Source organism: Emticicia fluvialis (genome assembly GCF_024793945.1).
Classification (GTDB): domain Bacteria; phylum Bacteroidota; class Bacteroidia; order Cytophagales; family Spirosomataceae; genus Emticicia; species Emticicia fluvialis.
The window spans coordinates 255657-370999 of record NZ_JANUSD010000003.1 but is presented as its reverse complement, the minus strand read 5'-3'; the positions used below and the strand labels follow the sequence as shown (position 1 = coordinate 370999).

At 41.3% G+C, this 115343-nt stretch carries 93 protein-coding genes and 1 pseudogene (2 of these 94 cut by a window edge); 40 read left to right on the top strand and 54 right to left on the bottom strand.

Features of this window, described 5'->3' with window-relative positions:
• The 3 genes in view from NZ848_RS05405 to NZ848_RS05395 are tightly spaced (at most 49 nt apart) and all read right to left on the bottom strand, a layout consistent with a single transcriptional unit that may run on beyond the window.
• Positions 1–1317, bottom strand: partial view of a tetratricopeptide repeat protein gene (locus NZ848_RS05405; RefSeq protein WP_259014662.1) — the 5' portion only. Its footprint begins 426 nt before the window's first position; 1317 of the gene's 1743 nt are visible here — the first part of the coding sequence; it begins with the start codon at positions 1315–1317; its stop codon lies beyond the left edge, outside the window.
• A 49-nt stretch (positions 1318–1366) separates the two neighbouring features.
• Positions 1367–2815 (bottom strand): RagB/SusD family nutrient uptake outer membrane protein, encoded by a 1449-nt coding sequence (locus tag NZ848_RS05400; RefSeq protein ID WP_259014661.1) that lies wholly within the window; start codon positions 2813–2815, stop codon positions 1367–1369.
• A 49-nt stretch (positions 2816–2864) separates the two neighbouring features.
• A complete protein-coding gene (locus NZ848_RS05395; protein WP_259014660.1) occupies positions 2865–6041 on the bottom strand; it encodes a SusC/RagA family TonB-linked outer membrane protein in 3177 nt (1058 codons plus the stop codon).
• Between the two features lie 1350 nt (positions 6042–7391).
• On the opposite strand from NZ848_RS05395, the gene NZ848_RS05390 reads away from it, so the two are divergent.
• The 9 genes from NZ848_RS05390 (at position 7392) to soxC (ending at position 21443) form a co-directional block, all read left to right on the top strand.
• Entirely contained in the window at positions 7392–8465 is a 1074-nt protein-coding gene (locus tag NZ848_RS05390; RefSeq protein WP_259014659.1) for a tetratricopeptide repeat protein, read from the top strand.
• A gap of 753 nt (positions 8466–9218) precedes the next feature.
• Positions 9219–9671 carry a DinB family protein gene (locus NZ848_RS05385; RefSeq protein ID WP_253526293.1) on the top strand — a complete coding sequence of 151 codons (453 nt, stop codon included), beginning with the start codon at positions 9219–9221 and terminating at the stop codon, positions 9669–9671.
• Between the two features lie 401 nt (positions 9672–10072).
• The gene (locus NZ848_RS05380) at positions 10073–11428 is read left to right on the top strand and encodes a hypothetical protein (protein WP_259014658.1); all 1356 of its coding nucleotides are present in this window, start codon (positions 10073–10075) and stop codon (positions 11426–11428) included.
• Between the two features lie 586 nt (positions 11429–12014).
• Positions 12015–15056 (top strand): SusC/RagA family TonB-linked outer membrane protein, encoded by a 3042-nt coding sequence (locus NZ848_RS05375; RefSeq protein ID WP_259014657.1) that lies wholly within the window; start codon positions 12015–12017, stop codon positions 15054–15056.
• Between the two features lie 25 nt (positions 15057–15081).
• The gene (locus NZ848_RS05370; RefSeq protein ID WP_259014656.1) at positions 15082–16419 is read left to right on the top strand and encodes a RagB/SusD family nutrient uptake outer membrane protein; all 1338 of its coding nucleotides are present in this window, start codon (positions 15082–15084) and stop codon (positions 16417–16419) included.
• Between the two features lie 90 nt (positions 16420–16509).
• Entirely contained in the window at positions 16510–17853 is a 1344-nt protein-coding gene (locus NZ848_RS05365; protein ID WP_259014655.1) for a DoxX family protein, read from the top strand.
• Between the two features lie 27 nt (positions 17854–17880).
• Positions 17881–19530, top strand: a complete 1650-nt coding sequence (locus NZ848_RS05360; RefSeq protein ID WP_259014654.1) for a hypothetical protein — start codon at positions 17881–17883, stop codon at positions 19528–19530.
• Between the two features lie 72 nt (positions 19531–19602).
• Positions 19603–20196: a c-type cytochrome gene (locus tag NZ848_RS05355; RefSeq protein ID WP_390890861.1), complete on the top strand. Its 594-nt coding sequence runs from the start codon at positions 19603–19605 to the stop codon at positions 20194–20196.
• A 2-nt stretch (positions 20197–20198) separates the two neighbouring features.
• Positions 20199–21443, top strand: coding sequence for a sulfite dehydrogenase (gene soxC, locus NZ848_RS05350; protein WP_390890860.1), 1245 nt, complete (start codon positions 20199–20201; stop codon positions 21441–21443).
• A gap of 251 nt (positions 21444–21694) precedes the next feature.
• Here soxC and NZ848_RS05345 read toward each other — a convergent pair whose 3' ends face one another.
• The 20 genes from NZ848_RS05345 to NZ848_RS05250 all read right to left on the bottom strand — a co-directional run bounded on the left by NZ848_RS05345 (position 21695) and on the right by NZ848_RS05250 (position 45331).
• Complete coding sequence (locus NZ848_RS05345) at positions 21695–22738, bottom strand: serine hydrolase domain-containing protein (RefSeq protein WP_259014652.1); 1044 nt, start codon at positions 22736–22738, stop codon at positions 21695–21697.
• A gap of 678 nt (positions 22739–23416) precedes the next feature.
• The gene (locus NZ848_RS05340; RefSeq protein ID WP_253526255.1) at positions 23417–24199 is read right to left on the bottom strand and encodes a TerC family protein; all 783 of its coding nucleotides are present in this window, start codon (positions 24197–24199) and stop codon (positions 23417–23419) included.
• 301 nt (positions 24200–24500) lie between these two features.
• Positions 24501–26012: a helix-hairpin-helix domain-containing protein gene (locus NZ848_RS05335; RefSeq protein WP_259014651.1), complete on the bottom strand. Its 1512-nt coding sequence runs from the start codon at positions 26010–26012 to the stop codon at positions 24501–24503.
• 9 nt (positions 26013–26021) lie between these two features.
• Positions 26022–27431, bottom strand: coding sequence for a PP2C family serine/threonine-protein phosphatase (locus NZ848_RS05330; protein WP_253526237.1), 1410 nt, complete (start codon positions 27429–27431; stop codon positions 26022–26024).
• 12 nt (positions 27432–27443) lie between these two features.
• Positions 27444–28496 (bottom strand): TerY-C metal binding domain-containing protein, encoded by a 1053-nt coding sequence (locus NZ848_RS05325; RefSeq protein ID WP_253526235.1) that lies wholly within the window; start codon positions 28494–28496, stop codon positions 27444–27446.
• A 324-nt stretch (positions 28497–28820) separates the two neighbouring features.
• Complete coding sequence (locus NZ848_RS05320; protein WP_253526233.1) at positions 28821–29456, bottom strand: vWA domain-containing protein; 636 nt, start codon at positions 29454–29456, stop codon at positions 28821–28823.
• Positions 29457–29582: 126 nt separating this feature from the next.
• Entirely contained in the window at positions 29583–30221 is a 639-nt protein-coding gene (locus NZ848_RS05315; RefSeq protein WP_253526228.1) for a vWA domain-containing protein, read from the bottom strand.
• Between the two features lie 514 nt (positions 30222–30735).
• The gene (locus tag NZ848_RS05310; protein WP_253526227.1) at positions 30736–31401 is read right to left on the bottom strand and encodes a TerD family protein; all 666 of its coding nucleotides are present in this window, start codon (positions 31399–31401) and stop codon (positions 30736–30738) included.
• Between the two features lie 7 nt (positions 31402–31408).
• Entirely contained in the window at positions 31409–31960 is a 552-nt protein-coding gene (locus tag NZ848_RS05305; RefSeq protein WP_253526219.1) for a TerD family protein, read from the bottom strand.
• Positions 31950–32792, bottom strand: coding sequence for a phosphoribosyltransferase family protein (locus NZ848_RS05300; protein ID WP_259014650.1), 843 nt, complete (start codon positions 32790–32792; stop codon positions 31950–31952). Before NZ848_RS05300 ends, NZ848_RS05305 begins: the two co-directional genes overlap by 11 nt.
• Positions 32793–33494: an HAD family hydrolase gene (locus NZ848_RS05295; RefSeq protein WP_253526215.1), complete on the bottom strand. Its 702-nt coding sequence runs from the start codon at positions 33492–33494 to the stop codon at positions 32793–32795.
• Between the two features lie 1686 nt (positions 33495–35180).
• Positions 35181–35825, bottom strand: a complete 645-nt coding sequence (locus NZ848_RS05290) for a TerD family protein (RefSeq protein ID WP_253526213.1) — start codon at positions 35823–35825, stop codon at positions 35181–35183.
• Positions 35826–35862: 37 nt separating this feature from the next.
• The gene (locus NZ848_RS05285; RefSeq protein WP_259014649.1) at positions 35863–36132 is read right to left on the bottom strand and encodes a hypothetical protein; all 270 of its coding nucleotides are present in this window, start codon (positions 36130–36132) and stop codon (positions 35863–35865) included.
• Between the two features lie 21 nt (positions 36133–36153).
• On the bottom strand, positions 36154–36729 hold the full coding sequence (locus NZ848_RS05280) for a TerD family protein (protein WP_253526194.1): 576 nt from the start codon (positions 36727–36729) through the stop codon (positions 36154–36156).
• A 546-nt stretch (positions 36730–37275) separates the two neighbouring features.
• Complete coding sequence (locus NZ848_RS05275) at positions 37276–37446, bottom strand: hypothetical protein (protein ID WP_259014648.1); 171 nt, start codon at positions 37444–37446, stop codon at positions 37276–37278.
• A 347-nt stretch (positions 37447–37793) separates the two neighbouring features.
• The gene (locus NZ848_RS05270; RefSeq protein ID WP_259014647.1) at positions 37794–38549 is read right to left on the bottom strand and encodes a LytR/AlgR family response regulator transcription factor; all 756 of its coding nucleotides are present in this window, start codon (positions 38547–38549) and stop codon (positions 37794–37796) included.
• Positions 38546–39661 carry a sensor histidine kinase gene (locus NZ848_RS05265; protein ID WP_259014646.1) on the bottom strand — a complete coding sequence of 372 codons (1116 nt, stop codon included), beginning with the start codon at positions 39659–39661 and terminating at the stop codon, positions 38546–38548. The genes NZ848_RS05270 and NZ848_RS05265 overlap by 4 nt, the downstream gene beginning before the upstream one ends.
• Positions 39662–41059: an efflux transporter outer membrane subunit gene (locus NZ848_RS05260; RefSeq protein WP_259014645.1), complete on the bottom strand. Its 1398-nt coding sequence runs from the start codon at positions 41057–41059 to the stop codon at positions 39662–39664.
• Between the two features lies 1 nt (position 41060).
• Positions 41061–44192, bottom strand: a complete 3132-nt coding sequence (locus NZ848_RS05255) for an efflux RND transporter permease subunit (protein WP_259014644.1) — start codon at positions 44190–44192, stop codon at positions 41061–41063.
• Between the two features lie 11 nt (positions 44193–44203).
• A complete protein-coding gene (locus NZ848_RS05250; RefSeq protein WP_259014643.1) occupies positions 44204–45331 on the bottom strand; it encodes an efflux RND transporter periplasmic adaptor subunit in 1128 nt (375 codons plus the stop codon).
• Between the two features lie 464 nt (positions 45332–45795).
• On the opposite strand from NZ848_RS05250, the gene NZ848_RS05245 reads away from it, so the two are divergent.
• The 14 genes from NZ848_RS05245 to NZ848_RS05180 all read left to right on the top strand — a co-directional run bounded on the left by NZ848_RS05245 (position 45796) and on the right by NZ848_RS05180 (position 54837).
• Entirely contained in the window at positions 45796–47307 is a 1512-nt protein-coding gene (locus tag NZ848_RS05245; protein WP_259014642.1) for an acyl-CoA dehydrogenase family protein, read from the top strand.
• Between the two features lie 69 nt (positions 47308–47376).
• The gene (locus NZ848_RS05240; protein WP_253526166.1) at positions 47377–48474 is read left to right on the top strand and encodes a calcium:proton antiporter; all 1098 of its coding nucleotides are present in this window, start codon (positions 47377–47379) and stop codon (positions 48472–48474) included.
• Between the two features lie 502 nt (positions 48475–48976).
• Entirely contained in the window at positions 48977–49393 is a 417-nt protein-coding gene (locus NZ848_RS05235; RefSeq protein ID WP_253526159.1) for a response regulator, read from the top strand.
• Between the two features lie 30 nt (positions 49394–49423).
• Positions 49424–49984, top strand: coding sequence for a DUF1003 domain-containing protein (locus NZ848_RS05230; RefSeq protein WP_253526150.1), 561 nt, complete (start codon positions 49424–49426; stop codon positions 49982–49984).
• A gap of 261 nt (positions 49985–50245) precedes the next feature.
• A complete protein-coding gene (locus NZ848_RS05225; RefSeq protein ID WP_259014641.1) occupies positions 50246–50587 on the top strand; it encodes a cupin domain-containing protein in 342 nt (113 codons plus the stop codon).
• On the top strand, positions 50577–50831 hold the full coding sequence (locus NZ848_RS05220) for a hypothetical protein (RefSeq protein WP_253526146.1): 255 nt from the start codon (positions 50577–50579) through the stop codon (positions 50829–50831). The genes NZ848_RS05225 and NZ848_RS05220 overlap by 11 nt, the downstream gene beginning before the upstream one ends.
• 384 nt (positions 50832–51215) lie before the next feature.
• Entirely contained in the window at positions 51216–51776 is a 561-nt protein-coding gene (locus NZ848_RS05215) for a helix-turn-helix domain-containing protein (protein ID WP_253526137.1), read from the top strand.
• Between the two features lie 142 nt (positions 51777–51918).
• Positions 51919–52116 carry a hypothetical protein gene (locus NZ848_RS05210; RefSeq protein WP_253526135.1) on the top strand — a complete coding sequence of 66 codons (198 nt, stop codon included), beginning with the start codon at positions 51919–51921 and terminating at the stop codon, positions 52114–52116.
• A 79-nt stretch (positions 52117–52195) separates the two neighbouring features.
• Entirely contained in the window at positions 52196–52348 is a 153-nt protein-coding gene (locus NZ848_RS05205) for a hypothetical protein (RefSeq protein WP_253526127.1), read from the top strand.
• 470 nt (positions 52349–52818) lie between these two features.
• The gene (locus NZ848_RS05200) at positions 52819–53256 is read left to right on the top strand and encodes a hypothetical protein (RefSeq protein ID WP_253526125.1); all 438 of its coding nucleotides are present in this window, start codon (positions 52819–52821) and stop codon (positions 53254–53256) included.
• 117 nt (positions 53257–53373) lie between these two features.
• Entirely contained in the window at positions 53374–53661 is a 288-nt protein-coding gene (locus tag NZ848_RS05195) for a YtxH domain-containing protein (protein ID WP_259014640.1), read from the top strand.
• Positions 53662–53684: 23 nt separating this feature from the next.
• Positions 53685–54125: a hypothetical protein gene (locus NZ848_RS05190; protein ID WP_259014639.1), complete on the top strand. Its 441-nt coding sequence runs from the start codon at positions 53685–53687 to the stop codon at positions 54123–54125.
• 71 nt (positions 54126–54196) lie between these two features.
• Entirely contained in the window at positions 54197–54532 is a 336-nt protein-coding gene (locus NZ848_RS05185) for a porin family protein (protein WP_259014638.1), read from the top strand.
• Positions 54529–54837 (top strand): hypothetical protein, encoded by a 309-nt coding sequence (locus NZ848_RS05180; RefSeq protein WP_259014637.1) that lies wholly within the window; start codon positions 54529–54531, stop codon positions 54835–54837. The genes NZ848_RS05185 and NZ848_RS05180 overlap by 4 nt, the downstream gene beginning before the upstream one ends.
• Positions 54838–55374: 537 nt before the next feature.
• Here NZ848_RS05180 and NZ848_RS05175 read toward each other — a convergent pair.
• Positions 55375–56007 carry an NAD(P)H-dependent oxidoreductase gene (locus tag NZ848_RS05175; protein WP_253526108.1) on the bottom strand — a complete coding sequence of 211 codons (633 nt, stop codon included), beginning with the start codon at positions 56005–56007 and terminating at the stop codon, positions 55375–55377.
• Positions 56008–56107: 100 nt separating this feature from the next.
• On the opposite strand from NZ848_RS05175, the gene NZ848_RS05170 reads away from it, so the two are divergent.
• A complete protein-coding gene (locus tag NZ848_RS05170) occupies positions 56108–56458 on the top strand; it encodes a winged helix-turn-helix transcriptional regulator (protein WP_253526099.1) in 351 nt (116 codons plus the stop codon).
• Between the two features lie 100 nt (positions 56459–56558).
• Here NZ848_RS05170 and NZ848_RS05165 read toward each other — a convergent pair whose 3' ends face one another.
• The 9 genes from NZ848_RS05165 to NZ848_RS05125 all read right to left on the bottom strand — a co-directional run bounded on the left by NZ848_RS05165 (position 56559) and on the right by NZ848_RS05125 (position 62613).
• Positions 56559–57269, bottom strand: coding sequence for an NRDE family protein (locus NZ848_RS05165; RefSeq protein WP_259014636.1), 711 nt, complete (start codon positions 57267–57269; stop codon positions 56559–56561).
• A gap of 73 nt (positions 57270–57342) precedes the next feature.
• Entirely contained in the window at positions 57343–57855 is a 513-nt protein-coding gene (locus NZ848_RS05160; protein WP_259014635.1) for a DinB family protein, read from the bottom strand.
• A 209-nt stretch (positions 57856–58064) separates the two neighbouring features.
• On the bottom strand, positions 58065–58733 hold the full coding sequence (locus NZ848_RS05155; protein WP_253526093.1) for a Crp/Fnr family transcriptional regulator: 669 nt from the start codon (positions 58731–58733) through the stop codon (positions 58065–58067).
• A gap of 47 nt (positions 58734–58780) precedes the next feature.
• The gene (locus NZ848_RS05150) at positions 58781–59797 is read right to left on the bottom strand and encodes a hypothetical protein (protein WP_259014634.1); all 1017 of its coding nucleotides are present in this window, start codon (positions 59795–59797) and stop codon (positions 58781–58783) included.
• Positions 59798–59813: 16 nt separating this feature from the next.
• Positions 59814–60221, bottom strand: a complete 408-nt coding sequence (locus NZ848_RS05145; protein ID WP_259014633.1) for a DoxX family protein — start codon at positions 60219–60221, stop codon at positions 59814–59816.
• A 17-nt stretch (positions 60222–60238) separates the two neighbouring features.
• Positions 60239–60700 (bottom strand): YHS domain-containing (seleno)protein, encoded by a 462-nt coding sequence (locus NZ848_RS05140; RefSeq protein ID WP_259014632.1) that lies wholly within the window; start codon positions 60698–60700, stop codon positions 60239–60241.
• 18 nt (positions 60701–60718) lie between these two features.
• A complete protein-coding gene (locus tag NZ848_RS05135; RefSeq protein WP_253526083.1) occupies positions 60719–61171 on the bottom strand; it encodes a YHS domain-containing (seleno)protein in 453 nt (150 codons plus the stop codon).
• Positions 61172–61237: 66 nt separating this feature from the next.
• Complete coding sequence (locus NZ848_RS05130; protein ID WP_259014631.1) at positions 61238–61858, bottom strand: LysE family transporter; 621 nt, start codon at positions 61856–61858, stop codon at positions 61238–61240.
• Positions 61859–61995: 137 nt separating this feature from the next.
• Positions 61996–62613, bottom strand: coding sequence for a MarR family winged helix-turn-helix transcriptional regulator (locus tag NZ848_RS05125; protein ID WP_259014630.1), 618 nt, complete (start codon positions 62611–62613; stop codon positions 61996–61998).
• Positions 62614–62740: 127 nt separating this feature from the next.
• On the opposite strand from NZ848_RS05125, the gene NZ848_RS05120 reads away from it, so the two are divergent.
• Positions 62741–65182: a TonB-dependent receptor gene (locus NZ848_RS05120; protein WP_259014629.1), complete on the top strand. Its 2442-nt coding sequence runs from the start codon at positions 62741–62743 to the stop codon at positions 65180–65182.
• 837 nt (positions 65183–66019) lie between these two features.
• Positions 66020–66544, top strand: coding sequence for an O-acetyl-ADP-ribose deacetylase (locus NZ848_RS05115; RefSeq protein ID WP_253526052.1), 525 nt, complete (start codon positions 66020–66022; stop codon positions 66542–66544).
• Positions 66545–67025: 481 nt separating this feature from the next.
• On the opposite strand, the gene NZ848_RS05110 is transcribed toward NZ848_RS05115, so the two are convergent.
• The 8 genes and pseudogenes from NZ848_RS05110 to NZ848_RS05080 all read right to left on the bottom strand — a co-directional run bounded on the left by NZ848_RS05110 (position 67026) and on the right by NZ848_RS05080 (position 77060).
• Positions 67026–67277 carry a DUF7683 domain-containing protein gene (locus NZ848_RS05110; protein WP_259014627.1) on the bottom strand — a complete coding sequence of 84 codons (252 nt, stop codon included), beginning with the start codon at positions 67275–67277 and terminating at the stop codon, positions 67026–67028.
• 6 nt (positions 67278–67283) lie between these two features.
• Entirely contained in the window at positions 67284–67562 is a 279-nt protein-coding gene (locus NZ848_RS21555; protein ID WP_390890862.1) for a colicin E3/pyocin S6 family cytotoxin, read from the bottom strand.
• Positions 67552–68103 (bottom strand): annotated as a pseudogene (locus tag NZ848_RS05105) (RHS repeat-associated core domain-containing protein); the annotation flags it as partial. The gene NZ848_RS21555 and the pseudogene NZ848_RS05105, both read right to left, overlap by 11 nt.
• Positions 68104–68259: 156 nt before the next feature.
• Positions 68260–68535 carry a hypothetical protein gene (locus tag NZ848_RS05100; RefSeq protein ID WP_259014626.1) on the bottom strand — a complete coding sequence of 92 codons (276 nt, stop codon included), beginning with the start codon at positions 68533–68535 and terminating at the stop codon, positions 68260–68262.
• 71 nt (positions 68536–68606) lie between these two features.
• Positions 68607–69356, bottom strand: coding sequence for an RHS repeat domain-containing protein (locus NZ848_RS05095; protein WP_259014625.1), 750 nt, complete (start codon positions 69354–69356; stop codon positions 68607–68609).
• Positions 69357–69599: 243 nt separating this feature from the next.
• Positions 69600–69932 (bottom strand): DUF1493 family protein, encoded by a 333-nt coding sequence (locus NZ848_RS05090; RefSeq protein WP_259014624.1) that lies wholly within the window; start codon positions 69930–69932, stop codon positions 69600–69602.
• Position 69933: 1 nt separating this feature from the next.
• The gene (locus tag NZ848_RS05085; RefSeq protein WP_259014623.1) at positions 69934–73341 is read right to left on the bottom strand and encodes a DUF6443 domain-containing protein; all 3408 of its coding nucleotides are present in this window, start codon (positions 73339–73341) and stop codon (positions 69934–69936) included.
• A gap of 14 nt (positions 73342–73355) precedes the next feature.
• The gene (locus tag NZ848_RS05080; RefSeq protein ID WP_259014622.1) at positions 73356–77060 is read right to left on the bottom strand and encodes a hypothetical protein; all 3705 of its coding nucleotides are present in this window, start codon (positions 77058–77060) and stop codon (positions 73356–73358) included.
• A 677-nt stretch (positions 77061–77737) separates the two neighbouring features.
• Here NZ848_RS05080 and NZ848_RS05075 point away from each other — a divergent pair.
• From NZ848_RS05075 to NZ848_RS05060, 4 genes are read left to right on the top strand one after another with little or no spacing between them, the layout of a single operon-like run.
• A complete protein-coding gene (locus NZ848_RS05075; protein WP_259014621.1) occupies positions 77738–80242 on the top strand; it encodes a TonB-dependent receptor in 2505 nt (834 codons plus the stop codon).
• Positions 80243–80297: 55 nt separating this feature from the next.
• Positions 80298–81746, top strand: a complete 1449-nt coding sequence (locus NZ848_RS05070) for an ABC transporter permease (protein WP_259014620.1) — start codon at positions 80298–80300, stop codon at positions 81744–81746.
• 1 nt (position 81747) lies between these two features.
• Positions 81748–83112: a DUF3526 domain-containing protein gene (locus NZ848_RS05065; RefSeq protein ID WP_259014619.1), complete on the top strand. Its 1365-nt coding sequence runs from the start codon at positions 81748–81750 to the stop codon at positions 83110–83112.
• 12 nt (positions 83113–83124) lie between these two features.
• The gene (locus NZ848_RS05060; RefSeq protein ID WP_253525853.1) at positions 83125–83820 is read left to right on the top strand and encodes an ABC transporter ATP-binding protein; all 696 of its coding nucleotides are present in this window, start codon (positions 83125–83127) and stop codon (positions 83818–83820) included.
• An 84-nt stretch (positions 83821–83904) separates the two neighbouring features.
• Here the strand turns inward: NZ848_RS05060 and NZ848_RS05055 are convergent, their stop codons facing one another.
• The 5 genes from NZ848_RS05055 to NZ848_RS05030 all read right to left on the bottom strand — a co-directional run bounded on the left by NZ848_RS05055 (position 83905) and on the right by NZ848_RS05030 (position 89234).
• Positions 83905–84687 carry a polysaccharide deacetylase family protein gene (locus NZ848_RS05055; RefSeq protein WP_259014618.1) on the bottom strand — a complete coding sequence of 261 codons (783 nt, stop codon included), beginning with the start codon at positions 84685–84687 and terminating at the stop codon, positions 83905–83907.
• Entirely contained in the window at positions 84687–85469 is a 783-nt protein-coding gene (locus tag NZ848_RS05050) for a glycosyltransferase family 2 protein (RefSeq protein WP_259014617.1), read from the bottom strand. Before NZ848_RS05050 ends, NZ848_RS05055 begins: the two co-directional genes overlap by 1 nt.
• A 638-nt stretch (positions 85470–86107) precedes the next feature.
• Positions 86108–86674, bottom strand: coding sequence for a dihydrofolate reductase family protein (locus tag NZ848_RS05045; protein ID WP_259014616.1), 567 nt, complete (start codon positions 86672–86674; stop codon positions 86108–86110).
• Positions 86675–86834: 160 nt separating this feature from the next.
• Positions 86835–87800 (bottom strand): SRPBCC domain-containing protein, encoded by a 966-nt coding sequence (locus NZ848_RS21495; RefSeq protein ID WP_309600820.1) that lies wholly within the window; start codon positions 87798–87800, stop codon positions 86835–86837.
• Positions 87801–88121: 321 nt separating this feature from the next.
• Positions 88122–89234 carry a glycosyltransferase gene (locus NZ848_RS05030; protein ID WP_259014615.1) on the bottom strand — a complete coding sequence of 371 codons (1113 nt, stop codon included), beginning with the start codon at positions 89232–89234 and terminating at the stop codon, positions 88122–88124.
• Positions 89235–89496: 262 nt separating this feature from the next.
• On the opposite strand from NZ848_RS05030, the gene NZ848_RS05025 reads away from it, so the two are divergent.
• Together NZ848_RS05025 and NZ848_RS05020 are read left to right on the top strand one after the other, a co-directional pair.
• Entirely contained in the window at positions 89497–90588 is a 1092-nt protein-coding gene (locus NZ848_RS05025; RefSeq protein WP_259014614.1) for a GNAT family N-acetyltransferase, read from the top strand.
• A gap of 187 nt (positions 90589–90775) precedes the next feature.
• Positions 90776–93346 carry a phosphocholine-specific phospholipase C gene (locus NZ848_RS05020; protein ID WP_259014613.1) on the top strand — a complete coding sequence of 857 codons (2571 nt, stop codon included), beginning with the start codon at positions 90776–90778 and terminating at the stop codon, positions 93344–93346.
• A gap of 271 nt (positions 93347–93617) precedes the next feature.
• Here the strand turns inward: NZ848_RS05020 and NZ848_RS05015 are convergent, their stop codons facing one another.
• Positions 93618–94652 (bottom strand): virulence RhuM family protein, encoded by a 1035-nt coding sequence (locus tag NZ848_RS05015; protein WP_259014612.1) that lies wholly within the window; start codon positions 94650–94652, stop codon positions 93618–93620.
• Between the two features lie 211 nt (positions 94653–94863).
• Here NZ848_RS05015 and NZ848_RS05010 point away from each other — a divergent pair, with 211 nt between their 5' ends.
• From NZ848_RS05010 to NZ848_RS05000, 3 genes are all read left to right on the top strand, one after another.
• On the top strand, positions 94864–97044 hold the full coding sequence (locus NZ848_RS05010; RefSeq protein ID WP_259014611.1) for a penicillin acylase family protein: 2181 nt from the start codon (positions 94864–94866) through the stop codon (positions 97042–97044).
• 123 nt (positions 97045–97167) lie between these two features.
• Entirely contained in the window at positions 97168–98106 is a 939-nt protein-coding gene (locus NZ848_RS05005; protein ID WP_259014610.1) for an alkaline phosphatase family protein, read from the top strand.
• A 73-nt stretch (positions 98107–98179) separates the two neighbouring features.
• Positions 98180–98452, top strand: coding sequence for a hypothetical protein (locus NZ848_RS05000; RefSeq protein WP_101726334.1), 273 nt, complete (start codon positions 98180–98182; stop codon positions 98450–98452).
• Positions 98453–98538: 86 nt separating this feature from the next.
• Here the strand turns inward: NZ848_RS05000 and NZ848_RS04995 are convergent, their stop codons facing one another.
• The gene (locus NZ848_RS04995; protein ID WP_259014609.1) at positions 98539–101433 is read right to left on the bottom strand and encodes a PAS domain-containing sensor histidine kinase; all 2895 of its coding nucleotides are present in this window, start codon (positions 101431–101433) and stop codon (positions 98539–98541) included.
• 9 nt (positions 101434–101442) lie between these two features.
• Positions 101443–101823: a response regulator gene (locus NZ848_RS04990; protein WP_253525759.1), complete on the bottom strand. Its 381-nt coding sequence runs from the start codon at positions 101821–101823 to the stop codon at positions 101443–101445.
• A gap of 246 nt (positions 101824–102069) precedes the next feature.
• Here NZ848_RS04990 and NZ848_RS04985 point away from each other — a divergent pair, with 246 nt between their 5' ends.
• The 3 genes from NZ848_RS04985 (at position 102070) to NZ848_RS04975 (ending at position 106051) form a co-directional block, all read left to right on the top strand.
• Complete coding sequence (locus NZ848_RS04985; RefSeq protein ID WP_253525756.1) at positions 102070–102342, top strand: hypothetical protein; 273 nt, start codon at positions 102070–102072, stop codon at positions 102340–102342.
• 386 nt (positions 102343–102728) lie between these two features.
• Positions 102729–105173 carry a beta-propeller fold lactonase family protein gene (locus NZ848_RS04980; protein WP_259014608.1) on the top strand — a complete coding sequence of 815 codons (2445 nt, stop codon included), beginning with the start codon at positions 102729–102731 and terminating at the stop codon, positions 105171–105173.
• Between the two features lie 575 nt (positions 105174–105748).
• Positions 105749–106051: a putative quinol monooxygenase gene (locus NZ848_RS04975; RefSeq protein ID WP_259014607.1), complete on the top strand. Its 303-nt coding sequence runs from the start codon at positions 105749–105751 to the stop codon at positions 106049–106051.
• Between the two features lie 67 nt (positions 106052–106118).
• On the opposite strand, the gene NZ848_RS04970 is transcribed toward NZ848_RS04975, so the two are convergent.
• A complete protein-coding gene (locus NZ848_RS04970; protein ID WP_259014606.1) occupies positions 106119–108518 on the bottom strand; it encodes a PAS domain-containing sensor histidine kinase in 2400 nt (799 codons plus the stop codon).
• Positions 108519–108600: 82 nt separating this feature from the next.
• Complete coding sequence (locus NZ848_RS04965) at positions 108601–108726, bottom strand: hypothetical protein (protein WP_259014605.1); 126 nt, start codon at positions 108724–108726, stop codon at positions 108601–108603.
• Between the two features lie 444 nt (positions 108727–109170).
• Here NZ848_RS04965 and NZ848_RS04960 point away from each other — a divergent pair, with 444 nt between their 5' ends.
• Both NZ848_RS04960 and NZ848_RS04955 read left to right on the top strand, forming a co-directional pair.
• On the top strand, positions 109171–109773 hold the full coding sequence (locus NZ848_RS04960; protein WP_259014604.1) for a hypothetical protein: 603 nt from the start codon (positions 109171–109173) through the stop codon (positions 109771–109773).
• Between the two features lie 78 nt (positions 109774–109851).
• A complete protein-coding gene (locus tag NZ848_RS04955) occupies positions 109852–110631 on the top strand; it encodes a 3-keto-disaccharide hydrolase (RefSeq protein ID WP_259014603.1) in 780 nt (259 codons plus the stop codon).
• 59 nt (positions 110632–110690) lie between these two features.
• On the opposite strand, the gene NZ848_RS04950 is transcribed toward NZ848_RS04955, so the two are convergent.
• The 3 genes in view from NZ848_RS04950 to NZ848_RS04940 are tightly spaced (at most 25 nt apart) and all read right to left on the bottom strand, a layout consistent with a single transcriptional unit that may run on beyond the window.
• Positions 110691–113063 carry a GH92 family glycosyl hydrolase gene (locus tag NZ848_RS04950; RefSeq protein ID WP_259014602.1) on the bottom strand — a complete coding sequence of 791 codons (2373 nt, stop codon included), beginning with the start codon at positions 113061–113063 and terminating at the stop codon, positions 110691–110693.
• A gap of 25 nt (positions 113064–113088) precedes the next feature.
• Complete coding sequence (locus NZ848_RS04945; protein ID WP_259014601.1) at positions 113089–114627, bottom strand: sulfatase family protein; 1539 nt, start codon at positions 114625–114627, stop codon at positions 113089–113091.
• A protein-coding gene (locus NZ848_RS04940) for an alpha-L-rhamnosidase-related protein (protein ID WP_259014600.1) crosses the window boundary here: on the bottom strand, positions 114627–115343 show its end. Its footprint extends 1551 nt past the window's final position; 717 of the gene's 2268 nt are visible here — the last part of the coding sequence; its start codon lies off the right edge, out of view; the stop codon is at positions 114627–114629. The genes NZ848_RS04945 and NZ848_RS04940 overlap by 1 nt, the downstream gene beginning before the upstream one ends.

Below are 115343 nucleotides of genomic sequence, written 5' to 3'. Positions count from 1 at the left end.
GTGAGCATCTAATGCTTCTGAATGCTGGCTGGCAAGAGCAATGTTGTTTGCTTTTATGGCAGCCATTCCGGAGGCAAAATGGAAAAGCGCGTTTTTGTAAGCAATGGCTTTATTGGTAAATAGACTATCTTTGTCTAGTCTAATGGCCGCCAATTTATCCGCCGCTCTTTGATAGAAACCAAAGCATAGTTCCATCTTGGCAGGCGCAATCACCCCCTGATAGAAAAATCTGCCTTCAAATTTTCTTTTTCGCTCCTTCGTGGCAGGCATATTTTTCAGCTTTTCAGCATAGTATAGCGCAGTGTTATACCTACCGTCTTCGGCGCAGTTAGAAAGCAGATAGTTAATGTTATGTATGTAATTCCAGGCATCAACCTCTGGTATTTTCTGATCTTTCATATAGGCCGAATCTACTTTTACAGCCGCAATAAAAGATTCATAGGCTTTCTGATACTGGCCTGCTTTGTAATACACGTGTCCTGGCATGTGCACCATGTGTCCTGAATTAGGCGCAAGTCTTGATAGCGTTTCAGCACTTTGAAAGGCGTCTTCCGGACAGCAATTTTCTTTCAGATGAATCCAGTAATGATGGGCTGCGGCATTGTCAGGTTGATTCCGCAGAATATCTTTCAGCAAATACTCTGAATAAAGCTGTCCTTCGCGAGGATTCAGCTTTGTGTCATAACCAGCCATTTTACTAAGAGCCAGAAATAATTGCGCATCCACATCTTCAGGATATTTGTGAATAATCAATTCTAACTTAGATTGATACGCAGCTTTACCACCTGTTTTCTCATCATCTCTTAGTATAATGGCTTCAGCGTACAGTTTTTCTCTGTCACTCGCTTTCTCCTTTAATTGTTTGATTTTAGCTAATGCCAGTTTCTGGTCGGGTTTAAACTCATCTCCTTCTATCGCACCAATGGCACTATACAAACCATAATAAGGCATGATAGCTAAGGAATCGTGCTTAATAGCTTCCTTAAAAGCCCGATAGGCCTCAAAGTCCCAGAAGCAGTGAAGTAATGCTATGCCCTGATTAAAATACTGCTGGGTCTTAGCCGATTTAGTACTGATTTTAAAATTTACCTCTCCAATACCCTTAAAGAGTACTGGAGGAGGTAAATTAGGTACATAGACGGTTTCTTTACGGTATCCTAAAATATGCTCCAGATGACTATGGTTGTCATGGGTTACGCCTCCGTCATGTGCTTCAGCCTGGCTGCTTGTGTGGTTCTCATGCTGGTTTTCACCTACACGGACCCGCTGGGCATATATTCCGATTGGAATCAATAGAAAGAAAAGAAAACGTAACATAGCTCTTTTAGTTTTTGAGTAAATAAGGTTCAACAAGAGTAAAAGAGGCTTATTGAAGCAATAGCCTGTTTGTTACTATTTCTACATTGGGCAGTGGGAATATGTAATTATCCTGCGACGGTTTCACCTCGGGGGCTGTCAGAGAACTGCTTGACTTGGCAGGAAGCGGCAGCAGATTCCTAAGCAAATCGTTCGACCGGAAGCCTTCACCCAGTAGCTCAATTCTGCGCTCGGTAAGAATGGTATTTACCAATGCCGGCGCTGTTGATATGGCCGAGGTCGGGAACTCATAAGTAGCATCAGAACGATTACGAACAGCCTTTAACAGTTCTGTTGCTTTCTTCAGGTCTCCGGTTTGTGCTGCAGCTTCGGCATAGTTCAGTAATACCTCTGAGTACCTGATAACCGGCATGTAGTCCAGAAAAGGAGACGGTTTATTATATTTGGTCAGAAACTGCACGCCTGATGCCGTACGGGCAAATGTCCTTCTCAAATCGGTAGATTTCCATTCTTTATCACCCCATATACCCGTTGGGTTAAGGTTATATTCTGCGTTAGCATTAAATACATACGGGAACGACGGCTGACCTGTAACGTTATCCAGTTCGGTCATCGGAATAGAAAGGATAGACTCTGTACTGGTATAATTGGTAGTGAAAATCTCAACAATGTTTTGCAACTTATGCACCACACCAGATGAGGCAGTAAACGGTGCAGCGGTTGAAACAATCTTCTTCGCTTCTTCAATTACCTTCTCATAATTACTGCTGTTTAGATACACGCGCGTTTTTAACGCTATGGCCGTGTTGCGGTGGGCGCGGGTGGTATTCAGCAAGGCTGTTGCGTAGGTGAGGGGCAAATCTGCTTCAGCTTCATTGAGGTCCTTGATAATCTGTGCATATACTTCTGCTACTGAGCTACGCTTTAAGTCATTATTCGCAGTTGATTTTTCAGCATTCAGGCGCAGAGGTAATCCTGGCGAAGCGCCCTTGTTTTCATTATAGGGGCGGGCATACAGAGTTACCAAAGCATAATAGCTCAAAGCTCTTAGGAACTTAGCCTCTGCTGTATACTGTTTATTGAGGGTTTCGCTAACTACCTTCGGATTATCCTTCAAGCCCTGAATCAGAATATTGGCATTATTAATGGTTCTGTAGCCTGCTTCCCAAAAACCGGCCACAAAGTTTGAACCCGAATTTAAGGTCTGGCTCCAGGCTTCAAATGCCGTAAAAGTATTACTGGTTCTGTTGATGAACTCCTCTCCGCGAGCCTCAGTATAGATGTAATAGTTGCCTCCATAAAAGTTAGATGATTTGGCAGCTTTGTAAATACCATTCACAAGGCCCAGAATACGGTCGGGGGTATCGAATGCGTTTACGCCGCTAATGGCTGTAATGGGTGCCGGATTAAGTTCTTTCTCCTGGTCGCAGCCTGAGAGTATAAAAAGTGAACCTGCCAGCAGGCCTGCTAATGATATATTTCTGGATATAAGTTTCATTGTTCTTACGATTTTAATTGTATATATGCTCTGACTATGGTTCAACAGGTCAGAAACTTACATTGATACCAAATGTGAAAGTGCGCGCCTGCCCAACCGAGTTTTTCTCTACACCCGGCGTTGTATTGGAATTACCATTGACAGAAGACTCAGGGTCTGTACCCGAATATTTGGTAATTAGAAATAGGTTAGCTCCCTGAACGTACACGCGCACTGCCGACAAGCTGATTGAAGACAAAGCCTGCGAATTAGGTAGGCGATAGCCCAGAGAAGCATTTTGCAGGCGTATAAAGTCTGCTTTCTCGGCATTGGCAGAAACAGGGAACGAAGAACCGCTTGAGGTCTGGTCGTTATAAACCAATCTGGGTATATCAGTAATATCGCCCGGTTTTTGCCAGCGGTTCAGTATCTCGGTTGAATTGTTATATGCTCTCTGGTCTAGCAAAGTAGCACGGGTACCGTTCATGATATAATTACCGCCTGAATACGAGAGATTAATACCCAGGTCGAAGTTTTTATATTTGAAATTATTAGCCAACCCTCCGTAAAAGGTAGGCAAGGCATTGCCTATCAGGTAATAATCGGCACCGGTAATGGCAGGCGCTTTTGTGCCGTCAAGGTAAGTCCATTGGCTTTGGCCCGGTAACACTACCTGACTGAACTGTACTTGTTCTCCCTTGGCATTGATAAAAATGCGCTGCCCGTTAGCCGGATTCACACCTGCAGTTCTGGCACCGTACAAGCTACCTACCGAATGCCCTACACGTGTAATGTTGGTGGTTTCATAGGCTACGTGTGTAGTACCTATTATATCGGTATTGCCGTCAGCCAGCGCTGTAACTCTGTTTTTAAGCGTAGTAATATTGAATGAGGCATTCCACGAAAAATCTCCCTTGCGCAAAATGCTGGCATTAATGCCTAACTCAAGACCCCGGTTATACATAGAGCCCACATTGCCTAGAATGGCATTGCCAGGAATCCCCTTTGATACGGCCTGCGGCGCGCTTAATATCAAACCATCAACATCGTTGTTAAAATAAGTTGCCTCCAGTTGTATGCGGTCGTTCAGAAAACCCAGCTCTGCACCTATGTTGGTTTGCTTGCTGGTTTCCCACCCTAAGTTTGAGTTTCCAGCCTGTGCAATAGCCCAGGTAGCCGCATTGCCGTACAATGAACCGCTGTATAGTTCAAGAGAACTGTATTCGTTGCTTAAATTGCCGTTCCCGACTCTGCCCCAGCTGGCTCTCAGTTTCACACTGTTAAGTACTCTTGCCAGAGAAGAGTTTTTGTAAAATTCTTCGTCAGAAAGCTGCCAGCCACCAGATACACCACCAAAGTTGCCCCATTTACGGCCGGTACCCAGCGCAGAGTTACCGTCGCGGCGGAAGTTGAAAGTAACAAAGTATTTTTTACTGAAGTCGTAGTTCAGGCGGGCAAAGGAAGAAAGAAATACACGTTGGCCGATTTCGTTGTTGGAAGCGGCAATTGCGCCCCAGTTACCCTGATAATTCTCGAAGAAAGGGTCAGAAGTCTGCGTTCTTGAAGCACCCCATGAAGACACATCAAATTTCTGGATGTCGTAGCCTATCAAGGCAGCTACGCTGTTTTTTGCCCCAATAGAAAAGTTATAACCTAAGGTGTTTGTCCAGTTCCAGTTGTCTCTCAGACCTGAGGTATTCGTAGCATTCCCTCTGCTAGAAAACCCATTTCCCTGAATCGCGCTGTCGAAACTCACCGTTTCTGTTTTAAGCCGGTCTACCGCATAGGTAGTCGTAAACTTCAGGTTTTTAATGATTTCGGCATCAAGCGTAAAGTTGGCAATCACCCGGTCGTTGGCAGAGGTATACCTGTTTTCGTTAAGCAAGGCCACCGGGTTACCCCAGTTACTGATAAACTTATTGTTGCCCACGCCAATGGTATTTGGGCTTGCCGGGTTTACATTGTAGCTTCCGTCGGCATTAAACGGCCCTACATTGGGTGGAAGAGCAATGGCTAAACGTGCTACCCCAACCAGAAAGAAATTGGAATTAGGCAATGAACCGGCATAAGGTGATTCATTAAAGCTGGTGTTATAAGACAAGCCGCCTTTGAACTTCAACCATGAGGTAAGCTCCTGGTCGATATTGAAACGAACCGCCTTTCTGTTGAATTCATTGCCTACCAGAAAACCATTCTGTTTGGTAAAGTTTGCTGAAAAGTAATAGTTTGTTGATGCAGTGCCACCCGACACGCTTAAATTATGACTTTGTGAAACCCCCTGGCGGTAGATGTAATCGTACCAACGGGTATCTACTGGTTTGTTGCTGGCATCGGTATTAGGAAAAAACAGGGCAGATGCCACGTTGTCGTTATTGGCATTGCCACCTAGTACTTTAGCATTTAAAACTGCCTCATTTTTAATGGTTATAAACTGTTCTGCATTTAAAAGCTCGTGCAAACGGGTAACATTAGATACCCCTGCCCATGCTTCGTAGGTGATACGCGGTTTGCCGGTTTTACCCCTCTTGGTAGTAACCAGGATGACACCTCCGGCTGCACGTGAGCCATAGATTGCGGTTGAGGCAGCATCTTTCAGTACGTCTATCGATTCAATATCAGCCGGGTTGATGTCTCCCAAAGGGTTATTGGGTACGGCTGTGCTGGTAGATATATTACCGGTGTTGATAGGTATACCATCTACCACCACTAAAGGATACGAACTTAAAGAGATGGAATTAACCCCACGTATACGGATAACCGGCGGGTTGTTTAACACACCATTGGGCTGTGCTATGTTTACCCCGGCGGCACGGCCAGACAGCGCCTGGTCAAAACTCTGAATAGGTTGTTCTTTTACCACGTCTCCGCTAACCCTTGCTGCCGAACCTGTAAATTCTGCTTTGGTTTGGGTGCCATAGCCAACTACCCTTACTTCGCTGAGTAATTTTGCTTCTGATACCAAATCAACAGAAATTGAGGCGCTATTGCCCACCACTTTTTCAATGGTAGAATAGCCTATAAAGGAGAAGACCAGTGTGCTGCTTTCTGCAGCCTGAATCTTATAGCTACCTGTTAAATCAGTAACGACACCGGTGTTGGTGCCTTTTACTGTTACCGAAACACCCGGCAGCGCATCGCCGTTGTCTTTGTCCTTTACTGTGCCGGTTATAGTTTTTGACTGCGCAAAAACATGAGCAGATAAATGAACTAAAATCAATAAAGTAAATGTAAACCTGTTAAATTTCATGATGTGCTGTTTGATTAATTGACCGAAAATTCTGAGATATAATGGTAAATGATGTAGTTGGTAGCGTTCAGCTATCTGGAAAATGCTTCTTAACAATGGCAGTTCTGGGTCGGCATTGAATTATTTCAGCATTGCATTAGTCTTTTCAATTGTATATTAAAGAAGAGACTAAAATCCTGACGCGACACTTTCTTGCTATAGCACTACCCATTATATTTTATCACCTTTCAGGTAAGTAAATAAAGACGTTGAAAAGGGCTTTAGCCTTGCTCTTTGAATATAGTTAATGACATTCTGAGCGAAGATTAAAGCGTTTATTCCTGAAAAAAATCGGGTAATAAACGTATTGAGCCTACTTGATAAAATCGGGCTGTAGAAATGTACTTTTACATTCTTTTTCATTTACTTTGTAATGGTTAAATAAAAAAATAAGGTACCTGAAGGTTATTTTAACCTTCTGAATCATTCGCAATGAGCCTTTTTTTTGACCTACCACTCTTGTTCCAGCAGGAGTGGTATTTTTTAATTCATATATGCTTCTTTGGGTTTAAATTAATTAATGTTTCAAGGGTTGTCAGCAGTAGGTAGATAGGGAGAAAGTATCAGTAAAATAATACTCTACTAAATCTATCGACAAAATAAATTAATAGTTTCTTAGCCTGCAAGATAATTTTAAACTAAATGCGTGTATCTTATTAAAGTACAATTTATAATTTAATTAATGATGCGTAATGCGGTGTTTTAACGTTTTCTAAGGTTAGTGAATCGATATTACGCTGATTTATGCCGGCAATAGCTTATAGGTACACCTCAATTTAATACAATAATCTATTTAGTATATAATATAAGTAGGATAATAAAAATATTTTATTTAAGCTTGCATCTTAATACACTTTAAAAAGAATTTAGCGACATACGAATCATTTTCATAAAGACAATTCAATGAATTTTATCATTAGGCCTATTATTATTTTACTTGTTTTTTCTTCTTATTCCGGGGCCGCCGATTTTGAGCTTACACCCGGGTTTCAAAAGGCATATACCGAGGTTTTTAAATATAAAATTCGTGCAGGTAGAAATCTTCTGGTAAATGAAAAGAAAGACAGCCCTTTCAGAGCTTATCTTGAAAATTATATTGACATGGTAGAATTGTTGAATTCAGACGACGAGGAATACTATGAAAGAATAAAGCACAAAGAGGGTGAGCGACTGGATTTAATTGAGGACCTGGATGAAAAATCTCCATATAACCGTTTTCTCAGAGCTGAAATTAAAATGCACTGGGCATTAAATAAACTTCGGTTCGGGCATGAACTTAAGGCCGCCTTTAATATCATAGAGGCAGCTAAATTGCTTGAAGAAAATCAGAGGTTGTTTCCGGGCTTTCTGCCCAATTACAAATCGCTCGGATGTCTTCATATTATTGTAGGGTCAGTACCAGACAATTTCAAGTGGGCACTTAAAATACTTGGGCTTAAAGGAAATGTTAGTCAAGGTTTGCTTGAATTAGATAAGGCAGCAAAAGATTCTGTATGGGGCAATGAAGCAAGATATTGTTCTTATTATATACAGGCATTTGTAGGAAAAATAGATGAAAAAGAGCAAGCCGAATTAATGAAGTTTATAGAAAGTCAACCTGATAATTTAAATGTACATTTCATAGGCTTAGCTGTATCAATGCGAGCTAATAATGCAGAACTGACCCATAAAATTCTTAAAAAGCTGCCAACGGGAAATGAATACATCGTATGTCCAATTCTTGACCTTTATAGAGCCGATGTAGCATTAATGAAGCGTCAGTACCAGCAAGCCAATGGCTTTTATGGCCTTTATCTGAAAAATGTAAAAATCAAAACTTTTGTGAAGGATACTTATTTCAAATTGTTTTTAAGTAATTATCTCATGAATAATGATAAACTGGCACTAGCATACCTTTCTAAAATTCCGGCTGTAGGCAGCACAATTAGTGAAGGGGATAAGGCGGCTGAAAAATTTTATGAAAGTTATGCCAAAGGTCATGTTTTACCCAATAAAGAATTATTGCAGGCAAAACTTGCATTAGACGGGGGGTATTATACTGATGCACTTGATTTAATAGCAGCTATAACCGAACAGAAGTTAATTACACAAAAGGAGAAAACAGAATATTTCTATCTGGCAGGGAAAGCCTTCCAGAAGAACAACCAAGCCGACAAAGCGATTGGTTATTTCGAAAAGGCCATTGTACTCAATGAAAAGCAACCCTGGTATTTTGGTGCTGGTGCGGCTCTGCAATTAGGCTATATTTTTCAGGAAAAAGCCCAGAAAAATCAAGCAAAAATTTATTTTGAAAAAGCTATCTCATATAAAAATCATGAGTACAAAAATACAATAGACAGCAAAGCCAGAGCCGCTCTTTCAGAAATGGGATTCAGAATTAATTAATAACCCGAATAAGAAAATAACAGGGTAGCTGCATTATGAGTTTATTGGTGGCTTTTGAAGTATATATTGCAAAAGAAAGTTTTCAGAGAGTTGAAGAGATGCGGCTGTCTTGTCTAATAAAATGCAAGACAAAGAATTATAGTTTAGGTATATTGAACTTAAATAAATTCATGGCTATTCAAAAAAGCCAATAAGGGTACCAAGGGTTGAATTATAGACCTATTCAGCCCGTAAAAGCGCTCAGAAATGGGTGCTTTTTTTTGTTCTTAGAAAAAAACATAAGACCTAAAAGGCATAACAATGATGAATTCAATCAATGTATTTGTGAAGCAAAAACGCAAAATTAACGCAGGAAGAACTGGCTCAGAAAGCAGGGGCTGGTCTGCATTTATTGCGCAAGTTGGAAGAAAGGAAAACTACCCTCAGGCTCGACAAGCTGAGTCGGGCACTGGATATGCTCGGCAGTGATACTCAGGGGTTATCAGAAAGGAGGTGGGGGATGAATAGAGCCTGTGTGTATTGTTTCCTTTTTTTGTTGGTTTGATTCCTGAAGGAGGGTTAATGGAAATTGCTGTGGAGAATTGAAAAATTAATCTGCGCGACCGTATGCGATTATTGCGGGCTACCTGCCGCGATTTGCAGCATTCCCAAACTGTGAGTTTTTTTGCCCGAAACACACCAATTATGCTAACCATCATAGTTTTAGAGCTTACGATAAGTTACTATTGTACCGTAATTTAACTGGCTACTGAAATGTTGACGCAACAATTGTACACGCAATGGCTTGAAGCCCGAACCAGGCTTTCGAATCAATTCAAACAAATAACCGGAACAGACCTTCTGAAAAAACTAGGGGATTCACCCAATTCTGCTGGCTTTCTGATTCGCCATATTGCAGACGTTGAACTACTCTTCGCTAAAAATGTATTTAAATACAGCGAAGTAAAGGTTATTGCAAAGACAGTCATTGACCAGAAAGATACCGGCGAATGGACAGATTTAGCAGAATTGCTGCAATACCAGCAATATGCATGTCAGATGTTAGAAGAGGCCATCTTAGCACAGCAGGATTCAGATTGGGATGAACTCATCACCACCAAAGAGTTCGGAACAAAAACAAAAATTGAGGCATTGGGTCGCATTATCTCACATACATCCTATCATGCAGGTCAGTTGGCTATCGTTGTAAAGTATGGAGTTTTATGAGGCATTCAGACACGAGTAATTCCAGCATAAAATTGAAATAGCTTTTAGCTGGTTCATCGGAAATAATCAATTGCATGATACTTCTACGGTTGGATGTTAGGCCGGGCTGGAAGAATACAATGCAAGGTTTAATATGGCAGCAATGCGTTTTTTCTGCTATTTTTTTGGCAAGGCTTACCACTGAAAAGTTAATATGTATAAAATCAGGCAGAAAAAAGAAGTACTAATGAAAGGGGGCATCGAAGGGTGAGATGGTACATACCAAATAATCCAAAACTACGGCTTGCTGCTGCGTAACGTAAAATAATATTATACCGGTGAACTCCCAAAATCATACCTGATTCTGTAATTGTTTAGGCATACGCCACTCACTTGTATTTAACCAATATTATTCGGTACTCATGAAAAAGACTTTCCCAATATTAGTTACTGTCTTAAGCCTGACTGTAATTAGCTCTTGCAAAACCAAAGAAATTGTGCCTGTCCCTCCAACTTTAGACACCATTACGGTTTCTGAAACAACCTTTTCTTCGGTGCTGCTTTCATGCGCAATTAGCAATGCTGGCAATCAATCTATTTCTGATTATGGTTTTGTTTATTCTGAAACCAACGCAACCCCTACTTTGGCAGATTCAAGAATAGCTCATGGAGCGGTATCAGACCCGAATGTTGCGCCCATAAAATTTTCAGATGTTGTGAAAGGCCTAAAACCAAGCACTAATTATTTTGCAAGGTCTTATTCTGTAATTGCTTCCGGAACAATTTTTGGACCTGTCATGACCTTCAAAACTGCTGATGTTATTCAACCTGCTATAAAAACTGATGCCGTTATTCTGGTTTTTACAACTAGTGCAAAATTAAGAGGAATTGTAGAAACAAAAGGCTCTTTTGATGTAAGCGAGTACGGGATTTGCTGGTCGTCGACCAATAACCTGCCAACAACAGCCGATTCGAAATCAGGTAAAACAAATATTAGTGTTTTTCCTACGATTTATACCGTAGATGCAACTAATTTGACACCAAATACAGCTTATTATTTTCGCGCATTTGTTGTTTCCAATGGCGTAACTACCTATGGTGACGCCCTGAAATTCAATACTTTAGCCATAACGCAGCCAACTATAAAAACCCTGGATGCCACCACAACTTCTACCACTTCTGTTAAAATTAACGGAGTAGTTGAATCGGGCGGAAATTCTGCTGACATCACCGAATATGGCATTTGTTGGTCGCAAAGATTTTCAACACCAACAACTGAACATTCTAAAGCAAAAATACCCGATAGCATAACGGTTTTCCCAAAGCCATTTTCGGTAAACATTTATAGTTTAAATAGCAATACAGAGATTTTTTACAGGGCTTATGTTATATCTAATGGGGTTGTAAGCTATGGAGACATAAAAACTTATAAACTGGAAACAGAGGGTTTTCCTACTTTAACGACCGGAAATGCCACGTATATTTCGGCCACATCCCAAAAATTATATGGTACTATTAACACCAGAGGTAATTTTGCAATTACTGAATACGGTGTTTGTTGGTTTTATATCAACGACTTTTCAAATACCTTACCTATTACTTGTATTTCAGGAGCTTCCATTCAAGGTAGTCCAACGGCTTTTCCGGCCACATTTTCTATTGACGCCACAAACCTGAATGCAGGTACTTTATATATCTATCGTGCTTTTGTTGTTGCAAATGGAATAACTACCTATGGCAACGAAAAAACATTTTTTAAGGAGGCCAACCCCAATTAATTCGCTGTTTCTTTCTTCACCGCTTTTGCGTATAAACGAGTTGAAAATCCATAACCAAAGGGTTGTAGCTTCCTTTCTTACGCCATTTAGCCTGTCTTTTTTAGCCTTATATTTAATTGTATTTTCATTGAAGATAGGCGTATCCGTATTCTGGCCATTCGGGGTCGTGCCATCACTATAAATCAATAACAGTATATAACCAACAGGCTTCTGCTAATTAACGACCATTTGTTTTTGTAGTATGTGTAGATAAAGTAGAATAAAACAAATATGGTAAAAAATAATAGTCTACTTATTTGGTAGATTATATATAATAATATTAGTTTTGTTTCTGTTGCTTAAAGTTGTATCTATTTCAATAAATAAATCCTTCTTTTTTTTTACAAAAGTAGTAACTCAAGGCAGGAAAAGTAAAGTATTGATTGATGATATGCTGAAAGGCAAAAGACAAGAAAAAGCCTAAAAATGCCACTCTTGCGGGAACAAGAGTGGCTGGTCGAAACAAAGGCTCATTGCGACATGATTGTGGCGATTGCGATGCAATCGGCCAGGTACCTAATTGTTTAATTTAACCATTACAAAGTAAATGAAAAAAAACGTACTTGTACAGTTTTTGCTGGCTATTCTGCTGATTCCTTCGGTAGCTTTGGCCCAGCAATCAGATGCAACCATTAATTCTACGCTTTCCGGCAGGGTAATTGACGAAAAAACCAAAGAACCACTCATTGGGGCATCTGTGCAAATTAAGGGAACCACCCATGGAGTCATTACTGATGTTGATGGCAAATTTTACTTCAAAACCGGCCAGAAATTCCCTTATACACTTGTTGTAAATTTTATTGGGTATGAGACACTAGAAATTTTGGCTTCAACAAGCACCATTATTGTGCCGTTGAAGACCAATGCACAACAATTGAACGAAATTGTTGTGGTTGGTTATGGTACTCAGGAACGCAAAAACCTGATTGGCTCAATTACCAAAGTAGACCCCGCCGAAGTCAATGCGATACCTGTCGGCAGCATTGATGCCCAGCTTCAGGGAAAGGTGTCTGGTGTGCAGATTTCTTCACCTACCGGCGTACCCGGCGAAACAGTAAACGTAAGGGTACGCGGCGCCACCTCAATTAATGCCGATAACGACCCTCTGTATGTGATTGACGGCGTTTTTGTTAACAGCAATAGTTTACAGACCATCAGCACCGGTGGCAAATCTACTTCGCCCATTGCAGACCTTAATCCGGTCGATATACAGAGTATTGAAGTTTTAAAAGATGCCGAAGCTACGGCATTGTATGGGTCAAGAGGAGCCAACGGGGTTATTTTGATTACCACCAAAAGAGGGAATTTTGAACAGGCCCCCAAGGTTAATTTCAACGTAAGCTACGGGCAGGCCAAAGCAATTAAACTCTGGGAGCTAACTACAGGGCCTGAACACGCCCAGCTTGTAAACGAATGGTGGATAAACACAGGGAAAGACACGCCGTCATTAAACAGAACTTTTGCCAATCGGCCATTCAGACCGGTTTCAGAAGGCGGGCGGGGCCTTCCGGAAGAACAGCAAACCTACGACCGCTTGAGCGAAGCTTTTCGCACCGCAACTTTGCAGAACTATGATATCTCGTTGGTTGGTGGCACAAAATCAACAAAGTACTATATAGGCGGTGGGTACACTGCTCAGGAGTCTATCTTAAGGCCAATTACTTTTAACAGGGCAAGCTTTAAAGTAAATCTCGATCAGAAGATAAACGACAGAGTTCAGATAGGCGTAAGCAATTCATTCAGCCGTACCTATCGTAATCAGGCGCGGGCGGGTGATGGCCCGCAAGGGGGTTTGCTGCAGGCAGCTTTGCATACACCAACATATCTTTCTCCAACCGAAAACGGCGTTCTGGTTGGCAGGGCAGGGTTTGACAACCTTACACTACTGCTGCAAAACTATGATGTACACTCAACCAGCCTCAGATACATAGGCAACTTATATGCAGAAGCCGAGCTACTGCCAAATCTGAAGCTTCGTTCCAGTTGGGGCGTAGATTATAATAATTACAACGAGTCTGAGTATTGGAATACTTTTCTTCTTCTGGGCGCTCAGGGTGGCCTTGCCACTTCTTCAATAAGTCAGTTCACGTCATTATTAAATGAACAGACACTTACGTATCGCCATAAAATAGGTAAAAAACATTCATTGGGTGTCGTTGTCGGTAATACTCTCCAAAGCGATGTACTCACCAGAACCTATGCCGAAGGCCGTGGATTTGCCAATAATTCATTTAAAATCATTTCTTCGGCAGCTACAACTACCAGTTCACAAAGCTGGAGTAAAAGCACGCTGGCCTCTTTCTTTGCCAAAGCAGATTATGCCTTTAATGGTAAATACCTCATTAACTTTAGTGTAAGAGCCGACGGCTCCTCAAGATTTGGCAATGACCGCAAATGGGGGTACTTCCCCGCCGTAGGTGCTGCCTGGCGTATCAAACAGGAAGACTTCCTCAAAGACCTGTCGTTCCTGACAGACCTGAAACTCCGCACCAGTTACGGTATTGTAGGTAACCAGAACGGTATAGGCAACTTTGCTGCTCAGGGACTCTGGACAGGCGGAGCATCTTATCAGGGTAGCCCCGGCATTGCTCCGCAGCAATTAGCCAACCCCGATTTGAAATGGGAACGAACCAATCAGTTTAACGTAGGCCTGGATGCCTCCATACTGAATGGCAGAATTGGCTTTGAGCTTAACTATTACACCAAATACACACGCGATGGGCTGCTTCAACTGGCTTTGCCAAGCACTACCGGTTTTGGCAGTTACTGGAGCAATGCTGCCGAAATCAGTAACAAAGGCTTTGAGCTGAATATCAACACCATTAACTACGAGAAAGGAGGTTTCAGATGGACAAGTAACCTGAACATAGCGCAGAATATCAATAAAATAGAAAAGCTTGAGAATCCGCTCCGCTATGGCAGCCGCGAATTAATTCTACAACAACAAGGCACTCCTCTTTATTCTTTCTGGGTTTACAAGCAATTATATGTTGATTCTCAGACAGGCAACGTAGTCTATGAAGATGTAAATAAAGACGGCCAAATTACCGTTGCCGACCGCCAGATTATAGGCAGTATCTGGCCTAAATTCTTTGGTGGTTTTACTAATAATTTCAGTTATAAAGGTTTTGAGTTATCAGCCTTTCTGGCTTTCCAGTATGGCAATAAGGTATATAACCACAATAAGTTTTTTGGTGAAGGCGGCGGTGCCAGAGATGCAGCCCGTGTGATTTTTGCCAGTAACAATGCCAGATGGCAAAAACCCGGCGATATTACAGATGTGCCCAGACCAGACGGCGTGAATGTAAACAATTATCGTGACGGCGGAAGCCGCTGGCTGGAAGATGGCTCCTTCTTACGTCTCCGCAGCCTGAATCTGGCTTACAATTTCCCTAAAGCAGTTGCTGCCAGGCTAAAGGCAGACAACCTGAAAGTGTATCTGAACGGCACCAATCTATTCCTTTTAACCAAATACACAGGTTTAGACCCGGAGTCAAGCGCGAGCAGTGACCAGAACGCACAGGGTATTGATTTGGGTACGCCTCCACAGCCACGTAGTTTTCAGGCCGGCTTGAGCCTCACATTCTAAAAACTGATAACCAAAATTAAAGGAAATGAAATCATTAAAATATATTCTATCTGCAGGAATACTTACGCTGAGTGCATCCTGCAGTAATTTTCTGGATGTAAAACCTCTGGAATCTATTTCTGATACCCAAACCATTTTTGACAAAGCTTCAGCTGAAACAGCCTTAAGAGGGGTTTATTCGGCCTTAAGCAACGGCAGCTATTATGGTACGACTTTTCAGTCGATAGGCTATTTATCCGGTGATAATATTCAATGGACGGGCTCGCAGTCGCAGGTGCAGGAATTTATCAATAAAAAAGTGCAACCTGAAAACTCGACCATCTCAGGAGCCTGGACAGCCATCTACCGTACTATTAATCGCGCCAATAATGTAATTGCCAAGGTACCTGCGGTAACAGACCCGCTTCTGACAGAGACGCTTAAAAATCAGATTGTTGGTGAGGCTTATTTTATACGGGCTTTGTCTTATTTTGATCTGGCACGCACCTGGGGAGGTGTTCCTTTGATTACTAAACCAACTGCAACTCCGGCAGAAAACAGAGGCATTGCCAGAAGCAGCCAGGCAGAAACCTATGCGCTGGTACTAAAAGACCTTGAAACGGCTGAGCCTCTGCTACCCTCTACAACAGACCGTTACCGGGCTACACGCAAAACCGTATGGGCCTTGCGTGCGCGCCTGCACTTATACCTGAAAGATTGGGCTAAAGCAGAAGAATATGCTTCAAAACTGATTGTTGATACAAACTATAAATTAGTAAAGCCATACAGTTCTTTTTTTGCCAATGATGCCCGAGGTACGCAGGAATCTGTCTTTGAAATTTTCTACAGTGCCAATGAACCTAACACGCATCGGGGGCAATGGCAACCTCAAACCAACGGAGGCACTCGCCAATGGGCTCCGAATGATGCCCTGATAACCTTGCTCAATGACCCTAAAATTGGCGGTGGCCGCAGTGCATTGGTAGCAAAAGATAATCAGAATCGCTGGTATGGCAACTTATATTACCGTACACCCGCCACCGACCCGAGCTATATTTTCCGCATTGCCGAGCTGTATCTGATTCGTTCAGAAGCAAGAGCCAATCTGGGCAAAATAACAGATGGATTGGCAGACCTGAACGCCATACGCGACCGCGCAGCGATAGAACCCAGCACCGCCTCTACAAAAGACGCACTTTTGCTTGCTGTTGAAAATGAAAGAAGAGTAGAGTTTGCCCTGGAGCCACATCGTTGGTTTGATATCGTACGTACTGGCCATGCAACGCAGGTTTTTAATGTAACCGACCCAAACCGGCTCTTGCTGCCCATTCCGGTTGGAGAAATCCAGATTGATAAAGCGCTTTCCCAAAACCCGGGCTATTGATTTAAACTTAATCCGGCCTGTAAACCTGTATTGGCTACCAGCCGGATTACACCTTTGGTTTTTAAGACACTTACCAAAACAAAATATTCTATGTCTAACATTCTTGAACTAAACTCTCAAACGAATTGGAGTAACAAGGAAAAAACCATTTTCAGGTTTTTTGCCATTTATTTCTTTTTGCAGGTATTGCCTCTAGACATCCGGTTTTTCAGACACCTTTTTTCAATCAACTGGTTGCATGTGCAATACCGCGATATCTTCTACCTTTCCAGGTATTCTCCTTCTTTTACCGGTAAAGACAGCTTCCTTAACTGGATAATTATTGCGCTAGTGGCTGCTGCAGGTACATTGCTATGGGGCAAGGCCTATGCTAAACCAATCAATTACGACAAACTCTATTATTGGTTAAGAGTATTGGTGCGCTACCGGCTGGCAGCGGGTGTAATAACCTATGGTTTTCTTAAGTTTTTCCCTATTCAGGCCCCCTTTCCTTCTATCAGTAATCTCAATACCAATTACGGCGACTTTACCGCCTGGAAACTATTCTCTCTTGGTTTGGGGGTTGTACCAGACTATCAGTCGTTTTTAGGGCTTGTAGAAATTATCAGCGGCTTGCTTTTGCTCAATCGTAAAACTGCTACAATTGCCACCTTTATTATTCTGCCTTTTACGGGCAATATTGCCATTTCAAATATTGCTTATGAAGGCGGCGAATATGTATATGCTTTTTATCTGGTTAGCCTTGCGCTCTATCTGTTCGCTTTTGATGCGGTACGTCTGTTTAATCTGTTGTCGCTTCAAAAGCCTGTTCAGCCAAACCACTATCAGCCTGTTTTTGATAACAAATGGAAACCATACCGGCTGAGTTTAAAATCAGTCTTTATATTGTTTTTTGTGGTGTTGTATGGTGCCAAAACCTATGCAGGGTATAAAAAAGGCGGATACCATTTCCCCGAAAAGAAAGGAATTGAAAAAACAAGCGGCCTTTATAACGTAAGTGAGTTCAGATGGAATGGCCAGCTTATACCATACTCCAGAACTGACTCTACACGTTGGCAGAGCGTGGTTTTTGAAAAGTGGAATACCGTTAGTATTCAATCAAACAAGGCGGTTGTGTTAGAAAATCTGGTCACAGAAGAAATCTACTCAGATGACAAAGACCGTATTTATGAATTGGCGGGCACTCAGGGGCGGCACTATTACAGTTATGATTTTGACTCAACCCGATCAGTAGTAAGGCTGAAAAATCGGAACAGACATTATCCTGGCGACCAATTGGTGCTGTCGTTTCAAAAAAAGAACGACTCCACAATTGTTTTGACTGGCTTAAGTGCCGGCAAGGATTCTGTTTATGCGGTGCTACATAAAATCAATAAAAAGTATCTCACAATTGAAGCCAAAAAAGCTGGTCGCAGAAATGCGCTCAAATTATAATTCTCAACCTCATAAAGCATCACAATTATGTCTGATTCAAACCTAAAGATAGTTCAGGGAGATTTGAGAGAAGAATTACCTGAGAGAAAATCAAAAGACAACGCATATAAACCATGGCAAAACTGGCAGAAAATAGCATTCCGGATTGCATTCGTGTTTTTTATTGCCATGAGCTTGCCTAATAGCACAGACTGGTATAAGGAAATTTCTAATTTCAACTGGCTGCACCTCCATTACCGCGATTTATATGATATTGCACGTTTTGGCTCGGGTCTTAATATTTTTGGTAACCGGATTTTTGGTTCTACTCTGAATGGTTATGCCATTTGGGTAATAACGCTCATTTTTGCGGTGGCAGTGGGTCTGGTCTGGACGGCCATTGCTAAATACAGAAAAATTGAACGTGCCGAGTATAATCGATTATATTATTGGCTCAATGTAATAGTGCGTTATCGGGCTGGTATTGGCATTATCGGATTTGGTTTTACAAAATTGACACCCACTCAGTTGCCGTATCCGTCATGGGGTGTACTGAACACCAATTTCGGAGATTTGACACTTCAGAAGATTTACTGGCTGTCGATAGGTATTGTACCCTGGTACGAGGTTTTTACAGGCGTTGTTGAGGTAGCCGCAGGCGCTTTATTGTTTTTCAGAGCCACTACATTCTGGGGGGCGGTGTTGCTTTTCGGTGCTCTGGCAGACATCGTGTATGTCAATTTTGCTTATGATGGCGGGGTGCATGTATATAGTTCCTATTTCGTTCTTTTTTCTGCCTTTTTGCTGGTTGGTTATATTCCGCAAATCTACAACCTGCTGATTCTTGAGAAATATACCGTGCCGGCGGTTTACTATCCGGCATTTTCAAAGGCATGGCAGAAAATCACCCGCATTTCTTTGAAAACAGCTACCATTGTGCTGTTTCTGCCGGTGTTTCTTTATCTGGCAGTAGTCAATTTTTTATATGACCCATACAAACAACCGGCCCTGAAGGGCATAAAAGAATTACGGGGCAACTATAATGTAACTGAGTTCAGAATCAATAATCAGGTTATTCCATATTCACCCTTAGACTCTATCAGATGGCAACAGGCAACTTTTGAAAAATGGACAACGCTTACTTTCAAAACTAACAAACCTGTAGAGCTGGACTTGTCGAATGGGGGAGGTGCTCCGATGCGCGACATTAACCGTACTTTTGAATTGACAGGTGTGGCCGGTGGCCAGCGGGTATTTTACTATGAAGCAGACACCATAAACCATGTATTGTATTTACAGGATAAAAACCGTGGTAACAGGCAGGAAGGCCGCGAGTTTTTAGGTAACAGGACAGACTTTGGAGGCGATAACCGGTCTGCCGCCCGGCCAACAAAAAGAACCGAAAAATCAAAGGCTGATAATTGGATACCGGATGAAGCAAAAGCAATTATAGGGTCGGAAGATAAGAAAATTGAGCCAATTGCCTATTCAGCGCGTCGCACAAAAGGCATCGAGGCTGAAAGTCGCCCTACCAAACGTAACCGGATGGTATTGAATTATTCAGTATTGAACGGTGGCAACAGAGTGGTTTTGTCTGGTATTAACGAAAAGAAAGATTCTATCAAGGTAGTGCTTGACAGATTCAATAAACAATATGTGCTTTCCCGTAGTACACTTGAAGCCGGAAAGTATGATTAAAATTCGGTTCGACTTGCATTTTTTTAAAAATCAGAAAAAGTGATTTATACACAAAAAACAATCATAAAACTGGTGTTTCCACTAATTGGGGGCATTATTCTGAAGGTGGGTTATCATACCGGCGATTCAACCGTAAAAAGCGGGAAGCCCGCTGCTGTTTTTACTAATACGAAGATGTTTACCGATACCACCCCGGATACATTTGGCTTTGGCAGAAAAGCATCACAAGCAGATATTGACCGGCTGGATATTGACATTCGCCCTGATGGAAAAGGCTTACCGGCTGGTGCCGGTATAGCAGCCAGAGGTAAACTGATTTTTGATAGCAAATGTGCGGCTTGCCATGGGGCAGGGGGAGTCGGTGGCCCAAATGGCTCATTGGTAACCAGCAAAACCCCTGCTAATGGCCGTAAGGAAAAAACGATTGGCAATTACTGGCCTTATGCCACCACTGTTTTTGATTACATCCGCCGGGCAATGCCATTTAATGCGCCCGGCTCGCTAAGCAATGAAGAGGTATATCATCTAACAGCCTATTTATTAAATGCCAACCAGATAATTGATGAAAAAACTGTAATTAACGACCAGAACCTTTCAAAAATAGAGATGCCTGCCAGAAAACTGTTTATACCTGACGACCGCAAAGGAGGGGCGGAAATCCGATGAAAATGGATAAGATTGTTGAAATAACGCAGGAGTTTCCTAAGAAAATATCCAGAAGAAAACTGCTGGGTGGTGCAGCTACGGCAGCGGTGGCTATTATACAGACAGCCAAAGGGCAAACCATACAAAAAGGTATTGCGGAAAATGTTGTTGATGACCCCACCAAAAAATTGGGTATCCTTGCGGGTGAAGTCGGAACGCGCTCGCCTTTTGTGAAATCTGTTAAAAAGTTTTCTGATATTTCGTCGAGGTCGCCACTGCAGGATTTTTACGGAATGATTACCCCATCAGACCTACATTTTGAACGTCATCATGCCGGCGTACCAGCCATTGACCCCACCAAACATGAATTACTCATTCATGGATTAGTAGAAAAACCATTAGTCTTTACCGTTGCTGATTTAAAGCGTTTCCCTTCTGTTTCGCGCATTGCTTTTTTAGAATGTTCTGGAAATTTCAGAGGAGGAAAAGAGAATCTTACTCCACAGGATATTTGTGGACTAACCAGCCAGAGTGAGTGGACAGGTGTTAAACTTTCAACGCTTTTCAGAGAAGTGGGTGTGAAACCCAATGCCACGTGGTTTCTGGCCGAAGGTGGCGATGCTGCCGTAATGACCCGTAGTATTCCTGTAAAAAAAGGATGGGACGATGCTATAGTGGCTTATGCTCAGAATGGAGAGCCGCTCAGACCAGAGCAGGGTTTTCCTGTCAGGCTTTTCCTGCCCGGCTGGGAGGGTAATACCAGTGTCAAGTGGCTCCGCAGACTGGAATTATCAGATGCTCCATACTACACCAGAGAAGAAACCTCCAAATATACCGAGCCCATTAAAGACGGGAAATACAGGATTTTCAGTTTCGATATAGATGCGCGCTCTATTATTACTTTTCCGTCGTATCCGCAAAAAGTTGAAAAAGGCTGGATAGAGATTCGGGGGTTGGCCTGGTCGGGCAGAGGGAAGGTGATTAAAGTTGAAGTAAGCACCGATGCCGGTAAAAACTGGCAGGCGGCACAGCTCAACGAACCTGTTCTAGATAAAGCACACGTGCAGTTCAGGCATTTATGGCATTGGAAAGGGCAGGAAACCGAGATTTTAAGCCGGGTAACTGATGAAACAGGCTATACACAACCCACATTAAAGCAGTTATTTGAGGCCAGAGGCAGCGAAGGTGGCTACCACATGAACCCGGTTACAGCCTGGCAAATTAAACCAGACGGACGTGTTTTGTTTAAACCGGAAACACTCCGTTAGAAATATTCATGGTATTTGTTTGTATTTAGTGAAGCCAAATTCCTTATTCAATAACCAGAAAATGTATCTATGAGGATAGAATTTATTGTAAACAATGTGCCAACCTCGGTAGAAGTTGACCCCGACGCAACCATTATGGGTTAACAGAGATGTACAGAACCTGAAAGCCACCAAAAACGGTTGTGGCAAAGCTTGGTTTGGCGCCTGTACCTTATCTTAAAATTTGTAGTTCAATATGAAACCGTATAAAATCAGTATTTTCTGAAATAATAATCTGCAAGCGCGTTTGCAATTGCACGTGGATTTGCTTCGTCTGTATTGGTTAAAATAATAATTGAAAGCCGGTCATTTACAAAGCGTGCGAACACAGACCTGAATCCAATATTTGAACCACCATGGATAATTAATTTATGCCCTTTGTATTCATCTATTAACCATCCAAAACCATAGTATTCCTTTGATTCAGCCCTGGCGGTAGTTTTAATGAACGGTTCCCATAACTTTTCCCAATTGTCTTTTTTAAGAATAATATCCTTTTTGCTTAATACCTTCTCCCATTTAATCATATCAGAAGAAGTAGAAAGAAATCCGCCACTCGGCCTAATACCAAGCATGGCTGTTGCATTAATCAGGGTGTCGCGTTTATGCATATAACCGGCAGCGCGATTAGGGATAATCCGATAAAAATCTGTCAGGTAGCTATGGGTCATGCCAGCAGGTACAAATAATTTTTCATGGATGTAATCCTGCCAGGGCTTGCCACTAACCTGTTTTATAATTTCAGCCAGCATAAAGTATGCTAAATTACAATATTGGTATTTTTCACCGGTTTTAAAAACCAACGGTAAGTTATAGGCAGACCTGATCACATCTAAATCAGGTTGGATTTTAAAATTGTCGTAGGCCGGCGCTTCTCTTTGCAGGCCCGATGTGTGCGACATCAGGTGTTTAATTTGGATAGGTCGCCAGGTTTCAGGCGCATCCGGAAAGAACTTATGCACCGAATCCTCTATGCTTAATTTACCTTCTTCCACTAATTTCATGACAGCGGTTGTAAAAAACTGCTTACTAACCGACCCCAGCCTGATTACCGTTTCAGAAGTAACCGGTGCATTTAACTCTACATTAGCCAGCCCGTAGCCTTTATTTACAATGGCCTTACCATTTTTTATAACAGCCAACGAAAGCCCAACAATTTTTTGCTTCTCCATCATCTTTTTGACGATGATATCAGTACTATCAATCTGCGCAAATGAGAAACAGGGAAGAAAGACAAAAAGCAGGAGTTTTTTCATAACATTGTAATCGTTTATTGTTCCGGTGGTTGTTTATTTCAAAACCTGCTAAATATAAGAATTATATGTGAATTAGAGCAAGTAGGAAGCACACTTAGGCTCAAAAACGTGAATTTTATACTTTAGATTTGTAAAACAGTGAAGCTCGGGTTATCAGAAACCAGATGAGTGGTGAGTAGTGCAGATTATGGTGTAGTTGTATATTAAAACCACCCAATGGCGTTTGCAAGCTATTACCCAACAACGAGCATATAACTATAAAATTAGCGGGTATTTGTGGTAATAAAATAGCCGCACATTCTTTAAATCAGCTTTAATCTGGTGAACTTGCTTATTTTACTAAACGCTGTTTCTATATATATCGAAACCTTCACTCTCAACGCCTTCAGAACGGGAAAAAAACAGCGAAATAATGCGAAATAGTTTTCATTGAAGAAAACTTTCAATATAAATCTGATGGCCTAAAATCCAATAATCCTTTTTCCGAAAATCGCACAAAACAAAGACCCGGATTCCTTAAATAGAGAATCCAGGCTTTTGCAGTCTGGATTCTCCATAAAGATCACCCTTTTTACAATTACCAAGGGTGGCCAAATTATACTAAAATTTATTATATACTTTGATGCAGCGAATCGTTATGAAATACAATTTATCGGTGTCAGGTTTAAACAGTACATTTTAGTTTTTCTTTGGAAAATTAAATAAAGTTGAGGTGAGAATGGGCACAAAGAAAATTGCAACAGTTAGAACTGAAATGCCTATATCTGCGGCGTGACTGCCTAAAAATTTACTGATTGCACTTGTGGGGTAAAGATGCTCATATAGAGATAAAACAAGTTTAATACCTAAGATACCAATTACAATAAAAGCAGCCCCTTCAAGAAAATCATATTTTTCCATCAATTTTACAAACCACTGAGCTATGAATCGCATTGCCAAAATTCCGATAAAAACACCGGTACAAACCAAAATAATGTTCGGTGTGAAAGCTACAGCTGCAAATACGTTATCAATAGAAAAAGCCATATCCATTAATTCAACCATGCAGACCGTTGCCCAAAAGTTGCCTAGAGAACCAACCGTAGAGCGGTATAGCCAATTGCCTTTTTTATCAATAATATCATCTTCTTTCGTTTCGGTTTGTTTTCCTTTCCACCAATCCCACACTAAGTAAAGTAAATATACGCCACCAAGAGGTTTTAACCACCAAATGGTAATTAAAATCGCTGCAAAAATCATTGCTAATCCTCTGAAAATGTAAGCGCCCCAAATCCCATATTTTAGTGCTTTGTCTCTTTGTTTTTCTGGTAAATCCATCACCATTGTAGCCAAAACTGCCGCATTGTCGACCGAAAGTAAGCTTTCAATAATAATCAGATTTCCAATAATTGCCAATGATGGGAGTGGGTTATTAATAATTTCTTGCCATAAATGACTGGTGTTTTGGAAAAAATCGTTCATTCTTATTTTTGTATTATAGTTATTAATTTATTCTGATAGTTATTATTCCGCTTTAAGTTGTACATCAAAAGTATTACAGATTAACAGTTTATGGCCAAGGCCTGAAGACCCAAGCAAAGTAAATTATAGCCACTATTCAGAATGGCAGGAATATAAATAGTGCTTAACGATAATGTTTGAGCTGTTTTGGAGAATTACCGGTTCATTGAACAAAATTTTATTGTCTTCAACATAACTTTTTAAGGCATTATTTGAATATGACCCAGATTGTAGCGTGTTTCTAATCATAAAATAAATAGAATTATTTATTTGCCATAGTAATAAGAACTACACGCCCCCCCTCTTCATTTGAAAGTAAAAGTCTCTTACCGTCAGTTAATTCAACCATAGAATTGATCGGGATTAATTTATCTTCAGTCAAGTCTTTTAAGGAAGTTAGTTTTTGATTGACCAATACCCATTTGCCATTATGAAAAGTAAAATAACCAAGAGGTATTTTTTGTGCATCAGTGAGTTTTTCGTTACGGATAATATTTCTATTTACATGCCATTGAAACAAATATTGGTTATGATAAACCATCAGGCGATGATTTTCAGGCTTCCAGACTGCAGGCTTAAACTGATAATACAAATCCAGAACAGGCAAGGTACCTTGGTGGTAAGTTCCGCAGAAAGGGCATTTGGGTTTGTTAGTATTATTAAAAACGTACCATTTCTGCTCACAGGCAGTATTACTGCACGGTTGCATCAAATCGGTTGTTTTTAATAATGCCTGTTCCCATTCATCGGCGGTTGGTCTTTGCATTGGATTATGCAAACCATCAATAAATGCTTTATCAAACAGAGTTTTCAAATATGGGCCGGTGATAGTGTAAGGTAATTGGGAAACATCCGCCCAAAACAAATCCCATTTAGATACCTGGTCTAATTTAGGCCGATTTGCCTTATCTGTGGGATGCTCAATAAATAGTGCTTTCTCACCCATTGACAGCAAGTCGTCTTTTTCTGTATCTAAATCATGTACTTTGCCACCTTTTAGCGGATGGCGATGTAATAAATACATATAGATCAGACAAGCGAGCGCGTGTAAATCTGTTTCTCGTTTAGGGAGTTTCCGGTTTGGGTCAGATTTGTTAAGATGCTTAGTGGCCAGTACTTCAGGCGCAATGAAATCAGCAGTACCTATTACTTCTGCCGGAAATAAACCTGGCACAACTAAACCATCCAAATCAATCATGCACGCCGATTTTGACACGGGGTCTACCAGTACATTATTATAAGATAGATCAGAATGAGATAAACCCATTGAGTGCATTTTTTTTACACCACGGGCAATATTAACGCTCACCTGAAAATAACTCATCCAGTTTCCCAGCTCAGACTCATCCAAGCTAAGTGGAAATTTTTTATTTCTAAACTTCGCACCTGCAAACCATTTTCCATTTTTCTCTTCTCCTTTTATCAAATCACTTGAAACATATCCTTTTTTGAAAAAGAACTTTGGCTTATAAATCGGAACAATAATCCCCAGTTTGCCATCAAATTCAATTACGTCGGTAGGCCAACGATATATTTCTTCCAAATAATAATCACCTGCCTCTTTTTCTTTAATCTGCTTATAATATTTGTCTGTAATCCGTATGAGTCTTTCTCGTTGGTTAAAATCCTGTTTATCTCTAAAAATGGCCACTACATATTTTCTGTCCGGGCTAAAGTAAACATCTTTTACACCACCTCTTTTGGGTTCGCCATCAACATACTGATATGTTTTTGTGGCATCAATTATTGATTTTACTGTAATAATATTACTCATATTTTTCTTTTAAAATATTATTGCCAAAGTTCTATCATCGTGGTTACCAGGACTCCAGAAATCTAACCATCTGTTTAATGTCTCGGCAATCTTGTTATTATCGGCTTGAAAATCAACTTTTAAGTTTTCATCGTTTTTGCCATCTAAATCCAATAAAAACTCTTTCCATTTATCAATTTTTTCGAGATTAGCTTCTACCACAAATTTTGGGTCATAAATTCCATCTGTCATTAGCATCAGAAATGAAAAATCTTTAATGATTTTTACGTTAAATCTTGAACTCATTTTTTCAGAACTAAAAATTTCTGGCATAGTTATAAAACGAGTTCCACCGCCGTATTCTCCTACATCAAGCCAATTAAGTAATGAAACTTCAGAGATTTCTCTGTTAAGTAATGCAATTGGGCAATCTCCCACACCAAAAGACAGGATTATATATCCTTCTGGTATCTTCCTGAACAAGCTAAAAATAAGAGTTGTATGAAAGTCCTTTAAATTATTTTCAGTGGCCTTTGCAAAACTTACAATTTCGTTATGAACATAAAGTGTAATTTTATATAATTCTTGGATTATTTTTCTTTTTAAGTCCTGGGGTACTTCTGTAACTCCTCGGGTATTTTCACTTTCAAAAAAAGCATTTATCTCTGAAACCAAATCTTTTGAAAATTGTGTCTCAAAAAACTCTATTGTTTTCTGACACGCCAGCTTCGAGCCTTGCCTTGAATACTTTGCAGAACCCGCTCCATCAGCTACGGTTACGATACTCCAATCGTTTTCCTCAAAATGCTTAAACGCATAATCATCATCTCTGAAGGAACCAACATTTGCATGAGAGCGCCCTCTTTTTGATGCCACAACCAAATGTCTATCACCTAATGGAATTAATTCGTTAATATTATCTTCTTTCCAAAAGAGTGCATTCTTATCGCTTTCAATATTTTTCCAAAGTGATTTTGGATCAGGGTTGATAACAAGAGAAACAATCTTTTCGTTAAGAAAAGAGTCGTCAGCTTCTCCTTTTATTCTGAACTTCATTTTTATTTTTAGCTCGCCGCTTTGACTGGGAATACCAGTAATCCATTCAGTTTTGTCGCTGTATTGTAGATTTAAGTTTTCAAGTCCTTCAAATTCTAAATATGCAATATCTCTCCATTGCCATTTTTCGATTTCTATTTTTGCAGAGTACGCTTTACCTACCGTTCCGTTCGGAATAGAAATAACCTGACTTTTAATATCGTCAATTCTATTTTTTAAAAGCCATTTATCCATTAGCAATTGTTGGGTTTCTTTTATTTGATTAAAAAGATTAATGTTAGTTTCATCATTAACAAATTCATCCAGAAGCAAGGTTTTATTAGAAGAAATTGAGAGTTTATGTTTTTCTAAAATTGCTTTAATATATGCTTTAATTTCTGACATCTTTCTTTTGGTTTATCCTTGAGTTCTGTTTACATCAAAGTTTGCACCACCATATCCATACGTTCCAGTCATATTGCACCAAGGACAAGTGCTGACTTCTTCAGATCCAACACAATGAATTTTGCCACACACACATAATGCAAAGGCAAATTGATTACCACAGCAAGGGCAAGTAGGAGCACCTATCAATTCGCTTGTATTAATTTTTAGATTGGCATCATTTCCATCTGATAATTCATAATATGTGTTATCCAATTGAAAAGCACCAACCAATCGATAACTTACGGTTTGATAATTTAGTCCAGCAAAACCAGAGTTATTAATAACTTTTTTATACTTCATTAGGTAAGGGCGTTTTGTGTTCTGACATTTGCCTGACAGCACCACAAAATTATTATCTACATAGGTACGAGATGGTTTTGATTTAGACAAATCGATTTTAGTAACTATTTCTTCGTCTAGTTTCGATAACTCAAATCCAGATGTATTTTGTTCAACCCTTTCGCTACTTGTCTTGATAGAGTCAGTTACCCATTTGAAAAACTGTTTATAAGATTGAGCATCAGTGTTTTTAAATAAAAGTACATTCTCTGTCAATTCTCCCAGAAGATTTGTGTTGTTTTCATCTCCAAACGAAATAGCAACCATATTGGCCGTTCTTGCCCAATTTTGCTTCCATTCAGCAATGGCAGCAGATGTATCATCAGTTGGCACACCATCGGTAAACAAAAAGACTATTGGTTTCCAATCTCCTTTACGTTCATAAGTTGTTTTTACTATATTAGTACGGAGTTCAAACATTAAATGCCCCAAGCCTTTGCTCAATGAAGTTCCGCTACCAATTGGAAACTTTGGAGGGTAAAAATTTACAATTTCTTGTAATGGAACAATTGTTTTTGGTTGCCCGGCAAAGACTATTATCGAAACCCAAACCGTTTCAATTGAATAGGGGTCTGCCTTAAGTGTCTGAATAATAGTAGCTATACCCTCTTCTACCTGCTGAATTTGCTCACCTACCATTGATTCAGAGATGTCAATTAAAAAATAAATGGGTAGTCGTCTCATGTTGTCAAAAAAAGTTGTTTAGTACCAAAAGTATAATCAATAAAATTATTTGCGTCATATCAAGCGACAAACCATTGCCCACTTTGAATGGCCTTATGAATGATTTTAAACCATTTAATATCGGACTGAAAATCTTCTCAAAAAAAATAAACACACCCAGATTACTATTGCTTAACTTGTCCTTAAATGGTAGTAGTTTTGAAAAAATAAATAAGCCTGTTATTAATACATTTAGAAATAGTTTTATTAGCATCTGAAGGTGGGGTTAGGCTATTTTACTTAAATGGTTTATAGAGAATTAAAGATGTTCAGGGAAATTATAAATCAAATCACCAAATTTATTTCACTCGGAGGTGGTGGTAAGGCCACGCTTTCGCCGGTTCCTTGACTTTTATTGCCCTGCTCAATAGTTTCTGAAACCCATTTGAAAAACTGTTTTAATGTTGTGCTATCTGCATTATCAAGATGAACCACATCGGGTGTTAATTCTTTCAACAGGCTGTCATCTGCCATTGACCCAGCCGCACAACAGACAATCGCTCCAAAGTTTAAAGATTTTATTTTAGGAATCATTTCTCTATACAACATCAAGTCATTAGGCTTACCATCAGTAAAGATAAACAATAGAGGTTTCCAATCTCCTTTTTGAGTTTCAGTGCCTTTAATTACTTCTTTTTTCGTTTTTTCATAGAGCATCTCAAGTGCTTTCCCAGTATGGGTTGGCCCACTTTGAGGGCAAGTTATTTCTGGCAACTGGAATAAAGCCAACTCAGTAAGCGGCATAAGTTCTTTTACTTCTCTATCAAATGTTATCATTGATAGCCAAAGCGAATCTAATGCCTGTGCATCTGACCTTAAGGCATTTAACATTCCGATAAGTGCATTGTTTAATGCCTGGATTGGCTCACCATACATTGACCCTGAGGTATCTAACAAAAAATAAACGGGGAGTCGTCGCATTGTTAATAAAAATTAATTTCGTTCTTCACAATCTAAAAAATGTCTGAAAAACTAAATTGTGCCGGAAATTTCGTGATTATAAATTTGTGATATTATTCCAGCACAATTGTTTTCGTAAAATAAAATTTAAACAACAATGTTCAGCTCTGGCGGCGGAGGGGGCAATTCATTTAAGCCGGTAACTTCTTTACCTGAATCCTCCACTTTTGTAGAAGAAACACCAATTGATGCTGTTACCCATTGGAAAAATTTAGCTATACTTTGCCCGTCAGCAGTATCTAAACTTACAACATTTTCAGTAATTTGTCTTAAAACCGAAGTGTCTACCCCGCTACCAGCGGCACAAGCAACAGTGTATGCGGTTTTTCTTTTGCTGAACTCATTTAGTCCACTTTTCCAATCATCAGTAGGTACACCATCTGTCATAATAAACACTAGAGGCTTCCAATCACCTTTACTTTCGGTTGTGGTTTTGGCAACTTCCTTATCAATACAAGCAGCCACTAATTTTAGTCCTTCACCTAGAGCAGTGGTTCCGGAGGCTTTGATATCTACCATTTGAAAAGATGCTAGATCAGTGAGTGGAATGATTTGCCTAGCAGAACTATCAAAAGTAATAATACTAAGAAAGGCTGTTTCTATTGCTTGTGGATTTTGACGCAATGAACTTATCATTATCTGGACACCATTTTTTACTGCTTCAATTGGCTCGCCACTCATTGACCCTGAAGTGTCTAATAATAAATAAACGGGTAGTCTTCTCATTGTTATTGGATATTGTAAGGGCAACTCGAAGAGTTTCCTTTGTTTAAATTTAAGTTATTGTAAACTGAGCTTCCAGTTTGCAACGACGTATCATTTTCTAAAGCATTATTTTACGTGTTCGTTGCATCGTTTAGATCATTTTGCATTAAGTCAAGACATCACTTCTGAGGTAATATCTCTTATGCCGCCTATGTGTTCTATTAAAGCACCAATGGTGTAAGCCGGTACCCATAGCATACCCTGCCAGCCAGGTAACAAATTCATGTTCATGAATCCTGATCAATATTTAGCCGGATTTTTACCTGCCCAGATAAAATATATGTCGGAACTACGTCAAGGCGTCATTATAAAGAAGGAAACTGTAAATGGATAAAGCACAAATTTTCTACCATGGTTGAAATAGGATTTAATTTGACCAACCGATAAACCTTCGATATTATTTATTTGGCTTGACATACTAAACAGGGCTTTAATTTTTCTTTAACAAATAGCATCACATAGGATATGCTATTTGTTATAAATAACTCTTTATAATGCGATGAATAGTCTGTCCTAAAAATATATCTTCGGTAGGGTCTCCAATAGCATTAAATTTCCATTCACTACCTTTCTTATAGAGTTTCCCCATTATAATTGATTTTTTGCCCGAATATTGATTTTCAGCACTTACGTTATAAGAAGCAAAAACTTCTTTTACAAATGTTGGAGTTCCTTCATACATACGAATTTTTGAGTATGGTATTTGCGAAAAGTCCTCTTTACCTGCATTATTTAAGAAGAAAAATATTTGGCTCACATTTGCGGCAATTTTAGATAAATCAACGGTTATGATTTCGTTATCCAACCCATCATCCCCGCCGGTATCTCCTGCCAAATCATCTCCGGTATGTCGTAACGCATTATCTACGGTTTGTAATTTTCCTTTTGGTAATCCAAATTTTTGCAAAACTTCAACACGATATAATGGTGAATAAAGGTGGTCGCAAAGGTTATTCTGATTGTCAAACAATATACAACTCAAATCTAAATCTACTTTTTCTATCGTTTTTTTATCTCCAAAAAAGCCCTTCTTTATTGTCTCAATTGCACCCCAGTTTACGCCGACACAAAAATTAGTAAGTGTTGAGCCATTTTCTTTTCTAAGGTCAATTCTTTGACCTTTGGTTAAATTAATTGCCATTGTTTTATTAGTTATATTTATTTAAAAAGTCTTCTAGTCCTCCTTTCATACCAGTGCCAACTGCTTCAAACTTCCAATCGTTGTTGCGTTTATAGATGCGTCCAAATTCTACAGCAGTTTCTACAGAAAAGTCTTCTTCTAACTCATATTTTAAAATTTCAACATTATCGGAGTTGAAAATTCTAACAAAAGAGTTACGGATTTGTCCAAAATTCTGTCTTTTGCTCTCTGCTTCATGTATAGTTACAACGAGGCAAATTTCATTTGCATTGGGATCAATTTTTGACAAATCAACTTTAATTTGTTCATCATCTCCGTCTCCATCTCCATCAGTATTATCGCCAGTGTGCTCTACACCGCCACAAGGTGTTTTTAAATTGTTATAAAAAACAAAATGATTATCAGAAAGTAATTTTTTGTTATCACCTAACACAAAAACAGAAGCATCTAAGTCAAAATTTGAACCTGTTGAGGAGTTGTTGGTATCCCATCCTAGACCGATGGTAAATTTTGGGGCGTTAATGTTTTCTCTTTGCCCTTTTTGAAGATTAATTGCCATTGTATGAAAGTTTATGATTATTAAGTAAATACTTTTTAATATTATTTAAATTTGGTTTGTATGATTCAATTATATGGTAGCCGTTACCCAGTGCCAAATCGTACAAAAGATTAACAAACTCTGTAGTTTGCTCTTGTATAAATAAATTGAAAACAGATGGTTCTGTGTTAAGTATGTATTTTACCAGCCGTGTATTAAAATTGAAGCCTTCACTGTTAATGATACTATTCAAATGAAAGATTGATTTGACAAAATGGTAATTTAGAAAGTTTTCAATGTTTGGATGAATGTTCTTATTTACCAACTCAGCAAAATAAATCAGATACGTTTCATTGGTTAGATTATATTCTGTCAACATTCGGGTTATCATCATTTCATGGCTGCCAGTAATTCGGATATCATCCAGGAACAAAAGTGTTTTCCCTTTGATAAATTCTTTGTCAATATGAAAAGAATCATTTTTAATTAAATTTATTCTTTCTTCTGCGTTCAGTTCGCCATAATCCTCCTTGTATGTTATTGTGCGACTGACTTTGGTTTCCTGCACTACCTGAAAACCGTTTTCTGATAACCAACGATTGAGTGTAAATACGAACTGGTTTTTCATGGCAAAAGTGGCAGTAGGTATAAAAGAGTAGGGGCTCGAAATCACAACAAGCTGTTCCTTATTATATTTACAAATGAGCACTTGATTGATGAATTCAATTGCTAAATTTTTGCCAAATAATTTAGCGGCAAGATTATCACCAAACTTGAAACGGCTGTAGTCGTCAGGATTAAAACTAAAGCTGTCAATATCGGAGATTTTGTGTAGAGAGAATGAATGAATCATTTAATTCAGCAAATTTAAAATAGTTTTGTCATTTGAATTTATTTGAAAAACATTAACCCCTGCTAACAGACCCCCTTCAATATCTGCCTTAGGGTTATCGCCAATATGAATAATGTCGTTTAATTTTATTGGTGACTCGTTGTGACTATCAAAAGCAGTTTGTATCATTACATCAAAAAAAGAACGATTAGGTTTTGATAAACCAACTTCATCTGAATAAAGTTGAAAATCAAAATACTGAGCAATTTGAAGCTTTTCTAATACTCTGCGTAACGTTTGGCCTTTTATAAATGCTGTGTTGCTTAAAATTCCAATGGTACTTATATTTGATTCCTTTATTCTTTTTAGTATTTCTGGTGTTTCGTTGCTATATAGAATTGGCAGATAATTAAAAACCAGAGTCTCCATTTCCTGATATAACTTTTCTAAATTAATGTCTAAAAAAGCAGCTGAACCGTCATTTATCAGATAAATAACCATTAAATACATCTCATCAGCATCAATGTTTTTACCTGTTTTTTCATTAATAGCGTTGCATATAATATCTACGTGCCTAAATATTTTCTCTATTTCTTCAATACTTTTTTTGGGGCTGAAATTAAAGTTTCTGTAAAAAAATAAGGCTCTTTCTTTCTTAAAATCAGGATTAGATTTGATAAGTGTTAGCCACAGGTCAAATGAGTAATGTTTATAAAGTTGCATTAAAGAAAAATTTACTTTCTAGAAATATATATGTCCTTTTAAAATCCCTACAAAATGGTCTGCTGAACGCGGTTCACCAATGGCAGAGTGCTTCCAATTATTATTTTGACGATAGGTTTCTTTAAAAATCATTGAACGCATTCCGTTACATTAAAAACTATTTGAAATACTGTAAAGCACAATTTTCTTACTATTTGTATCAGAAGATTAAATAGAATCATTATCTAAACTACCCTAATGCCAGCTTTTTGGATACCCTTGATAGATACAGAAAATAAACATGAATGTAATTTACTTAACAGGAGCAGAATTCAGTTTTACAGTTATTTGCTCGTCATTCAATCTCATTTGCCATTCAAATTATCTCTAGTTTGTACAATTAGTTTATCATCGGTTTTTGGTTTTACATCCCTGCCTAAACCATTAATGATAAAAGTTGAGACGAATGTTTTTTACTATGTCATTTTTTCATAAGTCGATAATTTGACCTTCTACCAGGTTTAAAACCACGATTTATTTTGAAATAATGAAAAGCCGAGTAAATCTTTCATGAACTATTTTGTATTAAGGATTTCTTTTTAACTGTTTGAAAATCCTTAACTCTTGACCATCGATTTCAATATGCTCGCCAAAATTTCAAATAGATTGGTGAAATGTTTATTATCTAAAGTATTGTTTACCGCAAAATCAATGTGTACGGCAGTTTTTTTTGGTAAGTCATACCACTGCTTTATTGGCATTGATACCACAGCCAACTTTATAATGAAAATCTGCCACTCACTTGCCAAAACCGAAACCACTAAAGTAGAACCTGTAATAGCTTCAACTATTTCTTTTTTTACTGTTTAGCTACGCTGAGTTTAACCAATACTAATTGCTTGAAAATTTAATTTTTTTAACATTGATTGAGTTGCAACAAAGAAAGAATCGCTTTGGTCTTCATTAAAACCTGTCATCACAAACACTGGTTTAGCGTTCAATTGTGGGCAATTACTTTCATATTTTAACGCTAAACCTAGTTAATGTCAAATATTCTATCGTTGCAAATTTTAATTTACTTTACTATAAAATTTAAAATTGGGAAGATTTGCTCAGTTAAATTATTTATAACCGGCAAAGCAATTTGATAATAGAAATTTTAATGTTGCTTAAGTTTCTGTTTTCCAGATGTTTTAAGAACTGTATTACGGTTAAGTAGTAATTTTAGTCAACAAGCTGGTCTTTTTTCCATTAAACGATTTTGGGCAGTTTCTTCTAATCATCAATTAGTCACAAAGTTGATAGAAGAGAATTTCTATTCTATTTATTACTTTTTATTACATTCTTAAAAGTTTTATATTGTGGTTTATAATCTATTTGGTTACATCTGAACAGATTTTCTTTATCAATTTTATTACTATAGGTTATATCTAACAACAGAGAATTAAAATTTAAAGAGGATTTATTTCTAATGATTGACAACTCTCAATATTGATTCTTATGTCTTTCAAATAATAAATATTTTGCACAGCGGCTCAGGTAAAATCAAACTTATTAAACACCTCACCAGGGTTACAAACGGTATGTAGACTTTATTCTTAATAAATTAAAACTTTTAACCGCGGTATTTTGCATTTGATACGCAATTACCAATAAGTAATTTACCTCGTAGAAACATTTATTTCTACTCTCAAACTAAACTAAGCTTTAATTTAGATATTTACCTATCAATTCGGTAAAATTATCATTGGGACTAGGATCACCAATTGCTCTAAATTTCCATGTGCCATCTTTACGATAAATCTCCGCAAAAGTCATCGAACACATCCCATTATAAGTAGCATCATTTGAAAGATTATAACGAGCTATTTCTTTACCCCTCGCATCTATCGCTCTTATGAAGGCATTATTAACCATTCCAAAATGCTGATTATTTAATCTTCCCTGGTAGATAGTAACTAAAATAACGATACTTTGATACTCAGAACTTAATGAATCTAAAGATACAATGATTTGTTCGTCATCGCCATCACCATCTCCTGTCCGGTTATCACCTGTTGATTTAATATGTCCGGATGGGTGTTTTTGATTGTTATAAAATATAATGTCGCTGCCTATAAAGTTAAATTTATTACCATTAAATTCAACCATTCTACCCAGATTTGCAATTTTCTTATTTGAATCTAGAACAAAAGCAACAACATCCAGGTCGTAATCCGAATTAGACGAATTTAAGTTCTTTTTACGAATATCCCAACCTAAACCAATAATTACTCTGGTCAAATCATATACTTCGCCTTTATCATTTTTTCTTAAGTCGATAGTTTGCCCTTTTTGAAGATTTATTGCCATACTTTTTGAAGATTTTTGTACTCTTTTGAATAGTTTTTTAATTCATACACTTAACAACCGCCAGGACTAAACCAATAATAGAAAATATGACTTTTATTATTGCGCCAAAGCCAACTTCTTCTTCGGCAGGCTCAGACTGCTGCGAAACTTGTCCATTTTGAGTACAATACGTAATAGTGGCGATGTCTAAAATATGCTGTGCTTCGGTAGGGCTTGCTCCTTTGGAAATCAATGAGTTGATAATACTTTCGTGAGGTAAGTCAGCAGCGTATAAAGAAATTGCAAATTGCAATAATGAATTGTTCATTTTTATTTATAGTAGGTTGTTTTATTTAATAATTTGCCCTTTAAAGTACTTAGCAAGAAAAAACGCCAAATCTTCTTTATAGCCAATACCAGATGCCTCAAACTTCCATTTACCTTCACGCTTATAAAGTCTGCCAAATTCTATACCGGTTTCAATCGAAAAATCTTCTCCAAGTTCGTATTTGGCTATTTCAGTACCTGTAGAGTCATCAACGATACGAATATAGGAATTTCGTACTTGTCCGAAATTTTGCTTTCTTGCAAAAGCTTCGTCAATAGTCACAATAAATAGTATTTCCAATATTCTATTGTCAATCTTATTTAAATCAATTTCAATTGTTTCATCGTCTCCTTCTTCACTATTTCCACCGGTAGGGTCATCACCTGTATGATGAATTGCTCCATCCGGAGAATCATTATTACCATAAAACACGAAAAACTCTTCTTCAGGAAGGAGTCTGTTTTTATCAATCGAGATTGCAGAGACATCTAAATCGAACTTAAATCCAGTACCTTCGTTGGGTGTCCAGCCAAGCCCAACACTAATTTTAGATAAACCAATATCTACTTTTTGTCCTTTTGTTAATGTGATTGCCATTCGAAATATTAATAGAACTTATATGATTGATTTAAAAGAATCGCAAAATATGAATTAATAAATATTTTTCAAGTTTTTGATTAAACAATTTTTTGTTAATTATTTATAGTACTGAAACAACGGAATCCATTCAATTTTCAAGGTCTAAATAATCGATACAATTAGTTAGAAATTGACAATTGGTTGCGAGTTTAAATCTCTTTTACTCTTCTATGAAGAGACCTTTACTGCTTAAAATCCCAGGCAAAACTGCTCTGCCTGGTTTTATTCTATGCACCGTAAATTACCATGTCAATGTAAAGTTTATGGCGAAGCAACTCATAAGGCATACCTGTTTTTATTGGATAGGTTTGTATCAGCTAGCCAATTGTTTGGCTTTGCCTTTTTTAGTATAGGTATCCTTTCTGTTTCATCTGCAATAGCTACTAATTTCTTCTATGCTATGTGTTTTAGCTCTACCTTTTTTAAGCTGGTTACGAACTCTTTAATTTAGTGGTTTTATAGGTCTTTCATAGAAATATCCGTTTGATGTACCTCTACTTTGATTTAGTCAACTATTTTCAGGTATAGGCGAATAGCACTGGTTGAAAAAAGTACTTTTATACGGTTGCCTGCACATTGTGCCGGATATAAATAACCCATACTGATGGACTGAGATTTATCTTCTTGAAAAATACAAATAAGCAGAAACCCAAAATCAAGTAGATTTTTTTTCATTATGATTGATAACAGAAATAAAAAGTTTGCAAACCCAAAGAGTAACTTTGATGCGAAATGTTTCAGGAATTGATATTTAGCAAATTACTTATTTTCAGAAGTATTTTTGTCCAACAATAAATAACATAAAGTCACAATGAATAAATATCTGCAATTTAAGTATGCCTGATGACATTGCAAAAAAAGAAACGATTAATCTGGAATTAAAATCTATCATTTCCTTTTTTATTCCTGTTAACGGTTATGTAAACTGAACTGTGTCATTTTAACTAAATTTTTACCTGACTCAGTTAAATTTACAGCCGCGTTTTAGACTCCGGAATCCGGGGTTTAGTTTTTATAACTACTTATCCGCCAAGCCAAAGTTTAAAATGCGGCATCCGGCTTCGGCTTACAATTACCTCTGCATTGCGATCACTCTTCAATACAATTTTGGCTTTCTCACTAAAGTACTTGTGTATACCTTCAATGCTGTTAATATGTATAATATACTGCCTGTTTACCCGAAAGAAAAAAACCGGGTCTAGTTGTTCTTCCAGCTCCTCAAGTGTGTAAGGGACAGCAATGGTTGAGCCATCAAGGAGCTTAAAATGTACTATCTTGTGTTCGAGAAAGATATAATCTATATCAGTTACCGAAACTACCTTGTAGGTTTCGCGATAATGCAACAGGAACCGGCTTTTATATGTTTTTTGCTGAGCTCGCAGAATATCAAAAATACCATTCACATCTTGCGCCGATAGTAATGAACGGTATTCGTTTACTTTTTCTATGGCTTCTTCCAACTCTTCTTTTGCCACAGGTTTTAACAGGTAAGCGGCACCATAAACCTTAAAGGCTCGCAAGGCGTATTCATCATAAGCTGTTGTAAAAATAACAGGCGACTCAATCTTTACTTCTTTGTATATTTCGAAAGACAAACCGTCGGCCAAGCGGATATCCATAAAAATCAGGTTCGGAGCTGGGTTGGCATTCAGCCATTCAATACTCTCCTGAACAGTAGGTAAAACCGCCAGTAAATGAGCATTTCTGGCTACCTTTTCTACCATGCTTTTCAGTAGTTCGGCATTGTGCTGTTCGTCTTCTATAATCAGGTAATTCATTGTGCAACCAATACATTTAACAGCGGCAGTTTTACTTCAAATGAAGACGCCGTTTTAGTGATTTCCGGTATTTTGCCTTCTAATAGCTGGTAGCGTTCCATAATATTTTTTAAGCCCATTCCTGTACTTTTATAATCAATATTGATGGGCTGCAGGTTGTTTTTTACTACAATTTTACCATCTTCTGCGCTTTCAATAGTTAAATTCAAGGGCTGTTTAATGGTTGAAATATTATGTTTGATGGCGTTCTCCAGCAATAGTTGTAAGGTTACGGGTGGAATACCCTTTCTTTTATCTGAATCTGAAATATTGGCCGTTAAATGAATGGTTTCACCATGCCGTATCTTAATAAGATGAAAATAGGTTTCTAAAAACTTCAGTTCTTCTGTCAGAGGTACTATATCCGTTTTTCCGGTGGCCAGAATATACCGATATACCTTTGATAAGTTAGCCAAAAATTCCTGCGCAGCTTTTTTGTCGGTTTCAATCAGCTGGGTTAGTATGCTAAAATTATTGAACAGAAAATGCGGGTCAAGTTGTAACTTGAGTATCTGCAATTCAGACTGCAGGGCATTTTCTATCAACTGATGAGAAAATAACTCCAATTTACTACTTTCAATCACTTTAGCTTTCCATTGTTCAAAGAAGTAATAAGAATGGTAAAAGCTGTTTACAAAAGCAGCTACTAACATATTAACCACCAGATAACTTCTCAGACCTTGTTCGCTCTCTTTGATGTCTGTCGCTGTCTGCGGATAATTCCAATCATAAATCACGTTTTCAAGATATAGCAATAAGAACATACAACAGATAACCACCCCTGTAGTGATGAGAAAATGCAGAAGCATGTGATTTCTGAATACATTTTTTTGATTAATCCACCCGAAAATAAGTCTGATCATCCAGAACAGAATGCCGTACATCAAAATTCCACCGGCAATGTTAAGGCCGATTTCAAACCATTTGGCTTCTACATAAAAATACCAGCAACTACTTTTTGGGTTAAGAAGATACTGGATAAAATTAGCTAATGCCAAAGAAACCGGCACGCCACTCCAATGGAAAACACGTTTCCAGAAAAGGCTGCTGCGGGTTGTTTCCTGGTTCTCCATTTAATTTCCTCCTAAGGCTTTGTATGTGGCAATATAAGCATTTATTTCTTTTTGCGTAACAGTTATAAACGCCAAATTGGCTTGCAGGTACCGTTGCTGAACATCCAGCACTTCCAGATAGTTGGCTTCTCCGGCCGCATAGAGCATCCGGGCATCAGCTATTGCCTTTTCCATAGCTATTTTGCGGTTGTTTACTTCTGCCAACTGCACTTTTATCTGGTCGATATGGGCCAGCGAAGTACTTACTTCTTCAACCGCTACCAGCACCGACTTCCTGAACTCATGCACGGCTGCTTCTTTTTGATGCACCGCCTGCTCGTAAGCAGATTTAATATTGCGCCTGTTAAAAACCGGCTGGGTTAAACCTGCGGAGAAGGTTCCGAACAGAGAAGCGGGTACTGAAAACCAGGTACTTGCCTTAATTGCGTTCAGCCCACCTTGCCCCGTAACAATTAAACTAGGGTAAAACGCTGTTTTTGCTATGCCAATTCTTGCGTTGGCGGCCTGTAAAAGCAATTCCTGCTGTTTTACATCAGGGCGGTTGGCTAACAATCCGGCAGGAATACCGGCATCAATATCTATTCTGAAGGCCCTGCCTTGCAATGCCCCCGGGCGCTGAATGTTACCCGGGTAATTGCCGCTTAAGGTTCGCAGGGCATTTTCCTGCGCCTGAATGCTGGCTTTTATTTCCGGAATTAATGCCCGGGTTTCTGCCAATTGTGCGGCTGATTGCTGTACTGCCAGCGAAGTGGCGTCTCCTACAGAGTATTGTGTTTTTAGTAAACCAAGTGTTTCCGTCATGGTTTTCTCCACCGCTTGCGTAATCCGTAGTTGTTCGTCAAGTCCAAGCAGATTATAGTAAGCCTGGGCAGTAAGGGCCACCAATTGTACCCGTAAAGCCCGGCGGTTTTCGGCACGGCTCAGGTAATTTGCCAGGGCCTCTTCACGTTGTCTTTTAAGCCTGCCCCAGAAGTCAATATCCCACGATACAGCCGTGGCCAGATTATATTCTTCAAACAAAAGGTTGCCAGCAAATGACCCCACCATACTGTTTTTTGAAATTCTCTGAGCACCCGAGTTAATCTGCAGGTTAATATCAGGCAGATAATTGAGTTTTACACTTTTTAAGGATGCTTCTGAGGCCAGCATCTGTTCTGATGCCACAAGTAAATCAGGATTGTTTTCCATCACCTGGTCAAGCAATCTTATTAGATACACATCTGAAAAAAACTGCTGGTAGGCGGGTAATTCGGCCACGCTGTCGGCTACGGATATTGAATTACCGAATGAGGCCGGAAGGCGCAGCTCCGGGCGGGCATAGTCTTTCGTTACCTTGCACGATTGCAAGACGCCAGCAACCAACACAATGGCTATGCTATATTTGATGAGTGTTTTCATTTTAGTTTGCTTGCCTGCTACTGTTTATTTTATCTTGCAGGTTCTGGAAAATCATATACAAAACCGGGATTATCATTATACCCAATATTACCCCACTTAACATTCCACCCGCAGCGCTGATGCTGATAGACTTATTACCGATGGCTGTTCCGCCTTTGGCAAAAATCAACGGTATTAATCCGGCTATAAAAGCAAAAGATGTCATCAGAATAGGCCGCAGGCGTAATCGGGCACCGGCAATACCTGCATCATAAACAGACATCCCGGCTTTGCGTTGCTGAATGGCAAACTCAACAATCAGAATAGCATTTTTGGCCAATAGCCCTACAAGCATAATTAAGGCTATCTGCACATAAATGTTGTTATCAATACCTGCCAGCCTGGTAGCCAGAAATACCCCAAGAATACCGGTTGGCAGCGACAACATAACCGACAAAGGCAGCAGGTAGCTTTCGTACTGGGCAGCCAGCAGAAAGTACACAAATAATATGCTTAGCCCAAAAATAAACACCATTTGCGAACCTGAATTGCGTTCCTGAAGGCTCAGCCCGGCATATTCATAACTAATACCTTTGGGTAGTTCTTTTTTCATTACCTCATCTATCACATCCATAATTTTACCACTGCTTATACCTGGTGCAGCATTCACATTTACGCTGATACTGTTATACAAATTATACCGGCTGATACCCTGTGGGCCATATACTTTTTTGAGTGTAACAAGCGTGGCAATGGGCACCATCTCGTTTAGGTTATTCCGTATCATGATATTGTTCAATGAAGATTCGTCTTTCCGGAACTCGGCCTCTGAGCGTACATTTACCCTGTACAACCTGCCAAAACGCACAAAGTCTGTTGTTTGCGACCCCGTCAGATAAAGCTCAAGGGCATTCATTACGTCTTTTGGGGTTAATGCCAGTTGCTGTGCCTTATCTTCGTTTAGTATCACCTCATATTGTGGGTAATCGCTTCTGAATGTAGTAAATGCCGTACCAATCTCTGGCCGTCCGTTCAATGCCGCTATAACTTTTTGGCTGATGGATTCAAAGGCAGAAATGTTTCCGGAAGTCCGGTCCTGTAACACAAATTCTACGCCGCCCGCCGTACCAAAACCCTCTACCGCAGGGTTGCGGAATATAAGAATTTCGCCACGTATTTTTCCTTTCATTGCACTTTCTATTTTGTGCATCACCTTGTTAATTTCTGATGTTTCTCCGCGGTCTTTGGGGTTTTTCAAAGTAATAAAACCCATGGCGGCATTTGGTGAAGACCCTGAACTGAAAAGGCTGAAGCCCGTAACGGTGCTTATACTTTTTACCTCCGGCTGTGCCATTACAATTTTTGTGGCTTTCTCCATTTCTTTTGTAATAAACTGCAAATTGGCACCAGCCTGAAGGTTAACCACAAATGTCAGGTTGTTGTCATCTTCTTCGGGTACAAAGCCTTTCTGAGCTGTATTCATCAGAAAAAATGCACCGGTAGAAATAGCTGCCAGCGCTACCACGGTTATCGTTTTTCTTTTACCAAAAAACTTTACGGCCCTTATGTATTTATGGGTCAGTTGCTCAAAACCCACATTGAAGGCAACAGCAAAGCGCCGGGTAAAATTCTGTTTATCTTTGCCCGAATCACTATGTGTATTTTTCAATAACAAGGCGCATAATGCCGGGCTTAATGTAAGTGCATTTACCGCAGATATAAGAATGGCAATGGCAAGTGTATACGAAAACTGCTTATAGAATACACCCGCCGGGCCTTCCATAAAGCCTACCGGAAGAAAAACTGCCGACATAACCAGTGTAATAGAAATAATGGCACCGCTGATTTCGCCCATGGCCGAGGCCGTGGCTACCCGGGCGGTTTCGCCGGTTTGCTGCATTTTGGCATGAACGGCCTCAACAACCACAATGGCATCGTCTACCACAATACCAATAGCTAACACCAGCGCAAATAGGGTTAATACATTAACAGAAAACCCAATGAGATAAATAAAAAAGAATGTGCCGATGATAGAGACAGGCACGGCTATGGCCGGTATAATGGTTGAGCGGAAATCCTGAAGAAAAACCAGCACCACAATAAATACCAGAATAAAGGCCTCTATTAATGTCCATTTCATCTGAGAGATAGAAGCATCCAGCCGGTCTTTCATACTTTGAATTATCTCGAACGAAATACCGTCAGGCGCTGTTGTCTGGAACTTTTTAAGCGATTTTTCTACCTCAATGGCAATGCTGTTGGCATTTGAACCACTGGCCTGAATCACTGCAAAAACTACCGAGGGTTTTTCGTCGGTAAAGGTATCGCTTGAATAATTGGAAAGACCAAACTCTATGCGGGCAACGTCTTTCAGCCTCAATACTGAACCATTGGTTTTTGAACGGAGAATAATCTGCTCAAAGTCTTCCGGTTTGTTCAACTTGCCTTTGTAGCGTAAAACATATTGTAAAGATGCGTCAGTTTCCTGACCCAGGCTTCCCGGCGATGCCTCAAAGCTATAGTTTTGTATGGCTGTCTCAACATCGGCAGGCACAAGGCCATAAGATGCCAGCTTGGCGGGGTTTATCCAAACCCTTACGGCATAGTCTTTTGCCCCAAACATATTCACGTTTCCTACGCCGGGTATACGCTTCAGCTCAGGAATAAGATTAATATTGGCGTAATTCTGTAGAAAAGCCTCATTGTATTTATCGGGTTTATTGCTATTGATGTTTACAATCATCAGATTACTGGTCTGCTGCTTGGTAGTATTCAGCCCGAGGCGAATCACCTCTGACGGTAGTTGCGCGTTAGCTTGTGCCACACGGTTTTGCACATTTACAGCAGCCTGATCCGGATTAACGCCCTGTTTAAAGATAACGGTAATAAAAAAGCTGCCGTCGTTAGATGAGCCGGAGGTCATGTACTGCATATTCTCTACCCCATTTATTGCCTGCTCTAATGGTGTAATCACCGAACGAATTACACTTTCAGCATTGGCTCCGGGATAAACGCCCGATACAAATACAGTTGGCGGCGCAATTTCAGGAAACTGTGTCATCGGAATCCTCAATAAACCCACCATACCTAAAAGAACCAGTATAATTGAAATAACAGTAGCCAGTACGGGCCTTTTTATAATCTTGTTTAACATTTTTTCAAATTTTAATTAACCCCTTTAGGTATTATAATAGAGTTTTCAGGGATGCTCGCCAACTCATTGGCCACAATTCTGTCGCCAGCTTTAAAACCTGACTTGACAATGAAATAATCTCCTGATTTAACATAGTCTTTTAGCGCCACCCATTCCATTTTATTTTTACTATCAAGTAAGCCCACAAACAATTTGTCTTGCACCTCGTAAGTAGCCAGTAGCGGAATTTTATAAACGTTTTGCAGGGTTGAACTTAACAAAACTCTGCCTGTGTTACCGGTTCTGAGCAGTGATTCAGGATTGGGGAAAGAAGCCCTGATTATAACCGAGCCGGTAGTCGGGTCAAACTGGCCGTCCATCATATCAATTTTTCCGGAATGCCCGTACGTATTACCGTCGGCGAGCAACAAGGTTAATTCAGGGTAGCTTTTCAGTTTTTCAATCAGGGTTTTTCCAGGGCGCGAAGCATTGATTTTCAGTATTTCATTTTCAGGAAGCGAGAAGTAGGCGTAGATTTCATTTACCTGCGACAAAGTGGTTAATGCCTCAGAGTCGTTTGGCCCTACCAACGCGCCGGTACGCTTCAGGATTCTGCCAATGTAGCCACTGATGGGTGCTTTTATAATAGCAAAGCCGAGATTTATATCCGCCGATGCAACCAATGTTTGTTGTTGCTGTACGGCAGCCCTGGCGTTTTCGTAGTTGATTCTTGCTTTTTCGTATTGAAAATCTGCCACCACTTTGTTTTCGCTCAACACTTTGTATTTATCAACCTCAAGCTGAGCCGCCGCCAGTTGTGCTTTGGCAATTAAAAGCGCCGCCGATGCCGTATTTTTCTGTTCACGGTAAATGCTGGCATTAATCCTGAACAGGGGCTGCCCTGCTTTTACGAAAGTGCCTTCGTCGACATATATTTTTTCTATGTAACCACTTATCTGCGGGCGTAGTTGTACGTTTTCTTTACCCTGTAAACTGGTAGGATACGTTTGATTGATCAAGGCTTCGGTTGGTTGCAGCACGATGATTTCAGCCTGTATGTTTTTCGATTCGCTGTGGGTATCATTCTGGTCTTTTTTACAGCTTTGAAAAAGCATCATAAACACAAAAAACAGCGCTAAGCATCTTTTGATTTGGGGCATCAAAAACTTCATTTTTTCTTTGATTTTAACTAATTCTTTTATCAAAATTAGCGTATCTGTAACCTTGCCATTGTGTCATTCTGACTGAAGTGAGGAAAATCGGAACTGAAATGCAGAAATCCGGCTTCAAGGTTAAAGCCAGCCGCTTGATTACTGGTAATTTAAGTACGTCTTTATTAAGCAAAGTCAGCTAAAATCATTTCATAAATCAATTATCATAAACCAGAAATTATTTGTTTTTAGCGGCGTATGGGTATCTATAAAATGTAGAGTTTCGGGTGTTAGAAAACCTGGCTGTACGCCAGGCATGAAACTATCCCCCCTCAATACACAACTTTTTCCAGTATTTTTGCGTTATAGAATTAAATCTGCCGGTTTAGATTCTTAATTAGTATTCTCTAGTTGCTCTCTCTTTTTTTATTGTTGTATATACGGCATGCAGCACTTTACCCCAAGTTCTCAGCATGAATCAATTTGCCGTATCCCTGCCTGAAGTATTGTACTCAGATTTTCTCAACCGTTTCAAAACTTCGCTTTCTTCTCTTTTCAAAAGAGAAAATATTGACCAACTCAGTCTTTCAAGAGGGTTGCCTCCGCATGTCTGGAAAGAAATCATGAATCTAAAACCTTTGTCGGTTGCTATTCCGAAGATGTTCGGCGGCAGAGGCACAAGCGTAAAAGAATGCCTGGGCATTTTATCAGCGGCATCTTATGAGTCGCTATCCTTGTCTTTAATATTCGGTATCAATATAGCTTTGTTTTTAGAGCCTGTTGCCAAATATGGCAATGAGCTGATAAAACCTGAAATTTTTGAGCACTTTCTTAACAAAGGCGCCATGGGTGGTTTAATGATAACCGAGCCCGATTTTGGTAGTGATGCCCTGAACATGAAAACCAGCAACGAACTGAAAGGCGACTCTTACCATATCAGCGGTACCAAGCATTGGCAGGGGCTTACCGGAATGGCCGATTATTGGCTCATTACGTCAAGAAATTTATCGCCGAGCGGTAGCTTGAACAGAGACGTAGATTTTTTTATTGCCGATACCCACCATCAGGAACAGAATGTGAAAGTGCTGGAATATTACGATAACGCCGGCTTAGATATGATTCCTTACGGATTGAATAAAATAGATATTGATGTGCCGCTGCAAAATAAACTGATACCAGAAACTACCGGCCTGAAAATGATGCTCGATACGCTTCACAGAAGCAGGTTGCAGTTTCCGGGCATGGGCATGGGTTTTCTGAAGCGTATGATGGCCGATGCCATGCAGCATTGTAATGACAGAATTGTAGGCAGTGGTAATCTGTTTTCTTTAGACCAGGTGCATTTTCAGCTTTTAAAAATGCAGTCGTATTATACTTTATGTTCGGCTATGTGTGCAAAAAGTTGTTCGGTAAGCGGAATTGAAAACGATGTAGCCGCCAGCGGTTTGCAAGCCAACAGCATGAAAGCACTGGTAACTGACATGATGCAAGAGTCGGCACAAATAAATGTGCAGTTGTTTGGGGCCAAAGGTTACCGGAAAAGCCATATCGGTGGCAGGGGAATCATGGATAGCCGGCCGTTTCAGATTTTCGAGGGTTCAAACGAAATGCTTTATACGCAGATTTCAGAAGCGATTCTGAAAGATATGAAAAAGAAAAAAACTGAGCATTTAGGAAGCTATATGTACGAAAACGAACTGACTGCAGATGCCGGAAAAATATATGCCGAAGAACTGAATTTCAGTATCAGCGGCACGCTGCCACAGCGCAAAATGGTTGACCTCGGTAAAATTGTGGCCAGGGTTATTACGGTTACTGATTTGCTGAAACTGAATGATACAGGTTTTAACCAGGCCCTTACAGATAATTGCATTGAACTGGTAAAACATGAAATAGGTGTGCTGCTGGCCTCAATGAGCCGGCATAAAAACATACAGGCTGCTGATGAAATTGCCGGCAACAGCGACTGGATGGCCTTTGCCTGATTGGTTTATAAGTAAAAGACTTTTTTATTTATAACCTGAGCACGCTTAGATTTACCACACAATTAAAAAATGAAGAAAAAAATTTACCTTTTGCTATGGACAATCCTGGTGCCGGCGTTGGCATGGCTGGCATATTTCGGGCATACCTATTTTGCCAATAATTATTATTCAGGCCTGCTGGCTTTGTTACTGACGGGTAGCGTTTTAGCGGCAGTGCACCACTCTGAAGTGGTTGCCTACAGGCTGGGTGAACCTTTCGGTACATTACTGCTGGCCTTTGCCATAACCGTAATTGAAGTAGCCCTGATAATTTCTATTATCCTGGGCGCCAAAGGCCTTGAATCTATTACGCTGGCCAGAGACACCATCTTTGCCGCCGTTATGATTATTCTAACCGGTATTATAGGCGGGTGCATCATTGTAGGGTCGCTTAAATACAGAGAGCAGAGCTTTACGCTTCAGGGTGTAAGCACAGCCTTAATTACGCTTACTTCAATCATAATTTTTGTACTCATATTGCCCAATTATACAATAAGCCAGGGCAAAGGCGAATACACCACCTATCAGCTGCTTTTTATTGCCATCGTTTGTCTGGTTTTGTATGTGGGTTTTGCAATGGTGCAAACCTTCAGGCACCGCAGTTATTTTATATCGCCGGCCAATAAGCTCATTGGCCATGACGAAGAAGAAAACCTTCCGGAAAAACCCTCAAAAAAAGAAATGTATGTGAGCATTGCGTTATTGGTGCTTTGCCTGGGCATAGTGGTTTTGCTGGCCAAATTACTATCGGCAGATGTAGAACACATAGTGGCATGGGCAGGCGCGCCCAGGTCGCTGGTGGGTGTTATTATTGCTGCCATTATTTTATTGCCCGAAGGCATGGCGGCTTTCCGTGCGGCCAGGTCTAACCAGATACAAACTTCGTTAAATCTGGCATTTGGCTCGGCGCTTGCAAGCATCGGGCTTAGTATACCCGCCATAGCTATTACGTCTGTCATTACCGGTATTAGAATGATCGTAGGAATCGATATCAAATCAACTATTCTGTTGGGTTTGTCTTTGTTTATTATAACCATTTCTTTAACAACCGGCAAAACCAATCTGATGCAGGGATTAGTATTAATAGCTATTTTCATAATCTATCTTTTTACCATTGTTGCCCCCTGACAACGGGTAATTGTTGTCTTGCTGGCTCAAGTATTACCCAAAGACGTATGGATGTAAAACACGGTGGCTTGTTGATTGCTGAACAGCTTCATTCGGGCCCGCCTAAGGCGCAATTTTGTTCTTTTAATTCTACTTCATTATTTGTTCATTTTCAGTTTTTTCAAAACGTCAACGATCGCAGCTGGTTTGTACTAACTGGGTATTTCTTTACCGGTTCTTGCTAGTAATAAACGCCCTTCAATACCAAAATGTAAGAATAATGTAACACATTCGCTCAATTGTGTAATACCTTGCCCAGGTAAATATATCATATTTGTTAAGCTTAATATAAGTATCTGATACCCGCCAAAACTGTTAAAAAGTACTGATTTAATAAGAAACTGCCCCCTCATGCCAGCTAACTGCTAACCCCTATTGAAGGCAACCCGCTTGCCATTTTCAACATCAAAAAGTTTGATTTTTCGCCTGATAACCTATTTCAATATTCTAAAAATTGGATGAAATGAAAAAAACAAATATGATTCTTTTAATAGAAGATGATGAAGACGACCAGGAGTTTTTTATTGAGGCACTGCGCGGAATAAGAGATACCAAGTTGTTTTACATTGCCAGAAACGGCAAAGAGGCCATAGAAATGCTGCGTACTACTAAAGTGCTACCCGATATTATTTTTACCGACATCAACATGCCTTTAATGAACGGAATTGAATGCTTTTTAGAAATTGTCAAGAACCCGCAAACCCAAAATATACCCGTTGTATTTCTTTCAACCGATGCCGCGCAAAAATCGTTGTTGTTTCAGCTGGGCGCAAAGGGGTTTATTCAAAAGCCAAACGATTCTGACACCCTGTGCAACAAGCTGACGGAAGCAATAAAACATATCTCATCGCCAGAAGTGGGTGTTATGAGCGAGCTGTAACGGCTTACCCGGGCAACAAAACCCATAAATATGGAAAACACCGAAATTAACCAGCTTTTGTCTGATGAAGACGCGCATCTTGACAAGCTGCACCAGATTGTAAAAGAAGCCATAAAAGCCGAAAAATTGATTATTCAGAATCTTTTGAATCCGCCGATTGAAACACTTACCGGAGGGCAGAGGCTCTCTGATAAAGTAGCCAGGTTCGGCGGCAGCTGGAAGTTCATAATCATTTTCGGGCTGGTGCTGATAATCTGGATTATTTTAAACGGGGTTGTGCTTAAGGCCCACAGGTTTGACCCGTACCCGTTTATTTTAATGAATCTCATTTTGTCGTGCATTGCGGCGCTTCAGGCGCCTATCATTATGATGAGCCAGAACCGGCAGGAAGAAAAAGACAGAAAAAGGGCAGAGAACGATTACCTGATTAACCTGAAGGCCGAAATGCAAATCAGAAGCTTGAATCAGAAGGTAGATTTACTGCTCGAAAAGCAAATAAAAACTTTGTTTGATACCCAGGCCCGACAATTTGTGTTGCTGGAAGAAATAAAAAATAAGCTGGATAAAGTTGCAGGCCAAGCCAATGTGTGAATCATGTAAATCTTTCACAGATTTTTGTAATGTTTTTCCGGAGTAATAGTTCCATCTTTGGTACTTTAAACCATCTGTTTGTATGCTGAACTAAATCTGACTAATCCACCTGAATTTCTAAAAATTCGAACAGTACCTACGGTATTTAACAGTTAATCTCACCATTTATCATTTCAGCATAGCATACTTCACCAGCCATAATAGCAATGGCAGGTATAAAAAATCATTTGTTTTTAGCAAAATAAAACTTCATAATATTGTATGGAAACTCCGGAAATTGAAAAGTCCAAAGTACACATCACTGTGGAAATTATCGAATATGTGCCCAATTCTGTAGTTATTAAAACCATTCTTAAGAAATCGACAGGGAATATCAGCGTAATGTCTTTTGATGCCGGCGAAGGGCTGACAGAGAAAACCACTCCATTTGACACCTACGCTCAAATCATAGAAGGTACGGCCAATATGGTAATTAATGGCGAATCGCATGAGTTAAAAACGGGGCAGTCTATTATTATACCGGCTCATGCCCCCAATTTGATAAAAGCCAACGGCAGATTCAAAATGATATTGACAGTTATAAAAAGTGGTTATGAAACCTAAAACCAACAGGCAATTAATAGCCGGTATCTTTCTGATAACCGAGCAGATTCAAAACCAGTATCCGGAATTGTATGCTCATCTTGGCGAAACACCTTTGTTTCTATCGTATGAAGAGAAGCGCATCAGTACCATCAATTTTGAGCAATACCTGGAGTCTATTCAGCAACAACTGAATGCTTTTCTCATAAAAACAGGTAAAGCCATTGGCAGCACAAATAATACCTTTTGGCGTGACAAGCCTTAAATTTTTGTAACCCAAATTTTTTTGTTAAAGGTTAATCGGACATAAAATGCCATCTAATTTAGGTGGTATTTTTTATTACTGTTTTATTTTCTTTAGCAGCCTATAAAACTACTAACCTGGCAACTGTTAATGCTGTACTGCTGCAACACGTTTAAGCGTAGCGCTCATAAACCAGCCACACAAAGTGTTGATATGCTTTGATACCACCATATTTAATGTTAGCTTTTGATAATGTTAATAATGTTGGTGGCAACTGCCAGGCACGGGCTGGTTACCATGAAAGCCTTTAAAACAGGGTAGTTGTTTATTGTCTCGAAAATGTTTTGCGGCAGGTCAAAAACTTTTATTAATGTATTACCATGTTAAAACTTTTAACTCGGCCTTATGAAACTATATGTAAAATTTATGGTGAGTATTCGCTGTAAAATGCTTGTAAAAGCCGAACTCGATAAACTGGGGCTCAGGTGGAGGTCTATTGATCTGGGCGAAATTGAAATAGAAGGAAATATTACAGAAGAGCAGCACAAACTATTGAAAGCTAATTTGTTGAGGTCGGGCCTTGAATTGATGGACGATAAAAAAGCAATACTGATACAAAAAATAAAGAATGTAATTATAGAAATGGTGCATTATGACGACGAGCTGCCCAAAATGAAAAACTCAGAATACATCAGCGAAAAACTTCATTATGACTACACCTACCTGGCCAATTTGTTTTCAGAAGCCACCGGCATTACTATTGAGCAGTTTATTATTATTCATAAAATAGAAAGGGTAAAAGAGTTGCTCATCTATAACGAACTAAATCTTACCGAGATTTCTTACAAGCTTAATTACAGCAGTGTGGCGCATCTTTCTAATCAGTTTAAAAAGGTAACCGGCCTTACTCCTTCTTTTTTTAAATCGCTGAGAGACAAAAAACGCATACCCATTGAAAATATCTGAACCTGCGCATTTGCCTGCAAACACCCGAATTACCGTATGTGTGAATTATATAAGTATTCTGAATAATTGTATAACGGGGTTAGTCATAAAATAGCGCATCTTTATGATGCAAAGATTCTTTTGCAAACAAACATGAATAAAAATGAACAGAGAAGAAATAAGGGAGGAGTGGAATAAACAAAAAGCAAAACTGCTAAAGAGATTTTCGGTACTTACCGAAGATGATTTGTTTTTCAGAGAAGGCCGTAAGGACGAAATGTTAGAAAGGCTTCAGCTGATACTTGTCAAAAACAAAGATGAACTGAACTCACTTTTTGAAGAGATTAAGAAAAAAAACTAACGGCAACACCGCCTTCGCGGCCCTTGGTATGTTTCATTTATTTATCAGGTTTTATAATATAACATTAACTATCAGCATCATGAATAACCAGAATAAGAAAAATCAAAACAGTAAAAAGCCGGTTGCCCTTAATAAAGTAAAATCTGTTTCTGCCTATAAAATGGAAGACAGTAGTAAGTTTTCAGCCATTACGGTGCTTCCGAAATTTAAAAATCAAAAGGTAGTTCTTTAGAAAATACAGAGCCGTTGGCCGGAATATACCCCTAGGCTGAGTTGCATGGCAATAGCCTTTTTGTTGTTCCGGCCAGGGTTGCTTTTAATGCAATGGCCAACGTTTTGCAGGTAAAATTGAATGCCAAATCCGCCGGGTTGAAGGGCTTTTATTTACCGTGCAAACAGCAGTTTATCCGGCATGGCCGGTCTCACTCATCCGCTTCAGGGCTTCTGTTACAAGTGTGTGAATCATGCAAGTAATACTACTAATTGTGTAATGATAACCGGGCATTTAATGCCGACTTTTGTATCAGTTCATTACAAGCCAGAAAAAGAAAACTTCAGTTATCTAACCAGTGCACGGGTTTGTTTTTCCCGGTTGCTAATCACGTATCTACATCTTTAACGCCTGGCTATCAGATAGCAGGCTTATTATGCTTGCATTTCTCTGATAATTAAACAAAACATCAATCATAAATAATTAAAACTATGCAAAACATTTTATTACAACTGAAAAAAACGCTATTGATAACACTGGGCATTGTGCTTGCAGTTTCAATGAGCTCATGCACCAAAAAAATAGCGTTTCTTAATTCGTCGGTTGTGCCGGCGGCTCGCGGTTATGTTGAGATTAAGTCAGACAAGAACAAAAACAACGTAATTCAGATACACCTAACCAATTTGGCAGAGGTACAGCGGTTGCAACCCGCCAGACAAACCTACATTGTATGGATGAAAACCGACCAGGAGTTAACAAAAAACATGGGGCAGATAAAAAGTTCTGGCAATATGATGTCTAAACAATTGAAAGCTACTTTCGAAACCGTCACTTCTTTCAGACCAGTACTGGTTTTCATTACAGCCGAAGACGACCCCAATACCCAATATGCAGGCGGGCAGGTGGTTTTAACCACCAATAACTTCTGATTTAAAAAGCCGTAAAAAATTACGGCAGCAACCAGGTATGGGCTTTAATAGAGCAGGTAAGAACCTGATTTAAAGAAAACAGTCAATCAATATCATTAAAAGGAAAAATAAATAAATATGAATTCAGGTAAATTATTGGCAGGTATGCTGGCAGGTTTTGCAGTAGGTGCCTTAATAGGTGTTTTGTTTGCTCCTGAAAAGGGCTCAGATTCAAGAAAGAAAATTTTAAGGAAAGGCGAAGAATTGGCCGGAGACCTGAAAGATAAACTGGATGATTTTGTTGAGGCGTTCAATAAAAATTACCAGCACATGGCACAAAAAACAGACAGCATAAAAGAAGAAAAAATGGTGGAAACACCGGAAGTAAAAATTGAAAGCGCCGGGAATACGGACGCGAAAAATTAGTTTAAGTATATAAATTTATCAAAATGAAAAAGAGAATCATCGTAGTTTTGGGTATAGTATTGATGTTGGCCACTGTGTTTACCAGTTGTATTTCTAACAAAAAGAAAGTTGACAACGCCAAAGCCGAAGTGGCAGAAGCACAAAAAGATTTAGACAAAGCCAATGCAGCTTATAGAGCAGACATGGCCAGCTTTAGAAAAGAAACGTCTGAAAAAATTGCCGCCAATGAAAAAACCATTCTGGAGTTTAACGCCAAAATGGCCGACAAAAATGAAGACACAGAGATGAAATACGAGCAGAAAATTGCCGAATTGAATCTGAAAAACAAAGAAATGAAGAAGAAAATGGATAATTACAAAGAAGATGGTAAAATGAACTGGGAGAAATTTAAAACGGAGTTTAGCCATGATATGGACGAACTCGGAAAGGCCTTTAAAGGCATTGCCATAAAAAATACCAATTAACAATATTCTTGCCGGGGCTGGGTTATCTGGCTCCATTTGAAAACTATAAATTCACAAACTTTACAAAAATCATGAAAAAAATATTTTTAATTACCGCCGCCGTGGCTTTTTTAGCCATTAATGCCCACGCACAAGATAGCCGCTCTAATGCCCGCACAAAAATTCAGGTCGGGTTAAAGGCAGGCGCAAATTATTCAAACATTTACGACACCAAAGGCGAGTCATTTGATGCCGAGGCCAGATTTGGCGCAGCCGGTGGGGTATTTCTGGGCATTCCTATTGGCAGGTTTCTGGGTATTCAGCCTGAAGTAATGTATTCTCAGAAAGGGTACAAGCAAACGGGTTCAGTTTTAGGTAGTAACTATGACCTTACCCGCACCATGCACTTTATTGATGTGCCGTTTTGATTTCAATAAAGCCGGCCAACTTTATTACCTTGCAGCTTGGCCCACAGTTCTCGTATCTGTTGAAACAAAAAACTGATTTTAACACAGGTGCAGGCAGTGTTGTTCAGGAAAGCCAATTTGCCAACGATAATATCCGTAAAAATACATTAGGAGCCGTAGTGGGGCTTGATTTTAATTTTAACCGCGTTGTTTTAGGCACCAGAGCCAGCTGGGACCTCCAAAATAATAATGGCGACGGCACCTCTACCAACCCACGTTACAAAAATGCACTGGTGCAGGCAACGTTGGGGTATAGATTGTTTTAATACGCTAAAGTATAATTAAAAGCGCCGGAAACTTAAATAGACAGAAGTAATTGATTAAAAATCAATTCGATGAGCTGTTGTATTAAAAGCCCGTGAGACAGATTCAAGATATACCATCTTGAATTTTTCTTTTTTACGGCTCATTCAACTACTTATTGGACGGGCTAAACAAAAAAACATCGGTTGCCGGGTTTGTAGATTGATGATTGAGTTTTTCTTTAATGGGTTTATTGTCAGTGTTTTAGCTGATAAACAAACCCCCGAAAAGCAAATGTTCGGGATTTTATGGGGGTTTTTGGGTGTTTTAATCCTGCGAAATAACTGAAATACAGCAGACCACCAAAGCAGAGGCCACATAGCTTAATAAACTTTCATTCTCTGATTTTTTACAGATTGCCTGTTTTTATGAAAATGAACAAGACACCCAAAAATACGAGTGTCTTGTCTTTATGAAGTCTTAAACAAAGGAATTTCTTAAGAAAGCCGAACTGACCACCGCCCGGCTAATCAGTTCTTTTGTTTTGCTTGTTATGCTTGTTAAACCAGTTCGGTTACAAACGCATTTTTTGGAGTTCTTACTTTTTTTAGATTCACCAGCCAGTCGCCTTCTTGCTCGCGGTAGCCAATGGGCAAAATAACCACGCTTTTCAGGCCTTGTTCTGCCAGCCCCAGTAATTCATCCATTTTTTCTGTGTTAAAACCTTCCATGGGTGTAGCATCTACCTTTTGCTCGGCGGCGGCGGCAATGGCTAGTCCGAACGAAATATAGGCTTGTTTGGCCGAATGATTCTTGTGCCATTCTTTACCCAAAGGCTCATATAACCCCCACAGCATTTTTTGGTACCCTTCCGAGCTGTCAGCAGGCAGGCCTCTTGCTTCAGATGTTTTGGTCAATACCTCCTTTATCCTTTCAGGTGTGTACTCATCCCATGCGGCCCAAACCAACAGATGCGAACAATCAGTAATCTGGCTCTGGTTATAGGCAAATTCGCGTATTTGCTCAAGTTTTTCTTTATTGCTGATAACAAAGATTCTGTAAGGTTGTAAACCAGAAGATGAGGGCGCATATCTTGCTGCTTCCAGTATGTAGTCCAGTTTTTCTTGCGGAACAGCCGCCCCATTCATTTTTTTGGTGGCATAGCGCCATTTCAAATTATCTATAAGTGTCATAATTGATTTTTGGTTTTGTGTGGCAAATGTAAATGTTATTGTTTATATTTGTAACAAGGTAACAAAAAGTAACAGTAACATTGAAGTAACCATGTAACCCATGAGAAACGACGAATTTACCAGACATTGCAAAAGCAATATGATGGCGGTTTATGATGCTATGGACGCATTGAACGGCAAATGGAAGATATCTATCATAGCCGTGCTTTGCTATCATGATAAACGGCGGTTTTCGGATATTCTGAGAGATGTAAGCGGGATATCGAACAAAATGCTGAGCAAAGAACTAAAAGAGATGGAGATTAATAATCTTGTGAAACGAACCGTACTGGACACCCAGCCGATAACCGTTGAATATGAATTGACCGAACACGGGCGGAAATTGAAGTCTGTCATCGGCAGTTTAGCAGAATGGGGAAAAGAACACCGGAAAGAAATTATAGGTAAATGATGTACCGGCGGTTATGTTTCAATAATTGCTTATCTGCCTTCCATTTTCTTGATTAGCCTATCATTAATCTGCTGCAAATAGTACTTAAGGCAGTGGCAGCTTACTCAATTACCCTGTAGTTGTATTTTCTTTGGTTTAACAGGTCTTCATAGTAGATGGTAAAATAGTATTCATTGATAACATACTGGGTGGTTGAAAGGGTTTTAAGCACATTATCACGATTAATTCTTAAGTCATTCCTGATGTCTCCCACACCACCATTCTGGTGGAAGTCGAGTACACTGTCTGCACTTACGGGCTGTTGTAAAAAATCTGTAAACCATTGTTTTCTTGCCTCAATTACCTGAGGTGTATATAAAGTAACCGAAGACCATATCTGTGGCCTTGACACATCTATTTTTTCTGTACTGATTTGTTTACCGTTCCATCTCAATTCATGGGCAAAAAGTTCATGGCTGTTTTCAATAACTACAAGCGTGAAGGGTTCAATTCCGTCAAAATCATATCTTTCAACAAATGTGGTTACCGAACCGAACTGAAAGAAATCAGGGATAATTCTACCCCGGCTTTGCCGGTAAGGCGGGTGGGGGATATGCCTGCTAACCCCGCCATTTAAAAGACATAGGCTTAAGGCTTTGCTGCCGGCTATCCAGGTGCCATCGCTGAGTGGGTCTTTCGGATAAAAAACCTGATGCCCGTTAATGGTATATTTTCTGGGTGGAGTGGCCGTTTCACGAGCTACGGCTTCGTCTCTGTTCGATGTAAGAATGTATCCTTTGTTGCCGGTTGGTATATATGTCAGAACGCACATGGTATCAAAAGTTTTTCATCATAAATCGGCCCGTAATCATTTCGCGATTGAAAATAATCATCAGGTCGGCGGTTCAATTTTCTAAGGCCTCCAGCTGCTGTTTGTATCTGATGGTAGAGTAGGCCACACCAAAGGTCGGGTCTATTGGTATATGGCTGAAATGCTCCTGCACACCAATACGAATAAGCGCAAAATGATGAATAGAATGCTCAATCATATACACCAGCTCGCGCATAAAATTAGATTCAACAAGTTCGTGGTTTTTTTCGCTGTACCTCACCATTACCAGAAGCGGCCTGTTCAGATCCGTTTCTGTTTTAATGGCGGTTTCAATCTCCGCCAGTTTTTTATGTGTATATATTAACTCGGTTTCAATTAAAAGATTACGTTCGCGGCCATCGTAATCTACAATGCCTGTTGACGCTCCTTTAATTAAACACTGAAAAAACTCTAATGTGTGCCGCACATGCTGCCCTATACTGCTATTGTTTAAAACCGGCAGGTTTTCTGTGTAGGTTTGCGGGTTTAACTGATTGAGTAAATCTTTCAGTTGATTAAATACTTCTGTGGTTGCCTGGCTTGTCATTTCTTTTGTAGGTTTTATATGCCTGTAGCAGTAACTGAGCCTGAAACTGACTATGCGAATCATTTAATTGTTCAAATTGCGTAACAATCCAATAGGCATACTTAGCCTTGTGTTGGTTTGGTTACACGCTTTATTGACCCTGCAAATTTGATTATTTGACCTGACCCGGTTTGTCGGCCAGACGACCTAACTAAGAAAATGAAGGTAGTTTATGCATCTTTTTTTAAGATGATTTCCGTTCGGTTATAGTCTAAAATGCCTTTTTCTTTATACTCATTAAATAGTTGGGTAACTGTCTGCCGGGTGCTGCAGATAAGGCTGGCTATGTCCTGATGGGTAAGGTAGTTTTTAAGAATAATGTCTGTGTCAGCCGGTGTACCTTCTTTAGTAGCCCAATCTTTTAAGAAAATCATGAAGCGCGTCCGCACATCTTTAAACATAAGATTGGCGTATCTGCTCTGAAGCCGTTTGAATCTGAACCCCATCCATTTGGTATAGGATAAACCCAGTTGCGGATTCTTCTCCAGCAGTTGTTCAAAGTCGTCCATTCTGAAACTACAACAAATTACGTTGTCAGAAACCGCCACCGCGTATTCGTCAGACTGTGTTTCGGTTAGGGTAAACTCACCAAAAATATCGCCTTTTTGAATCACATCTTTTACAATTTCGTTGCCGTTTTCGTCTGTCTCTACAATTTTTAGCGTCCCTTTTTTAAGAAAGTAAACCCTGGTGTTTTCATCATGCGAAAACAAAATGATTTCGCCTTTCCGCGCAGTTTTGAAATTTGATATCATACATATCGACCTCAATTCAGACGACGATAGTACACTAAAAAGTTTATGGTCTCGCAGATACCAGTATTTTGTATCAAGATTCATCAGGTTCCGGAAAAATTCTATGCTAATATACAGATTGCAGACAATTTTTAACTAAAATGCTTCTTAATTATTACCCAAACTTCGGCAAGCGATAAAGGCAGATGACCTCTTTTCTGGTTATTAATGCTTATGTCGGCGCTGCGGCTCCAGTGCCAGCGTAAATCTTTATAGGCATTCAGTAAAGAGTAGGCAGGGTCGTATATATGCCCGGGGTCAGAGCTCACCCCGTTCAGTTCCATTATTTTTATGTTTTTGCCATTATACAAATCTTCAATGCTGGGCACTTTCAGGTCAAATCTACCATAATAAAACCCATCAAAACTATCGGCAATGCTGCTGAATACGGCATGTGTTTGCTCGTTAATCAAGTGGTTGGCATTTATAAATTTGGTTCCCCGGCAATGATTCCCAATGGGTTCAAGCAGGCGTTTTTCGTTTAGCGGTAGCTGCTCGTTTATCTGCTCACCTAATTTTGACTCCAGCGCCGCCAGCTGGAACCGCGCACGGGTAGACCTGCCAATCAACTCCCGGATGGTAGATTTACCGTCACCCGTAACCGTCAGAAATTCTTTTATGGTTATGGAAGAAACAATTCCGGCTGGCTCCGTAGGCACGCGGCTAAAAAGTACGCCCAATTCAATAGGATAGCTGATAAATTCCTGAATTATGTAATTTCCCTGGGCTGCCTTATGGTAGTTATGCAGTTGTTCGGCCGTTTCAATTTTGGCAACATGGGTGCCTCTTTCGCCAACATCAGGTTTGGCTATTACAGGGAAACCCATCTGCGCAGCTTTAATTAAATCAATAATGTTGCCCGGTTCTTTTTCTTTTTCTACAAAAATGGTTTTAGGTAGAAAATCGGGGTTGATTTTCCTGAGAATTTCAATCTTGCTTTCGCCATAAAAACCACCTGCTTTTATACCCGGGTTAACCGCCGTAAAAAAGGTAAACGAACGTGTTCTGATAGCCAGATACAGCCAGTACGGAGCCATTGGTAAATAAAATAACCACCAGGGCCAGTATTCATAATTGAAAGTTTTAATAACAAAAAGCGGGAGTTTCATAATAAGGCGCGTAAAATCATCTAAAAGCATTGGGAAAGAATTTTCTGGCCAATGCCAGGCCCTGTTGCCGGTGCAAAACCTGAATCACTACCGAGCAAAACAAAACAACTATGGCCAATATAAACAGTTGTCCGCCATCGCCCATTGACTCAATTCCTATAACCAGTAAATGAGCGCCAATTGCACCCAGCATTAAGCCCATGGCCAGCAGCCCCCCAACAAATGCAGTGGCCGGTAGCAGCAATAACACAGCAGTTACCAGTTCTAAAACGCCGGTGCCTATGCGGCCCCACGGTTCGGCACCCAGTTTGGAAAACAACACCACAGACTCAGGATGTGCCGTAAATTTAAAATAAAGTGTCTGAATAAGAATAACGGCAGCTATGATACGTAAGCCCAACGAAATGATTTTCTGTGTTTTCATCTGATTTGCAATGTGGGTTAGCGTATAAAATTCATCCAGTTTTTATCTGCTTTCTGCTTCAGATTCGCCTCATCTTTATTCCATTTGGGCAGTGTATTATTTACCCACGAATGATAGAAAAGATAGAGTTTCCCGTTCAGAATTTTGAATGTTTCGGGGTCAATTTCTACTTTTTCGCCCGTGGCTCCCATTGCGTAGGCACACCAGCCACCATACTGCGGCTCATATTTTTTCGGGTCTTTTAAAAAAGTTTCTTTGTTTGCAGGGCTGCCAAACCAATAGCTTGCGCCCTCATAACTGGTGTTCCATTGCTTGTTGCCTTTAATGGCTTTGTGCTCATTAAAATAGGCTACGGGGTCATAACCCTGAATGGCAAGGCCGTTTTCAAGATTAAACTGCCTGGCTCTGGTATTGGGTTGTGCCAAGGCCTGGCCAATTAACCCAACCAGTATAATGATAATTAAATAACTGCGTTTCATCTGTACGGTGGTTTGAGGTTAGTTATTGGGCTTGTTTAGCGCAGGCCAGTAATCGTTGGCTTTTTTGATGCGACCCGGAATGTCTTTCGACCATAGTTGTTTTACCTTGGGGCTGTAGTTCAGGTAAAGTTTATCTTCAACTATTGTCCAGGCGTCAGGGTCAGTGGGCGACTTGTGATTCTCGCTCACCCCAAAGGCACAAAAACCGCCGAACTGAGGCGCGTACCTGGCAGGGTCTGCCTTGAAGGCATCTAAATTGGCCTGCGAACTAAAAAGCCACGTGGCTTCATGCCATTGGTACCCAAAAGTTTCTGAACCCTTTACGGCCTTGTTTTCTGTAAAATAGGCTACGGGGTCATAGCCGTTAATGGCAATGCCATTTTTCTGGTAAATGGCATTATCTTGCGCAAAGGCGCTTCCTGCAAAAAGAAGAAGAAAAAGGATGATGATTTGAATGCGGGTGTTTTTCATTTTTGTGAAGTTTTTTTTACAAAATTGGCAGAATTGTAACTGACGGATTGTCGGCTCAATGACAATTCAGAGAAAGATTCTGAGCGTTTGGCCAACTGCCATTGAAATAAATAGCAAACCAATGGCTTTGTTGAACGAAAACCTCAGAAATAAACCGTGTAATTGACCCTGAAAACGCTTGGCCAGCCAGGCAAAAAGCAGCAGAATGGCAAATGAGCCTAAGGCTGCCCCTAATACAAATGATAGTTGCGAGCTGAAAGATTGCAAACTGTAAAACGAATGAAGATAAACCAGCACAACCAGCCAGAAAGGCAAAAGTTGCGGGTTGAGCATCCCTTTACCAAAGCCACCAAGGGTTTCTTTGTGTATTTTTGTGGTTTTTATTGCTGTAGTGGTTTTAGCCTTTGTAAAAAGGCTAAACAGGCCCGTTATTAAAAAAAACGGAATGGCGGCCAGTTGCAGGGCGTCAAGCAGTATCTGGTTTTGCATCAACAATAACCGTCCTTTAAGTGCAGCTATGGTGTAGATTACCTCAGGCAGTGAGCCGCTTACAGCCACGTAAACACCATCTTTAAAACTGCGCGAAAGTGTGGCCTGTACCACTGCCAGGTTTACCGGCCCCGGTTGTACAGAACCCAAAAAACTGATGAGGGCTGTGAGTAATAAAATGGCTAATGGCTCTGGCATACATAATTGGTTTGTATGCAACAAACCTAAGATATGCGTGCCGGATGAATTGTCTGCCTGCCGACATTTGAGACAAAACCCGGCCAGAGCAGAAATGCAGTAAAGAAAATTGTAACTGAGTTATTATGCACAAACCCTTAGTTAAGCAATTGCTTCAATACGTCTTCATTGTTTTCTTCAAAATAGGGGTGATGATAATGGTGCAGCTTCATCAAGGCTTGCAACAACTGATTTTTTTCTTCAATGCTCAGATCGCCTACAATGTGGCCCGACATCTTCTGGATTCCGTTTTGAATCAGACCAAATTGGGTGCGCCCCTTGTCTGTCAGTGATAATAGTTTTGACCGGGCATCGGCTGGATTTTCTCTTTCCTGTAGCATCCCGTCGCGAAGCAACCTTTTCAGTACCTCATTGCCCGACGATTTTTCTTGTATGCACATCCTGAGCACATCTATTTTCTTAAACTCTTTGTCAGGAAAAAGAGATACCAGCACGGCAAAGTCATCAAGCGAGTAGATTTCAGTATTTCTGAAAACCCGTTTGGCATAAAATTGAGCATACTTGTAGGCAATTCCTAAAAACATAGAAATGAGCCCGTCTTGCGAAGGTATCATGCTTTGTGACTTGGGCTGTGTTTTATTGGCTTCGTTGATAATCCAGGACACAAATTGCTCTTTTTGCCAACGCTGGGCGTTTGTTTGCTGCTGATACGCCTCTGCCAACGCTATAATTTCTTTTAAAATACTGTAGTCCATATACTATTGTTAACAATATTTGAAACGCAAAATGGTATTATACCATTCATTTAAAAAATATTTTGTTTTACATAAAACATTTAAAACCTGAAATTGTTTTATGTAAAACTAATCTAATTTATTTGGTATGAAAACCATTAAACTCTACTTCTTTTTTTTGTTGTTATTTTTTAGTTTTTCAGCTTTTGCCCAGAATACAGGTGCCATTTACGGTAAAGTAATTGATAAAAACACGCAGGAACCACTGATAGGAGCCACCGTAGGTGTAGAGAAATCATCACAGGGTACCACAACCGACCTGGAAGGTAACTTTCGTTTATCGTTACCCGTTGGTAGCTACAACCTGAAAGTAACTTATGTTGGTTACCAGACACTTGTTAAATATAATATCAACCTTACCTCTGGTAATGCGCAGTCTGTCAATTTTGAATTACAGGCCGAAACAGCTACACTGGGGGAAGTAACGGTGAAAAATCAACGGGCAAAATCAGCCCTTGCTTCAGACGTAATGACACCGCTGTCGGTGCAGACCCTTACAGTTGAAGAAATCAGGAGTAATCCGGGTGGAAACTTTGATGTTTCAAAAGTGATTCAGGCGCTGCCGGGTGTAGCCGGAACCACAGGAAGCGGGGGTTTCAGAAACGATATAATATTGAGAGGCGGCGGCCCCAATGAGAACATCTATTATCTTGATGGCATAGAAATACCGGTGCTTAACCACTTTTCAACGCAGGGTAGCGCCGGTGGACCCGCAGGTATAATCAATACCGCTTTTGTAGACGATATTAAGCTGAGTACCTCGGCATTTATTGCGCAATTTGATAACGCCCTTTCGGGTGTTTTTGAAATTAACCAGAAAGTGGGTAACGCAGAACGCTTACAAAGCAATATCCGCCTAAGCGCAACCGAATTGGCCGCAACCTTTGATGGCAAACTGAGCGACAAAACCAATTTTCTTCTTTCGGGGCGTCGGTCTTATCTGCAACTTTTGTTTAAGTTGATAGACCTGCCCATCAGACCTAATTACTGGGATTTCCAGACAAAAATCACACATAAACTCGGAGAAAAAACCACGTTGAATCTGATAGGTATAGGCGCCATAGACGACTTTAAGTTTGCGTTACCCAAAGACCCCAGCCCCGAAAATATCTATATATTCAGAAATTCTTCATTGATTAATCAGTGGAACTACACCGCAGGGGCGTCTGTCAAGCACCTCATTAACAAAGGTTTCATTAATGTGGCGCTCAGCCGGAATCACCTGAACAACTCATTAGAGCGCTACGAAGACAACAATAACCCCGAGCCGCAGTCGCAGAATCTGTTTTCACAATCAAAAGAGGTGGAAACCAAGCTAAGAGCATACCTTAAAAAATCGCGCAATGGTTTTACTTACAGCTTTGGCGGAGTAATACAGTATGTGAATTACCGGAACGATTTCTTTCAGAAAATAAGAAATCGTGTAACAGACCAAAACGGGAATGTAATACAGCCGGAAGTAGCGTATCGGTTTATGACCGACCTTAACTTCTGGAAATATGGCGCTTTTGCACAAGTTGGTAAGACATTTGCCAATCAGGTGAGTGTATCGGGCGGGCTAAGAACCGATATGAACAGCTTTACTGATGAGGGGCAGAATCCACTCAGAACGCTTTCGCCCCGCATCTCGGTTTCGGCACCTTTAAGCAGTAATTTCAGACTTAATGCCGCCTGGGGAAGCTATTACAAAATACCTATTTATACAGTGCTGGGCTTTAAAGATGCGCAGGGTAACTATACCAACCGCAACAACAAATACATTAACACCCTGCATTATGCACTAGGGTTGGAGTATCTGCCCAAGCCCGATTTGAGATTCACGGTTGAAGGTTTTTATAAAGATTACAGAAATTATCCGGTAACTACCCTTAACAATATTTCGCTGGCTAACCTGGGAGGCGAATTTGGCGCCATTGGTAATGAGGCGGTGAGGTCTGTGGGCAGAGGTGAAACATACGGAGTTGAATTTTTTGTACAGCAAAAACTGGTAAAACGTAATTTTCTGACACTCTCTTACACCTTTGTGAGAAGCAAGTTTGGTGGGCAGAATACCGCACTAAGGCCATCGGCATGGGATGTACGGCATCTGGTGTCTTTTATTTATGGCCTGAAATTGAACAAACAATGGGAGTTAGGACTGAAATACAGGTTTGCAGGCGGTAGCCCCTACACACCTTATGACCTGGCCGCATCGCAGCAGAATTACCTGACATTAGGGCAGGGGATTCTTGATTACACCCGTTTAAATTCGGTTCGACTGAAAGCCTTTAATCAGGTAGATATACGTGTGGATAAAAAATGGAATTACCCGCGCTGGACCCTCGATTTATTTCTGGATGTACAGAACGTACTTGCCTTTAAGAATGAGTCTATGCCTTATTTTACCTTTAAACGCAAGGCCGATAATTCCGACTTTGAGTCGAGCGACGGACAATCGATCAGGCCCGACGGCTCAAATGCCATTCCGGTTATATTAGATAACTTGTCTGGCAGGCCAACCCCAAGCCTTGGGTTTATTATTGAGTTTTAGATCTGGCGGTGCATTTGTATTGTTGGCGTTCTGATTTTATAATTTAAACGCCGAGCTAAGAAAATACCACCCAGGCAACATAAAATACAAACCAACCATTGGCAAACATCAGATTGATTGTTTGTTGCTGTTTCAAAAGGTTTCAGTAAAATCTTTTAAAAACAGCAACAAACAATTTAGGATCTTCAACTGATACCATGTTTTTTCAACATGATTTTCCTGTCAATGCATCGGTGCCGTAGCATAGCCTAACCCCATCAAACCGCCCTATACTCGCATTATAAGTTCTAGCGCCAAAGCTAATTCTTCTTAAATTAAACGTGGTTTGCTTTTCTTTATTTTGGTATTCAGTAAAGGGCGGGGCAGGGGTTGTGTGAGCTTCAAATTATTCAACTGGTGAATAAATATGTTAACATCCATCTTCTATTCAAATTGAAAAGATATTTTTAAAGACTGCTGGGAAACCAATAAGAATCAAATAAATTTCCTGTCCTTACCTTATATTTTTTAATTGCTGTTACAATTTTTAAACTATTAAAATAATATATATTTTGGAAGCAACGGAATATAATTTGAAATAGAACTCACCAGACCTACATCTGGACTAACTGTAAATCTACTAATTAAATCAGTTGGATTTTTAACCATTTTACTTTTATCTAATTCAACAATATGTTTAATTTCAATATTAAATTCATTGACGGTAATATTTTGTTATCAAAGGCAGAAAGGTGAAATCTAAAAGCATTATATTGTAATTGCTGCGAGTGTAATAAAACTCACTTTATCTGCGTTTGAATGGATTTGATAATTGTTTTTGTTACTTTTTCATAAATAATGCAAAATAATCTAATGATAGAGGTCTTAAAAGGTGATATTACAAAAATTCAGGTTGATGCTATTGTAAATGCGGCCAATACATCTTTGCTGGGAGGAGGAGGGGTGGATGGTGCAATTCATAGGGCTGGTGGTAAAGCTATACTTGAAGAATGTCAAAAAATACGGAGCAAGCAAGGGGGCTGTAAAGTTGGTGAAGCCGTTATAACAAATGCCGGAGCACTGCCTGCTAAATTTGTTATTCATACTGTAGGGCCAGTTTGGAATAATGGCAAAAGTAATGAAGAGTACCTGTTGTCATTGGCCTATTTAAATAGCCTTAAATTGGCATTAGACAACGGAGTAAGGACAATTTCTTTTCCCAATATTAGCACGGGTATTTATAAATTTCCTAAGGAAAAAGCTGCTGGAATTGCCATTCAAACAGTGTCTGACTTTTTGCCTACTTCAGATAATATTGAAAAGGTTTTCTTTGTATGCTTTGATGAAGAAAACTATAAAATCTATTCTAAACTTTTAATGTAAATAGGACTAAATTTGTATTAACCCCCAAGGGTCAAAAGAAGTTTCAGAGGTTTTAGCCAGTGCTGTGCCGTTAGCTTTATAAGCTAAACGGGTATTGCCCAGATGGTCGGTGTGGAAATAGTCATACGACCAAGCTCCACTTTGATAAACCCCTCTGCCTTCTGGAGAAGCCAGTTGATAGAAAGCACCATTCTTAAAAACCAAGCCGTCAAGGTATTCCTAGTATTCTCCTGTCGAATAAGTGGTTTTGTATAAGCACCCCGAGCCATCATAGAAGTTTTTAATCCATCTGTTGTTGGTGAGCTGTATCTCAATGGGTTAACTCAAACCTTTTTCGTTAATCACTTCGCCAGCAAAGTTATAGCCAAGATTGGCTTTATAGACTCTACGAGTTAAGTCCCCATACTAAGAAAGCCCATCCAATAAAAATTATCGTATGGGCTTTCTTAAGAGGATAGTTTTTAAATGATAAAACCTTTATTTATGACGAGACATTATAGCATTCTAAAAAATAACTGTAATTTGAAAAATCAAATTCTATGTTAGTATATTTTTTTAGGACTGTGGCTTGATTTTCTTTTATTTCATAAACGAAATAAAGATAAATATCATCCTCTGGAGAGGGAACAAAAATAGTATTTAAAATATCTAAAGATAAATTTATTGGATATTCACCTACTAATTCTTCGCTTTCTTTATTATAATATGCAATAATTCTTTGTACTTCTTCCATTAGATTTTATTTTTGAGTTGTTCTTCCAGGTACAGGTTCTTTTGTCATTTCACCGGTGTTAGGATCGGCTGAACCTTGGTGTTTACCCTTATTATTATAAACTTCAACATCCCAATGTTGATAATCCCATTCTAATATTTTTCCGTCTGGTAATACCCATCTGGCTCTGCCGCTTTTTGGCTTATCTCTTCTGGCATCAGGGAAACCAGGTAATGTTTTGGGTGGAACATGATAATTTACTGGAGAATTGTCAGGGTTGTAACTATGATAAACTTCATAACCTATATGTTATCCCCTCAACAATAGCTGTTCCTGCTAGAACGACAGGAATCGCTGGATCATCTAGTACACCTATACCTGTAACATCATCGGCAGCCAAAGCTCCTGCTATCATCATACCGCCAGCTAGTATAGAACTTGCCGGATTATTTTGACGACTAGGAGTAACAATAGCACTTCCTTCTCCATTATAAACTATACCTGTTGGACTATCGTAAGTAAATAAACTTTTATTATCCCTATAAATATCATATTCTTTACTATTAGGACAAGTAGGGCAAGTCCCGATATAAGCATAATGATCATTTATTTCAAGAGGGGTTATATCTTCTCCATCTTTACCACAACCCTTACAAGACATTCCTGTTGGGTCTGTATTCTTAACAGGATTATTCCCTACATAGTTATATGGAGATAAAGAATAGTAATTATCCGCCAACTCATCCACCCCATCAAACCGCCCTATACTCGCATTATAAGTCCTTGCACCAAAGCTAATTCTTCGCAAATTAAACGTACTTTCCTTTTCTTTATTTTGATATTCAAATTTGGTTGGGGTTGCAGCGGTTTAATTTTCGTTTCATTTGACTGCTTAATAAAAAGGCCATCCAATAAATAGTCTATTGAATGGCCTTGGACAAAATGCTCTTACTTAAATATGTTAAGTATAAGATAATTTAAATAGAATTTGGACATAACAGATTTAAGTAACATCGGTTTTAACAATGTTGACCATAAGGAAGCCAGCTTTAAGCCCTATACTAAAATGCCACACATTTTTAACCGTATTTATTGGAGTAGGTATTTCCGAATCAATAATACATAATAATTCACCTTTGTTTTTTTCTCCAAGGTATTTTATTTCACTAACATCCAAGTTTTTGCACCAGTCAATTAATCCTTCTTTAAGATTGTTTGCATTAATTTGACTTATATATGTGCCACCTCTGAATTCCATTATAAATGTGTAGGTGTTCATTTTTTTATTTTGAATTTATCTGAGCTTAAAAGTAATTTGAATATTTAAAATAATGTGTACTTTGTTTTAAGTTAATTGCTTCCTTTTGCTTTCCTACTATGGTTTTCACCAGTATTATCCATTTTTTGTTTCTCGTGTTTAAACTGTTTTTCTAATTTTTTCTCTAATTCTTTATCTTCGGGTGTTTTATTTGCCTTTGATTTTGCCGCATCGTATTCTTTTTTTACCTTCTCATATTTTTCTTTTGCAACTTCTCTTGCTTTTTGATTAGCATGAGCGCTATTTTTATTTCCTGAAGAAACATTACTTTTTTTGTTATCCCCTGAATTGCTTTTCCCTTGTGAATTTAAATTACTTAGCGCCTTAGAAATAGTATTAACTCCATTCCCCGCAGTGGCTATCGCAGCTGCACCAACTGGTAGTGCAATTGGCGTAGCAGCACCTCCAGTAACCAATTCTAAACCACCAGCGCCAAGCGTGCCTAAACCTCCTGTAATTAACTGAACCCCACCACTAAGAAGTGACAAACCATCTCCAAACTTCCTGCCATTTTCATACGCACTACCTCTATATCCACCACCATCCAGCGAAGTTGGGATAGGTGAGTTATTATCAATAAATCTGAGCGTTGCACCAGCCACAAAATCAATAGCATTTTGGCAACAACTCTCACCCATTAATCCATCAGCATCAGAAAAACGGACAGGGTTATTGAAAGAATAATGGTACAAACTAAGCTGCTCTTGTCCTTCAATTACCGGGTCAACTCTGTCAAAACGCCCAATTGTTGGGTTATAACCTCTGGCACCTAACCGAATCAAATTCAGATTAAAAGTACTTTCTTTTTCTCTATTTAAAAACTCAAATCAATTGCAAATAAACCAATATCAATAGAAGTTTTGGAAGTCTGGGTGAGTGCGGAATTGTTTGTTTGAAAGACCTTATGGGTGCTGCGAAGATGGTTAATATATTCAAAAAGGCCACCCAATAAATAAGCTATTGGATGGCCTTAAACTAATTATTCGGATTTAAATTAGTCAGTTTATTTCCGGATAAAAAATATCCTAAAGGGTGTTTTTTTTATTGTTGCACATAAATTCAAAAAGCATTTTTATAGTTAACTCCTCTTTAGGTATTCGTTGTTTTTTTAGCTTTAATAGATGTTGCCAAGTAAAAGTATTAAGTTCAGATTCCTCTAAAAAATATTTCTGAAAATCGAATTCTTCAAAACTGACGTGAAATTCTTTTGATAAATCTTCGAACAAACAAAATACATCATCACCATCAATAGGACAAATTCTGGTTCCATCTCTAATTATTGTTTCATCATTAAATAAATCTTCATAAGGAAATTTTTCCTTTAGAAAAAGCTTAAGATTATTTAAGGTTAATTCCATGTTATTCATTTGTTTTATCATAGACAGCTTGCCCTGCTTCTTTTCCTCCGTAAAAACCTCCTATTCCAGCGCCAATAGTAATTACGCCGTGTGCAACCCAACCCCAAGGTCCGGCAAAATCAATACCTGACGCCGTAAGTGCTGTACCTGTTGCCGTCGCTGAGGCCCAAGCACCTGCCCAACCACCTCCTTCTACAAATAAAGCTTCAGTTTTATTTTCGGCCGTCGCAATTTTGTAAATAGACATTCCTGCGTTAATACCAATTATCCCCCTGCCTAAGAGAGGGGTTGTTCTTCCTATAACTCCTCCTAATCTTGTTGACCTTATTGGATAATTATAACCCATAATTCCTATTCTTTTAGGCAATTTGGTTCTCAACCATCTAGGAGTATCTCCTAATTTGGGTCTAAGGTATTTTGAAGCAATAGAAGTACCTGGGGTTGCACCACTAAATTTGCCTCTTGTGGAGATTTTATTATCCCCTAAGTAATTTAGAGCTTGGCCTGATCCATATATTAAACCACTATAGTCATTAGATGTTCGTCTACCATAAATTGTTGGCCCTTGTCCATTGCCATTTACTACTATCCCAGTCTGTTTATCATATGTAAAAAGCGACTCGCTCTTTCGATATTCATCATATTTGGGGTCATTAGGACAGGTTGGGCAAACTGCAATTCTATTATCACCTTCAATACGGCTTGGACTTAAACCCAATAAATCGACATAATTTAAAGGACTGCTATATGTAAAGTGGTAAGGAGTCCAAGATTCTTGTTCGTCAGTAACAGGATCCACCCCATCAAACCGCCCTATACTGGCATTATAAGTCCTTGCGCCAAAGCTAATTCTTCGCAAATTAAACGTACTTTCCTTTTCTTTATTTTGATATTCAAATTTATTTTGAAAACCATTCACTAAACCTACATCTTTTAACACAATCCCCCAAGGGTCAAAAGAAGTTTCAGAGGTCTTAGTCAATGCGCTGCCGTTTGCTTTATAGGCTACACGGGTGTTACCCAAGTGATCAGTTATAAAATACTCATAAGACCAGGCTCCGCTTTCATAATTCGCTCTGCCTTCAGGTGTGGTAAGCTGATAAAAAGCGCCGTTCTTGAAAACCATCCCGTCCAGATACTCCCAGTATTCACCGGTAGAATAACTCGTTTTGTACAATCGCCCGGCACCATCATAGAAGTTCTTTATCCATCGGCCACCCGTCAGCTGAATTTCAATTGGCTGATTAACAAAAGTGTTGTAAATAATATCGGTGATGTCTTCGTTCTTATCAGCCTTCAAAGCGCCGTTGGCATAATAGGTGTAGTCGTCTGTTCCTGAGTTGCGGTTCACAAAATCAACCTCATAATTACCTGTTACGGCGTCTTCAACCTTTGTTAAACGGTTACCAGCGTAAGTATAAGTCAGGTTGTCCATCAGCCCATAGGTGGTGCTGCTTATCTTACCATTCCGCTGCATGCTGGTGATGTTTCCGTTTCTGTCGTAATTAATGGCCGCCAACCCATAGCTTTCAGAGCCTAAGCCACTATAAGTGGCCGATTTGAGGCGCGAGATGTTGTCATAGCTGAAGGTATAAGTGCGCAGCCCCGACGGAGCATTGTTGTTACTGGCCTGCCAGTATTGCTTGCCAATGTTGCCATCATAATACCCGGCTGTTTCATAATCCAGCTTATAGCTGAACAAATCACCCTGGCTGGCATTGGGGACAGGGTTACCCGAACCATCCAGATTAATGCCCCGTAGTTGCCCCCGCAGGTGGTAGGTATAATCGGTAGTCTGCAAACCGCTGATAGCAGTGCCATTGGCAGTATAAGACCCTGTGGCTCTTACTTTAGCCTGTTTCAAACGTCCGGCCTCATCATACTCCGACCTTCTGATTTCAGCTACCGCGGTGTTGATACCATGCGATACTTTCGTTTGTCGGCCGGTGTTGTCATATTCATAAGTAGTAAGCGATTCCGTATTGGCCATACCATCTGCCTGATACAGCACTTTTTCGTTGATAACCTCACCTGCAAAATTATAGCCCAGGTTGGTAACTACAGCCTTGGCCCAGGGAGTGGCTCCGCCCTTATCATGTACACGGTAGGTTTGTATTTTCCGTCCTTTGTAGTCGTAATAATAAACGTTATGATAAACCTTGTTGAGGTCATCCTGACTGCGGGCAAAGTAACCCGTCTGTAATCCTTTGCTATTACTGTAATAATCGCCCGAATTAAAGGCGCTGCTGGCATTGAATGCCCATTCACCTGCTATCCAGCCATAGTTGTCATATAAATTGTAGATTTTTTCGTCAGTAGAGACATAACTAATCGGAAAACTGACGTTTGAGTATCCTATAAAGTCGCTCACCCAGGTTTCATAAGTGGCACTTGCCCCATCAAACGCGGTTTGTAAGGTGGCCCTGCTTGAAGCATTGGTTAATTCACCCATCACAATCACGCGGCCAAGTGCGTCATATTTTGTAAACGACCATTTGTTTAATGCCGCCTGGCTGGCGTCCTGAGCCAGAACCGGCATGTCGTTTTTGTCATAGACAATAGACGACCAGCCCGCGCCGGGTACGTGTTTTTCAATCACCCTTCCGGCAGCGTCATAGTTATAGGCAAACACCCATTTGGTAAAGGCATCAGAGTTTTTGGCAATGCTTGCCACCAGGTTTTTGCCTTCCGGTTGCAGCACCGCCCGCAACCGCTGCCACTCGTCATACACATAATAAGTAATATAAGTAGCGCCACCCACAGGCTTTTCTATTTGTATCAGGTTGCCTGCTTTATCTTTAATTTCAACGGTAGTATTGCCCTGTTCATCAACCACCCGGGTTTTAAAAAGGCTATTACTCGGGAACGTGCCGTTAAGAGTAATATTCCCGGTGGCATCGGCATTGTACAGATGCACCGCACTACCGGCTAACTCATCAAAAGTCTGGGTTCTTTTGGTACTGGTACGCCAGGCCTGGCCGGGGCCATATTGTTCTCTCAGGCGGTTCATCGGCGAGTTGTCAAAAGCAGTCGCCTCGCTGTAAGCGTAATTATCTCCGTAAAAAGTGGTGGCAAGCCCAAAAGGGTTGCTCTGATACTCTCCGGTTTGTACGGTAGCGGGCGCATTCAACGCCGTTTTCACGGCACGGCCAAATCCGTCGTAGGCTTTCCCTTCAAATACTATGTCTTTCCCTAACGGCGACTGTTTATAACCCACCGTTTGTAAAGGACGGCCGAGGCCGTCCATATACTGTATTGAAATAACTGCCTTAGATGCGTCGCCGGCATCAGCAGTGTTTGCGCCACTGATACGGAAAGCGCTGTGCGCCACCGCATTTTTATGATTGGTAATGGTTTGCCCCCAGCCGCATAGCGGAAGCAAAAGCCATAAGAAAATGGTTTTTTTCATTGGTATCTGTGGATTTAAAGTGCTACCCCGTTAATGGTAATGTTGGTAAAAGTTGTATTGTTGGCATTACCCCATAAGGCAAAACCGAGATAGAAATTAGTGCCGAAGTCGAGCGTAGTGGCGGCCGTACCTGTCAGGCTGAACGAGTCGTTCCATGCATTGTTGGCTTCAGGATTACTGTTGGTGCTATAATAGCCCTTAATGGTACTTCCAGTCTTTACCACCTTTATCCAGGTCTGGTTCACGGCAGATGGGGCATAGCTGTAAAGACCACCCGTTGCACCGTCAGAATCACGTTTGAGTTCGCCAACATTTGCATTGCCATCCTGAATCAGGGTGTAAAATTTGGCATTGGCATTAAGGTTACTCCTTATCATGATTCCAGATCTGTCGCCATCATCACCAGGAATAGAATTGATTTTAGCAATGATGGTTACATTTCCGGTAAAAGCTTTGTATATCCAGTGGAAGGTATCAGAAGTACTGCCAACAATGCCATTGCCAAGCATAGTCAGGTTTCCTGAACTATTTTGCGTACAACCGGCTGATGCATGTGTTCCCACATCCATTGCGCTCCAGGTAGCTGGCAAGCCCGGTAGCGTAATGGCATTAGAAGCGGCGCTTTCGCAGGTTGCCACTTTACATTTAGCAGTGTAAGAAGTGGTGGTAGTAGTACCAACAGATATAGAAGTACCCGTGGCTCCGTTCGACCATTGTACCGTTCCTGTTGAACAACCTGAAGCTGTTAACGTGACAGAACAAAGCGTGGTGGCTGTTGTTGAAATAGTGGGTGCCGACGGTGCGGTACAAGCCTCAGAGGCCGTAGCATAAAAATAGCGGTAGTGGTCGGTCAGGTAGTCTCTGTGGTCTTTTATAGAGCTTAACCTGTTGGTGCCGTCATACTCAAAGTTGGTTTTTAAACCGTTGGGCGCCGTAATCTGGCTAAAACCTGCACCCGACTTCATAACGCCTGATGTTACCAGAGCAGCAGGCAGATTGCTTCTCAGGTTAGTGCCAAGGGCTTCAACATTGGCTGCACTGTAAGTATCGGCTGCGGTTTCAAGGCTGCCAATTACAGCCTCAACGTTGGCCACGCTGGCATTCTGAACCGACACAACGGGGTAGGAGTGCTTATATGCCCAAACATAAGTAGTTGGCGGCTGGCTGAGCCTTTGTATTTCTATCGGGTTACCCTTGCTGCTATATTTTCTGGTTTCCAGTAATTTAAACTGAGGCAGAATGTACTGCGCTTTGTTATGCGTGTGCGTAGCAAGAGAAGCGTTTTCGTAACGGTAAATTTCAATCGGATTCCCCTTGGTATCACTTTTAATCATTACACCGTCAATTACATAGTTGTCTACCTTACGGATAACTTTCAAAGGCAAGCCAATGATATTCTTGCTTTTCAGCTGGTCAATGTTGGTGCCTGCAATGTTGTTGTAGTCATTCGCGTAGTAAGTAATCGTTGAGTCTACCTTATTCTTGCTGTTGGTTGTTCTGGTGGCTCTCTGAAGCATCTCCGACGTGTATGCGTAACTGACAGTATTGCTTAAAGCCACACCTCCGGAGTATTCTGCAGTAGTAGTTGACTCCAACTTGTATTGATCGGTGAATACCGGAGTTCTTACATGTGTGAAATAGTTATAAACCTCTGATGAAGAAAGAGCTTGCTGGTCACAAGCCATTATTCTACCTGCTTTAAATCCATATCTTGTTATTGGATAAATGGGAGTAGTATTATAAGTATTAGTCGACTCTTGAGCGAGTGTATATGTTAACCCGGTTCTCTCATAAGTCTGTTCTTTTTTCAGATTTCCGCTTCGCCAGTTTAAATTAACAGTAGCAGCGTGGGGCGGTACTTCAATCGGATCTCCGGCATAAAAATTGCTAATATATTCATAAACTTTTTTCCCGTTCTCACCTGTGCCTCCATACGTCTCGGTTACTTTTCGGTACTCTACCTGATACCCATCCCAATTGTATAAAATATTGTCAGAAACGATATATTTCTTTCCACAGGACGTGCATGGTCCCGTGGAGTTAGATAATTTTCCCACCTCAATTTCTGAAATATAATAAGGCTCTGCCCAAAGTTTAGCCTGTTCATAAGTAATAATTCTTTCGTTCGATTTTAAAGTACCTGTATAATCTACAATACGCGAGACCCGGTTGCCACCTATCTGAAATCTGCTGCTATCATCTACAACTGCTTCAGGTGTTTGCGTTTGTAAAAAGAAGGGAATAGCCGAAGTTTTGAAGTTAACCATGTTTGGTTCATAGTATATTTCTGTGTATCCTTTTGTAGGATAGTTTATCCTTTTGAGCATACCTATCTTGGAATAAGTATTATCAGCCCGTCTGTTGGCTAATGTTTCTGTGGTCAAAGGAGTAGTGGTAATCTGAGAATAATCTACATCCGGAACTTTACTGTTAGGGTTGTATTTCCCGTTGTAATAACCCCAATGGTCTACAGAATTGTTAGGCTCACGAAAGCCACTCGGTGTCTTTAGAGAGGGGATGGGAATATCTCCGCCTACTTTTTCAAAGTATTCAAAAGAGGTAGTCTGCACTGCAGCAAACGGCGTTTTGTTTTCAATGAAAGACACCGAATTCAGTTGAAGACGGTCATTTATTCCTATATAGCCATAATTGAACCCAATCCGGTTAGTTTCCAGGCTCGCTTCATCATACACCAAAATTGCTGAAAGACCCTTGGCTTTGGTTCCTACAATGTCTATCAGGTCATTTCGGCTAAAGAATTGAAAATCTACCGTCTTACCTTTCCATGTAATATTATCCAGCAGGTACTGCCCGATATTTGTATCAGTATAGGTTACGCTCTTATCATATGAGCCTTTGTTTCTACAGTCAGGGTCTGCAACAGCTCCTGTGGAGAAAGAAACACTCGGAGCATAAGTCTGATAGGTAATGTCTTCGATATAATTGAAATTTACCTCAACTCCATTAGGAGATGTAATTTTCGTAAGATACCATGTAGCACTATTCATATTTGTGGGAGTACCATTTGGATTTAAAGCGGTTCCCTCATAAAATGTTCCGAAATTGGCTTTACGCAATGTGAAAGCAAACAGGTAGCCTTTTTCGTCAGTAATAGTGAATGAATTGGATGCGTATGCAATTTTAACAGGCATTTTGTTCATTAGAATGATACTGTCGGCATGGAAGTAAAACTTACCGCTTCTGCCCAGAAAATTGAACGAGAACAAATCATATTGAGAGTCTTTAACACTATTCATTACATCGTTCAAATATTCATATCTGGTTGGTTCAACGACTGTACCGTTCAGATAATTCAGCATTTCACTACGAATGTCCGGCTGTTGTAATCCGTTAGTGCCAAAATCAGGAATACCATTAACATTCTGAACAATGGTTCCGCCAACATCCAGGTTCCAGCCATTGCCCACCCATGTGGGTACATCCTGAGGTTTAAGCCCCGTGTTGTTATACGCTAACTGAATAGGAATAGTTAAATTTTCGTCTACCTGAATCTGATAAATAGGAAGGTTGTAATTGAGTTGCCCGGTGCTGAAATTGATCGGCACATTGCCAAATTCCTGCGTTTTGGCAGCATTGGGAGGTAATAGCCTTAGCCTGCTTGATAGCCCCTCAAAAGGTGCTACAAGTGATGAGCCTTGCTGAGCCGCTGCACTAAGCGAGAGGCAAATAAACAAAGCAAAAAAGATTGTTTTTCTCATTGAATTTCCTGCGTGTTTGATTTAGTGTTAAAAAGAATATGAACAAATAAGGCATGGCAATGCCTGCCCGATGATTATCGGGGATTATCGAATAGGATTCTTCGAAACCGGAGAGCGTTAACGGTTATGGAACATAAAAAAGACCGGGCGTCAGAAGATGCTGTAATCTTCTGAACCGGAACAGGAGATAAGTTTTGTTTTTCTGATTGTCATTTGCAAAAGCGGGTTTTAAAGTGTTGGATTTTTTGATTATTCAGGCTAATCAGACTAAATGCGCGTCTCTAAACGAAACTGCCGATAGTAGATATACGTAACTCAATTCTACTTAGTCAATTTCATTATCCGGGTTCTGCTAATAGTCACTCGTTCGTTCAATACAAAGATAACGGTTTAAGTTTTCTTCCCCTCAGGCTGGCTGCCCAAACATGGCCAATCCTTGCTGATAGCTACTTTACATCGGGTTTTGTAGTGTATCTCTCAAATATCCGGCAGATACGCCTTTTAGGTTTTTGTAAACCGGTTATCCGCCATGTCGCAAATTGGCATCAGGTATCGTGCCGACTAAGGTTTTTATGGCTTTTGTTTTTGCAACATTATTGCAAAAACAAAAATCATGCGTACATTTGCAACAATATTGCAAAACAAAAATTTTGAATTTACACAAAACTTAATCATTAATGAAACCTATACATTTACTCTTTTTTACCTTGTTTTTTTTAGGAGCCACTTTTAACAGCCGCGCGCAAAGCCAGATAAAAGGGCTGGTGAAATATGAAGACCAGACTTCCGCAGCCGGGGTTACTGTCAATCTGGAGGTCGGGGCGGCTAAAAAGGGGACACTCACCAATAGTAAGGGGGAGTTTATTTTTGAAAACCTGCCCAACGGAAAATTTAAACTGGTGTTTAGTTCAATTGGCTATGAAACCCACACAGTAGAAGGCACTCTCAGCGAAGCACACAAAACGGTTAACGTGCTGCTTTTGCCGGCTGCCAACCAGTTACAGGATGTTGAAATTGTAGGGCGCGCCAGAAAAGACTATACCAGCGATTACAGCTTCTCGGCCACAAAAATTGCCATAAAAAATAAAGAGCTGCCGCAGGCCATGAGTACGGTTACCAAAGAACTGATAGCCGACAGGCAGGCTTTTCAATTGGCTGATGCCGTTAAAATTGCCAGCGGGGTTATTCCGTCCAGTTATTATAACCAGTATAATATAAGAGGTATAAGCCAGAACGAAGAAGGCCAGATTATCAACGGTATGCGCACCAGACAATATTATTTTTTGCAACCGCTAACTACCAATATTGAGCGGGTAGAGGTTCTGAAAGGCCCTGCGTCGGTTACGTTTTCGAGTGTTGACCCGGGTGGCAGTATCAATATGATAACCAAAAAGCCGCTGACAGAGAAAAGAAGAGAGGTAAGCCTGAGTGCAGGTAGTTTCAGCACGCTTCGGGGGGCGCTTGATTTCACCGGCCCGCTCAACGAATCAAAAACCTTGCTTTACCGCCTGAATGGGGCTTATCAGGAGGCCGGTTCCTTCCGCGATTTAATCGGCAATAAATCAGTGCTTGTTTCGCCTTCTTTCAGCTATATTCCCAACAGCAGAACCGCCATTAATACGGAGCTGATTTTCAGCAACATGATTGGCAACCTGGACAGAGGCCAGCCGATTTTTGGCGCCGTAGCCGGTAAAACAAATCTCAACAGCACGCCTATCAGCCTTAATCTGGGCGCACCAAACGACTTCTTTAAATCGAAAGAACTGATTCTGACCGCTAACCTTTCTCATAAATTTAGTCAGCATATCAGTTTTAATGCGGCCTACATGAAGCAAACCTGGACAGAAGACCTCCAGGAACACCGCACTACCAACGCTTTTGCTACCGATATCAGCGGGGCACCCGTTACCAGTCTGGTTATGATGCAACTGCTTCAGCGCAAACAGCACTGGAACACCGATAACCTGAACGCTTACTTTAATTTCAATTTTGACCTCGGCAAAACCATGCACAAACTGGTGGTAGGCTATGACCTGCAAAACTGGTATAAACTGAAGGGCGGCGGCCAGAATTCGGCCCGAGGGTTTCTGCTCAAAGACGGTACCACAAGCAATAGCTTTGTGGTAGCCAATGCAGCCAATTATCAGACCACTACCATAGACGGCAAAACCCTGCCTAAACCTAACGTTAATTATTTCGACCTCAACAATCCGGTTTATACCATCAGAAACCTGAACGATTACGTTATGAACGTCCGTACGGCGCTTCCGGCTGCACTTACAAGCACAAATGCCCTTTATGCGCAGGAGCAAATAAAGGCCGGTAAGTTTGCGGCCTTGTTTAGCCTCAGAAACGAGTGGTTTCAAGACATAACCAACTACCATGCACCCAAAGAAGCTTCATTTAAAAACACGGCTTTAATACCGCGCGTGGGTTTAACTTATGAGCTAAGCAGCAGCGTAAACATATACGCTACGTATCTTAAAGGATATCAGCCGCAGTCTAACACGGTTACGTTAATGCCCAGCACAGGTAATTACTTCGGAACCGACAAGTCGGCAGCTCAGTTTAAACCGCTGATAAGCGACCTGAAAGAACTGGGATTAAAATCTACACTAGGGGGTAGCCTGTTTACTTTAAGTGCAGCCGTTTATGAAATTAACCAGAAAAACATTCTGATGAATGCCAACGACCCTGCCAACCCCGACCTGCTGGTGCAACGTGGCGCCGACCGCAGCCGTGGTTTTGAAACCGATGTGGCGGGGTATATCCTTCCACAATGGCAAATCAATGCTTCTTATAGTTTTATAGATGCCGTAATAAGAATGGACAAAGACGAAAAACTGATCGGCCAACGCAAAGAGAATACTCCGCGCCATAGCGGTAACTTATGGACCCGCTTCAATTTCGGCAGTACATCGGCGCTGAAAGACCTGGGCGTGGGCCTTGGGTTGCAGGCACAAAGTAGCCGTATCCCGTGGTTCAGCAGGGCATTTGAAGTGCCTGGTTTTGCTACCGTTGATGCCGCCGTTTATTATAAGCCAGCCAGAAGTAATATTCAGGTGGCCCTGAACCTCAACAACGTTTTTGATAAAACCTACTGGATAGGCGCCCAAAATTACACACGTTTGTTTCCGGGGGCACCCAGAAACTTCATGTTAACGGCAACTTATGCTTTTTGATACACGCGCAAATGCAATGTCACCGAATCCGGACTTGCTGAAAAATCTATAAATTATGCGATACCCCATTATAAAAATACTCTCGGCACAGGTCTGGAAGAGCACCATAAAAAACCGGAGCACGATTATTCTGATTGCTATTTTTAACTGTATGCTGCTGGCTGCCCTGTTGTCGGGCTACAGCCACATGCACAAGCAGCAAACAGAGGTAAATGATTTTAGCCACGAGGTGCGCGAACGCTGGGAAAACAACCCCGACAAACACCCGCACCGGATGGCACACTACGGCTACGTGGTTTTCAGACAGAAATTTCCCTTGAGTTTCTTCGACCCCGGCATGGACAGTTACCTGGGCAATGCCGTTTTTTTAGAAGCGCACCGCCAGAACACCGTCAATTTCTCTGAAGCCAGCCTTTCAAATGGTTTGTTGAGGTTCGGCGAAATTTCAGCCGGTCTTATTCTGCAAATGTTGTTGCCTCTTTTATTGTTTTTCTGGGGCTTTGACCTGATTGCCCGCGAACGTGAAAACGGCACCTTACGCATTCTATTAACGCAGGGCATCAGCTGGCCCGAGCTTGTAACAGGTAAGGCGCTGGGGCTGTTTGGCTTGTCATTGGGCGTGCTTGTGCCTGCTTTTGTGGCTGGCGGGCTGCTGTTGATTTGCAATGAGCAAACGTGGCAATCGCCGCAGGCGGTGTGGCGTTTTGCAGTGCTGGTTTTTGCCTATGCCATTTATTGCTTTATTATTGCTTTACTGGCGGTTTATGTGTCTGCCAAAAGCAAAAATACCAAGTCGGCACTGATAAAGCTGATAGGTGTCTGGTTGTTATTTACACTTATACTGCCAAAGGTGTCGCAGGTGGCCGGGCAGAATCTGTTTCCTTCGCCTTCCAAGATAGCGTTTGATACGGCCGTTGAAGCAGAGCTGATAAAACACGGAGACAGCCATAATCCGAACGACCCTCATTATAAAGCGCTGAAAGACTCGTTGCTGACGGCCTATGGGGTAGACTCAACCCACAAGCTGCCATTTAATTACAGCGGATACGTCATGCGTGAAGGCGAACGCCTCAGTGCCGAAACCTACGGCAGGCATCAGGCGCAACTGGTTGGTATTTATGAAAAACAACAGAATGCGGTGCGTATAACAGCCTTGCTTAACCCATTTATAGCTATTAAAAACCTTTCAATGGCGCTGGCAGGTACAGACTATGCCACTTATAACGATTTCCAGAATCAGGTTGAAGCCTACCGGTATAAAATGGCACAAACGCTTAACGAGCTACAGATAAAGCACATTAGCAACAAGGTTAAGAGTTCTGCCGATAAAAGAGCCATCATCAGCCATAAGTATTGGGAAGAATTTCCGGATTTTACGCATAGATTCCCTCCGTTTGCCAGGGTTTTCAGCAACGAAATCATTTCAGTTTTATCAATCCTTTTATGGGCGGCAGGTTTATTTCTGCTCATAAAAATCAGTTCAAAACACTTTAAAGCCTTTTGATATGACAGCCCTACTAATAAAGAACTTTTTACGGTCCAGAGGCTTTATCACCGGTCTTTTTATATTATTTGCCTCAGGTTTGCTTAGTTTATATATAGGAAAGCATTTTCTGGAACGAAACCGCGAAATTATTGAGAAAACCGCTCATTATCAGCAGGAAAACATTGACCGTTACGTGCAGAACGTTAACAAAGAAATGGGCTTGCTGCTTTACTATGTCCGTTTCGGGCTGGCCAACTCAGGCACGCCGTTGTCGGGGCTATCTGTGGGGCAGCGAGACATCAACCCGGCTGTAATGAGCGTAACCATCAGAAGCCTTCAGGAACAAAAGTATAATACCGACCTCATGAACCCCATGTACCAGCTGATCGGTAATCTTGATTTCAGCTTCGTACTCATTTATCTGTTTCCGCTTATTATTATCGCATTTGGTTTCAATCTGTTATCGGAAGAAAAAGAAGAAGGCACCTGGAGCCTGGTGCTGAGCCAGACGGCTTCACCCGCAAAGCTACTCCGTGCCAAAATGGGTATCCGCTATGCCAGTGTGCTGCTGGTGCTATTGCTGCTGTTTCTGGTAGCGTGGTTCTATTTATCTATACCGCCCGATGCCGCTTTTGGCGCTTTTATTGTCAGTGCAGTGCTATATGTCAGCTTCTGGTTTTGTCTGGTCTGTCTGGTGGTGTCTTTTCAAAAAAATTCAAGTCAGAATGCCCTCATGCTGCTTATATCATGGGTATTACTTACTATAGTAATTCCGGCATCTGTCAATGCGGCTATTGCCAACCTTTATCCGGTGCCGGAGGCTTTCAGCACGGTTCTTGAAAGCCGCGACGGTTACCATACCCAATGGGACAAACCCAAAGAACCTACCATTGCAAAGTTTCACAGGCATTATCCGCAATTCAGTAACTACACCCACCCGGCCGGTGCCGACTACAGCTGGCTTTGGTATTATGCCATGCAACAAATGGGAGACGACGAGTCGGCCACGCAGGTAGCAGCTTTGAAAGAAAAACTACAGCAACGCAACAATGCAGGCCTGGCTGTAAGCTGGTTTGTGCCTACCATTCATACCCAGTTGATGCTCAATTCACTGAGTTTGTCTGACATGAAAAACTATATGAATTTCGCCGACAATCTGGAGCAATTTCACGAACGCAGAAAATTGTACTTCTACCCGAAGATTTTCAACAACGAGCCAGTGCTAAAGCAAAACTGGCAGGTTTTTAAGTTAGAGTACTTTCATGACCAGGTAAATGTAAAGTGGGCAAATGTGCTGCTGCCTTTACTGATTGCTGCCGGGCTTTGCCTGCTGTGGGCGCAAAGAAATTTTAAAAAATTGTATTCAAATAATCATTCTCTGTAAACAAAGATATCCATGCTAACTGCAACCAACTTAACCAGAAAATATGGTGAGCATACAGCCCTCAATCAGCTCAATCTAACTATTTTACCTGGCGAGGTTTTTGCTCTGCTGGGGCAGAATGGCGCTGGTAAAACCACCACCATTAATTGTTTTTTAGGGTTTATTGAACCCACCTCGGGCGAGGCCTTCATTAACGGAAAGTCGGTTGTGGGCCATGCAACAGAAACCAAAAAAGACCTGGCCTACATACCCGAAACCGTAATGCTGTATGCTAACCTGACGGGCATAGAAAACCTGAGCTTTTTTTCTTCTCTGGCGGGGTTCAGCTATTCAAAAGAGCAACTCGGTACTTTTTTAAGTAAAGCCGGTTTGCAGCAAACCGCTCATGAACAAAGGGTAGGGGGGTATTCTAAAGGAATGCGCCAAAAAGTAGGTATAGCCATTGCTATTGCCAAAAAAGCCAAAGTTTTATTGTTAGACGAGCCCACCAGTGGCCTGGACCCCAAAGCCTCGAACGAATTTTCAGAGATACTAAAAGAACTCTCGCAAAGCGGCACGGCTATTCTGATGGCCACGCACGATATTTTCAGAGCCAAAGAAGTAGCCAGCAGAATTGGTATCATGAAAGAAGGTAACCTGGTGTCGGTCATCAATGCCGCCGACATAACCGCCAACGAGCTTGAAAAGCTTTATCTGCAAACGGTTTAACATCAACAGGGTCAGAAATTAATCAAAAAGCACGAAGTAACACGTGCTTTTTGATTAACCTTCCAAACCATTCGGGTTTTATTATTAAAAAGGCAGTTTTGCTCTTCCTTTCAATTTCTTCTGAAATGCCTCCGGGGTGTCTGTTCCTCTTATATCCAACCGCTGTAATTCATACACATCCTTCATAAATCTGTTCAGTCTGTTGCCAATTCTGAAGGCGGCAACAACGCCCGTATTTTGCATCAGGGCTTTCATTTGCTTCAGCATGGTTCGATTTTTAGGCCTTTTTCCGTAAGGATAAGCAAATACCGGCAAAAACGATAAGCCATTGTCTTTAAAAAAGCCCATGTTCTGTTGCAGGTCTGTGGTTATTTCGTCTAAGCGCAAGGCCTGATAACTCTGATGCAAATGCGAGTGCAAGCCAAAGGAAACAAGTGCTTCGTCAAGCGATTTTAGCTGGTCGAGATTCATTAAATCATCAGCTTTATGGTCCCAGCTGCTTGTTTGGCCTATGTAGGCGGTAGGCAGAAAAATAGTGGCCGGGGCTTTGTATTTTTGAAGCAAAGGGTATGCATAATGCAGATTATTAAGGTATCCGTCATCAAATGTAATAAAAACCGGCTTGGCAGGTAAGGCTTCGCCGGTGGTTACATAGGTAAGCAGGCGTTGCATAGGCAAAATATGGTAGCCATTGGCCTGCAGGTATTGCAGGTGCGCTTCCAGCTGTGCTGTGGTTACGGTCAGGTCGTCGGCGTGTTCAGGCGATACCTTGTGGTACATTAATACCGGAATACCTCTGCCAGAGGCATCAAGTAGGTAAAGCCAGAGGGCGCCTGCTACCAGCAGGGCAATAAAAATAGATAACATCAGTATCCGGATTTAAAATTGTTTTGATTAATTTCATGAAGTTTGATGTACTTCATGGTAGACCCGAATGCCTGCCCGAAAGACCACACAAAACCACGGTAACCGTTCAGAAAGTTTAGTCTGAACAGATATTCTATAAAAAATTTCAACGGAAACTTGATGATGATGTTGAATACCGAGACTTTTTTCTCTGCCCGGTGCAATTCAACAGCTCCTTTGGTGGTGTAGTTGTTTATTTTGTTCAGGAAATCGGTTACATCGGCATAGCTGTTATGCAACACATGGTTTTTAAGTGAGCCTCTTTTGCCGTTCAGAATCACATCTTCATGTATCTCCTTATCGTTATAGTTGCCGTGTTTACGGTTAAATAATCTCAGGTGCGGCATTTTGTATTCGCGCCCATAACGCAGGGGTTTACCCAGAAATATCAAAGTATTGGGTATCATGTAGCCCTCAAAGCTGGCGTTCTGAAAAACATCAAGAATTTCTTCCCGTAGCTCGTCACTCACTACCTCGTCAGAGTCCACAATAAAAACCCAGTCGTTTTTAGCTTTCGAAACCGCATAGGCTTTTTGTTTTCCGAAGTTGTCAAATTTTCGATATAAGAAATTGGCCTCATATTTACGTGCAATCGATTCGGTTTCATCGGTGCTGCCGCAATCAAGCACCAGCAGTTCGTCGGCCCAGTCTGCAACAGATTTTAATACGCTATCCAGAGTCCGCTGGTTATTAAGGGTCAGGGTAACAATAGACAAAGGAATTTTAGTGGTTTTCTTCTGCATTTTTACAATTACATTTAGGATTGGACATAAGCTCGTATTTTTTAAGGGGTACACAGCAGCCCTGTCTTTAAAAAAAAGACAGACACGTAAACACTGAAATACGGATACAGAGTAAAGCCCTTATCAGAGGCAATAAGGCGAGCGTAAGCATGGGTTGTTTTTAAACAACCGCAATTTTAAGCGGGTATTATTGCTGATAAGTAATTTGTAAACAAACCGATAAAACTGTTTTTCAGGCAGGATTAATACAGATGTTTAGAGGTAAAAGCAGAAAATGGCTGTGCCTGATGGCTAAGGCAGATGTGGTGATGGTTAGGTTTTTCATTGTACGTTTAAATAATAGAATTAGTAATAATACCAGACAAAATTAATGCACCGAATTGAATTTGTCTAAGAAAAATTATTAATAATTTCTTAATAATTTATAGGTACAAGGGCTTGCGTTTTATCTGGTAAAACGGCCGGCATGGCGTAACCCAACCAACCAAAAGGGGCTGTAGTTTTATGATTAGAAAAATTTAGAGAAGCATCTATAGCCCGGCTGCCATGGGCATAAAGATGAACCTGCCTTTACGAAAACGAAATGACTATTTTGTAAGGCTTTGCACATATAATTAAGTTTTTTGAAACCTGCTAAGCTATGGCAGCAATTGATATTCTAATACTACTACTCCGTTTTCAAATGCCTGCGAGCGGCTAAGGGAAAAATTTCTTAATTGCAGGTTGTCATCAAACAACTTCAACCCTCCGCCCACTACTACGGGTATCAGCATCAGGTGTAATTCATCTATCAGGTTATGTTGTAGCAAACTTTTTACCAGCGTGGCACTACCATAAACCAGTATATTGCCGCCCTGGGTATTTTTAAGCGCTGCCAGTTCAGTTGCCATATCTCTGATGATGTGGCTGTTGTTCCAATCGGCATTTGGCAAGGTTGTAGATACCACATATTTGGGGTAGTGGTTCATTCTGTCGGCAAAATCGTTGCCGGTTTGGGTAGGCCAGTAGTTACTAAACCCGCTGTAAGTATTTTTGCCAAGCAAAAGTGCATCTACACTTTTTAGCTCGTCCATTTTATACTTTCCGCCTTCCGGGCTTCTGTAGCGGGCCTGCCAGCCACCATGCGGATGCGCGGTTTCATCACCTCCGGGGGCTTCCACAACGCCATCAAGCGTTATAAACTCAGTAACTATAATTTTTCGCATAGTTTTTTATTGGTAAATATAGCAGAGATTTCGCGTTTTGACAGGGGGGAGGATAGACAATCTGAGGGGGTGAAACCGACCCGGCTATGTGCTGCGGTTAAAATTAAATGCCCCACTGCACCAACAGTAGTTGCTGAACAACAGAGGGGCAGGTAAGTGCTTAATCATTCTGGTAGTTAATCATCCAGTTAATGCCAAATTTATCTGTAAATGACCCAAAGTAAGCCCCAAAGAACATATCTTCTAAAGGCATGGAGACTACGCCACCTGCCGACAGTTCATCAAATATCCGTTTGGCTTCTTCTCTGGTGTCAGGTTCAATGCTGATGTGCATATTGTTGCCCTGTGTTAGGGTAAAACCCATTTCTTTGGGTGCGTCGGTAGCCATTAGTATATGATGGGCTGTAATAGGTAATTCTACATGCAGAATCATATTTTTTACGGCATCTGCTACAGGTGGGTTACCTGGCACAGCCGGAATATCGCCAAACCGCTGAATGCCTTTGCCGACAAAATCAGTTCTGAAAACAGATTTATAAAACAAAAAAGCTTCTTCTGTATTACCAGCAAAGTTAAGGTACGTGCAAACCCTTGCCTTATTGTTGGTTTTGTTTTGCCGGCGAAGCATAAACTGTGCCTCCAGATATTGGTCAAGGTTTTCCAGTGCCATACTGAAACCCTCCTTAAAGCCCATTTCTATCACTTTTTCCAGGTCTGAGAGGCTGTTATAGCGGGCATTAATGGTTACAAAAGTGGTGCTGCCGGTTTGTTTAAAATCGTTGTTCCAGTACGTTCTGGGTAAGTTAGGGTCTATGGTTCCGTTTTCATCGCTGAACGCATCCATGCAAGAAAAACCTTTCTGTGTTTCAATGGTCAGGTAATCGTTTACCCCCCAGTGTTTTTCGCCTTTCGGGCTTATCATGGCATAATGCCAGCGCCCACCTTCCCTGAAATCCATCGACTTCGTTTCTGCCTTGTAAGGTTTGGGCGCCCACCATTGGTCTAGTATTGCCGGGTTGGTCCAGGCCTCCCACACCAGGTCCAGGTCGGCGGCAAATTCGCGTTTTACTTCAACTGTATTGTTTTCTTTGTTTACTGTAAAATCAAATATCAGGTTTTGTCTCATTATTCTTCAAATTTTGTATGGTTAAAAATATCTTTTCAAGTTGTTTTTTCATTTATCTGTTGCGTTTTTTTCTGTAATTCTAATTTTACAAATCTCACCGCCTTTTCTGTGGCCATTTCAATTAAGCTCTTTTTTAGCTGCGTATGCGCTATAACCGTTATCAGGATACTAGAAAAAAACAGAAGACAAATTCTAAGCGCTTTTTCAGATTCAAAGTTATGTACGAAACCGAACGGTTGCAAATTTATGTGCAACTAATTGGTTTCGCAAATTATTTTTAATTTTTTTAAATAACCTTATAATGGGGCGTAACCGAATTGGCTAGTTGGCAGTGTTTATTTTTTGAAGATACAAATCAGTATAAATTCTAGCGGCATCTTGTATATCAAGGCCTTTGCTGCGCAGTATTTCAATGCTTTGTTGTTTCGGGGCTTCTCTTTTAATATTAAAAAGAACTTCCGCCCATTCCTCAGGGGTGTCACTCAAGCTTAGTTTTTTAACCAGAGAGACACCCATGTCTACATCGGCTGGTACATTATCAGAAATAAGGGCTGGCAAACCTATACACTGGCTTTCAATCAGCACCATAGGCAATCCTTCATACAAAGAGGGCATTAGCATTACATCGGCACCGGCCATTAGTTGTGGTACATCATCTCTTATCCCAAGCATAGTTACGTTACCAGACAGCCCGAGCCTTGAAACCTCGTTTCTAATAAATGAGTCTAAGGTACCCTGGCCTATAATAAAGAAATGGAAATCGATTTTTTTGTTTTTTAGAACATACATTATCTGTAAAGAAAACGCGTGATTTTTAACATTCTCAAGTCTGCCAATTTGAACATATATTCTACTATTACTACCTGGTAGAAATGTTTCACGCAAAAAATCTTTATGGGTTTTACCGGTTTCAAAGTACTGGTCTATATCGATAGAGTTATATAGAACAAGAGCTTTTTTGTTTTCAGGAAATAAAAATTCTGCGGCTTCAGTACTACAAGCAATCGCGTTTGTTGAATACTTTTTGATTAGAAAAATGGATAATTGCTGATAAATTCTGTTGGCCAGAGAATTATCTGATGCATTAGTAATACTGTGCGAATGAGCAATTCTGATTGGCACACCGGCAAGATTGGCTGCCAGAAAACAAAATCCGATATTAAGCAGCGTATGCGCATGAATTACCTGATATTGTGAATTGTGCTTAAGAAACCGGAATAAGCTGTAAATGCGCTTAAAACTATTCCCCTCCACAATCCTAAAAATTTTACCACCCAGGCTTAGTATTTCTTCATCATAATCACAGGCTTTTGCTTTAAAGTAAATAAAATCAAACTGTATTCTGGTTCGGTCTATATTTCTGTAAATATTCATTACCATCGTTTCTGCACCAGCTCTGTCCATTCCACCTATTACGTGTAGTATTCTTATCATATTATTGCCTTTTTTAATCTGGTTATTGTTGCTGTAAAACTCATACGGCTGCCGATTTTAATAGTTAAAGGCAAAAGTAACAAATATTTATTTTCAAACTGTTGTGGGCGGGCTACTTTGCACGGCACAGCCGAGTGTCTGATTCTTAACCATTTACGCCTGGCAATAGCAAAAAACCGTTTAGCAAGCATTAAAAATACGTTTACCGGGTTTGAAATCTTTGGCTTTATGCTTAGTTTTCGGTCAGAAAGTATTACAGCCCATGTTAGCAGAATTATATTACCCGCCATCATTAGAACCCGCAGACCTGGATGCACATCTGGAAGACGGTTGGTTCAGAATGGGGCAGGCTATCTTTACCACCAGTTTTCTGAAATTTAAAGATATTATCTATAGTGCTATCTGGCTAAGAATCAACCTTCGCTCTTTCAGTGAATCATCTACTCAAAAAAAACTCAGGAAACTTAACTCCGGATTCAATGTAATTATACGTGAGGCCTTTATTGACGAAACCAAAGAAGACCTCTTTGCCCGGTATCAGAGCCACGTAGCTTTTGACACCGCCCCCAACCTGCAACAGTTACTTTTCGGCTACGGCGATAATGACATCTATGAAACCCTAGAGATTTGCATTTATGATGATTCAAAGCTGATAGCCTGTGGTTTTTTTGACCTGGGCGAGAAAACATCGGCGGGGATTTCGTGTTTTTACGACCCCGAATACAAAAAGCATAGCCTGGGTAAATACCTGATGTTTCTGAAAATGGAATTTTCGAAAAGGCATGGGCTACAATATTTTTATCTGGGTTATTTTGCCCCCGGTTATCCGTTGTTTGATTACAAGCTGGGCTTATCAAAAGACAATCTCGAATTCATGGATCAGGCCACCGAACAATGGCTGCCCATAGAGCAATTCAGTTATGATGCCATACCGCTGGACATCATGAAGCAAAAACTGCACGAACTCCAATTGGCGCTGTCGCAAGAGTCTGTCAATAGTGCATTTCAGTATTATGAGTTTTTTGATGCCGATTTAATCAACACCCTTAATGGCCTTCGGCTTTTCGATTTCCCCGTGTTTTTGTTCTGCTTTGGTATCAGCACTGCCAACCCGATAGTGGTTTATGACCACCGCGACGCCAGATATCATTTGCTTACCTACCATTGTATTTACGAAACCATGTTTGAGCAAAAAGACCTGAGCCGCTTTAACACGCATTTATTGCAGACCTCAAAAGTGCTGTTTTCAACTGCCTCGGTTCAGACCATGATAAAGGTAATTAGCACCGCTTTGCGCAAAAACATAACCGGCGAATTTTATATTTTTGAGCTGGTAATGAAAGGTATTGCCTGAAAACAGCCATGAAAGCCAACGCCGATTACAGCACGCGGAGTAGTCCATCTACCGCATTATAAAGTAATAGTAACTGAGGTAAAGATATTGTTAATAATTGCCCCCTGCCTGGCCGGAAAGCACTTATTAGGCGTATATTTACAACCGGATTTTTTACTAAACTCACCCTAACACTTCTAAAGCCTATATGGAAACCAGAAGAGAATTTATTCAGAAAGCAGCCGTTCTGGCCAGCGGTACGGGTCTGGCAGGTATGTTGCCCCCGGTTATACAAAAAGCTCTGGCCATTGACCCCAAAACAGGAAGCACCTATTTAGATGCCGAACACGTTGTGATTCTGATGCAGGAAAACCGCTCTTTCGACCACTCATACGGTACACTTCAGGGCGTGCGTGGCTTTAATGACCCTCGTGCCATAACCCTGCCCAATAAAAATAAAGTATGGTTGCAGCCCAATTCAGCAGGGCAGACCTTTGCGCCGTTCAGACTAGACCTGAAAGATACCAAAGCTACCTGGATGAGCTCTTTACCGCACTCCTGGGAAAACCAGGTTGATGCCCGCAACGAAGGTAAGTACGATAAATGGCTGGATGTGAAACAGTCGGGCAACAAAGACTTCAAGAAAATGCCACTTACAATGGGGTATTATAACCGCGAGGATATCCCGTTTTATTATGCCCTGGCCGATGCCTTTACCGTTTGTGACCAGAACTTCTGCTCGTCGCTTACGGGTACTACACCAAACCGGCTGTACTTATGGACGGGAACCATCAGAGAAGAGCAAAACGAAAACGCAAAGGCTAATGTAAAAAACGAAGACGTTGATTATGACAGATGGGCAAAATGGAAAACCTTCCCAGAGCGGCTTGAAGAAAACAATGTATCGTGGAAAATTTACCAGAACGAACTAAGCATTGACACCGGTTTTGAGGGTGAAGAAGACTCATGGCTGGCCAATTTTACCGATAACCCTATTGAGTGGTTTGAGCAGTATCATGTAAAATTCTCGCCCGAGTACCGCCAGTATCTGCAAAAAGTAGCGAAAGAATTACCCGGTATGATTGAAGCCCTGAAAACCAAAATAGCAGGGCTAAGCGCCGGAGGCAATGAATACAACGCCGCTAAAAAAGAATTGGCGCAGAAAGAAGCGTATCTGGCAATAGCTCTCAATGACCTGGAAGAATTTAAGCCTGAGAATTTCGAAAAACTGTCAGAGTTCCATAAAAATATCCATAAAAAAGCCTTTACCAATAATCGTAAAGACCCAGATTACCATAAACTGACAACCCTTGAGTATGAAGACAACGGCGTGCAGCGCAAACTGCAGGTACCCAAGGGAGATGTATTGCATCAGTTCAGAGAAGATGTAAATACCGGAAAACTACCTACGGTGTCGTGGATAGTAGCGCCTGAGAAATTCTCAGACCACCCGGGTGCACCCTGGTTTGGCGCCTGGTATCTATCAGAGGTGATGGAGATTCTTACCAAAAATCCGGAGGTCTGGAAGAAAACCGTTTTCATATTAACGTATGACGAAAACGACGGGTATTTTGACCACGTGCCGCCTTTTGTACCGCCGAATCCGCATAAACCCGGTACAGGTAAAGTTTCAGCCGGTATTGATGCCGGGGTGGAACAGGTAAGTCTGGCTCAGGAGCTGAAACGCAAACGTGCCAACCCCGAGCGCGACTCGCGCGCCAGCCCGATTGGTTTGGGTTTCCGGGTGCCAATGGTGATAGCCTCGCCTTGGAGCCGCGGGGGTAATGTGTGTTCGGAAGTGTTTGACCACACGTCGGTGCTACAGTTTCTGGAGAAATTTCTGAAACATAAAACCGGAAAAGAAATAACAGAAACCAACATAAGCCAATGGCGCAGAACCGTTTGTGGCGACCTGACCTCGTCTTTTGAGCCATACAACGGCGAAAAAATACAGTTACCGGCCTTTGTACAGAAAGAACCGTTCATCAAAACGGTTTATAATGCTAAATTTAAAAAGCTGCCGTCTAACTTTAAGGAGCTGAACAGTGATGAAATAGCCCAATTGAACGAAGGCAAAGACCTGGGAATTTTGCCAAAGCAAGAGCCGGGTATCAGAAAAGCCATGCCTATTCCGTATCAGTTATATGCCGAAGGCAAGCTGAATGCCGATAAAAAAGCATTTGCAATTGACCTGCATGCCTCTGATGAAGTATTTGGTAAAAAGACAGACGGCGCACCGTTTATTGTCTACGCTCCGGGCAAATATGCCGTGCGCGATGCCAGCAACCGCATTACAGGCTTTGAAAGTGTAAGAACCTGGAACTACGCATTGAAAGCGGGCGACAAACTGGCCGACCAGTGGTTATTAGAAGACTTTGAAAACGAGCAGTATCACCTCATTGCCTACGGGCCAAACGGCTACATGCGCGAGTTTAAAGGCAACGCCCAGGACCCGGAAGTGCAGATAAACTGTGAGTACCAGCGTGTAAAAGGCAGCCTTAAAAAACTGACGGGCAATGTAGAATTGAAAATCAGGAACAACAGCGCTCAGACAGTAACAATTGAGGTTGTCGACCAGTCATATAAAAGAGGGAATCATAGCAAAACTGTGGCTGCGGGTGCAGGTGCTACCATCGTGCTTGACCTGGCCAAAAATCATAACTGGTACGATTTCAGCGTGAAAATAAAAGGTAACACCTCATTTGAAAAACGCTATGCCGGCCACGTAGAAAACGGAAAAGCCAGCTTTACCGACCCTGCAATGGGTGGGGTGGTGTAAGAGAAAATGCAAAATTTATTTTTGGTTCCGTCAGAGTGATATATACTTTTAATGTATCATTCTGACGGTTTTTTTTAACATTATAGGTAAATTGACGATTTTGGTAAAGCCGCAATGCTTGCGGCTTATCGTATAATTTGGTTATTTACGATTTTATATACTTATTCTTATAAATAATTCTATTGAATAGATATACCCCTGAAGACGCACGCAGTGCGTCTTCTACAAAATTTAGGGAAATAGTCAGAATATTTGTTTAGGTGGAATTGGGCTAATCTTCTTTTTTCAATTTCCCAATTTGTTTAAGCAAATGTTTGTCAAAGTCAGATACAAAATTTTGATCTTGAACAATTCTGAATTTCGAATATTCTTCTTCAGCAAAGCTTTTAGCCATTTCATGAGAAACTTTTCCCGAATCTTTCAGAACTTCATATTCATTAAAACTGAGAAAAGAATCAAGACGTTCTATCCAGTCTTTCATTTTCATTGGTTTTTTTCGGCTTGCCTGTAATTCAGCGTAGTCCAGATACATATTAACAATTCTGTTTAATTCCTTAATTTCTTCTTCTGATAAATAGTTCTTGGCTATGGTTACATCAGATTTTAAAATTTTGCCCCCTCTGGATTCATTTTTCCAAGAGGTAAGCCCCATGTATGGTTTAGATGCTGAGGCTCTTTCAATTATAATTTCTGAAGCAGTTTTACCTATAATCGCCCATTCCAATTTATTCTGAACAGTTGCATAGAAATTTTTCGTTGTTTCAGCATTTGAGTTATAATCAATGCTACACTGAGCATATATATCCGTGATTTTTTGGTAGAACCTTCTTTCAGAGGCTCTGATTTCACGAATCCTCTCCAGTAACTCTTCGAAATAGTCACTTTCAAAATAGCTTTGTCCTTGTTTTAATCGTTCATCATTAATTGTAAATCCTTTAATGAGAAACTCTTTTAAAATTGAAGTAGCCCAAATTCGAAATTGTGTTGCTTCCTGCGAATTAACCCGATACCCAACAGAAATAATTGCATCAAGATTGTAAAACTCTATTTCTCTTTTTACGTTTCTCGACCCTTCGTTTTGAACTATTAGAATTTTTCTAATAGTTGATTGCTGGTCTAATTCTTCAGATTTATAAATTTCTTTAAGATGATAATTAATAGTAGGAACTTCAACATTAAAAATTTCAGCCATATTTTTCTGCGATAACCAAACGGTTTCGTTACCTACAATGACTTGTATTTTTATGTTTCCTTTAGTACTTGTATAGAATAGAAAATCAGAAAAATTTTCTTGGATATTTTCCATATTACTGAATTCAAAAAAGAGTTTTGGCAAATGTTATAAATTAAGGTATAAAAAATGTTAAACCGAAGTTATGCCTAAAGATTTTGTTTTTATTCTGATTGCTTCAACTCTCAAAATCCCCCTCGTTCGTCTATATTCCTTCTGTGCGATTGACTTGCTTAGATAATTTATCTATTTTCGGAGGTAGAATCATCTAAACAAACTATTCCTTATGAATCGTCTTCTTCTCCTACTTCTTTTGCCGGTTTCATTATTTGCCCAGCGGTTTTCGTCTGCCGAAATCAACCGTTTTGAACAGCAGGCCAAAAGAGTTACCATCATACGCGATAACTGGGGGATACCGCACATTTATGGCAAAACCGATGCCGACGTGGTGTTTGGTTTGTTGTATGCCCAATGCGAAGACGATTTCAAAAGGGTTGAAATGAACTACATTGAAAAACTGGGCAGAATGGCCGAACTGAAAGGCGAAAGCGAATTATACAACGACTTACAGATAAAACTACTGATAGACACCACCGAAGCCATTGCCGACTACAACAAGGCAGCGCCCTGGCTGAAAAAACTGATGAATGCCTATGCCGACGGCATTAATTATTACCTGCACAAACACCCGCAGGTAAAACCAGCCATGCTTACTCGCTTTAAGCCCTGGTATACACTACTTTGGACAGACGGCAGCATTGGCGCCATTAGCACGGCTGATGCCACCATAGCCGAACTAAAGAATTTTTACTCGGGCGATAAAGTTACCTATCTGGATGCCCCCAAAGACCCCGAGAACCAGACGGGCTCTAATGGTTTTGCCGTTGGGCCATCAAAAACGGCTTCGGGCAATGCCATTTTGTATATCAACCCGCACGTAACATTCTATTTCCGCCCGGAGGTGCACGTGGTAAGCGAAGAGGGCCTGAACGTTTACGGCGCTGTAACCTGGGGGCAGTTTTTTGTGTATCAGGGCTTTAATCCGTATTGCGGGTGGATGCACACTTCAAGTGCAGTAGATGTGTCAGACTTATATGCCGAGAAAATCACCCAAAAAGGGAACCTGTATTTTTATCAATACAATGGCCGGTTAAAGCCGGTTTCAGAAAAGAAAATTACCATCAAATACCAGAAAGACGGCCAGTTATTAAGCCGCACATTCACCACTTATGCCACGCATCATGGGCCGGTTATTGCCAAACGCAACGACCAGTGGCTGAGCCTGCGGTCTTATAACCGCTCTATGCTTAGCCTGGTGCAAAGCTGGCAGCGCACCAAAGCAAAAGGGCTGGAAGATTACAAAAAGGTGATGGATTTAAAAGCCAATACCTCAAACAATACCGTATTTGCCGATAACAAAGGCAACATTGCCTATTGGCATGGCAACTACGTGCCAGTAAGAGACCCCAGACTTAACTGGGCTAAACCCGTTGACGGCAGCACCAGCGCCACAGAATGGAAAGGCCTGCACGCTGTAAGCGAAACCGTTCATTTGTATAACCCTGCAAATGGCTGGTTGCAGAACTGCAACTCAACGCCTTTTACTGTGGCTGGTGTAAATAGCCCCGATAAAGCCGCTTACCCGCCTTACATGGCGCCTGACGGCGAGAATTTCAGAGGGGTAAATGCCGCCCGTGTGTTAAGTAAGGGCAATCATTTTACGGTTGATAAAATGATTGAAGCCGGGTACGATAACTACCTTTCTGCTTTTGAAGTGCTGGTGCCAGCACTGGTTAAGTCATTTGAAACGAATGTAAAGCCCGCTGATTCTTTATATAGCCAACTGGCAGAACCCATTGCTTTGCTTAAAAAATGGGATTACCGCACAGCAACCAGCTCTGTACCAACCACATGGGCTATTGAATGGGCGCAGCGATTAAACGGGGCCATACAGAAAATTTATATCGACCAGGGCGAAGACGACCAGGTTACACGCACTAAAAAGTTTGCCGAAGTAGCCACTGCCGACCAGCTGGTGATACCTTTTGCCCAAACCCTGGCCGATTTACAGAAAAGATTTGGTACCTGGCAAAAACCCTGGGGAGACATAAACCGTTTTCAACGCCTGACGGGCGATATTCAGGGGAAATATGATGATGCGCAACCCAGCCTGCCAATGGGTTATGCCTCTGCCCTGTGGGGAATGTTGCCTTCTTATAACAGCCGTGTTTATCCGGGTACGCAAAAGAGATACGGTATCAGCGGTAACAGCTTTATTTGTGCAGTTGAGTTCGGGCCAAGAATTAAGGCCAGATCATTGCTGGCCGGTGGACAAAGCGGAGACCCGGCGTCGGCCCATTTTAAAGACCAGGCCGAAATGTACACCAAAGGCCAGTTTAAAGATGTTCTTTTTTATAAAGAAGATGTGTTGAAACACGCCGAAAAAACGTATCATCCCGGCGAGTAAGTGTCTGATAATGAGATAATTTAACATACAGCCAGTGGTACATCAGGCCTGTTCTGCCGTATGTACCACAGTTGCCGCGGTGCATCTGGCACTGCGGCTTTTTTGTATTTTAAAACTAAATAAATGATGATTAAAACAATCAAAATCCTGTTCGTTAGCCTTTGCCTCTCAGGCTTAGTCAGTGTCAAAAGCCAGGCGCAAAGGCTGGTAATTATCGGGCTTGACGGCTTCAGCGCCGAGGGCTACAAAACTGCCAGGCACCCGAATATAGATGCTCTGGTGGCCGAAGGCATACTGTCTTTAACTACCCGCCCGGTTATGCCCTCTATAACCTTGCCGAACTGGACCAGCCACTTGTCTGGCGCAGGGCCTGAAGAACACGGCATCGTAAATAATGAATGGAAACTGGATGCCCATGAGCTGCAAGCCTTAGAAAAAGACCAGGAGGGCTATTACCCAAACGTATTCAAGCTGTTGAAAGAGCAGGTGCCGGGCATCAGAATCGGGTATTTTTATAATTGGGGCAAGCTGATTAACTCAATGAACCAAAAGTACTTTGATGAAATTTCGTTCGAGAAAGAGTTTAAATACCGCGCCAATTACGACAAAGCCTATGATTACCTGTTAAAAAACCGGAATTACCCCACCACACTATTTCTATATAGTGTGCATACCGATTTTGCCGGACACGACCACAAGTGGATGTCGCCCCAATACATAACCGCCATTGAAGAAGCAGATGTAGCCATTGGCGAGCTGCTTGCCAAACTTAAAGCTGCCGATTTGTATGCCGATACATATTTTATGCTGATAACCGACCACGGTGGCCTGCCGGAAGGGCATGGGGGGGTGTCGATGACCGAAATGCAGGTACCCTGGGCAGTTACAGGCCCCAAAATCAATAAACTGGGGCTGGTTGATTTTGCCAACAGTAATAAAAATACGGCTCTGGTAATAGCCGGAATTTATAACCTTAAAAACCTGCCGGTTACGTGGTCTGGGGTGCTGCCAAAAAATATTTTAAAGAAAAATCCAAAAAACTTGAAAATGTACTTGAGATAATATAATTTTATATCAGAATTGTACCATAATCAATTAATTAATCTAAACGCTAACCATCAAACTGATGTGACTTATGAAAAATCTGCTTCATAACCTCAATTTTGTTGCATTTTTAGCTTGTCCGGTTGTAGTTGATGAGTTGTCTCGCACGAAACTCAGTATCTACAATTTTATTACCGGCGAGATGTTTTTTATCCTTTATTTTGTCTGGGGTGTTTACACCTTAAATACCTTGTTTGCACGGGTTCCGTTCTTTGAAAGCATCAAGGTAAGAATCATCACAATAGCCTCATTAATGTCGTTTGCATTAATTGTGGGCTTGCTGGTTATTCATAATGTGGGCTGAAAATGCCTTCTGAGTAAAGTTTATGAAGCAGGAATTAGGCCAAACCCGGTTTTTGATTCAGAAAGTAATCAGTATCTGTTGATTGCCTAAGCGTAAGCCGGAAGTATCACGTTAAAAGTTGCACCACCATTACTATTGTTCTCCACAACGATGTCCCCATTATGATTCTGTGCAATTTTTTTGCACATCGCCAGGCCTATACCGGTTCCTTCGTAATCCGATTTCCGGTGTAGTCTCTGGAAAATATGAAAAACCTTTTCAGCATATTCGGCAGGAATCCCGATGCCATTGTCTGCAAATCTTATGCTGTAATAACCAAAATCTGTAGAAAGCCCGCAGGCAATTATCTCTTCTTTGGTAAGCACACTGGCGCTGATGTCTATTACTGGCTGAACACCGGCTTTTACAAATTTCAGGGCATTACCCGTTAAATTGGCAAACAGCTGGGTCATTTGTAGCGGAATAGCCTTTATTACCGGCAATGGCTGTTTACGTATAACCGCCTGCTTTTGCTCAATCAGCAGGTCATAGTCTGTCAGAATATGCTCAAGAATCACATTCAGGTCAACCCGTTCAAAATTCTGATTCTCTTTCGCAAGCTGTGAGTACATCAATACGTCGCGGATAAGAGCTGTCATCCGATTGGCAGAATTCTTTATTTTAGTCAGAAAATTACTAGACTCTGCCGGCAGGTTTTCGCCCAGCGACTTTTCCAGTAATTGAGAGAAAATCGTAATTTTTCGTAGCGGCTCCTGTAAATCATGAGAGGCAATGTAGGCAAACTGAGCCAGTTCGGCATTTGAGTGTGTCAGCTTCGTGTTTGATTCGGCCAGTTCTTCCACAATAAGTTGCAGTTTTTCAATGGCTTCGTCCAGTTCTTTGGTACGTTCTTTTACCTGATTCTCTAATGCCAGTTGCATTTGCCGCTGCATGGTTATATCCTGCGCCGACCCACTCATAAAAGCGGCTTCTCCTGCTGAATCATAAAAAACCTGCCCCTGTGCACGTATAATTCGTTTCTGCCCTGTTTGCAGGTTAATAATCGGGTGTTCATACTCATAAGTACCTGTGCCGCCCTGTTCTGTAGCTTTGGTGTTCAGGTTTTGCATTTGTGTGCGGTAAGGCTCCGGAATACACTCATTAACTTTTTCTATATCTCCCGAATTTAATGATAAACCAGTCCACTCCTTAAAAAGTGGCGAGAAGGTGTATTCCATATTTTTTATGTCCAATTTCCAGGTAGCCAGCCCTGCCAGTTCAACCGCCCCACGCAATTCTGCTTCGGCTTCTTCCAGCGCCTGTTGGGCTTTTATCTGTTCAGTTACATCAACTGCAATTTCAAGTATGGCGCTGGTTTCTTTGTCGGCATTAAATACGGGGGTATAAGTAATATTATAATAGCTGCTGGTCATTACCCCGTTTTTTACAATTTTGGCCAATGAGCCAAAAGAATGGTAGGCTTTGCCGGTTATCATTACCTCTTCAAGAATTTGTAAAAACGGCTGGTTTTCAGTTATCAGCTCTGGCATTACTTCTTTCAGGGGTTTGCCTTCAATGGCAGGCCCTTTGCCCATCAGCTCAATAAACGTTTGATTAGGGTTTTCAATAATCAGATCTTTGCCTACATATAAACCAATACTGGCAGGCGCTGACGATATGATGGTGCTCAGTTTGGTTTCATTCTCTTCAATTCTTTTCCGGGTAACCACCTGCTCGGTTATATCATTGGCAACCACAAGCACACCAACAATCTCGTTTTCACCTTCGGCCCGTGGCTGATACGTTAAATCAACATAGATGGTTTCAAGTTTTCCATTCCTGAAAATCTCCACCCTTGCTTCTTTGGCATTATAAGATTGGCCGGTTTCAATAACATTATTGAGCAGCTGGTCAAAACCCTGTCCTTTCATTTCAGGTAGCGCCTCAAGCAAAGGTTTGTTTATTAGTTCGGTTTTACTGCGGCCTACAAGCGTGGCATAAAACGCATTAACGTTTCTGAAAGTAAGGTTCTCTTTGCTGATAATGGCAATACCCACCGGCGATTCTTCAAACGACGACAGCAACTCGCGCTGGCTTTCGGCTATTTTTTGCTGGGCCAGTGTCTGCGCCGTTACGTCAATAGCCATGTTAATAATGGCATAAACCTGGCCGTCGGCATTAAAGAGCGGTTTATAGGTAAAATCAAAAATATAGCTGCTCAAAACCCCATTTACCTCCAGGTCGGCGGTCATGGCTTTGGCTTCGTAAGGCAGGCCGGTATCAAATATGTTATCAAGAATATCCAGAAAAGGCTGGCCTTCCAGTTCAGGCAGGGCATAAGCCAATGGCTTGCCAATTACAAATGCATCTTTGCCCCACAGGTTTAGCATTTTTTCGTTGGCCACTTCAATAATGAGTTCACGGCCTACATACAACGACGTAGCAATTGGCGCTTCTTCTATCAGGGCTCTGAAACGGGATTCGCTTTCGGATAGCTTCCTGATTGACGCAACCTTGTCGGATGTTTCGTTACATATTACCAATATACCCTGTGTCTGGCAGTTTTCATCTTTTATTGCGCTGTACGAAAAATCAAGATATACCTCCTCATCAAAGCCATTGCGGTTAATTACACGCTTGAAATCCTTGAATGAAACCGGTTCGCCGCCCTGAACTCTGCTAAATAGCGGAGCCATGAAACTTTCCCATGCCTCAGTATAGATTTCGCTGGTGCTGCTACCCAACGCATTCGGGTGCCGCCTGGCACCCAGTAAGGTAATAAAGGCGTCGTTATAGAGTTGTGTAAAAGAATCGCCCCAGCAGATAAGCATCGGCGACTGCACGTTCAGCATGGTGGCCACCATTTGTTTCAACTGCACCGGCCAGTTTGCCGGGATACCAATGGCAGTCTGGCTCCAGTCTTTTTTTCTCATCAAATCGCCCATTTCGCCGCCTCCGTTTAAAAAGGGGTAATCGTTCAGGGCCTTGTCTGATGTTGTCATAAAATAAAGTTAGCTGATTAAAGGGGTCAGGATTTCTACCAGTTGTCCAAAATCGCCGGGCTTGGTAATAAACATGTGTGCGCCCAGGTCTATGGTCAGTTCTCTGGTATTGGGGTCTGCTGAAGTAGATAAGATAATCACAGGTATATGCGCCAGCGTGTCTTTTTGTTTGATTTTATAAAGAAATTCCTGGCCACTCATGAGCGGCATGTTCAGGTCGAGAAAAATCACTTCAGGTTGAATTTCTCCCAGCGAAAGTTTATGTAAAGCCTCTCTTCCACTATTAAAGCAGAAGTACCTTACCGACGAAGAGATTTGCTTAACAGCTGTAAGAAAAATCTCCTGGTCGTCATCATCATCATCTATGAGCAGGATTGTATTAAAATTCATCTTGCAAATTTACAAAGCTCAAAAATTAAAAAATGGAAAATGATGTTAGCCCCGAAGATAAAATAAAAAAGTATTTCTTAGAGCATAAAGATATAGATAATTGTAACAACCACAAAATAAATGACCACTTATGGGTTTTTGTTGGTACGGTATTAAAAAAAGAGTTTCAAAAATTTGAAAAGTTGAACAGATATCCTAAGTTTATGGCATCGTTTTGCTGTTATTAAAGAAATTGCTTCGACTACCATGAAAAACTTCCTGCTGAATCTCAATTGTTTGCTTATAATGGCTTATTCTTTGGGGTTTATTGATTTAAGCGGTACACCCTTCAGCCCTTATCATTATCTGCCCGGTTATATGGTGGTAAGTATCATTTACATCTGGTGTACAGTTACTTTGTATCTAATGCTGGGCCGCGTACCTGTTTTTGAAGAACCCAGAAAACGTTTATTAATAGTAGGCTCGGTTATGTCTGTTGCCGTTCTGGTGGGTATATGGATAATCAGGACGGCTCATTAATACACCCGGAACAACACCTTGCCAATACACCCGCTTTGGGCGATATGCCATGGCGTATGCCGTAATATTGGGCGTTTAAATTCTTATGGTAAAACTGAGGCGGTTTGTTCGCCAATCTACGTTTTTTGGTTGCCCATGCCAGCGTTTTTTGCTGTTGTTAATACATTGGCAACCATTAGTTAATGTTCACTTTAAAAGTGAAGATTAATTTTACGGCTTTCCCAAATAAATAATCAGCCTGGCCCATCAATTATATCACTGAAAATATTCTTAAATTCAGCCTCAGATGGGTTTTAACTTTCTTTTGCCGTCACGCACATAACATTCCTTTTCCGTCCACCGGCTTTCTTTCTATACGTTTCTTTACTCAAAATCAGTTTAAAAAAATGAAGTACCTGGCCATTTTTATTGTTTTTATGAGCCTTTTAACGGCTTGCAGAAGTCAGAAACCGGACGACAACGACAGGAAGCCTGCCATTGAAAGGCTTGGCTTAAAAAGAATTAAACTAAGCAATGGCTGGTCGTTAACCCCCATTGGCAAAAGCCTGAAACTGCAGGATTTACCCCTGAACCTGGTGGTGTCGCCATCAAAAAAATACCTTGCCGTTACCAACAACGGCCAAAGTACCCAGAGCATTACGCTGATAGATGCCGAAACAGAAACGATTCTGGATGATGAGCCGATCGGGAAATCTTGGCTGGGTCTGGCCTTTAGCCCCGACGAAAAATTTATTTATGCGTCGGCCGGTAATGATAATAAAATCAATATTTACAAAATTGAAAACAGGCAACTGCAAAAAGATGCCGAAATAATACTCGATAAACCCTGGCCTGTTAAGGTATCGCCTGCCGGGCTTTGTGCCACCGCTAAACACATTTTTGTGGTGGCAAAAGATAACAATACGCTGTATCAGCTGGATATTGCTACCAGAAGTATCCTTAAAAAAATACCATTGCCTGCCGAGGCCTACACCTGTTTGCTTTCTCCTGATAACCAATTGTTGTACGTTTCGTTGTGGGGTGGGGCAAAAGTTCTGATTTATGACATTGCCACATCAAAAATTACCCATGAAATTGCCGTTGATAAAAACCCGAACGACATGGCGCTAACCAGAGACGGGCAGTATCTGTATGTGTCTCATGGGAACGACAACACCGTTTCAGTGATTGATACCAGACAAAAACTGCGTATCGAAACGCTTTCATGTGCGCTGTATCCTGATGCACCCGTTGGGTCAACACCCAACGGCGTTGCTTTAAGTGAAGACGAAGAAAAACTATTTATAGCCAATGCAGATAACAACTGTCTGGCTGTTTTTGAGGTAGAAGAAAAAGGCAAAAGCCGTTCGTTGGGTTTTATTCCTACGGGCTGGTATCCAACTTCTGTAAAGGCCATCGGAAATAAAATATATGTTACCAATGGCAAGGGGCTGTCTTCTTCTGCCAACCCCAGGGGCCCCAACCCGGTTAGTTCCAGAAGTCCGCAATTCAAAGGTGCCAACCCCGAGGCCGTGAGGGGTACACAGTATATCGGGGGGCTATTTAAAGGAACCCTGTCAATTTTTGATTATCCCGACGAACGTACACTGGCAGATTATTCAGAAATAGTATATGAAAATACGCCTTATAACAAAGCAAAAGAACTGGAAACCGAAGGGCAGAAAGGTAACCCGATTCCTACCGGATACGGTCAGAAATCGCCAATTAAATATGTGTTTTATGTCATTAAAGAAAACCGCACGTATGACCAGGTTCTGGGCGACGTAAAAGCAGGTAACGGCGATACCACCCTATGTTTGTTTCCGGAACGTACCACCCCTAATCAGCATGCCCTTGTAAAAGAATTTGTTTTGCTCGATAATTTTTATGTTGATGCAGAAGTAAGTGCTGACGGGCACAACTGGTCAATGGCGGCCTACGCCAATGACTACGTAGAGAAAACCTGGGTAACAAGCTACGGCGGGCGCGGTGGTACTTATGACTACGAAGGTAGCCGCGAAATTGCGTATCCGAAAAATGGTTTTCTCTGGGATTTCGCCCATCGGGCAGGGGTAAGTTTCAGGTCTTATGGCGAGTTTGCTGAGCAACGCCTGAAACTGCCCAACCTGAAAAACAATTGCAGCCTGAAATACCCATCTTACAACCTGTCTATAAAAGATGTAACCCGTTTTGAAGCCTGGAAAGCTGATTTTGACTCGCTGCGGGCCATTAATAAAGTGCCGCAATTGAATATTATCCGTCTCGGAAACGACCATACCGCGGGGGCAAGAGTTGGCATGCCAACCACTACAGCCATGGTGGCTGATAATGACCTGGCCGTAGGAAAACTGGTAGAGCATCTTTCAAAATCTGGTATATGGCAGCAATCAGTTATATTTATTCTGGAAGATGACGCCCAGAACGGCTCCGACCACGTAGATGCGCACCGCTCAACCGCCTACGTAGCAGGTGGATATGTAAAGCGCGGCTTTGTAGACCATACCATGTATTCAACATCTAGTATGCTGAGAACGATGGAGTTAATTCTGGGCATACCCCCTATGAGCCAGTATGATGCCGCCGCCACACCTATGTGGCGTTGTTTCAGTAAAACCCCCAGTAAACAGCCATTTACAGCCTTAAAGAATAACATAGACCTAAACGAGAAAAACCTGGCCGTTAACAGAAATGCCATTAAATCGGCGGAGTTTGATTTATCCAGACCAGATTTGATTAACGACCTTGAGTTCAGCCGCATTGTCTGGCAATCGGTAAAAGGGTTAAACAGCCGTATGCCTGCACCCAAAAGAAGTGCATTTTTAGTGCTGAAAGAAGAGGAAGAAGAAGATTAATTAGTAACCATTAGGGTTTATATTGATAGTATAACACATGAGGCATGGCGGGGTCATGCCTCTTTTTTATTGGCATAACTCAGTAAGTGTTTCCGTTTTTTTCCGGGTCAAGCTCAACATGGGTATTGTGCGAATCAGCAGCGCATTATGTTGATGCTATCTGGCACGCCACAGCGGCGATACGAGGCGTTTTCAAGACTTTACCCATGTGTACCCAAAAAACTGATTGCGGAGTGTCTGTGTATCAGCCAGGCGACACCCAGTAATCATGGACTTGCAAAAAAACCAAATAGGTTTTGGTATACCGCTCAACTGTTGGTATAGGCCTGGCCATAGCCAGAGATTTTGCCAGTGAAGAAGCCATTTTTACTACCACTGCTATCTGAACAGCCAATAGTATTGCCGAGGGCCGGGTGGTAACGGGGCAGAATCCGGCATCAGCCAGAGGAGTGGCCGGTAAAATGATTGCTGTTCCTGAAGCCTGATAGTCATAAACACGGGCCTTGGCGTATATTTGACAGAGGCTTGTGATGAAAGCAATAAAAATTTTGTTTGATACTAAAAAATTATAAGAAATGAACCAGATACCAGTGCACGTATTTGCCACATGGGAGGTAAAAGAAGGCCATTTAGATACCGTACTCAGTCTGCTTAGCCAGGCTGCCGTTAAAAGCAGAGAAGAAGAAGGGAATTTGTTTTATGATATCCACCAGAGTAATACAGATGCCAATACTATTGTATTGTTTGAAGGATACACAAGCAATGAAGCCGTTGCCGAACACCGCAGCTCAGCCCATTTTCAGGAAATAGTAGTGGGTAAAATTGTACCATTGCTGGAAAGCCGCGAGGTGATTCTGACAACGCCGATTCTGGGGTAAGGGTAACTTTAAAACCTGCCTTTCGCGGGTATTAGCCCTTGAAGGCAGGTTTTAGATAATAACTGACTTACACCGGTATAAAAATACTAAATGTTGCGCCTTTGCCTGGCTCACTGGTGGCGGTAATGAATCCCTGATGGTTCTGAATGATTTTCTTGCATATAGCCAGCCCGATACCGGTGCCGGAATATTCGTTCTTGCTGTGCAGACGCTGAAAAAGCTCAAATATTTTTTCGGCATACTGTTGGTCAAAGCCAATGCCGTTGTCTGTAACACTAAGCCTGTAATAATTAGTGCCTGCGCTGGCGCCTTCTTTTACATGGTATTTGCCCTGCACCTGTTCCGATTCAATTTGTATCTCCGGCGGAAGGTCAGGTTTGCTGTATTTAATGGCATTTACAATGATGTTTTCAAGCAATTGCCTGAACTGGTAAGGTATAACCTGCATCAATGGTATTTCGCCATAAACAATGCCCGCCTGTTTTTCTTCAATGGTTTCTTTGAGCGACGTCTTTATTTCTTCAAGTACCTGCTCAATGCTGACACTTTCAAATATGTGGTCGGTCAGGGTAGCTCTTGAAAAGGCCAGCAGGTCATTCAGAAGTTTCTGCATCTGGTTGGCCGAGTTCAGTATTCTGGGCAGAAACTCTTTGGCTGTGGCTGGCAGCTGCTCATAATCTTTCTCAAATATCCGGTTACTGAACAGCTTTATTTTTCGCAGCGGTTCCTGCAAATCGTGGCTGGCAATGTAGTTAAAGGCCGTTAGCTCTTCGTTGCGGCGTTGCAGTTCTTTATTGGTTTGCTCAAGTTCGCAGTTTATGTGGTATTGTTCGGTTACATCCTGGCAGGTGCCGGTTAGTTTTACCGGTTTGTTGCTATCGTCCAGAATTATCTCTCCTCTGCCTTGCAGAATCCTGATGGTGCCGTCGTCCCATTTAATCTTTAGCACATAATCTTCGGCAATATGATTGGCCAGCGCGCTTTGAATCTCGTTCAGGCGTCTTTCGCGGTCATCAGGGTGCACAAGACCCATAAAACGTTCAAAGTCAATTTTCTCCGACTGCGGCTCAAGGCCGTAAATGCGATACATTTCGTCGCTCCACTCAATTACGTTATTGGGTATGTCCCAGGCCCAGTTGCCAATGTGCGTAAGCGCCTGTGCCTGTTTGTGCAGTTCTATGGTTTCTTCCAGCTTCTGCATTATTTTGTGCCGCTCGGTTATGTCCATTACTGTGCCGCGCATTTTAAATGGCTTGTCGTTCAGGAAAGTAACCACCCCGCGCGTCCAGATAATCTTATCTTTCCCCCGGTTATAGCGGTATTCGCATTCATAATGGCCACCACCTACAATGGCTTCATTAATGGCCCCTGTCAGTTTGGTCTGGTCGGCCGGGTGAACATAATTCAGAAACGTCAGATAATCCGTCGGGCTGTCCTGGTCAAGTACCTTCAACATCTGGTCAGAAAACACAGACTCCCCGCCTTGCAAATCCCACTCGAAACTGCCAATTCCGGCAATTTCGTATGCTTCCCGTAGTTGCTGTTCGCGCAGTTGCAGGGTTTGCATTGATTCCTTTTCGGTTGTAATCTCCAGCATCAGCCCGATTATCTGAGCAGGCTGGCCGTCAGGGTTTCTTTTAAATATACTCTCATAAGAGCGAAACCAGTGATACCGGCCGTTTTTATGTTGTATTCTAAATTCAATGCTTTTTATTACGCCGTCGCGTGCATCGGCAAAGCCCGTCAGCTGTTCCAGTCTTTTCGGGGCGTCGTCCGGGTGCAGCATATTGATAAACATGGCACTACCCAGCTCGCCGGGGCTGAATCCCAGTATATGCTGTGCTTTAATGTTTGAGTAAACCTCTTTTTTTTCGGCCAGGTCATACAGGTAAATAACACCCGGCAAGGTATTGTTTATTTTGTCAATAAAATAGAGATGCTCGTTAATGCGCTGCTGTTTCAGGTCGAAAAGCGTATTATAAGAGCGGTCTTCTATGGCCAGTATAAACTGGTCTATTTCGTTGAGGATGTTATCGTAGAGTTCAAAATTCTGAGTGTATTCTGCCAGAAAACGGCGCAGACTTTTACGGCGTGCAAAGTTAACGCTTGATATATCCTTCGCTACCACTTCGTGGTGCTGTATCTGTGGCAGTTGGTTTTCTAACCACCGCTTTAAGGTTACATCAATAAATTCGGCCACACTGTTATCTGCAAAGTAGGTAAGAAACTCGCGCGTACCTTCCATTGACAAACTAAGCAGTTCGTCTTCCGGCATATTGTCAAAAAAGCGCAGCAGAGGTACTTCTACCTCGCGCGAAATGGTCAGCACTGCCCGGCTAAAATCCTGCAGTTTGTTTTTTAGCAAATACCCGGCGTAGGCAGGTAAATATGTAAAATTCAACGCGTCAGGGTTAATGTTCTGATAATCAGAATATTCGGTGTCTGACTTGTCTTTTAGTAGAGACATGCTTCAGAATTTTAATATTATAAAAAATTATTTTTTGGGCCGCAGTCTACTATGCTGCGAAATGAAGCAAAAACCGGAATACTTAAAGTATTATTACAGCCGTGCGGGCTGTGGGTTGATACTGCGGCAGAACGGCTGTTTTATGGTACAGGCAACCTTCAGGTTTGGCGTTTTCACTCAGAAACGCCTGATAATAGAGCTCATTCATGCAGTTTTACGTTTTTCTGGTTTGGCACAATTATTAGATCAAAATCCGGCTGCCGGGCTGTAGGAAAACTGATTAGCTTTAATGGCATTGCAGCGGTAACCTAAGGAAGTGATACAGGTTTGATGGGTTGCCGCTTGGTGATTAACCGGTATGATTTTTTAAAAGTAAATACTTTTAATCAAAAAAATAATAATTATTTTTTGAAAACCGGGTTTTAAACCGCCGATAGATAGTTTTGAAAGGCTGATAATTGCGGCTGAATGAATAGTGATTTGGCCGGAAATTGGATTTTTCAATGAAATAAACGCGAAAATGTGTCTTTTTGACGCATTTTTTGTTTTACCAATATGCTTGCCGATGCCTGAAAAACCAGTTTATTTTTTTTGATTTTTTTACAACCTTTTATTGAATGCGGGAGTCGATAATAAAAAAAACTTATTAAAAATGAAAAGATTTCTGAGTATAATCTTACTTTTGACAGCAATGGCCTGCGAAAAAGAAAACATTGCGTATAACCGCGACTTTGACAGAAGCCTTAATGCCTGGCAGACTTTTAAGCAAACTTCGGGTAATTCTTACAGGTACACCGTTACCGCAGGTACCTGGGCAGGGTCGGGCTGGAAAACCAGTCTGATTGTAACCAAAGGTAAAGTTACCGAGCGGCATTTTACATATACTGTGTTTCATGATATCAGGATGCCGGCAAACGGATGGGATGAGGTAGAGGTAAATAAAATACTGGCTTTAATGAAAACCACGGCCGAAGAATTTAAAGCCAGAAATGGTGTGTCGCTGGCAGAGGTATTGTCTTGGAGCGAAACCGGCAGCAACCTGGGGGTACACAAAAACACTTCGGCAGCAGACCTGATTACCCTTGACGACGTATATGCCAAAGCCGAAACACAATGGCTGCTAAAAAGAAAAGGGGTATCTGTTTATTTTGAAGCAAAAAACAGCGGGATGATTTCAAGCTGTGGATTTGTAAACGACGGATGCCAGGACGATTGCTTTATTGGTATCAACATCTCAGAAATAAAAGCTTTGTAGCAGTTTCATTCAGAGCACTGGGCTAATCAGGTACCTGTGAATTACGTATTCAACCAACCGAAAATATATCAGTACTCTATGAAACGTAACATTTACAAAGGTTTAGTTAATTCTCTGGCGCTGCTGTCTGTGGCGGTGGGGGCTGCCCATGCGCAGCAAAAGGGTGTAGGTGTAAAAGCCCCGGCCGGAGCCGTAGTTTATTTTGACGGCAGCCGCAAAATGCTTGATGACAAATGGACTTACTGGGAAGGCCCCCGTCTGTCGGCCACGCTGCCCATTAAATGGTACATTGTAAATGACCCTGCCGGTAAAGGCACTGTACTGAATACCAACGACCCCGCCGGAGCCGGTGGCAAGTATGGAGCAGCAGATATAGTTACGAAAGACACTTTCCGCGATTTCAGGGCGCACATTGAGTTTTTTATCAGCAAGCCGGGGGGCAACAGCGGGGTGTATCTGCAAAACCGTTATGAAATTCAGGTGCTTGATGGCGACACCACGTCGCACGGTATGGCGGCGGTTATCAACGAAACCCCGTCTCCTTACTATGCATACAAGGGTGTAGGCAAATGGAATGCCTACGATATTGTGTTCAGGGCGGCCCGGTTTAAAGACGGTAAACGCGTAGAGCAGCCGATGGTTACACTTTACTTTAACGGTAAAAAAGTGCATGTAAACCACAAAATTAGTCAGGTATGGGGTGGCCCTAATTCGGGTATTGATGGGGGAAACGATGGTGGAAAAGGTATTACCGATACGCCCGGCGGCCTGAAACTGCAAGCCGAAGGCCATGAGGTGCTTTACCGCAATATCTGGATAAAACGCCTTGACCTGAAAGAACCCAATACAGATTTTTAAGCAGATAAATGCAGGTAAATAATAAAATAACCCGGGCGAAAACCCGGGTTATTTGCATTTTAAGGATTGGATGACATCGATTCCGGTGCATCCTCAGGCTTGCTGCCCCAGCTTTTGTTGGGGTCTTTCCCCATGTTCAACACCAGCCTGCCACCATTGGTAACAGTGCTGTGCCATACCCAGGGTTTGTTGAGCGCCGCACCGTTTAGCTGTGCCGACTGAATGTAAACATTGGTGGCAGAGTTATTACGGGCTTCAATCACAAATTGCCTGCCTTTATAATATTGAGGGTTTAGGTGAAAAGTAATTTTACTGAAAACCGGGCTGCTGATTTCATAATAAGGTTTGGGGGTAGTGCCGCCGCTGGTAGAGAATATACCCGTTTTAAGCAATACGGCCAGGCTGCCCATCAGCCCCTGGTCTTCGTCGCCGCTATACCCGGAGTCTGGCGATATGCCACTATACACCTTATCAATAATCTGGCGTGTCCAGTACTGGGTGTGCCACGGGGCACCGGCAAAATTGAACAGAAAAGGTGTTTGCATACAGGGCTGGTTGCCGTAGTTGATATATACCCGGCGCAGGTGTTCAAGGGTTTCTTTGTCATGAGATTTGCCCGACACAAAATCGTGTTCGCTTGCTTTCTCAAAAGAGGTATTCAGCTTGTTGGTAAACGCCTCGCGGCCGCCCATCAGGTTAATAAGCCCCTGCACGTCATGTGGTACAAACCAGGTATACTGTGCGGCATTGCCTTCTTCCCAGCCGTTATCATAACGCAGAATATCAACCGGCGCGCCCCATTTGCCATCAAGGGTGCGGTTCCACATCCAGCCTATTTCAGCATTATATATATTGCGGTAGTTGCCGGCGCGTTTCATAAACAGGTGGTAGTCATCTGTTTTGCCCAGGCTTTTAGCCATTTGTGCCAGGGTGTAATCCTGATAGGCATACTCAAGCGTTTGGGTTGACCCATCCTGATGATACCCGTATTTAATGTTCGTAAGCGGGTGCGGCACATACCCGCGCTCAATATAATATTCAATGCCGCCGCCTTTCATGGTATTATGTTCATAGCCGGCTTTGCTCATCAAACCACCCGGAAAATGGTTTTTTCGCATACCTTCGTATGCTTTGGCAATATCAAAACCTCTGATGCCTTTCAGATACGCGCTTACAATAAACGGAGTTGAGGGCGCGCCAGACATCACAAAAGTATAATTACCACCTGCCGGGCCACGGGGTATCAGCCCGCCGTCGGCATACATCAGCAGCATTGAGTTAACGAACGATTCCGTTACTTCAGGGTACACCAGATGCCACAACGTGTTAAGCGACCACTGTGCACCCCACAGGGCATCAAAGTTATGGTGGTTAAATTTAGGTTTACCGTCGGCACCCAGTGGTATTTGTTTAATGAGGCGTTCGGGGCCTGTCATGTCGGCATATTTTCCGTTTACGTCAGATATAATCCTTCTGCCCAGCAGTGCGTGCCACAGGTCGGTATAAAAGCGGCTTTTCTCTGTTTCGGTTCCACCTTCAATTTCAATGCGGCTTAGCCAGCCGTTCCAGTCATTCTGGCTGTCGGCCACTGTTTTGTCAAAGTCCCAGTGTGGCAATTCTGTTTTCAGGTTCAGGCGAGCCTGTTCTTCACTTACCAGCGATACGCCCACTTTCATGCGTCTTACTTCATTTTTTCTGGTTTTAAAGCTGACGTAGACCCCGGTTTTTTCTCCTTCTATTACTTTATCTACTTCTTCCAGCTGGCCTTTACGCCATCCTTTCAGGGTATCAAATGGTTTATCAAAAACGGCTACAAAAAATACGGTCAGTGTTTTGGGTCGGCGGGTAGTGGGCGCCATAATGGCGTAGCCTTCCAGTTCCTGATTACTTACTTTTTTTACATAACCTTTCTGGGTATCTGACGGCCCCAGAAAAGTAGAGAAGTCGAACAGGATATGGCTCTGGTCTGACTCAGGAAAGGTGTACCTGTGAAACCCCACACGGGTGGTTGAGGTCAGTTCGGCGGTTATCTGGTAGGCATCCAGCAATACTTTATGATACCCCGCCTTTACTACTTCTGTCTGGTGCGAAAACCGCGACCCATATTGCTGGTTACCTTTATGGCCGTTAAACGCGCCAACGGTTGGCATCACAGGTATGCCAGACAACTGCCAGTCGTGCAAATGGCTGAAACACTTGATGCTGTCTGAATGATAACGATAGCCTGAACCCCAGTCTGAATTAACGCCGGTATCCGGGCTCAGGTTAACCATGCCGAAGGGTCTTGTGGCAGAATTGAAAAAAAACCAGCGCGAATTGGCTGCATCAACCCACGGATTCACACGGTCAACGGGTCTTATTTTTTGGGCGAAAGAGGCGCTCACCGCTGCCAGGGTAACAAAAAAAGTAAGCGTATATTTATTTATATTCATTCTCTGAAACATTTTTCAATCTATATTATTTACCCAGCCAGGTAAGCTGGCTCCAGTAGGCAGGGCCGTCGTTGGTTTGTATTTTACCTTGTGTGCTTCGGCCATCTTTTACATTTTTGGTAAGCAGGGCGGTCAGTTCTTTTACTACTTCAGGGTGTGCGGCGTACACATTCCGGGTTTCTGCTATGTCTGTCGACAGGTCATAGAGCTGAATCGGCGGTAAAGCTTTTGCTTCTTCGCTGTCTTCTTTGGGTTTGCCATTGCCGCCCGAGTGCGAACACATAATGAGTTTCCATTTACCTTTTCTGATAGCAAAATATCCGTTAGACGAATGATGAATAACCGAAGCACGCGGGGCATGGGTTGGTTTACGGCCTGTTAATTCGCTTAAAAAACTGTAGCTGTCTTCGGCCACGTTGTCTTTCAGGCTGGTTTTGTTCAGCTCGGCTACGGTTCTGAAAAAATCGGTACTGCAAAGCAACTGATCTGACACTTTTCCGGTTTTTACTACCTTGCCCCAATGAACAATAAACGGCACACGGTGGCCACCTTCGTAAATATCGGTTTTCAGCCCGCGGTAATCTATAGACGGATTATGCCCTTTTGATAGTTGCGCCTGCAGGTTGGCCGAATTGGCAAAGCCGTTATCTGACGTAAAAACAATAATGGTGTTGTCGTAAATACCGTTCTTTTTCAGGGTAGCCACTACCTGTTTTACCACGTCATCTACCATCAGTACAAAATCTCCATACGGAGACACCTTGCTTTTGCCCACAAAATCGCCGATGGGTAGCACAGGTGTATGCGGCGCGGCCAGCGGAAAATACAAAAAGAAGGGTTTTTCTTTATTGGCGTTCTGGTTGATGAACGACAGCGCCTTTTCTGTAAACCTGCCAATTACATCTTCCGGTTTAAAATCGGGGGCGCTTATGCCAGCCCTGAACAGCTCAATGCCTTTGCGGCCTTCGCAGGTATCTTTGGGTATAGCCGTACAGAAGCCGTTTTCTACGTAGGCATAAGGGGGCATATCTAACGACGCAGGAATAATGAACGAGTAGTCGAAACCGTTGCTGTTCGGGCTGTTACGCACCTGCTTGCTGAAATCCACCTTTTTTTCGCCTGCTTCAATGTTGCCCCAGGTCATGCCCAGGTGCCATTTGCCCACCATACCCGTTTTATAGCCCTGCTTTTTAAGGTAAGATGCCACAGTTTCGCGTTTTGGGTCTATCAATGGGGTATCGTAACCGTGCAACACTCCTTTTTTCATGGTGGTGCGCCAGTTGTAACGGCCTGTCATAATACTGTATCGGGTAGGGGTGCAAACAGCCGAGGTAGTGTGGGCATCAGTAAACCGAACCCCCGATTGCGCCAGTTTATCAATGTTTTCGGTATAAATTTTACCATTAGGGTTGTAGGATGATACGTCGCCGATACCCAGATCGTCAGCCAGTATATAAACTATGTTGGGTTTCTGCGCAAAACCTGCCGACAGCACAAAAAAGCATAGCAGGGTGCAGAGGGTGTTTTTTTTATTCATGGTCAGAAAAAATGATTCTTGTTGCATTACTTCAGTTCAAATGTATAGTGGCCGGGGCCTGCATTGGGTATTAAATAATAACCGTTACCGGGTTTTATGCGGCTTGGTTGCCCGTTAATGCTCAGCTGCTTTTTGGTTTTATCGGCAGGTATGTAAATCATGGCTTTAGTGCCGCCGGGTACCTCTGCTTTCATGGTAAATACAGTGGCGGTTCTATTGAAAGAAACCTGCACAGGCCCCTTGAGGGTAGGGGTTTTAAGCGATGCCCATGCCAGGCTGCCCGGCTGTGGTTTTATGCTGAAAGTACTAAAACCGGGGTCAAGGGGTTCTACCCCCATCAGCTTCCGCACAATAACATTACCCGGCGCTGCGCCCCAGGCGTGGTTCCAGTCCAGATTAGGCTTATAGACTTTGTCCCAGGCTTCCAGTGTAATGGTAGAGCCCACCCTTATCATGTTATACCAACTGCGCTGTGCGGTTGATGTCAGCAGTTGCAGGGCATAGTCTGCTTCTCCGGCTTCATAGAGGGCGTCCATCAGAAACTGCGCGCCATATACGCTGCAAGCCATTTTGCGGGTTTTAATAAACTGCACCACCTTTGCCTTGTCTTTTGGCGGCACCAGCCCAAAGGCCAGTGCAAACATATTGGCATGTAATGAGGTGTGGCTGGTGCTGTCGCCGTCTTTTATTAACCCCGTGCGGGTATCCTGAAACGTTTTCAGAAAAGCGCCCGAAACTGCTGC

What these genes read in the sequence shown, in the direction of transcription:
- NZ848_RS04995 (WP_259014609.1), bottom strand. Translation starts at nt 101,433, where the DNA reads ATGACAACATCAGACAAGGCCCTGAACGATTACCCCTTTTTAAACGGA.
- NZ848_RS05325 (WP_253526235.1), bottom strand. Translation starts at nt 28,496, where the DNA reads ATGAGACGACTACCCATTTATTTTTTAATTGACATCTCTGAATCAATG.
- NZ848_RS05255 (WP_259014644.1), bottom strand. Translation starts at nt 44,192, where the DNA reads ATGTTAAACAAGATTATAAAAAGGCCCGTACTGGCTACTGTTATTTCA.
- NZ848_RS05060 (WP_253525853.1), top strand. Translation starts at nt 83,125, where the DNA reads ATGCTAACTGCAACCAACTTAACCAGAAAATATGGTGAGCATACAGCC.
- NZ848_RS05210 (WP_253526135.1), top strand. Translation starts at nt 51,919, where the DNA reads ATGAACAGAGAAGAAATAAGGGAGGAGTGGAATAAACAAAAAGCAAAA.
- NZ848_RS05230 (WP_253526150.1), top strand. Translation starts at nt 49,424, where the DNA reads ATGGAAAACACCGAAATTAACCAGCTTTTGTCTGATGAAGACGCGCAT.
- NZ848_RS05160 (WP_259014635.1), bottom strand. Translation starts at nt 57,855, where the DNA reads ATGACAAGCCAGGCAACCACAGAAGTATTTAATCAACTGAAAGATTTA.
- NZ848_RS05285 (WP_259014649.1), bottom strand. Translation starts at nt 36,132, where the DNA reads ATGAACAATTCATTATTGCAATTTGCAATTTCTTTATACGCTGCTGAC.
- NZ848_RS05145 (WP_259014633.1), bottom strand. Translation starts at nt 60,221, where the DNA reads ATGAAAACACAGAAAATCATTTCGTTGGGCTTACGTATCATAGCTGCC.
- NZ848_RS05110 (WP_259014627.1), bottom strand. Translation starts at nt 67,277, where the DNA reads ATGGAAGAAGTACAAAGAATTATTGCATATTATAATAAAGAAAGCGAA.
- NZ848_RS05260 (WP_259014645.1), bottom strand. Translation starts at nt 41,059, where the DNA reads ATGAAAACACTCATCAAATATAGCATAGCCATTGTGTTGGTTGCTGGC.
- NZ848_RS05050 (WP_259014617.1), bottom strand. Translation starts at nt 85,469, where the DNA reads ATGCAGAAGAAAACCACTAAAATTCCTTTGTCTATTGTTACCCTGACC.
- NZ848_RS05290 (WP_253526213.1), bottom strand. Translation starts at nt 35,825, where the DNA reads ATGGCAATAAATCTTCAAAAAGGGCAAACTATCGACTTAAGAAAAAAT.
- NZ848_RS05280 (WP_253526194.1), bottom strand. Translation starts at nt 36,729, where the DNA reads ATGGCAATCACATTAACAAAAGGACAAAAAGTAGATATTGGTTTATCT.
- NZ848_RS05320 (WP_253526233.1), bottom strand. Translation starts at nt 29,456, where the DNA reads ATGCGACGACTCCCCGTTTATTTTTTGTTAGATACCTCAGGGTCAATG.
- NZ848_RS05150 (WP_259014634.1), bottom strand. Translation starts at nt 59,797, where the DNA reads ATGAAACTCCCGCTTTTTGTTATTAAAACTTTCAATTATGAATACTGG.
- NZ848_RS05370 (WP_259014656.1), top strand. Translation starts at nt 15,082, where the DNA reads ATGAAATCATTAAAATATATTCTATCTGCAGGAATACTTACGCTGAGT.
- NZ848_RS05215 (WP_253526137.1), top strand. Translation starts at nt 51,216, where the DNA reads ATGAAACTATATGTAAAATTTATGGTGAGTATTCGCTGTAAAATGCTT.
- NZ848_RS05235 (WP_253526159.1), top strand. Translation starts at nt 48,977, where the DNA reads ATGAAAAAAACAAATATGATTCTTTTAATAGAAGATGATGAAGACGAC.
- NZ848_RS04990 (WP_253525759.1), bottom strand. Translation starts at nt 101,823, where the DNA reads ATGAATTTTAATACAATCCTGCTCATAGATGATGATGATGACGACCAG.
- NZ848_RS05265 (WP_259014646.1), bottom strand. Translation starts at nt 39,661, where the DNA reads ATGGAGAACCAGGAAACAACCCGCAGCAGCCTTTTCTGGAAACGTGTT.
- NZ848_RS05340 (WP_253526255.1), bottom strand. Translation starts at nt 24,199, where the DNA reads ATGAACGATTTTTTCCAAAACACCAGTCATTTATGGCAAGAAATTATT.
- NZ848_RS05135 (WP_253526083.1), bottom strand. Translation starts at nt 61,171, where the DNA reads ATGAAAAACACCCGCATTCAAATCATCATCCTTTTTCTTCTTCTTTTT.
- NZ848_RS05190 (WP_259014639.1), top strand. Translation starts at nt 53,685, where the DNA reads ATGAAAAAGAGAATCATCGTAGTTTTGGGTATAGTATTGATGTTGGCC.
- soxC (WP_390890860.1), top strand. Translation starts at nt 20,199, where the DNA reads ATGGATAAGATTGTTGAAATAACGCAGGAGTTTCCTAAGAAAATATCC.
- NZ848_RS05205 (WP_253526127.1), top strand. Translation starts at nt 52,196, where the DNA reads ATGAATAACCAGAATAAGAAAAATCAAAACAGTAAAAAGCCGGTTGCC.
- NZ848_RS05395 (WP_259014660.1), bottom strand. Translation starts at nt 6,041, where the DNA reads ATGAAATTTAACAGGTTTACATTTACTTTATTGATTTTAGTTCATTTA.
- NZ848_RS05380 (WP_259014658.1), top strand. Translation starts at nt 10,073, where the DNA reads ATGAAAAAGACTTTCCCAATATTAGTTACTGTCTTAAGCCTGACTGTA.
- NZ848_RS05360 (WP_259014654.1), top strand. Translation starts at nt 17,881, where the DNA reads ATGTCTGATTCAAACCTAAAGATAGTTCAGGGAGATTTGAGAGAAGAA.
- NZ848_RS04965 (WP_259014605.1), bottom strand. Translation starts at nt 108,726, where the DNA reads ATGAATGAGCTCTATTATCAGGCGTTTCTGAGTGAAAACGCCAAACCT.
- NZ848_RS05020 (WP_259014613.1), top strand. Translation starts at nt 90,776, where the DNA reads ATGGAAACCAGAAGAGAATTTATTCAGAAAGCAGCCGTTCTGGCCAGC.
- NZ848_RS05245 (WP_259014642.1), top strand. Translation starts at nt 45,796, where the DNA reads ATGAATCAATTTGCCGTATCCCTGCCTGAAGTATTGTACTCAGATTTT.
- NZ848_RS05365 (WP_259014655.1), top strand. Translation starts at nt 16,510, where the DNA reads ATGTCTAACATTCTTGAACTAAACTCTCAAACGAATTGGAGTAACAAG.
- NZ848_RS04970 (WP_259014606.1), bottom strand. Translation starts at nt 108,518, where the DNA reads ATGTCTCTACTAAAAGACAAGTCAGACACCGAATATTCTGATTATCAG.
- NZ848_RS05055 (WP_259014618.1), bottom strand. Translation starts at nt 84,687, where the DNA reads ATGTTATCTATTTTTATTGCCCTGCTGGTAGCAGGCGCCCTCTGGCTT.
- NZ848_RS04955 (WP_259014603.1), top strand. Translation starts at nt 109,852, where the DNA reads ATGAAACGTAACATTTACAAAGGTTTAGTTAATTCTCTGGCGCTGCTG.
- NZ848_RS04960 (WP_259014604.1), top strand. Translation starts at nt 109,171, where the DNA reads ATGAAAAGATTTCTGAGTATAATCTTACTTTTGACAGCAATGGCCTGC.
- NZ848_RS05330 (WP_253526237.1), bottom strand. Translation starts at nt 27,431, where the DNA reads ATGTCAGAAATTAAAGCATATATTAAAGCAATTTTAGAAAAACATAAA.
- NZ848_RS05170 (WP_253526099.1), top strand. Translation starts at nt 56,108, where the DNA reads ATGAGAAACGACGAATTTACCAGACATTGCAAAAGCAATATGATGGCG.
- NZ848_RS05090 (WP_259014624.1), bottom strand. Translation starts at nt 69,932, where the DNA reads ATGGAATTAACCTTAAATAATCTTAAGCTTTTTCTAAAGGAAAAATTT.
- NZ848_RS05240 (WP_253526166.1), top strand. Translation starts at nt 47,377, where the DNA reads ATGAAGAAAAAAATTTACCTTTTGCTATGGACAATCCTGGTGCCGGCG.
- NZ848_RS05225 (WP_259014641.1), top strand. Translation starts at nt 50,246, where the DNA reads ATGGAAACTCCGGAAATTGAAAAGTCCAAAGTACACATCACTGTGGAA.
- NZ848_RS05125 (WP_259014630.1), bottom strand. Translation starts at nt 62,613, where the DNA reads ATGGACTACAGTATTTTAAAAGAAATTATAGCGTTGGCAGAGGCGTAT.
- NZ848_RS05070 (WP_259014620.1), top strand. Translation starts at nt 80,298, where the DNA reads ATGCGATACCCCATTATAAAAATACTCTCGGCACAGGTCTGGAAGAGC.
- NZ848_RS05250 (WP_259014643.1), bottom strand. Translation starts at nt 45,331, where the DNA reads ATGCCCCAAATCAAAAGATGCTTAGCGCTGTTTTTTGTGTTTATGATG.
- NZ848_RS05400 (WP_259014661.1), bottom strand. Translation starts at nt 2,815, where the DNA reads ATGAAACTTATATCCAGAAATATATCATTAGCAGGCCTGCTGGCAGGT.
- NZ848_RS05165 (WP_259014636.1), bottom strand. Translation starts at nt 57,269, where the DNA reads ATGTGCGTTCTGACATATATACCAACCGGCAACAAAGGATACATTCTT.
- NZ848_RS05220 (WP_253526146.1), top strand. Translation starts at nt 50,577, where the DNA reads ATGAAACCTAAAACCAACAGGCAATTAATAGCCGGTATCTTTCTGATA.
- NZ848_RS05010 (WP_259014611.1), top strand. Translation starts at nt 94,864, where the DNA reads ATGAATCGTCTTCTTCTCCTACTTCTTTTGCCGGTTTCATTATTTGCC.
- NZ848_RS05115 (WP_253526052.1), top strand. Translation starts at nt 66,020, where the DNA reads ATGCAAAATAATCTAATGATAGAGGTCTTAAAAGGTGATATTACAAAA.
- NZ848_RS04945 (WP_259014601.1), bottom strand. Translation starts at nt 114,627, where the DNA reads ATGCAACAAGAATCATTTTTTCTGACCATGAATAAAAAAAACACCCTC.
- NZ848_RS21495 (WP_309600820.1), bottom strand. Translation starts at nt 87,800, where the DNA reads ATGAGACAAAACCTGATATTTGATTTTACAGTAAACAAAGAAAACAAT.
- NZ848_RS05345 (WP_259014652.1), bottom strand. Translation starts at nt 22,738, where the DNA reads ATGAAAAAACTCCTGCTTTTTGTCTTTCTTCCCTGTTTCTCATTTGCG.
- NZ848_RS05155 (WP_253526093.1), bottom strand. Translation starts at nt 58,733, where the DNA reads ATGAATCTTGATACAAAATACTGGTATCTGCGAGACCATAAACTTTTT.
- NZ848_RS05130 (WP_259014631.1), bottom strand. Translation starts at nt 61,858, where the DNA reads ATGCCAGAGCCATTAGCCATTTTATTACTCACAGCCCTCATCAGTTTT.
- NZ848_RS05185 (WP_259014638.1), top strand. Translation starts at nt 54,197, where the DNA reads ATGAAAAAAATATTTTTAATTACCGCCGCCGTGGCTTTTTTAGCCATT.
- NZ848_RS05120 (WP_259014629.1), top strand. Translation starts at nt 62,741, where the DNA reads ATGAAAACCATTAAACTCTACTTCTTTTTTTTGTTGTTATTTTTTAGT.
- NZ848_RS05335 (WP_259014651.1), bottom strand. Translation starts at nt 26,012, where the DNA reads ATGAGTAATATTATTACAGTAAAATCAATAATTGATGCCACAAAAACA.
- NZ848_RS05315 (WP_253526228.1), bottom strand. Translation starts at nt 30,221, where the DNA reads ATGAGAAGACTACCCGTTTATTTATTATTAGACACTTCAGGGTCAATG.
- NZ848_RS05025 (WP_259014614.1), top strand. Translation starts at nt 89,497, where the DNA reads ATGTTAGCAGAATTATATTACCCGCCATCATTAGAACCCGCAGACCTG.
- NZ848_RS04985 (WP_253525756.1), top strand. Translation starts at nt 102,070, where the DNA reads ATGAAAAACTTCCTGCTGAATCTCAATTGTTTGCTTATAATGGCTTAT.
- NZ848_RS05300 (WP_259014650.1), bottom strand. Translation starts at nt 32,792, where the DNA reads ATGATTCATTCATTCTCTCTACACAAAATCTCCGATATTGACAGCTTT.
- NZ848_RS05270 (WP_259014647.1), bottom strand. Translation starts at nt 38,549, where the DNA reads ATGAATTACCTGATTATAGAAGACGAACAGCACAATGCCGAACTACTG.
- NZ848_RS05000 (WP_101726334.1), top strand. Translation starts at nt 98,180, where the DNA reads ATGAAAAATCTGCTTCATAACCTCAATTTTGTTGCATTTTTAGCTTGT.
- NZ848_RS05275 (WP_259014648.1), bottom strand. Translation starts at nt 37,446, where the DNA reads ATGAAAAAAAATCTACTTGATTTTGGGTTTCTGCTTATTTGTATTTTT.
- NZ848_RS05100 (WP_259014626.1), bottom strand. Translation starts at nt 68,535, where the DNA reads ATGAACACCTACACATTTATAATGGAATTCAGAGGTGGCACATATATA.
- NZ848_RS04950 (WP_259014602.1), bottom strand. Translation starts at nt 113,063, where the DNA reads ATGAATATAAATAAATATACGCTTACTTTTTTTGTTACCCTGGCAGCG.
- NZ848_RS05295 (WP_253526215.1), bottom strand. Translation starts at nt 33,494, where the DNA reads ATGCAACTTTATAAACATTACTCATTTGACCTGTGGCTAACACTTATC.
- NZ848_RS04980 (WP_259014608.1), top strand. Translation starts at nt 102,729, where the DNA reads ATGAAGTACCTGGCCATTTTTATTGTTTTTATGAGCCTTTTAACGGCT.
- NZ848_RS05305 (WP_253526219.1), bottom strand. Translation starts at nt 31,960, where the DNA reads ATGGCAATTAATCTTCAAAAAGGGCAAAGAGAAAACATTAACGCCCCA.
- NZ848_RS05375 (WP_259014657.1), top strand. Translation starts at nt 12,015, where the DNA reads ATGAAAAAAAACGTACTTGTACAGTTTTTGCTGGCTATTCTGCTGATT.
- NZ848_RS05140 (WP_259014632.1), bottom strand. Translation starts at nt 60,700, where the DNA reads ATGAAACGCAGTTATTTAATTATCATTATACTGGTTGGGTTAATTGGC.
- NZ848_RS05385 (WP_253526293.1), top strand. Translation starts at nt 9,219, where the DNA reads ATGTTGACGCAACAATTGTACACGCAATGGCTTGAAGCCCGAACCAGG.
- NZ848_RS05005 (WP_259014610.1), top strand. Translation starts at nt 97,168, where the DNA reads ATGATGATTAAAACAATCAAAATCCTGTTCGTTAGCCTTTGCCTCTCA.
- NZ848_RS05030 (WP_259014615.1), bottom strand. Translation starts at nt 89,234, where the DNA reads ATGATAAGAATACTACACGTAATAGGTGGAATGGACAGAGCTGGTGCA.
- NZ848_RS05085 (WP_259014623.1), bottom strand. Translation starts at nt 73,341, where the DNA reads ATGAAAAAAACCATTTTCTTATGGCTTTTGCTTCCGCTATGCGGCTGG.
- NZ848_RS05075 (WP_259014621.1), top strand. Translation starts at nt 77,738, where the DNA reads ATGAAACCTATACATTTACTCTTTTTTACCTTGTTTTTTTTAGGAGCC.
- NZ848_RS04975 (WP_259014607.1), top strand. Translation starts at nt 105,749, where the DNA reads ATGAACCAGATACCAGTGCACGTATTTGCCACATGGGAGGTAAAAGAA.
- NZ848_RS05200 (WP_253526125.1), top strand. Translation starts at nt 52,819, where the DNA reads ATGCAAAACATTTTATTACAACTGAAAAAAACGCTATTGATAACACTG.
- NZ848_RS05065 (WP_259014619.1), top strand. Translation starts at nt 81,748, where the DNA reads ATGACAGCCCTACTAATAAAGAACTTTTTACGGTCCAGAGGCTTTATC.
- NZ848_RS05015 (WP_259014612.1), bottom strand. Translation starts at nt 94,652, where the DNA reads ATGGAAAATATCCAAGAAAATTTTTCTGATTTTCTATTCTATACAAGT.
- NZ848_RS05310 (WP_253526227.1), bottom strand. Translation starts at nt 31,401, where the DNA reads ATGGCAATTAATTTAACCAAAGGTCAAAGAATTGACCTTAGAAAAGAA.
- NZ848_RS05175 (WP_253526108.1), bottom strand. Translation starts at nt 56,007, where the DNA reads ATGACACTTATAGATAATTTGAAATGGCGCTATGCCACCAAAAAAATG.
- NZ848_RS05045 (WP_259014616.1), bottom strand. Translation starts at nt 86,674, where the DNA reads ATGCGAAAAATTATAGTTACTGAGTTTATAACGCTTGATGGCGTTGTG.
- NZ848_RS05080 (WP_259014622.1), bottom strand. Translation starts at nt 77,060, where the DNA reads ATGAGAAAAACAATCTTTTTTGCTTTGTTTATTTGCCTCTCGCTTAGT.
- NZ848_RS05195 (WP_259014640.1), top strand. Translation starts at nt 53,374, where the DNA reads ATGAATTCAGGTAAATTATTGGCAGGTATGCTGGCAGGTTTTGCAGTA.